Consider the following 114,968-nt stretch of genomic DNA (forward strand, 5'->3'; position numbering starts at 1 on the left):
GAAAAGTCGTTACACCGGACTTATACATTGCCTGCGGTATTTCGGGCGCGATCCAGCACTTGGCGGGAATGTCCAACTCCAAAGTGATTGTTGCCATCAACAAGGATCCAGAGGCGGAAATTTTTAAAGTAGCAGACTATGGCATTGTCGGAGACTTGTTTGAAGTCGTGCCGCTTTTAACAGAAGAATTTGAAAAAATCAAGGCCGCTGTATAATAGCGGTCTTATAGCTGGGAAGATACGGACAGAGAACAGAGGGAGGCCGCTATGAATTTCGAACTGGATGAAGATATTCAATTTCTAAAGCGAAACGTGAGAGACTTTATTCAAAATGAGGTCGAGGACGTTGCAATGCAAATTGAGAGCGAAGACAAAATTCCAAGCCGAATCGTAGAGATGTCTAAAGAGCTCGGACTCTTTGGTCTCAGCATTCCTGAAAAGTACGGAGGGCTCGGCATCGGCATGGTGGGGAAGTGTGCCTTGTATGAGGAGATTGGGGCCACTCATAATGGCTACACCACTCTAATTGGCGCCCATACCGGCATTGGGACGGTCGGCATTGTCGAAATGGGGAATGAAGAACAGAAGCGGAAATACTTGCCTGATATGGCGGCTGGTGACCGTATTGGCGCCTTCGCCTTAACTGAACCATCTGCGGGCTCTAATGCAACTAATTTAAAAACAGCAGCCATTAAAAAGGGCGATAAGTATATTTTAAATGGCACGAAACATTACATTACAAACGCTGTAGAAGCCGACGTTTTTACCGTTATGGCTGTTACTGATCCATCTGAGGGAGCGAAGGGAATTACTTCTTTTATCGTGGAGAAGGGCTTTCCCGGCTTTCGCGTCGGCGCGGTGGAGGAAAAAATGGGGCTGCGCGGCTCTCACTCAGCGGAAGTGATCATGGAAGACTGTGAAGTGCCTGCAGAGAATGTATTAAGTGAAGAAGGCCGAGGGTATGTCAATGCTTTAAAGATATTAGCTAATGGCAGAGCGGGACTGGCTGCACGGAACTTAGGTTCCTGTCAAAAGCTGCTGGATTTATCGGTCCGCTATGCTCAGGAGAGGGTTCAATTTGATGTCCCTATTATTGAACATCAGGCGGTTGCTCATATGCTCTCTGAAATGGCAGTAGATATTGAAGCACTCCGCTCTTTTACGTACCGGGTCGCCTGGATGGTAGATGAAGGAAAGAAAATTATAAAAGAAGCTGCGATGCTGAAGCTGTTCGGCTCTGAAGTATATAATCGCGTAGCCGATAAGGCTGTACAGGTTCACGGGGGGATCGGCTATATTTCTGATTATCCGATTGAACGCTTTTATCGCGATGCACGAATTACAAGGATTTATGAAGGAACATCAGAAATTCAGAAAAACATTATTGCTGCACAGCTGAACAAAGAATACAGCTGAAAAATTTGAAAAGATGGGGTGAGAAGATGGCAAACTTTGATACAATCTTAGTGGAAAAGACGGAAGGCGCTGCATTCATTATTATCAATCGTCCAGAACAGCGAAATGCTTTAGGGAAAGAAGTGCTCGCCGATATAATGACAGCTTTGGAAGGCCTAAAAAACGATGAAGCTGTGAGTTGTGTTGTGTTCACCGGACAGGGTGAGAAGTCGTTTGCTGCTGGAGCTGATATTGGCCAGCTGCGAACGCGTACGGCTTTAGATGTGTTTAACCCTCAAGGCATGCAGGAAGTATACAGCTATATTGAAGCATATGACAAGCCGACAATTGCTATGGTCAACGGCTATGCGCTCGGCGGCGGCTGCGAGCTGGCAATGGCCTGCGATATCCGGATAGCTTCCGAACACGCCAAGTTCGGTCTGCCTGAACTTAATCTGGCTATCATACCGAGTGCGGGAGGCACGCAGCGCTTAGCCCGGCTTGTCGGCAAGGGAAAAGCAATTGAGCTGATTTTAACTGGAAAAATGATTACTGCAGCAGAAGCAAAAGAGATCGGCTTAATTTCGGAAGCTGTACCATTTAATGAGCTGAAGGCAAAAGCAATGGAAATCGTACAGCAAATTTCCGCAAAAGGCCCGCTGGCTGTAAAAATGGCAAAACTGGCGATCCATGCAGGCTTCGACACGGATATGAAGACAGGCCTCACCATTGAAAAGCTCGCACAGGCCATACTCTTTGAAACGGAGGATAAAAATGAAGGCACAAGCGCTTTCCTTGAAAAACGACAGCCGCAATTTACCGCAAACTAAGGAGGAAAAGGTTTTGACGCTGGAAGACATTGTGAAGGAGTTTCAGGAATGCCCATTTTTTCACCATCTTGGATTAGAAGTCATTCGTTTTGAAGAAGGGGATGTATTGCTGAAATTAGAAATGAAAGAGGAGCTGTTGAATACAAACGGCACGATGCATGGAGGGGTGTATGCCTCGCTGCTTGACTTCGTACAAAGCATGCACTTGCGGTCTGTCACGAAAACTCGCTGCGTAACAACCAGTCTGAATGTTCTTTATGCCGCGCCTGTTATGAGCGGTACTGTATATGCAGAAGCTGAAATTATTTCTAAAGGATATAAGACCGCCTTTGTTGAAGCGGTTCTGAAGGATGAAACTGGAAAGCTGGTTTCCAAAGGAACAGGAACATTTAAGCTTATTCGTCCAACGGAAAAATAGGAAAGATCGCTGTCTACGAAGGGGACCGCTTCCCTGGAAACTCAAATAGAAGCGGTCTTTTTATGTGGCTGAATACATAAACAGGAGGACCGGTCTCCAAGAAAGAAACGAGTTAAATACAGGGCTGACTAGGCAGAAAGGAAGGCTGCTGCCGCTTCTGTACATGCGGCACAGCGGGAGGTCTTAAAGGTCCATACATAAAAAAAGAGGGGGTTTATGATAAGGAAGCCTCCTCTTCTTCGGTCGATTACTTCTTAGCGGGAGCGGAATAATTCTGTCCATAGAAGATCTCATCCATCTCTGTTTGCAGTTTATTTGTGATTTCTTCTATTTCTTCTGGTTCTAAGTCGTCTGTCGTATGCCCGAATAAATAGTTATCCAAGTCAAATTCCCTCAGCTTACATTTCGTATGGAAAATGTTTTGCTGGTATACATTTACATCAATCATGTCATATTCATTCTTTACTTCCTCAGGAATGTAATTTTGAATAGAATTGATATCATGATCAATAAAGAGTTTCTGGCCTTCCTTATCTCTCGTAAAGCCTCGTACACGGTAATCAATCGTCATGATATCTGTGTCAAATGAATGAATTAAATAGTTCAGCGCCTTCAGCGGCGAAATTTCCCCACATGTCGAAACATCGATATCGGCACGGAAGGTGCTGATGCCTTCATACGGATGGTATTCAGGGTACGTATGGACGGTAATATGGCTTTTATCGAGCTGCATAACGACGGAATCAGGAAGAGGTCCCGGTGATTCATCTAAGGACTCGGCGGGTACTTCAACGATCGGTCCTTCGGAAATTAGTACAGTTACGCTGGCACCTTGTGGCACATAGTCTTGCTTTGCTACGTTTAAGACATGGGCGCCAATCATATCTGATACGGTTTTTAAAATATGGGTCAGCCTGTCTGCGTTGTATTGCTCATCAATATATTCAATGTAGGCTTCACGTTCTTCCTTCGTTGCTGTATAGCATACATCGTACATATTGAAGCTTAATGATTTAGTTAAGTTATTAAAACCATGCAGTTCAATTCGCTGTTCAGGTGTAAGTGGCATATAGCTAAACTCCTTGTTATTTATGATTAGTGGTTATAATTTACCCATTATTGCTAAAATGAAAACAAGCATCGGGAGGAAACAGCATACGAAAAAGCATGCTCCAGGAGGAACATGCTTTTTCGTCCCTATTATACAAGGGCTGCACGCGGAAAATTTGTACTTCCTTTAACCGCATCATTATTTTTCACCTGACGAGAAGCATTCAGCTCGTCTCATTACCAGGCTTACTGCTCATCCGTTAAAGGGAGTCATAAATCATGTTTATTATCCGCTTCGGTGGAATCCCATGAGCCTGCTCTTTACTTGCACTTTCACAAAAAATCACTTTCACCGCTTAAACACTTACTGCTGGAACTTAAATATATCGGTTCCCGACGAGTGTGCCTTTCGCCAGTAAAGCAAATTTTCCGCCAAGGCTGTGCAATTCATCCTGGGAAGTTACTTGTAAACGCATGTTTACCAGCTCCTTCTTTCGGTTGTTCCGCCTTGTGGTTTTATTGTACCCGTTTCTTTTTTTTATAAACATTTTCTGCAGTAAAAATAAAAAAATTCGCATTTTTCGATTAATTTTTACAACATTTCTATTTTAGAAAAAGAAAAATCCTTCTCAAATAAAAAGGCTTATATAGGAAGCGGAGGCCTGATTTCACTTGAAAGTATAGGGTTTTTCAAAATGTCTAATAAAAGTGTAAAAAATGAAAAACATGGAAAAAGCGGGACGCCGATAAGGGGGCTAGTACTTTTCGTCATTTTTTGTAGAACGAATTTTGTTTTATTTTTCGCAAAAAACGGTAATTATAGAGGTAAGAACAATAAATTATTGCAAGCAAGTGAATCAATGGGGAAGGGACTATTTTTCAATAATTCATATAAAGGTGGGATTCATCATGAAAATCAAAGTAAAAAGCTGGAGAATGTTAACCATGCAGGACAAGTTATCGATTTTAAGAGCAATCAGCCACCGACAAAGAATAAAAAAAGGGGCGTAATGAAAGAAGTAGGGAGGCATAAGCCTCATTTTTTTTTTGCTTTTTTTCCTGAAAGGTGTGCATAAAGAAGCCGTCTAGCGCAATTTGCAGTTGTTTATTTCTAATTTTTTATATATAGTTGGATTAATGATTGATTCATAAATTTGTTGCAAAATGATGAATAAAGCAATGTTCCTATAGAACTGTTTACCTAGAGGCAGTGTTTTTTTGTCGTTTTGGTAAACGGCATTTACTCGGTACTGGTAAGTAAGTGAAAAACCTCACAATAAAGGGGCAGAGACTATGGAAAAGAAGGCTTTAATTAATGTAGATTATACAATAGACTTTGTAACTGGGGCGCTTCCTGCAGGGCAGCCCGCTGTGGAGATTGAAGAAAAGGTTGCTTCGCTGACAGAGCAATTTTTAGCGAATGGTGACTTTGTTGTGCTGGCCATTGACTTGCATACGGAAAATGACCCTTACCATCCAGAGACAAAGCTGTTTCCTCCTCACAATATTGAAGGAACAGAAGGAAGAAGGCTGTACGGGAAATTGGAAGATGTATATCAGGCGTACAAGGATTCGGCCAATTTGTATTATATGAACAAAACCCGTTACTCGGCTTTTGCCGGTACAGACTTAGATATTAAGCTAAAAGAAAGAGGCATTACTGAATTGCATATCGTTGGAGTATGTACAGATATCTGTATACTTCATACAGCGGTAGATGCTTACAATAAAGGTTATTCGATTGTCATTCATCAAAATGCGACGGCAAGCTTCAATCAAGCCGGCCATGAATGGGCTTTGCTTCATTTTCAAGATTGTCTAGCAGCAAACGTGATTTAATGGTGGAGGGAACGAACATGACTAAGTGTTACGAAGGTGACAGCCTAGCTTTGCACACAGACTTGTATCAAATTAACATGGCTCAGACGTATTGGAGAGACGGAATTCATGAGAAGAAGGCTGTCTTTGAGCTTTATTTCAGGAAGCTTCCTTTTGGCAATGGGTATGCGATTTTTGCTGGCCTGGAACGGATTGTACGTTATTTGCAAAGCTTTAAGTTTTCGGCTAATGATATCGAATATTTGCGAGAGGAATTAGGCTATGAGGAGGACTTTCTGGACTACTTACAAAATATGACGTTCACTGGCACCGTTAAGTCCATGCGTGAAGGAGAAATGGTATTTGGAAATGAACCGATTTTGAGAGTGGAAGCTCCTCTTGCGCAGGCCCAGATTATTGAGACGGCTCTACTAAATATCGTCAATTACCAAACATTGATCGCAACAAAGGCTTCACGAATTAAGCAAGTGATCGGCAGCCAGACAGCTATGGAATTTGGCAGCCGGCGGGCTCATGAGATGGATGCCGCTGTTTGGGGCACAAGGGCCGCCTATATTGGCGGTTTCGATGGGACCAGTAACGTAAGGGCAGGGAAGCTGTTCAATATCCCCGTCACTGGTACGCATGCGCATTCCTTCGTACAAACGTATAAAGATGAATATACCGCTTTCCATAAATACGCAGAGAATCATAAAGACTGTGTCTTCCTTGTTGATACGTATGACACGCTGAAGTCTGGTGTGCCTACAGCGATTCGGGTGGCGAAGGAGCTTGGGGACAAGATTAATTTCATTGGTATCCGGCTGGATAGCGGTGATTTGGCATATTTATCGAAAGAAGCAAGGAGAATGCTGGATGAGGCTGGCTTCCCTGATGCTCAGATCATTGCGTCCAATGATTTAGATGAATACACAATTATGAATCTGAAGACGGAAGGGGCAAAGATCGACAGCTGGGGAATTGGAACGAAGCTTATCACCGCTTACGATCAAGCCGCCCTAGGAGCCGTTTATAAACTTGTGTCCATTGAGGGCAAAAATGGAGAAATGGAAGACACGATCAAAATATCCAGCAATCCGGAGAAAGTGACAACCCCTGGCTTGAAGAAGCTGTATCGAATTGTGAATAAAGTGAATGGCAAGTCTGAGGGAGATTACTTAGCGATGGAATATGAAAATCCAGCTGAAGAAGATCACCTGAAGATGTTCCACCCTGTACACACCTTTATTAGCAAGTTCGTGACGAATTTCGAAGCAAGGGATCTTCATGCCTTAATTTTTAAGGATGGCGAGCTTGTATATGAACTGCCATCTATCCAGGAGATTCAGACTTTCGCAGCGGAGAATTTAGACCTTCTATGGGAAGAGCACCGACGTTCGCTGAACCCGGAGGAGTACCCTGTTGATCTGAGTCAGGAGTGCTGGGATAACAAGATGAGAAATATAGAAGAAGTACGTCAAAAAGTAAAAAATATGACGGTTTTAAACAGTTAATAGTTATCAGATAAGCTTTAGATAGAACGTTCCCTGCCAGCATGGAGAGTCCCTTGTCTGCTGGCAGCTCTTTTTTAATGGATGAGCGAACTTTCTCCGCGAACGTCTGTTGAAGGAAGGAATACATTAATACAAACAGTAAACATTTGTAAACGCTTTCATTATTTCTCTCTTCCTTATATGATGAAGAAGAGGACATTCAAGCTCAAGGTTATACGAAAAGGAGCGGATGGAGATGAAAAGGAAGTATAAACAGATGGAGACGGCGGTCATTCATGGGAGCTATGACACGAAGGAACATCTAGGAAGCTTGACAGTACCAATCTTCCAGACATCCACCTTTACATTTGATTCAGCAGAACAGGGCGAGAAGTGCTTCTCGGGCGAAGAGGAGGGGTATATTTATTCCCGCCTAGGCAATCCTACCGTTCAAGTGCTGGCCGATAAGATCGCCGAGCTGGAGGAGGCGGAGGCCGGATTGGCATTTGGCTCAGGAATGGCAGCTGTTTCAGCTGTGTTGATGTCTCTTACGAAAAGCGGAGATCATATCCTTTGTTCGCAAGGAGTATATGGGTGCACCTTTGGGTTGTTAACCTTCATGAGGGAGAAATATCACATTACCCATGATTTTATTGCGATGGAAACGGAAGAGGAGATTGAGCGTCACCTCCGTAAAGAAACAGCTTGCATCTATGTAGAAACGCCGATTAATCCAACGATGAAGCTCATTGATTTAGAGCGGGTTGCTAATGTGGCTAAAAATCGGGGAATTCCGGTAATTGTGGATAACACATTTTCATCTCCTTATTTGCAAAAGCCCTTAGCATTAGGCTGTGACATCGTGATACACAGTGCAACAAAATATATTGGCGGACATGGGGATGTCATCGGCGGCTTGGCTGCAGGGGGCAGGGAGACGATGAAGCGTATAGCTAAGACAACGTTAAAGGATGTTGGCGGAGTCATGTCGCCATTCGATGCATGGCTGCTGCTTAGAGGGTTGAAAACTTTGCCTATCAGGATGGATCGGCATTGTGAGAACGCTATTTATATGATGGAGAAGCTGAAAGCGCATCCGGCAGTTAAACAGGTGTTTTATCCGGGGGATCAGGAAGGCAATGACTATACAACGATGAAAAAGCAAATGAGAAAAGGGGGAGGGCTCCTCTCTTTTGAGGTACATGGCAGCAAAGCGCAGGCCCAGCAGCTCTTAAATCAGCTTTCCTTTATCAAAATTGCAGTCAGCCTTGGCGATGCGGAGACGCTTATCCAGCATCCAGCAACGATGACTCACTCGGCTGTTCCTGAGCAGAAGAGACAGGAAATGGGCATCTCTGACCAGTTGGTCCGTTTATCTGTTGGACTAGAAGCGAAAGAGGATATATGGAATGATTTAAAACAAGCGCTCGACCAATTACAATGAAAATCCTCTCCTTTTTCTTGTGTCTGTTTAGCGAGAAAAAGGAGAGGAGTCGTTTATGCCTCCTCATATTCAGGTTCATGACATTCTGGACAAGGTGGCAAGCGGTCCTTATCCTCATCAAGCGTGTCACTTGTCCGCAATTGACGCATTTGTAATCGCCTTTCCCCGGCGTTTCTCCTGAATGTGGCACTGCTAGCACCTCCTAGCACGATGTTGCTACCTTTTTACCCGTCTGCTTGAAAAGAAAACACCTTTCTTTGCCGGGCTTCACGCAACAAGCCTGTTGTGAGACAGGGGGTTCACAAGAAGCAACATCTTCAAAGAGCTGTCTAGATGGCAGTCAAGAGTATATTCTGGATGAACAAGGAGACAGTAAAGACAACTTAATGTTTATCGCCACAGTAAATTACATTACGTTCATGGAGGAAGGTTATGGAGCAAAAGAAGTGGGACCTTTTTGCCTTGGCTTCTATACCGCTGGCAATGACACTGGGAAATTCGGTGTTAATTCCCGTTTTGCCGGTGATGGAAAAGGAGCTTGGTATTACAGCTTTTCAGTCTAGCTTAATTATTACTGTGTACTCATTGATTGCCATTGTGCTGATCCCCATCGCCGGCTATTTGTCCGATCGGATCGGCCGGAAGAAAGTAATGATTCCAAGCCTTATATTGGCGGCAGCGGGAGGCGTGATCGCTTCCTGGGCTGCTTGGAGCATGGACAATCCTTATATGATGATTCTCGTCGGACGTTTTTTGCAGGGGGCAGGTGCAGCCGGTGCTTTCCCAGTTGTACTGCCGACAGTCGGGGATATGTTTTCAGAGGAAGATGAAATGAGCAAAGGACTGGGTATCATTGAAACGGCTAATACCTTCGGCAAAGTATTAAGCCCTGTACTGGGAGCCGTGCTGGCGGCTTTTATTTGGTATCTTCCGTTTATTTCAATTCCCATTTTGTCTATTATTGCCCTCTTTTTGATTATTAAATTTGTTAAAACGCCTAAGCATCAAGAGGAAAAAAAGAAAATCTTTCACGAGTTTATTCAGGGTGTTAAACACACGTTTAAACATAACGGACGCTGGCTGCTGGCCGTATTTGTGATTGGCTGCTTAAACATGCTTGTTTTGTTCGGATTTCTATTTCATCTATCTACTCTTCTTGAGAGCGAGTATGGTATTTATGGCGTAAAAAAAGGACTTGTGCTTGCGATTCCTCTTTGTTTCTCTGTATTGCCTCTTACATATGCGGCAAGAAGATTGGAGGCAATAAAGGAATCATGCGTTTTCTTATCATTGTCGGCAACGGCATGGGGGCAGCAGCTCTGTTCTTTATTCAGGACAATATGACTCTTTTCTTTATCGTGTCGCTGTTAACCATCGCGAGTATCGGTATTGGCCTCTCTCTGCCCTGCCTGGATGCATTGATTACAGATGGAATTGAAAAGAAAGAGAGGGGAACCATTACCTCCTTCTATAGTAGCATGCGCTTTTTAGGTGTAGCGGCTGGTCCGCCTCTTACCGCTGTTTTACTGAAAGCCGTGCCCGAATCGATGTATATGGTGTTCGCTGGCTTGAGTCTTCTGAGTGCTTTGTATACCCTCTGGGCCATTAAGCCGGAAAAGAAGGAGAAAAAGGCCTTAGCTGGAGTATAGAGGTTTGAGACGGTTCTTTAGACAAAGCTCTTTTGCTTTTCACCTTTCCTTTGAACAGGTATGATGAAAGCAGAAAGACCTGTAAAAGAACAAAAGAGGTGGAACGCTATGAATATTAAAGTTTGGTCTGATTTTGTATGCCCATTTTGCTACATTGGAAAGAGGAGACTAGAGCAAGCCCTTGAGCAATTTCCGAATAGCCATGAAGTCACTGTGGAATTTAAGAGCTTTGAGTTAGATCCTCATGCTCCTAAGGAAGCGACTAAGACGGTTCATGAATCAATTGCTGAAAAATACGGACTCAGCCTGGAGCAGGCAAAATCGATGAATGAGAATGTCGGCCACCAGGCTGCGTCTGTCGGCCTGGCATTTAACTTTGAGAACATGAGGCCATCGAATACATTCGACGCCCACCGTTTAGCCAAATTTGCTTCAGAAAAAGGAGCAGAGAAAGTCATCACGGAGAAGCTGCTGCATGCTTATTTTACTGATTCTCTTGTGTTGAGTGACCACCATGTTTTAACCAGTATCGCCGAGAGTGCGGGTCTTGACTGTGAAGAGGTGCTGGAATTTCTAAAAACAGACCGCTTAGCAGGGGAAGTAAGGGCTGACGAAGCAGAAGCAGGGCAGCTCGGTGTTCAAGGTGTTCCATTTTTTGTTTTCAATGATAAATATGCCGTATCAGGTGCACAATCAGTAGAAGCCTTCACTTCAGCCCTGGAAAGAGTGTGGAGGGAGGAAAGACAGGCACCTAGGCTTCAGACATTAACGGACCAGTCGTCGGATGCCGCTTTTTGCTCAGACGAGGGCTGTGACGTGCCGACAAACGGTCGATTATCCTCGGACAATGATTAATATTCTTGTTTTAAAAGCCGCCCAGGTATTCTCCCTGGACGGTTTTTTTGCATTTGAGCAAGGATTCTCTTTTATTTTGATCAAGAAAGGAAACAGGGGCTCATATACTGAAATGTAGAAGCCCAATTGAAGTATAAAGGAGGAAGGAGATATGCGTGTATTAGTGCTAGGATCGGGGTTAATGGGCAAAGAAGCGGCTCGGGATTTAGTGAAAAGCAAGGGTGTAGAGAAGGTGACGCTCGCTGATTATGACGTTAAGAAAGCTGAAGCAGCCTGTCATGTGCTTCAATCGACCAAGCTTACGCCCATGTTCGTTGATGCTTCTGATGATAACCAGCTGATTCCTTTGATGAAGCAGCATGACGTTGTCATTAATGCGCTCTTTTATTCTTTTAATGTCCGTGTAGCGAAAGCCGCCATCCGGGCAGGAGTACATTCTGTAGATTTAGGAGGGCATATTGGTCATGCGACAGACCGGGTACTGGACATGTCAGAAGAAGCAAAAGCCGCAGGCGTTACGCTGATTCCCGATCTCGGGGTGGCTCCAGGGATGATTAATATCTTATCCGGCTATGGTGCAGGAAAGCTGGATGCAGCCGACTCCATTAAGTTGTATGTAGGCGGCATTCCCCTCCGTCCGGATCCGCCGCTTGAATATAATCATGTGTTCTCTATGGAAGGATTGCTTGATCATTACACCGATCCATGTCTCATCATTAGAAAAGGGGAGAAGCAGGTTATTTCTGCACTGTCAGAGGTAGAGAATGTACACTTCGAGAAATTTGGTCCCCTTGAGGCATTCCACACAGCTGGCGGTACCTCCACGCTCTCTCGTTCTTTTCCTAATTTGAATTGTCTCGAATATAAAACGATCCGTTACAAAGGACATGCAGAAAAGTTTAAGCTGCTTGTCGATTTGCAGCTCACGCGCGCGGATCATTCTGTCAACGTGAAGGGAATAGATGTGCGGCCGCGCGACGTCCTGTTAAAGGTGCTTGAGCCAATTGTTGATTTGAAGGATAAAGAGGATGTTGTTCTGCTGCGAGTGAAGGTGGAAGGTATAAGGGCGGAATGTCGGGCTAGCTGCACATATGAGATGGTTACTTATAAGGATACGAAGAACGACGTAACCGCCATGGCAAGAGCAACAGCTAATACAATCTCTGTGGTGGCTCAATTGCTTGGCTCAGGTGTTATTAATAAAAGAGGAGTATACCCTCCGGAGCAGATTGTGCCGGGCGAACGATATATTCAGGAAATGGCTGACAGAGGTGTGATTATTAAGGAAGCCTTCAGATGGAAGAGCTAAAGACCGCTTCTAGCCAGTCGGCCGCAAGAAAAGAGACGCTGCCTCCTTCCCGGCAAGGGAGAGAAGCAGCGTCTCTTTTCTTTGTGGTCAGCTAATATTCTTAATCATCATCTTGGTCGTCATCCATGTCATCGCTTTCTTCGCCAGCAGGGTAGCCATCATTTTCAGCGTTTTTCTCTGTTGAGCCACCCTGGTTATCTTCATCCTCTTCTATCTGCTCTTCGTCAACAGGCTCATCCATAACTGGTGCTTCCTCAGAGTCATCACCGCCGCAGCCGCTAAGTATGAGAACGGAAAGCAATGAACCGGCGGCAAGTTTCTTCCATGTTGGCTGTATCATTTAAACACCCCTTTCCATCTGAAATACTTGCTTATTCTCTTCCCTTATTTTCGGATAATATGCCTAGAAAGATGATCAGCCTATTCGAGCGGCCCTTCCTCAGACGCCGATTCCTGCTCCTGCTTATGAATTTCCACTTCCTTGATACGGTTATAATCCATTATCTTAATCACGAAGCGAAGGTCTTCATAGTCGAGCACATCGCCTTCGGACGGAATCGAACCGAATTCCTTAAATAGAAAGCCGGAGAGCGTACCCTCCTTCTCAGAAAGAGCCGTTCCAAAGACTTGATTGAGCCGGCGAAGGGAGATGCGGCCGTTGCATACAATCTTCCTATCTGTCAGTTCTTGAATAAGAAGCTCATTATCACGGTCTGTCTCATCCTCAATATCCTGTCCGAGCATGGCTTCGATAATATCCTCATGAGTGATAATGCCGCTTGTGCCGCCGTATTCATCGAGCACAATAGCCAGATGCTTTTTTTCGTTTAACATCATCTTAAATACCTTCTCAATCGATGTGAACTCTGTAACGAACAAAGGATCATTATCAGCGAATACTTCGATCTTTTTCTCAGGAGCGAGCGCCCACTTTAGAAGCAGTTTAGAGTGGAATACTCCCACGATCTGGTCCATGTTTTCCTGGTAGATCGGATACCTTGTATAATTATTGTTTAAGATTACTTCCTGGGCTTCTTCAAAGCTGGCACCTTGGGGAATCCCCACAATATCCATGCGCGGCGTCTTTAAGGCATCGTTAACAGCCTTGCTGTAAAAGTCGATAACCCCTTTAATGCGCTGTGTTTCATCAGTTTGAAAGGTGCCCTCTGTAGAGGCGATATCAAGCATGGTCTTTAATTCGGCTTTAGAAATAGAGGCCTCCTGTGTCTCGCCTCTTGAGAGAAAGGAAATGACTAGGCCTGTGAATTTAGACAATAAAAAAGTAAGCGGTTTTAAAATGACTAATAAGATCGAAATAACGGGAGCGACTATATAGGCGATCTTTTCAGAAAAAGTAGCAGCAATCGTTTTTGGAAGCACTTCACCGAACATGATGAGAAAAACAGTTAGAATCCCTGTAGCCAATCCTACGTTAAAGCCATATTGAATCGCAATCATGGTCACCAATGTTGGCAGCATGATATTGGCTATGTTGTTTCCAATTAAAATTCCAGTAATTAGTTCGTCGGGCTTAGAAACGAGAGAGAGCAGTTTTACGGATTTTGGATCACCGTGATCTGCTTTTGTTTTTATTTTCATTTTGTTAACCGCGGTCAGAGCAGTTTCACTTCCTGATAAGAAAGCGGACATTAGTATAAAGAATAAAATCGCAAAAAGCATGAACATCCTCCATTGTTGTTGTTTAATAGAAAGCTTTATAGCGTCTATTATGACAAACAAGAAGACAGAATAAAAAGAAATTGCTTGGAACGGGAAGAATGAACGCCTTATCACGGCTCGCATACATTAAAAACAGATAGAAAGGGGGAGAAAAGGTGGAGAAATATCTGGAATACCTGCAGCAGGCTAAGAAATGGTGTGATGAATTGCTTCGTATGCCGCAGGAAGCAGGGCAAATGGTCTTAATTGAGAGATGGAAGGCTAAAATTAATGAGATAAATGATCGGCTGGCTAAGGATCTTGAACGGGATGAGGTGCTTGAGATAGACCGGGAGCTTCAGGCATTAAATGAAGAATGGCAACATTTCTACAGAGAAATGTATGATAAGCCTAAAGAAGCAGGTGAAGAGGAGAGAGAGGAAGCATCAACTGCCGTCCCCATTGGAGGGCATAAGCTTCCAAGATTGCCTTATGCTTATGATGCACTTGAACCTTATATTGATGAGACAACGATGCGACTTCATCATCAAAAGCACCATCAAAGCTATGTCGACGGTTTAAACAAGGCCGAGAAAGAATTAGCTAAGGCACGCAGAGCCAATGACTTTGCCCTTGTAAAGCATTGGGAGAGAGAGCTGGCTTTTAACGGGGCCGGACACTATTTGCATTCCATTTTTTGGCGAATCATGAATCCTCGCGGAGGCGGGAAGCCGACTGGAGAATTAGAGAAGGAAATCAACCGAACGTTTGGAGGGTTTTCTGCCTTTAAGGAGCACTTTTCAAAGGCAGCCGAAAACGTGGAGGGAGGGGGCTGGGCGATTCTTGTCTGGTCACCTCAGGCGGGCCGGCTAGAGGTGCTGCAGGCGGAAAAACACCAAAACTTAAGTCAGTGGGATGTTGTACCGCTGCTCGCACTGGATGTATGGGAGCATGCATATTATTTAAAGTACCATAATAAACGAGCTGATTATATTAAAAACTGGTGGAATGTCGTCCACTGGGAGGAAGTCAACCGACGATTAAGAGAGGCGAAAAGAAGAGAAAGAGTAGAAGATTTAAAACAAAGTGAAGATTCTAAGTGAAAGGTCTTCCCATAGACAGATATTCATTCTATAATAGAGATCAAATTGAATAAAGCAACTGCTAGAGGTGCCGTGAAACGGCTGAGAGAAAAACAATCAAGTTTTTCAACTCTTTGAACCTGATCTGGATGATGCCAGCGTAGGGAAGTGGTTTAACCAATGGTAACTATTTCATTTACGAAGCCGGACTCTGATCAGAGTCCGGCTTTTTTGTTAGGGGGAATGATGTGAATTCATTGCAAAGGTTAGCCTATATGGCTCTCTTTACGGCGATTGCTGTCTTCGGGTCTTCATTTATCTGGTTTCCGGCCGGCATAGCAAAGGCTTATCCGGTCCAGCATGCTGTCAACGTTATCGCGGGCGTACTGCTTGGCCCGGGACCAGCCGTCGTTATCGCTTTCGTTACCGGCTTAATCCGAAACATAATGGGTACGGGCTCGCTATTAGCCTTTCCTGGCGGTATGATCGGTGCCTTTCTGGCCGGCTATATCTACCGGAAGACAAAGCAGAAGTGGAGCGCGTCAGTTGGGGAAATAATCGGTTCGGGGGTGCTTGCTTCTCTATTTTCGGTTCCTTTCGCAAAAGTGTTTATGGGAAGCTCTGCAGGTGCCTTCTTTTTCATGCCGCCTTTTTTAGTCAGCAGCGTATCAGGCTCCATTATTGGCTATGTGCTTGTAAAAAGGCTTGTAAAAGCACGGGCATGGAAATATCGGCTCGACCATTAAAGCAAAAAACTGGAAAGGAGGAAAAAAATTGAAGCCATCCTTAGAAACATTACTGAAAGAAGTAGATAAGAGAGAAGAAGAGCTGGTTAACTTATTAAAAACGCTTGTCGCTTTTCAAACACCGGCACCACCTGCAAGAAATACGGCGGAGGCACAAAGCTTTGTTGCTGCCTTTCTAGAGGAATGCGGCTTCACGGTTGATCGTTGGAATATATATCCCAATGATCCGAATGTCGTTGGCACTTTAAAGGGAAGCAGCGGAGAAAGCTACAGAAGTCTGATTATTAATGGACATATAGATGTAGCGGCTGTAGAGGCGGACGAGCCTTGGGAGGAAGAGCCGTTTCAGGCGGTAGTAAAGGATAACAAGATTATTGGAAGAGGCGTTGCTGACATGAAAGGGGGGCTTGCTGGAGCGTTGTTTGGCATCAAGCTTCTTCGTGAAGCGGATATTTCATTGCCAGGCGACCTTATTTTTCAGTCGGTGATCGGAGAAGAAGTAGGAGAAGCCGGTACGCTGGAGTGCTGTAGGAAGGGCTACAAGGCTGACTTTGCGTTAGTCGTAGATACAAGTGATTTACATATTCAAGGACAGGGCGGTGTGATTACAGGCTGGATTACTGTTAAGAGCGGCCAGACATATCATGATGCAACAAGACGCAGTATGATTCATGCCGGCGGTCAGCTGTTCGCCGCAAGTGCCATTGAGAAAATGATGAAAGTGATAGAAGGATTGCAGGAGCTCGAGCGTCATTGGGCGGTCACGAAAAGCTATCCAGGCTTTCCGCCGGGAATGAATACGATCAATCCAGCGGTTATCGAAGGCGGGAGGCATGCCGCCTTCATTGCTGACGAATGCCGGCTCTGGATTACCGTTCACTATTACCCGAATGAAACGTATGAGCAGGTAGCTGCGGAAGTAGAAGAGCACATCCGGTCGGTTGCCGAAGGAGACGTGTGGCTAAGGGAGAACCCGCCGTTGTTTGAATGGGGAGGGGCTTCCATGATTGAAGAACGGGGAGAAATTTTCCCCTCTTTTGAGGTAGATACGCATCACAAAGCTGTTGAAATGCTTTCTCGAGTTCATCATGAAGTGCTGGGACATAAGGCGGTCATCGATGTCTCTCCGACCGTGACCGATGGCGGATGGCTGGCGGATGCCGGAATTCCAACAGCTATTTATGGTCCGGGCGATCTGCAGAATGCCCATTCGGTCAATGAGCAGCTGTCGCTTGAGCAGTTAAAGGAGTATACCAAGGTTATCCTTGCATTTATGTATGAATGGTGCCACACGAAAAGATAAGAGAAAAAGCCATCTAGGGAGGAGAAGAGTATGAAATTCAGTGAAAGGTTACATGAAAAGCTGCAGCCTATTTGGAGGAAAAACCATAGCCATCCGTTTGTAAGAGAAATGGGAGAGGGTACGCTTGATCAACAAAAATTCCGTTTTTATATGGTACAGGATTATTTATATCTAATTGATTATTCAAAAGTATTTGCCCTTGGAGCAGTGAAGGCCAACGATGTGGAAACCATGGGGAAATTCGCTTCTCTTCTTCATTCCACACTTAACTTTGAAATGGAGCTCCACCGTAAATATGCTGCCCGCTTCGGTATTTCGGAAGAAGAGCTAGAAGAGGCAAAGCCGTCTCCCGTTACGCTTGCTTATACGCATTATATGCTGTCTGTGAGCCAAAACGGCACGCTCCCTGAGCTCATTTCTGCCCTTCTTCCTTGTGCCTGGAGCTATTGGGAGATCGGCAAAGAGTTAAGCCAGATACCAGGCACAAGTAAGCATGAGTTCTATGGCGACTGGATTAATATGTATGCATCTGAAGAGTTTGGTGAGATGGCAACCTGGTGCATTGAATTGTTGGATGAACACACGGCCGGCAAAAGCGAAAAAGAGCTTTCAAGGTTGGAAGAGATCTTTCTGAATACGACCCGCTTTGAATATATGTTTTGGGACATGGCTTACAACGAACAAATGTGGCCTGGCGATGAGTAAGCAGGTTCTAGCGTTTCAGGATGTGTCTTTTTCCTATCAGGATCAACAGCAAAACCGCTCCATCCCCGTGCTTCATTCATTCAGCACGCAGGTATATGACAGGGAATTTATCACGATTATCGGAGCAAGCGGGTCGGGGAAAAGCACATTGTTTCGGCTGATTGCCGGCCTAGAAGAGCCGGATAGCGGGAGTATTCTGATTAACGGAAAGAAATACAAGAGCCGCCTCGGCCAAACGGGATATATGCCTCAGAAGGACTTGCTGATGCCTTGGCGGACGATCGAAGAAAATGCAGCTCTTCCGCTGGAGCTGAGAGGATGGCGCAAAAAGGACATCGAGGAAAAAGTAAGACCGCTTCTTGAAGAGTTTGGCCTTTCCGGAGTGGAGGATCATTTTCCACATGAGTTGTCAGGCGGTATGAGGCAGAGGGTATCCTTTCTGAGAACGGTATTGAGCGGATCAAATATCCTATTGTTAGATGAACCCTTTAGCGCGCTTGATGCGATCACGAAGCTATCGATGCAGGAGTGGCTGCTAGATCAGTGGGATAAGCGAAAGGCGACTATTATTTTTATCACACATGACGTGCAGGAAGCACTGCTGTTATCCGATCGGATTTTAATTTTTGCAGAAAAACCCGTCTGTTCGCTGCAGGAGGTCGCTGTACCGCTTGCAAGGCCGAGAAGGTTAAAGGATTTAGATGATCCCGCTGTTCTGGAGCTGAAGGATCATTTATTGGCACAGCTGAGAGGGAAGGTGGGGACATGAGTCGGACTATTTGGCCGCCCGCTTTCCTGCTGGCTGCCTTTCTTCTTGGATGGGAAGCGATGGCAAGAAGTGTTAATAAAATGTTTATCCTTCCCTCTCCAACAAGCATTATACGTAAGCTGTGGGAACTAAAAAACCCGCTGTTTCTGGAGCATTTGCCGGCGACGCTTGCCATTGTTGTTATCGGTTTGCTTATTTCCATTATTGTAGGTATAGGAACAGCGGTATGGATGAGCCTTAGTCCATCCGTGGAAAAAGCGCTGTATCCGCTGATTATTTCCTCGCAAATGATCCCTATCATTGCTCTGGCTCCGATCTTTGTGCTTTGGTTTGGTTACACGATCTGGAGCAAAGTCGTCGTCACAGTGTTGATTACTTTTTTTCCGATTACGGTGAATACGTTTGATGGACTCAAGTCAGGAAGCCGGGAGCTCAATGAACTTATGTTAACAATGGGGGCAAGGAAACAGGACATCTTCTTCAAGCTGCTTGTCCCTTCTGCTTTGCCACATTTCTTCTCAGGGTTGAAGGTCGCTGTTACGTTAAGCGTGATTGGCGCTGCTATTGGAGAGTGGCTCGGAGCACAAGCGGGACTCGGATACTTCAGCCGCCGAATGATGACACAGTTTGATGGGGCAGCGGTTTTTGCCCCAATTGTTCTATTATCTACAATTGGTATTTTGTTATTTCTCATAGTGAAATGGCTTGAAAATCGAATGTTGAAATGGAGGAAACATAAATGAGAAAGTGGCTATACGCTGCAATAGTCCTGCTGCTTGTGGGATGCGGCAGTGAGGAGGCAAATGAAGCTGTTCCGGCAGGAGAGGAAAAGAAGGAGAAGGTGACGGTCATGCTTGACTGGTACCCAAATGCTGTTCACAGCTTTTTATACACAGCGGAAGAGAAAGGTTATTTTGAAGAGGAAGGAATCGATGTAGACATTCAGTTTCCAGCTAATCCGACGGATCCCATTAACTTAGCTGCCGCCGGAAAAGTGACGCTTGGCATCACTTATCAGCCCGATGTTATCGCTGCAAGAACGGACCAGGGAGTGAATGTCAAGTCGGTTGGCGCCATCGTGCGTTCTCCGCTTAACCATGTTGTGTTTTTAAAGGACAGTCCGATTCAGTCGCCTCAAGATATGGAGGGAAGAACTGTTGGATACCCGGGGATCCCGTTAAATGAAGCGATCATTGAAACGATGGTCAAGCATGACGGCGGAGATCCGGAAAAAGTGAAATTGACGGATGTGGGCTTTGAATTAAATTCGGCCGTTGTTACAGGCAATACGGATGCTGTCGTTGGTGCTTATATTAACCATGAAGTACCGCTATTAGAACATGAGGGGTATGAGGTCAGCTATCTTAATCCAACAGACTACGGTGTGCCAAGCTTTTATGAGCTTGTGGCTGTAACAAGCGATCAAACGTGGGAGGAAGAAAAGGAATCAATCCAAGCCTTCTGGCGAGCAGCTGAGAAAGGGTTTGAATTTATGGAGAGCCACCCAGATGAAGCGCTCCAAATCCTTTTGGACAAGCAGGACGCATCTAATTTTCCTCTCATAGAGGAGGTAGAGAAGGAAAGTATAGAGGTCTTGCTGCCTAAAATGAAATCGGAGACCGGATTCGGCAGCCAAACGAAAGAAGCATGGGAAGAGACCGCTGAATGGATGAAAGAAGCCGGTCTTGTGAAAGGTGAGCCTCAAATAGAGGAGATGTTTGTCAACCCTATAGAGTAAGAAAAAACCATGTAAACGAGGTGGTTTAATGAGATCATGATAAAATAAAGGGAATTTAGAAAGGGGAGAGACAGATGGGGAAAGGACTTGAGAATAGAAAAGTTGTTATAGCGGGCTCACGAAAGACCGAAGAGATGAGCGCATTAATCCAAAAGCAAGGCGGAACGGCACTTATCCGCCCACTGCAGGGGACTGTATTTTTAGCGGAGGAAACATTAGCCCCTGAGCTCGAAGAACTGCTTAATAGACAGCCGGATTGGATCATTTTAACGACTGGCATCGGAACAGAAGCGCTCGTGAAAGCTGCCGAGAGTATGGATAAGAAAGATGAGCTGCTGGAATTGATGCAGCAGGCAAACCTGGCTGTAAGAGGCTATAAAACGGTTGGAGTATTAAAACGGTTAGGCCTGACTCCAGCAGCTTCAGATGATGATGGCACCACAGCGGGTTTAATTCGTGCCATTCAGAATGAAGAGCTGCAGGGCAAGCGGGTAGCAGTCCAGCTCCATGGAGAAAAGGCCCCGGCCTTAATGGCTTTTCTTGAGGAAAAAGGAGCCTTTATTCAAACGTTAATGCCGTATCGCCACCATGCCCCTGACGCAGAGGTAGTAAAGCAGCTTTTTGAGGAGATTCTTCAGCAGCAGGTGGACGCCGTTTGTTTTACGACAGCAATCCAGGCACGATCACTCTTTCATTACGCCAAAGAAACGAAACAGCAGCAAGCCTTATTAGATGCTTTTGCCTCAGGAACGATAGCCGGAGCGGTCGGAAAAGTAACAGCTGAAGCGCTGACGGAAGAAGGCGTAAGTCGTATCGTCGTTCCGGGACTTGAGCGGATGGGAGCCTTAATTATAGAGCTGTCCCGGTATTATGACCAGCAGAGCTAGGGGTTAATCAGCATAGAAGGAGAGAGACGAAATGAACGGAGAACAAATCATACAAGCGTTGGCAGCCGTCCGGCATCAGCGTCCGCTTGTACATAACATTACGAATATGGTTGTTACAAATTTCACCGCGAATGGCCTGTTAGCTCTGGGTGCTTCACCTGTCATGGCGCATGCAAAAGAAGAAGCTGGAGACATGGCTAAAATAGCCGGAGCCCTTGTGTTGAATATAGGCACGCTGGATGAACAAAAGGTAGAGGCCATGATCCTTGCGGGCAAAGCAGCGAATGCAGCTGGGGTGCCTGTTGTTTTTGATCCGGTCGGTGCGGGCGCTACACCTTATCGAACAAAGACAGCCCTTCGCATAATGGAAGAAGTAAGGATGACTGTGCTGAGAGGGAATGGTGCCGAAGTTGCGCATATGCTCGGAAAAGCGTGGGACCTGAAAGGGGTAGACGCAGAAGAAGGTGATGGCAATGCTGTAGAGCTGGCGAAAGAAGCTGCAAATAAGTGGGCAACGACAGCGGTAATCACAGGAGCGGCTGACGTGATTGCCAGCGGGCAGGAGGCTCTTCTTGTGTACAATGGCCACCCGATGCTTACGAAAGTTACCGGTGCGGGCTGTTTGTTAAGCGCTGTTATTGGTGCTTTTTGTGCGGTGGATGATCAGGCAGCGCGTGCAGCTGCCAGTGCCGCTGCTGTATATGGAGTGGCAGCTGAACAGGCGATGGCTGTTCGGGGAGAGGAAGGACCGGGCAGCTTTCAAATAGAGTTTCTGAATCAGTTAGCTAAGGTCGACAAACAGGCTATTCAAGCCTATGCAAGCATCAAAAGGGACGGAGGGGAAGAGGATGAGAGTCAGTAAAGCTCTAACAATTGCCGGTTCAGACAGCGGAGGGGGAGCAGGGATTCAGGCAGACTTAAAAACCTTTCAGGAGCTGGGCGTATTTGGCATGTCTGCGCTCACAGCGGTAACAGCACAAAATACACTTGGCGTTCATGGCGTTTATCCGATGACACCCGAGGCAGTAGAAGCTCAAATTGAAGCAATTGGCGAGGATATGGGAACAGATGCAGTTAAGACAGGCATGCTTTTTAGCGGGGACATTATTCGGGCAGCTGCACGGCAAATTGAAAGATACAGCTGGTCAAAAGTTGTCGTGGATCCGGTTATGATCGCTAAAGGCGGTGCCTCTCTTTTGCAGGAAGAAGCTATAAAGGCACTGAAGGAATCATTGCTTCCGCTTGCTATGGTCATTACGCCAAATATTCCCGAAGCCGAGGTCATCACGGGAATGGAAATTAAATCGCTTGATGATCGGAAGAAAGCCGCTGAAATACTGTGCCAATCAGGGGTGTCTTATGCGGTTATTAAGGGCGGCCACGCGGGTGACGGCGAGGCACTTGTTGATCTATTGTATGATGGGCAGGAGTTTACGACATATACGAGCAGACGGCTGCCTACAGCCAATACGCATGGCACAGGCTGCACATTCGCAGCGGCTGTTACGGCAGAGCTGGCCAAGGGAACAGAGGTCAAACAGGCTGTTGAAACAGCGGTTCAATTCGTTCATGCAGCAATTGAAGCAGATATGCATATCGGGAAAGGCTACGGGCCAACTAATCATTGGGCGTATAACAGACAGCGGAAGGAAATGAGTATGTATGAGTAGAATAAGTGAACGGCAAACAAGAGAGGCCCTGGCGGTTTACTTTATTATGGGCAGTACGAATTGCCTGCAGGACCCGGTGAAGACGCTTGAGGAAGCAATTAAAGGCGGCATCACGCTGTTTCAACTTCGTGAGAAAGGCCCTGGCGCATTAACGGGCAAAGCAAAAGAAGCTCTCGCGCTAAAGCTCCAGGAGGTTTGCCGCAGGCATGGCGTGCCTTTTCTTGTGAATGATGATATTGAGCTGGCTGCGGCTATTCAGGCGGATGGAGTGCATATCGGCCAGGAAGACGAGCCGCTTGAAGCTGTGCGTGCACGGTTCCCGGATAAGATCATCGGCGTCTCTGCTCATACGTTGGAAGAAGCCGGGCAAGCGGCTGCGGATGGAGCTGATTATTTGGGCATGGGTCCTGTTTTTCCAACATCAACGAAGCCAGATGCTAAGGCAGCCCGCGGCACAGAATTGATTAAAGCGGTACGCCGATCCGGTCTTCAGCTGCCGATTGTTGGCATCGGGGGGATTACACCCGCAAACGCTCGTGTAGTCGTTGAAGACGGAGCAGACGGTGTCTCTGTCATTACTGCGATCAGCCAGGCTTCCTCTCCTCTGCAAGCAGCTCATGAGCTGAAGAGAGCGGTTGAAGATGCACACGTGAGATAATATTTATTGCTAGTGAGTCTACTGACTGCTTGGCGGATGCCAGGCAGTTTTTTTATGCCTTTTGTGGTGGAAAGAAGACCGCTTCCTTTCTGTCTGCGAAGTGTGCAATCGGCTCCTTTATGAACAGGCTGCGTGGCAGAAAGGAAGCAGCTGTATTGAACTGAATGTCTGCTTTAGCCTCCTGGAGCTTCCATGGTGTGTGGTGTATACAGCTCAGAAATAGCTTGTTCAGTCTTTTAGTGAATAAGGCGTAACGCTCAATTGTCCAGTGTTCGAATGCACCAGGCTCAGCAATATAGCCGACGGAGACGGGTGTATAGGATATGTCCAGTTCTTCCCGCTTCTCTTTTGTGACGCACGAACTTTGAAAAAAATAAGCGGTTTGGGAGCTGAAGGACATATCGGCCTTTCGGAACGGGAGTCCATACAAGGTCCGGGCACCGAGAATGGATGGGAGGTGTGTAACATCTAAGCTGAAGAAGTAAACAGCAGGTATGCCCTTATGCTGTACGTACGTACGGATATTCAGCTGAGGGAAGGGCCGCAGGAATTGAAGCGGCAATAAAGAACGAAACTTTGTTTCTTGTACTTGAAACGTCACAAGGCCAATCCAGGCGGTTCCTTCATATGTATCGACCGTGAGCTCTTCAGGCAAAAAGCGCTGTAATTGGACGGCATTTACCGGCCAATGCATGAAGAGAACATGAGACCAGGTTTGTGCCATTATCCAAGGAATATCAGGCAGAGGCGCTGTACGGTGAGTAATGTGTGAAAAGGCTTCATGCATGGAAAATCCTCCCTTATTAAAGCAGTTATTTTTATTATTCACTATCACTTGCCTGCTGAAACAGTGAATATGTCTTCTTTTAATGAAGTTGGCGATTTTGACTCATACTACACTCAGAAGGAGGTGTGTGCTATGCTGACGTCTGAACAAATCTCCCGAATGAAGGAACAGCTTCTGCAGGATAAGCATAATCTTGAAGCTCGTCTTGAGGATAATCATCACTTCGATTTAGAAAGAGGGCATTTTCATGAATCGATGGGAGAGCTGTCGAGTTACGATAACCATCCGGCTGATGAAGGAACAGAGCTGTATGAGCGGGAGAAAGACATTGCACTCAATGAACATGAAGAAGCAACGCTAAAGCAGATCAATAAAGCGCTGACTGCAATAGAGCAAGGGAATTACGGAAAATGTGAGGTATGCGGCAAGGATATCCCTGCTGAGCGGCTCGAGGCTTTACCTAATACTACCTACTGTCTTGATCATACGCCAGATAAAGTGGTGTCACATGAGCGGCCTTTAGAGGAAGGCGTCCTGATGCCGCCGTTTGGCAAGTTCGACTTTGATGACAGTGCAGATGAATCGGCTGCTTATGATGCAGAGGATGCATGGCAGGAGGTAGCCCAGTGGGGAACATCAGAATCTCCGTCAGATTTCGTAAACCCGCCATCTCACTATAATGACACATATATAGAATCAGATGAGAATGTCGGCTATGTGGAAGACATTGAGAATTTCGCGGCTGTGGATCTCCATGGAAGGAACATTATGATTTATCCGAATGAACAGCATGAGCGCTATGAGGATGAATTGGATGAGGAAGGAATCATGACTTCGTTTGGCAACTTGCCAGCTTTTGAACACGATCCGTATGTGGATGAAGAAGAACAGGAGCGATAAGAAATGGTCAACACTGATTTTGAATCATTCAGAAAGCACCAAAAGGCACACAAGCCTGAGTACGTCGGCAGTACGAAGAAATCGCCGGCTGTGGATGATGCCAGGGCAAACGGTCCGGAGGATACAGACCTGGCGCCGGGGGCTACCGGAAGAGAGAAATAGAGTACGGGCCTTGAGGTCTATTGTTTATGAACATTAGGATAAGGGTACACTTTTACTACGATAAGAAAAACATTGGTTGGAAGTCATTCCTGTGGAGGGGAATGGCTTTTTTCGTGGATGCCGCTTCTAAATTGGTTTTCCATTTTATATTTTATATAATAAAAGAAACCTAGACTTTATGATGGATTGCTGGGAGGCGGAGGTGGCCAACATTGAAAACTTCTCACTAGAATACTTGTATGAAACATTTGGCTATTTGGGCTTGTTGATGTATGGATGGATTGGCTTCATGGGTTTGCCGCTGCCAAATGAAGTGATTGTCATGACAAATGGCTATATGGCAGGAAAGGGGATATTCCACCCTCTTTTAGCCTATATTTGTACGTATATGAGCATCGTGGCCGTTCTATGTACCAGCTTTACAGCCGGGCGTCTCTTTTCCCGGTTATACAGTCAGCCGCTTAAGAGCAAAAAGTTCCAGCAAAGCCGGAAACGGCTGGAGGCTTATGGAAAGAAGGCACTTACGCTTAGTGTATTTATTCCGGGATTTCGCTTGTTAATCCCGTGCGCCGCCGGCTACAGCCGCTTCCGGTATGCTGACCTTGTTAAATATTCACTTTTCCCTAATGCGATATGGACTTCTTTTTACTTCACCGCTGGCTTCTTCTTTTTCGAGAAGCCGAATCCTAGAAGCTGGGATACTGGCTTTCTCCTAATAGGACTGGCGATCGTCTGCAGCTTTTTTATTCTCCGCTACCTTTTTAAGAAAGCTTCCAAGCTTAAGCAATCTACCCGAGGATAAACATAGACAAAGAGGCCGCTCTAAAAACGGCTTCTTTTTCTTTTCATCAAAGTGATACAATAAAATGGATACATACTTAAGGAGGGACTGACATGATCAGCAAAATGGAGCATACCGCTATCATTGTTTCAGATATGGATCGCTCAATCGCTTATTATGAGAGCATGTTTGGCTTTAAGGTTCGGCTTCGCGGAGAGAACAACACGCGTGAAATGGCTTTTTTGTACCTCGAACAGCAGCCGGGCATGGAAATTGAGCTGATCCGGGATATTGATCCAACGATGAGCTATAGCAGTACCGGGCTCGTGAACCATTTAGCTTTCACGGTGCAAAACATAGAAGAAGCTATTTTTCAATTCAGGGAGAAGGGGATAGAGTTTTTATCCCAAGAGCCTAACCCTACACTTGAAGGAGGCCGGATGATCTTGTTTCACGGGCCGAATGGCGAATTGCTGCAGCTTGTAGAAAGGGCTCAATAAGCATGCAGGAAACTAATTTTTAAAAATTAGTTGAAATTTTTAAAATTTCGTGCTAATCTTTTTTTAAATGATTTATGGAACAGTGTTTGGTAATAAGAAACGAAGGGGAGGATACAAATGTCAAACTACATACAAGCGGGAGCATTACAGGTAGATCAGCGGTTATTGCAGTTCATCAATCAAGAAGTACTGCCTGGAACAGGTATAACCGAGGCAGATTTCTGGAAAGGTTTCAGCGGTATTGTAGCTGAATTTGGACCGAAGAATCGCGAGCTGCTAAAGAAAAGAGATGAACTTCAAGAGAAAATAGATACATGGCACCGTGAACATGCTTCCTTCAGCTTTGAAGAGTATAAGTCTTTCTTACAGAGTATTGGCTATATCGAACCAGTTAGTGAAGACTTTGAAGTGACTACAGAGAATGTGGATGAAGAAATTGCTTTGCAAGCCGGGCCTCAGCTCGTTGTCCCAGTAGACAATGCACGCTACGCCATTAACGCGGCAAATGCGCGCTGGGGCAGTTTGTATGATGCACTTTATGGCACGGATGCTATTCCTGAGACAGATGGTGCGGACAGAACAAAGGAATATAACCCCATTCGCGGTGAAAAGGTCATTGCATTTGGCCGTAAATTTCTTGACCAGGCAGCACCGCTTCAGGCAGGCTCTCATAGCGAAGCGGTTAAATATGCGGTTGTCAGCGGACAATTAATTGTGACGCTGAAGGACGGTACAGAGACAGGGCTGCGCCAGCAAGAGGCATTCCAAGGTTTCCAAGGAAGCGAATCAGTACCAGCCGCTATCCTCCTAAAAAACAATGGGCTTTATTTTGAGATTCAAATTGATAAGAATGATGCAATCGGTCAAACAGATCCAGCTGGTATTAAAGATATTTTAATGGAAGCGGCCCTTACAACCATTATGGACTGTGAAGACTCCATTGCGGCAGTGGACGCTGAAGATAAAGTTGCTGTCTACCGCAACTGGCTTGGATTGGTGAAAGGGGATTTAACAGCTTCTTTCCGGAAGAACGGCAAAGAAATGACACGCCGATTAAATGAAAATCGCCGCTATACATCAGCAGATGGCAAGGAGCTCGAACTTCCAGGCCGTTCACTAATGTTTATTCGTAACGTGGGCCATTTGATGACTGCGAACGCTGTGCTTGATGAAAATGGCAATGAAGTGTTTGAAGGCATTCTTGATGGAGTGATCACGAGTGCTATCGCTAAGCATTCGGTTATTGGAACGTCCAAGCTGAAAAACTCCCGAAAAGGATCCGTTTACATCGTTAAGCCGAAGATGCACGGCTCAGAGGAAGTTGCTTTTGCCAATGAGCTGTTTAACCGAATTGAAGACCTGTTAGCTTTGGAACGAAACACGTTAAAGATCGGAGTGATGGACGAAGAGCGCCGCACGTCTCTTAACCTAAAGAATTGCATCCGAGAAGTGAAGGAGCGCATTGTCTTCATTAACACAGGATTCCTTGACCGCACAGGAGATGAAATCCATACTTCCATGGAAGCGGGCCCCGTCATCCGGAAAGGCGAAGTGAAGTCCTCCGTGTGGCTCTCAGCCTACGAGAAGTCTAATGTAAAGACTGGCTTGAAGGCCGGTTTGCAGGGCCGGGCGCAAATTGGTAAAGGGATGTGGGCTATGACAGATTTGATGGCCGACATGCTTGAGCAGAAGGTTAATCATCCAAAAGCGGGTGCGAACACTGCGTGGGTGCCATCGCCTACCGCTGCTGTGCTTCATGCTCTTCATTATCATGAGGTCGATGTAAAGGCTGTTCAAAACCAATTAAAGCAGAACACAGGAGATTACACAGATGAAATTTTGAACATCCCGTTGGCAGAAAACCCAACCTGGAGCGAAGAAGAGATCCAGAAAGAGCTTGATAATAACGCACAAGGTATTCTCGGTTATGTGGTACGTTGGGTTGAGCAGGGAGTCGGCTGCTCAAAAGTACCAGATATCAACGGTGTTGGTTTGATGGAGGACCGGGCGACACTGCGTATTTCGAGTCAGCATATCGCTAACTGGCTGCGCCATGGCGTTTGCTCGGAAGAACAAGTGATGGAAACGATGAAGCGGATGGCCAAGGTGGTAGACCAACAGAATGCAGGGGATGCGGCCTATCGTCCAATGGCACCTAATTACGAGGAATCCGTGGCATTCCAGGCTGCTTGCGACCTCGTATTTAAAGGCAAGGAACAGCCGAATGGCTATACGGAGCCTATCTTGCATAAGCGCCGTCTAGAAGCAAAGCAGAAATACAGTATTACTCAGTAAGAATAGTTAAGGCCCTTAGCGGTGAAGAAGGCTGGCCCGTATGAGTGGCTGGTCTTTTTCTTCTTCCCTAAATAGTAGTATGATGGATAACAGAGCAAAAGTTAGTGTCAGAAGGGAGGTTGCCTAGTGGAAAGAGAAAACGTTGTGAAATCTGTCGCACGGGCTCTGGATATTATTGAACTGGTCAGCAGTTCAAAGCAAGGTATGGGCGTGTCGGAAATCTCCAGGCAGATGGACATAAATAAGAGCTCGGTGTTTCGAATTTTATCTACACTGAGCCAGTATGGATATATTGAGCAAAATGAGGAAACGGAGAAGTACCGGCTTGGCTATCGCTTTCTTCATATTAGCTCTAAGTTACTGGACTCTATCGATGTACGTGCAGAGGCTTTGCCAATCTTAAAAGAGCTGGAAAGTGAAACGAACGAGGTCGTTCACCTGGTCGTATACGATCAAGGGGAAGTAGTATATATTGAAAAGCTTGATGGCGATGAAACACTGCGCATGCATTCGAAGGTCGGCAAGCGGGCGCCGGTTCACTGTACATCTGTCGGCAAGGCCATTATGGCATATTTACCGAGAGAGGAAGTCCAATCCATCATCGAACGAAAAGGACTGCCGGCACACACGGCCCATACGATTGTAGAAAAGGAAATTCTTCTGAACGAGCTGGATGAGGTAAAGAAAAAGGGGTATGCATTCGATCTGGATGAAAACGAAGAGGGCATCCGATGCGTAGCGGCTCCGGTATTCGATCATACGGGAGCTGTCGCCGCTGCAGTAAGCATTTCGGGTCCTACCATGCGTATGACAGATGACAGGCTGCGTGTATTAAGCGAACGAATGGTTCGAGCGGGACAGGCCATCTCCGAGCGGCTCGGTTGCAACAGCTAAAAAAATAGACTTTGTTTATATTTCCAGGCACCTTAATCAGGTGCTTTTTTTATTGTGTTTGTTTTATAACTGTTATACTATATATATAACAGGTGCACAAAGGAAAGGACGTGAAGATGTGTACATCCAGCTGGACTTTGAGGCAGATGAGCCTATCTATGAACAGTTAAAACATCAGATTATTGCCGGCATCGCCAAGAAAGAACTAATTCCCGGCGAAAGTCTGCCGTCTGTGAGAGCTATGGCCGCTGATATCGGCATCAATCTTCACACGGTGAATAAAGCCTACCAGCAGCTGAAGCAGGAAGGGTTTATTTTGATCCACCGGCAAAAAGGCGTAGTGGTTAACCCGGAGGGCATCCCGAAAGCAGATGAAGCTTACTGGTCAAGGCTTAAGCATGCGCTTCGGCCATTTATCGCGGAATCCATTTGCCGGGGAGTGGAGGAAGAGGAGTTTAACAAATTATGTGAGCAGTTATTTTCTGAATACACTAAAAAGGGGGAGAAGGAATGAGTATGGAGGCTGTGCTGCTTGGCTTTATTATGATACCAATTTTTATTCCGCTTATTTTTATTCCGAGTTGGACGAGAAAAACAGAAAGCTTTGGCGTGTCGATTCCTGAGCAAGAGTATGGAAAGCCCGCTTTAAAGAGTATGCGCAGAAAGTACGCTTGGTTCATGGGAGCGCTGAGCGTAGTTACGCTTTTTTCCTTCATTGCAGGAGCTTCCTTCTATGTAAAGAGTGCAGAGGGGGTAAGCTTCATATTTGCGGGTCTTCTTGCTGCATATCTTGTGGTTAGCTTTCTTATCTATTTATTTTTCCATGGACAAATGAAGCGAATGAAACAAGCAGCTGGCTGGTCAGCACAGAAAAAGGAAGTTGTGATTGTCAGCACCGAGTTCCGCCAGGAGAAGCTTACCTATTCTAACCTTTGGTTTGCCATTCCTTTTGCTGTTACGATTGCTATACTTCTGCTGTTGCTAGGTACTTATAATCAGCTGCCGGAGCGGCTTCCGATGCAGTATGATTTTTCAGGAGAGGTGACGCGGTATGCTGAGAAGTCCTACCGCACAGTCTTGCTTATGCCAATTATGCAGGTGTATTTAACTTTGCTGTTCTTATTTATTAACACGATTATCGCAAGAGCAAAGCAGCAGGTAAGTGCAAGCAATCCAGAACAATCAATGAAGCAAAATATAGTGTTCAGACGCAGGTGGTCAGCTTTTACCATTCTTTCCGGCATCGCTGTTGTTCTTTTGCTCTCCCTGCCGTCCCTTTCATTTATTTACCCAATGAATACCCGTTTGTTTTTATTTGTTCCTCTTGCTGTTACATTTATCATCGTCGGGGGGGCGATTGTTCTTTCCATCACAACAGGACAAGGCGGAAGCCGAATTAAAGCAGGAGAGGGGAAAAACGGAGATGTGATCAACCGGGACGAAGATCAGTACTGGAAGCTTGGCCAGTTCTATTTCAATAAAAATGATCCAGCCATCTTCATTGAAAAACGGTTTGGCATTGGTTGGACAAACAACTGGGCCCATCCGCTTTCATGGGTGTTCATCGTCGTGGTGGTTGGCTTAGCCATTGGTCTCCCGATTTTATTGGGAGGATAAAATAAGAAGGAGCTTGGAATTCCAAGCTCCTTTTTGAATGTAATTTTATGATTCTAGTGCATGCTGAGAAGCTGTTTCTTGCTTGGACTCTTCAGCGGGTTTGACTCGTTTCATAAAGAAGGTAAGCACCAGGGCAACTAAAGCGATATAAACGGAAATAGTGAAGGAAAAGTTGATACCTTCCAGCATCGATTGATTCATAATGTGTGTTTGCAAATCAGCGAGCTGGGCAGGATCTGGCTGAGCACTGGCAGGAAGAGAACTCATCGCCTCTTCTGCGAGTCTTTCCGCTTCAGACTCTGTCCGGTTTTGCATGATTGTTACAAGGAAGGCTGCACCGATTGCTCCTGATACTTGTTGAAGCGTGTTGTTCATCGCTGTACCGTGGGGGTTCATGTTAGCCGGCAGCTGGTTCAAGCCGTTCGTCATAACCGGCATCATCACCATGGACATCCCAAACATACGCAGTGTATAGACCATTACAAGGTAGCTGTAGGACGTATCGAGTGTCAGGTTGCTGAACAAGTAAGTTGTATAGATTGTAATAGAAAGTCCGATGACGCCCAGAATACGCGCACCGAATTTATCGAACAGCTTACCAGTGATTGGCGACATGATTCCCATAACAATCGCCCCTGGCAGCATGAGCAGTCCAGAGTCCATCGGAGAAATGCCTCTTAAGGTTTGGATATAAATAGGCATAAGCAGCATAGCAGAAAACATCGCCATGGATAATACGATCGATATAGCGGAGGAAAGAGCAAACATAGGGTATCGGTAAATACGGAACTCTAAAAGTGGATCCTCCATACGCAGCTGACGGGTGATAAATATAATCAATCCGATAACACCTGCCGCAATCGGAATATACACATGAGGTGAATCCCAGCCTCTTTCACCAGCTAAACTGAAGCCATACAGAAGTCCTCCGAAAGCAATGCTTGATAGGATGATGGACCACACATCCAGCTTAATATCGCGGTTCGGTGTTATATTTTTAAATTTAATGACTGCAAAGATCAATATAAGGGCTGCTAATGGAATAACAATATCAAACAGCATGCGCCAGGAATAATGTTCAATGATCCATCCGGATAACGTTGGCCCGATTGCCGGTGCCGTAATCATAACCAGACCAAACATCCCCATTGCAGCACCGCGGCGCTCGACCGGAAAGCTAAATAGCATGACATTCATTAATAGCGGCATCATAATAGCTGAGCCTGACGCCTGAATCATCCGAGCGGCCAGCAGCACACCAAACGTAGGAGAGAATGAGGCAAGGACAGTACCTGCTGTAAATAAAGCCATAGCTGTAATAAATAAACGCTTATTCGTAAAGCGCTGAATAAAGAAAGCGCTGGCAGGGATTAGAATGCCATTTACCAGCATGTAGCCGGTTGACAGCCATTGCACCGCTGCGGCACTTACATCAAACTCTTCCATAATAGAGGGGAGAGCAACATTTAACAGCGTCTCGTTCAAAATGGAAACGAAGGCACCAATAAATAAAATAATAATCATCGCGTAAGGCGGTTTTGTTACTTGTTGTTCGTTACTAGCCAATGGAACGCCTCCTATACATATGGTTTAATTTTTGAACCAACGTTATAACAATTAAATATATTATACTGGTAGTATAAAAAAATCAACACTAATTTTTGTGTTTAAGGAGAAACATTGAATTTAAAGTGTTTATAGGATAGGATAAGAATAGACAATCAGTATAATTTTAAGATCAAGGTGATGAAATGAACGATAGAAGGCGTCAAGTAATGGATGCGGCACATGCCCTTTTTGTAGAGAAAGGCTTTGCTGCGGCTTCGATACAGGATATCCTTGAGCGAAGTCATATATCAAAGGGAACATTTTATAATTACTTTTCCTCAAAAAACGAATTGCTCATTAATATTTTTAAGCGGATCAATGCAGAGGCCAACGAGCAAAGGGCTTTCATTCTCACTGGCCGTTCGGTAACGGATCATGAAGCCTTCACTGAACAGATTGTAGCCTCTATGACTATTCATAAAGAAAACCATTTATTTACGCTTTACCAAGGAGTTTTCATTTCGGGGGATGAAGAGCTGAAGGAATTTGTTAGGCAGCAATATTTGGAGGAAGTGAAGTGGACACAGAAGAGGATCGTTGAGCTGTATGGGAACGACATAGTTCCCTACTCACTTGATCTTGCCCTTTTGTTTATGGGAAATGTCCAGCAGCTTCTTCACTTATCGGCAATGGAAGAGCCTCATATTAAAATAGAAAAAGTAATCGGATATGCACTTCGTCGTTTGAGGAGTGCTGCTAAGGACGTAAAATCAACCCGAGACCAATTGATCTCGCCGCGATTTTTAGAGAAATGGTTCCCTGCGGATGAAATTCAAAGAGAACAGCAGAGAAGTGAAATTCTCCGCGCTATTGGTGCTATGCAAAAGGAGGCTGATGAAAGGGGAAGAGAGCTGCTGGCCTTTTTGCAAAGTGAATTAATAGAGGCCGAACCAAGACGTTCGGTGATCGCGGCAGTTATGCAGGCTCTCCCTGATCGTCATGACTTGTTTGAAAGGATCAGCACTTATCTAGAAAAGAAGAGCTAACGCATAGATTGTCAAGAATATCAGATATAAAAAATCCTTCCGCAAAGTTTGCTTGCGGAAGGATTTTTTATTAAACGGTCATATTTTCTCGTTTGGCAGAAAGAGCAGAGAGTTGATAGGTTTTTTCTCGTAAATCTTCCAGGTTAACGTGTTTGCGTGCTACACCTGTTTCAACGGCAGCTCGGGCAACTGCCGCGGCTACTACCGGGGCAATCCGCTCATCAAAGGCGGAAGGAATAATATAGTTTTCCGATAATTCTTCATCAGTAATCAGAGAAGCAATGGCATAAGCCGCTGCTAGCTTCATTTCTTCATTAATATCGGAAGCCTGTACATCAAGTGCTCCCCGGAAGATGCCAGGAAAAGCAAGAACGTTATTGACTTGATTTGGGAAGTCAGATCGTCCGGTTGCAATGACGGCTGCACCCGCATCCTTTGCCTCGGCAGGTTCAATTTCCGGAATAGGATTCGCCATGGCGAAGACAATTGGATGTTCATTCATCGTCTGAATCATGTCAGCCGTCAGGACACCAGGAGCAGAAACGCCGATAAATACGTCACTGTCCTTAATCGCGTCTGCCAGGCTTCCGTTTAAGCAGGTTGGATTTGTATAGGAAGCTACTTGTTCCTTAACAGGGTTCATCCCTTGAGGGCGTCCTGAATAGATGGCTCCTCGCGTATCGCATACAATGACTTCTTTTACCCCTGCCTCATACAGCAGCTTGGCTGTTGCGATGCCGGCAGCCCCAGCACCATTAATGACAATTTTGCTGTCAGCGAATGTTCTATTTGTTAGTTTAAAAGCATTAATCAGGCCTGCAAAGGTAACGATCGCCGTACCATGCTGGTCATCGTGGAATACAGGAATATCCAGTTCCTCTTTCAATCTTTGTTCGATGACAAAGCAATCCGGCGCTTTGATATCCTCCAAGTTTACGCCGCCGAAAGAAGCTCTGATCGCTTTGACGGCTTGTACAATTTCTTCAGGATCCTGCAAATCAAGGCAGATTGGAAAAGCATCGACACCAGCGAAGTTCTTGAATAATATAGACTTTCCTTCCATAACTGGCAAAGAAGCGTCAGCACCAATGTTTCCTAGACCAAGCACGGCTGTTCCATTAGAAACGACGGCAACTGTATTAGACTTCATTGTATATTCATATAACTTTTCTTGATCAGATTGGATAGCAAGACATGGTTCAGCTACCCCAGGTGAATAAACAAGGCTTAAATCTTCTAAATCTTTCACTTCTAATTTCGCTTTCGTTTCCAGCTTTCCTTTATGCTTACGATGAATAGCTAATGCTTCTTCTTTTAAATTCCTCATGTTTTTCCCCTTTCACCTCATTGGTTTTTTAATAATGTGTTTTATTGTATACCATCTGAAAATGAGAATCAATAATATTCTGAAAATTTTAATAAGCATAAAAAAGAATAATTGACGAATTGACATCTATACCATATGATATATAATACTAATAAATCCGATGAATAATGTTGGAATAAAGAAAAAGCAGGTGAGCATATGTTTTTGCATATTGACCATGTTGATAAGCAATTTACGAATAATAAAACAGTACACCAGATCTTAACAGACATTGATTTAACGATCCATGAAGGAGAGTTTGTATCTATACTGGGTCCTTCAGGCTGCGGGAAATCCACCCTTCTTTCTATGGTAGCTGGGTTGAGTGACGTATCCTCTGGGAAAATCACGCTGGAGGGGAAGGAAATTAAAAAGCCGGGTAAAGACCGGGGCATGGTTTTTCAGCAGGCTGCTTTGTTTCCGTGGTTAAACGTGGAAGAGAATGTCATGTTTCCGCTGCGTAAGGAAATGGGCAAGAAGAAAGCCAAGGAGACTGCTCAAAGATTTTTACAAATGGTCCAGCTTTCCCACTATGCAGATCATTATCCTCACGAGCTTTCCGGTGGTATGCAGCAGCGCGTCGCCATTGCCAGAGCGTTAGCAATGAATCCGAAGGTGCTTTTAATGGATGAACCATTTGGTGCGCTTGATGAACAGACTAGAGCTAGAATGCATAAAGAGCTTGAAACCATCTGGGTGGAAACAAAGAAAACGATCCTATTTGTGACCCACAGCATTTCAGAGTCCATTAAATTATCAGACCGGATCATTGTAATGGGAACGCAGCCAGGCAGAGTGATCGCTGACATTAAAGTGAATATCCCGAGACCGCGCCAGATGGATCAAAAAGAGGCCGCTGAACTCCAAAGAAGAATCAACGCACTATTGAAAACAGAAATCGATAAAGTCGTAAATGAGGAATTAGCCCATGCAGCGAACCATTAAACAAATCATCTTTATAGTTGCACTTATTGTTATTTGGGAAAGTGTTGTGCGCATTGGCGGGTGGACAGCAGATATTATGCCGAAACCGTCAGATGTATGGCAGGCGCTAGTTCGCGGATTCGAGGATGGAACACTTATTTATGATTTGGGCGCAAGCTTCCAGCGGCTTTTAATTGGCCTAGCAATCGCCTTGCTGCTTGGCATGGGGCTTGGCATATTGCTTGCTAAATCCAAAACAGCCGACGAGACGCTTGGCTCGCTCATTCTTTCTTTACAAAGTGTACCAAGCATTGTTTGGCTGCCGCTGGCTATTATGTGGTTTGGCTTAAATGAAAAGGCGGTTATTTTCATTGTTGTATTAGGCGGTACGCTTGTGATGACGATCAACATGAGAGCCGGTATTAAGAATGTGTCTCCGCTTTATATTAAAGCAGCCCAAACAATGGGGTCAAAAGGGATTGACCTATTTATTAAGGTTATTCTGCCGGCAGCAGTGCCTTACGCAGTAACTGGCGCAAGATTGGCCTGGGCGTTTGCTTGGCGCGGATTAATGGCGGCTGAAATTTTAAGTACGGGTCCCGGTCTTGGTTATACGCTTAAATATGCATCAGACTTTGGCGACATGAGCCTGGTGATTGCAGTGATGATCTTAATCGGAGTAATTGGAACAGTGGTTGACCTCATCTTCTTTCAGCGGGTCGAAAAAAATGTTATGCGCCGCTGGGGACTTGAAGCCAGCTGATTGCTTGTATAAATGGAGGGGAAACAATGAAAAAGAAAATAGGATTTTTAAGTGTGCTGTTCTTGCTGGCAATGGGTCTTCTTGCTGCCTGCGGATCAGGAGAAGAGGAAGCAAAGAAGAAAGTAGTGATTGGTTATTTTCCGAACCTTGATCACGTGCCGGCCATGATTGCGAAAGAGAAAGGTTATTATGAAGAAGCGCTTGGTGATGACGTGGATGTAGAGTACAAAACCTTTCCAGACGGCGGGGCTTTCATGGTAGCGTTGAAGACCGGAGATGTGGATGCGGGGCTGGTAGGACCCGGTCCGGTCATGAATAACTATACAAACGGTGCAGATGTTAAAATCGTCGCAGGTGGTTCATCTGGCGGGACAGTCATTGTAGCACGTAACGGCAGCGGCATTGAGTCAGTAGAGGACTTTGACGGGAAAACATTTATTACACCTGGTGTAGGCTGCACGCATGACGTTCAGATGGAGACATTTATTAAGGATTATGGCCTTGAATCTAACCGTATTGGCGGCACATTAAAGCATACAACAGGAAAGCCAGCACAGTATGCGGGGCTATTTGAATCAGGCAGAGTAGATTTAGCGGCTGTTCCTGAACCTTGGGGCTCCTTGCTTGTAAAAGAAGAAGGAGCGAAAATTATCGTGGATAGCGATGAAATTTCATATGGAACTACCTTGCCGAACTCTGTTCTAGCAACCAATGGAAAGCTAGTAGAGGAAGACCCAGAGCTTGTGCAGAAAATCGTAAATGCTCACCAAAAAGCCATTGACTTCATCAATGGGAATCCAGAAGAAGCAAAAGAACTGACCATTGCCTCCATCAAGGCAGACACAAACCAAGAACTTGCAAAGGATGTAGTAGATAGCGCATGGGAGCGCATCACTTATACATCAGAGGTGAATGAAGAAGTCGTTCAGCAGTTTGCTAATTCATCTTACGATTTAAAGTTCTTAAAAGAGCAGCCTGATTTCACCAATTTAATTGATCAGCAATTTGTAAAAAAATAAATTGTTAGAAAACACCTTGCTATTTCAATTTTATTGCTGTACATTTAAAGAACATTAAAAAATTATATACGCCTTATCGAGAGAAGCGGAGGGAACTGGCCCGTCGATGCTTCAGCAACCGGCCTGTGCGGCCAAGGTGCTAACTCCAGCGGGAGCGATCCCGAAAGATGAGCGGAAGTTGATGAAAAGCCTTCTTCTCAGAGGGCTTTTCTTTTTTCAGTATTAGTCATCAAAAGAATCGGACTGCTAGAAAAGGGCGCTGTCACACTAACGCAGATGTCAGAAAGCCCTCCGGTTCTGCTTTAGTACATAGCGAGGAGAGAGAAAAATGTCAAACAAACATATTGAAACATTGCTTGCACAAATTGGAAATCGCAGTGAGGAGGCAACAGGAACTGTTAATCCCCCTGTTTACTTTTCCACGGCTTACCGTCATGAAGGAATTGGCCGTTCAACTGGGTACGACTACACACGTACGGGCAATCCAACAAGGGATATAGTAGAACAGGCAATTGCTGACTTGGAAAAGGGAGACGCGGGGTTTGCTTTCTCATCAGGGATGGCAGCGATTCAAACGCTTTTAGCGCTCGCGGAGCCGGGGGATGAATGGCTCGTTTCTGCCGATATATACGGAGGGACATACCGTCTGTTTGAAAGAGGCTGGAAGAAGTTTGGGCTGTCGTTTACCTATGACAGCTTTCAGAACCTGGATGACACAAGAAAGAAAGTTACGGATCAAACAAAAGTGATCTTTTTAGAAACACCGACAAACCCGTTGATGCAAGAAGCCAATATTGCCGAAGTGGCTGCCTTCGCGAAGGAGCATAACCTGCTGCTGATTGTTGACAACACCTTCTATACACCACTTCTGCAACAGCCGCTTACGCAAGGGGCGGATATTGTAATCCATAGTGCTACGAAGTATCTTGGCGGACATAATGATGTGCTTGCCGGACTAATTGCAGTGAAAGGACAAGAGCTGGCCGATAAGGTAGGAGAAATGCAAAATGCTATCGGCGCTGTGCTCTCCCCGCTTGATTCCTGGCTTCTTGTTAGAGGCATGAAAACGCTCGGTCTTCGCATGAAGCAGCATGAGCAGAATGCAAAGCAAATTGTCGAGTTCCTTGAGTCCTCCGACGAGATCGTGGATGTCCTTTATCCGGGACGAGGCGGCATGCTTTCTTTCCGCCTGCAGTCTGAAGAATGGGTGGATGCTTTCTTACAAAATTTACAATTAATCACGTTCGCAGAAAGTCTGGGGGGTGTAGAAAGCTTTATTACGTACCCTGCTACACAAACGCACATGGATATACCGGAAGAGATTCGCACGAAAAATGGAGTCTGTAACCGGCTCCTCCGCTTCTCAATTGGCATTGAGCATGCAGAGGACTTAATTGCTGATTTATCTCAGGCATTCAAAAAAATGAAGGGATGATTAAAAATGAGTGACCAGTATTCTTTTCAAACAAAGCTATTGCATAACCAGCATAAATTTGACGAAAACACAGGCGGGGTAAGCGTACCTATTCAGCACGCTTCTACTTTCCATCAAAAAGAATTTGATAAGTTCGGCAGCTACGATTACAGCCGTTCAGGCAATCCGACGAGAGAAGCGCTGGAGCAGGCGATTGCTGAGCTTGAAGGAGGCACGAGAGGATTTGCTTTTTCCTCTGGGATGGCGGCCATTTCTACCGCTTTCCTTCTCCTTTCAAAAGGAGATCATATATTAATTACAGAAGATGTGTACGGCGGAACGTACCGTATGGTTACATCTGTCTTGAATCGTTTTGGTATTGAGCATACCTTTGTAGACATGACAGACCTGCATGAGGTGGCTTCTAATATTAAGGAAAACACGAAGCTGATCTACATGGAGACACCGTCTAATCCACTCTTAAAGGTAACTGACATTGAAGGAGTTGTAAAACTGGCGAAAGCGAATGGCTGCTTGACGTTTGTGGATAACACATTTTTAACACCTGCGCTTCAGCGTCCGCTTGACCTTGGTGTTGATGTTGTGCTTCACAGTGCCACCAAGTTTCTTTCTGGACACAGTGATGTGCTTGCGGGCTTGGCAGTAACGAAAGATGAGGAGCTCGGCAACCGCTTATATACTTTGCAAAACTCTTTTGGAGCGGTGCTTGGTGTACAAGATGCTTGGCTCGTATTGCGCGGTCTGAAAACCTTGCATGTGCGTTTAGAGCAATCGGCAAGGACTGCGCAAACCCTGGCTGAATTTTTGCAGAAACACCCGCTTGTTGAACAAGTATATTACCCTGGTCTCCCAGACCACCCAGGCTATGAAACTCAGTCTTATCAAGCCTCGGGCGCGGGTGCAGTTCTTTCCTTTGAATTAAAGGATGAAGAAGCAGCACGCCGGTTTGTCAATGCAGCGCAAATTCCAGTATTTGCTGTCAGCCTTGGTGCGGTAGAGTCTATTTTATCGTATCCAACGAAAATGTCTCATGCTGCTATGCCGCGTAAAGAAAGATATAAAAGAGGCATTACAGACGGCCTGCTGAGAATGTCTGTCGGTCTTGAGTCTGCGGAGGATTTAATAGCAGATTTTACAAAAGCCTTAGAGGCTGCTGGCCAGGCTGTTCAGGCTTAAACGCAGAAAACCCGGAAAGGAAGTCCTTTCCGGGTTTCTTTAAGTAATTTTAATTAGCTAGCACGGTCGCGGTTCATACTCTTCATAATTAAGCTTACAACGAATACTAGGATCAATGCACCGATTAAGGCTGGAATAATTGCGATGCCACCGAGATCAGGCCCCCAGTTTCCTAAGAGTGCGCCGCCGATCCAAGCGCCGATAATACCTGCGATAATGTTACCAATAATTCCTCCAGGAATATCTTTTCCTAAGATTAACCCGGCTAACCAACCAATAATACCACCGACAATTAAAAACATAATAAATTCCATGTTGTCCAATTCCTCCTTGCTTGTTTGTTTTTATTTATTGTGCCGTGCTTGCTTTATTTATTCCCGAATCCAACTAGTTGAAACATAAAAAATTACGAGAAGTGAAATTGTTTTTTATTACCATTCATAAGTGAGAAAGTGAAAAAGCCGGTTTACTGAAGTGAAACACTTCAGTAAACCGGCTTTTAAACATTAACGATAATCAAATAGCGGAGGAGAAAACTGCTTCTGACGAAATTTATTTTGTGCCTCCATCTCTTCGATCAGCTCGAAGATAGCAAGCAATTCGTATAGGAGAGAAATTTCTGCAGAGAATAGTTTGTTCATTTCCTCGAATTCTTCTTCTGACTCAGCCTTCGCATACCAGAAGTATTCCATAATTGGCTGAACGGATTTATGCAAACCCTCATTAAGAAATCCGTCCTGTTCGCTGATGTACGCGGCGAGCACCTGAGCGGATTGCCGAATCCTTTGCTTCTGCTCTTCCGTCCAGCTAAGGGGCTCCGCCGGAATCACAATCATGTTGCCGATGTGAAAATGAATGTGGCGGAGCGATTCAAGCTTTTTGGAATCAAAATGAATTTTTCGCATGCTTTCCTTAGAAAAGCGGCGGTAACGCCATTCTCCGCGCTGAAAGCGACAAAGCGTTTCTGTTTTTTCAAATAGCTGTTGCTCCGATTGGTAGGAGGATTCCAATGACCTGGCATCCTTCTCATTAAGCAGATGATCCACCACCTGAAGGAGAAGAGCGGCTGTTTTCTGCTTCAAAGATGTCATGTTCTGAGAAATGGCCTTCGAATAATCAGGAGGAAGAATAAATAAGTTCACTAAGGTCGATACAATCAAGCCTGTGCCTGTCGTGCCGAGCCGTGTAAGGAAAGCCTGTCCGTAATTATCCGTTGTTACTTCGATCATCGCAATAGCGGTTAACGTGGCAACAAGCAGTCCATCATACAGCTTCAATTTTGAGCAAGTAAGAATAGTCAAAACAGCTGCCAGTGTAAAGGTAATAGGGCCATGATCAAAAAGGTAAGTAAAAAGCATCGCATAAGCAGCACCAATAATCGAGGCTGGAAAACGAATCAGTCCTTTTTTGATAGAGGCAGCGGCCGTCGGCTCAATTGTGACAATAGCCGTTATAACAGCAAACACAGGCGGCCAGCCAAGAGACTCACAAATTAGAGCTGTAATAAAAACAGCGGCTCCCGTTTTAAGAATTCGACCGCCAAGGAAGTGAAAAAGGGACATAAGGATCACCTGTGCATTTCATTCATGTATTATCGCCAGTATACCATAAAAGCCGACTAACCGAATGGGTTCTTTAAAGGGAAACCGCATGAAAAAACGCCTGAAAGCGTGTTTGCTTTCAGGCGCTTTTTATTAAAAGAGCATACCAGCAATAGCGGCGCTTAGAAGAGATGCAAGTGTACCTGCAATAACAGCCTTGATGCCAAGCCGAGCAATATCCGGACGACGCTTAGGAGCTAGGTTTCCTAAGCCGCCGATCAGGATAGCCAGCGATGAAATATTGGCAAAGCCGCACAAAGCAAAGCTTAGAACCGCTACTGTTTTCTCGGACAGATTTGGAATCTCTGGAGCAAAGTTCGTATATGCAACGAATTCGTTTACCACAATTTTTTGACCGATAAAGTTTCCGGCTTGTATTGCTTCCTCCCAAGGCACACCAATAATAAAAGCGAGAGGGGCGAAGACATAACCGAAAATAAGCTCAAGAGACAGGCTTTCCCAGCCGACAAGGCCGCCGAACCAGCCAAGGAACCCGTTAATCATAGCGACTAAGGCAATGAAAGCGAGAAGCATAGCCCCAATATTCAGCGCTAACTGCAGACCGACGCTGGCCCCTTTAGCAGCTGCGTCAACGACATTAACTGCGTCAGAGTCAGACTCCATTTTAAATTCTTCCGGCTCTGGCTCATTAGACGTTTCAGGAACAAATAGCTTGGCCATAATGAGGCCGGCGGGTGCGGCCATGAAGCTTGCAGCCAGCAAGTATTCAAGCGGTACGCCAAGCAATGAATAACCGACAAGAACAGAGCCTGCAACGGAAGCGAGACCGCCAGTCATAACCGCAAACAGCTCCGATTCTGTCATTCGGTTAATGTAAGGCCTTACAACAAGCGGCGCTTCTGTCTGACCAACGAAGATATTAGCCGCTGCTGACATTGATTCTGCTTTGCGTGTGCCAAGCAGCTTTGAAAGCGCTCCACCGATAATTTTGATAAAGACCTGCATAATGTTTAAATAGTAAAGAACAGAAATTAAAGACGAGAAGAAAATAACGATTGGCAAAACGTTTAATGCAAATACATACGTAATGTTTGATTCGGGTGTGAAGAATCCGCCGAATAAAAAGTTAATGCCTTCATTGGCATAGCTAGTAATTTCGGCAACCAGCATGGATAAATTTTCTAACTGCTCTCTGCCCCAGTTCCACTTAAGGACGATAAAAGCGAATAATAACTGAATGGCTAAACCGCCAAGAACCGTGCGCCAATTAATCCGTCTCCGGTTGTTGGAGAAGAGAAATCCAATCCCAAGGATCACGAGAATACCGGCTATACCCCATAGATAATTCAATATAGTCACCTCTTCATATTTCTTTTACACGTACACAATTGTATAGTTTATAATGAATTAGCGAGAGAGACAAGAGACAAGAGAGAATTTCTCAAACGTATTCATTTTGTACAAGCTAACTGCCTTATTAAGGTATAGTCTTTCCGAAGGAGGATTAAACATGAAGATTAGAAAAACTTTTATACAATCTGAAGAAGTGAAAGTCTTTATTTATGAAAATAAAAAGGAAGAATCCTTTGTTGTTGCTGTTCCCTTTGCAGAGTGGTCGGCTTTCTTCACTTATGAAGAAGCAGGGGAGGAGCTGTTGGAGCGCCTGCACCTATCTTTAAGCCGTACAAAACTGGATGAGGAAACGGCGAAGGCATTAGCACATCGAATTTATCAGTGGACGAGGGAAATGTGATAGACGAACTAATCTTTTTTCGTTATATTTTGTAAGTACCGAAGAAGATAATGGATTCTATGTTGAAAGGATTGGCTTATTGTATGGCTTCATTTAAAGAAGAAGTTCTATCAAGAAGAACATTTGCAATAATTTCCCATCCGGATGCCGGAAAGACAACGTTAACGGAAAAGCTGCTTCTATTTGGCGGTGCGATTCGCGATGCCGGCACAGTAAAAGGGAAAAAAACAGGAAAGTATGCTACATCAGACTGGATGGAAATTGAAAAGCAGCGCGGAATCTCTGTTACTTCCTCTGTTATGCAATTTCATTATGAAGGTTATAATGTAAACATTTTAGATACCCCAGGGCATGAAGACTTCAGTGAAGACACTTACCGCACTTTAATGGCAGTGGACAGCGCAGTCATGATTATTGACGCGGCCAAGGGGATTGAGGCGCAAACGAAGAAGCTGTTTCAGGTATGTAAAATGCGAGGAATCCCGATTTTTACATTTATTAACAAGCTTGATCGTCAAGGACGTCCGCCGCTCGAACTGTTAGCAGAGCTGGAGGAAGTGCTGGGGATTGAATCGTATCCGATGAATTGGCCCATTGGTATGGGGAAAGAGTTTTTTGGCATTTATGATCGCTTTCATCATCGTATTGAGCAATTCCGCACAGAGAAGGAAGAAGATCGCTTCTTGCCATTGAACGAAGAAGGCGAGTTGGCTGTTGACCATGAGATTAAGAACTCTTCCTTATATGATGAAACATTGGAGGAAATCATGCTGCTGGATGAAGCAGGGAACCAATTTTCAAAGGAGAGAGTTGCTGCAGGGGAGCTGACACCTGTTTTCTTTGGAAGTGCCCTGACAACATTTGGTGTACAGACCTTCTTAGAGACTTACTTGCAGTTTGCGCCACCGCCGCAGCCGAGACAATCTGACAGCGGAGAAATTGACCCGCTTGAAGAACAATTCTCTGGTTTTATCTTTAAGATTCAGGCGAATATGAACCCGGCTCACCGCGACCGTATTGCTTTCTTCCGGATTTGTTCCGGCAAATTCGAACGGGGTATGAGCGTGACACTCTCAAGAACAGGGAAAACTTCGAAGGTATCGCAGTCCACACAATTCCTGGCAGACGACCGGAGTACAGTGAACGAGGCCGTCAGCGGGGACATCATTGGTCTTTATGACACGGGAAATTATCAAATTGGAGATACACTTGTCGGCGGGAAACCAGTATTTCATTATGAGAAGCTGCCTCAGTTCACTCCTGAGCTGTTTGTCAAGGTCATGGCTAAAAATGCCATGAAGCAAAAGAGTTTCCATAAAGGGATTGAACAGCTCGTACAAGAGGGTGCCATTCAATTGTATAAAACCCTGCATACGGAAAATTATATTCTAGGAGCGGTTGGACAGCTGCAGTTCGAAGTATTTGTCCACCGGATGAGAAACGAATATAACTCCGAGGTTATTATAGAACCGATGGGATCAAAGGTTGCCCGTTGGGTTGAAAATGAGGAAGCGGTGAAGGAGAGCATGTCAAGCTCGAGAAGCTTGCTGGTGAGAGACCGCTATGATCGACGCGTTTTCTTATTTGAAAATGAATTTGCTCTCCGTTGGTTCCAAGATAAAAATGAAGATATCCAGTTATATCATCCGATGGAAACGGAAGAAGAGCGGTATTAATGATCATGCCAACATATCACCAGACTGTTCCTGGGAGCAGTCTGGTATTTTATTAAAAAAGTAATTGACAGTACTGAGCAGATCAGGAATAATTATTGTTGTCACTTCAACGCGTAAAAGCGTTCAAGTAAAAAAGCTGTAACCAGCATTCGAGGTGGACATGATGTTTAAAATTGAACCGAAAATCAAGCCCTCTTTGTTCGAGGCTTTATTGATAACTGTTATTATTTTGCTGTTAATCAGCTTTTCTATCATTCAGCTGGAATCTGTTCCGCATATACCGATTCTTCTGTCGGTTCTCCTTCTATGGTTGTTTGGAGCACTTAAGCGTGTACCATTAAAGATCATGGAGAACGGCATGCTCGAAGGGGCTAAGGGCGGTATAGGGGCAGTATTTATTTTCTTTTTAATTGGCGTATTAATTAGCAGCTGGATTATGTCAGGCACCATTCCGACCATGATGTATGCAGCTTTTGAATTAGTAACACCGAATTGGTTTTATAGTGTAGTGTTTCTTATCACAGCTGTGATTGGACTCGGGATCGGCAGCTCCTTAACGACAGTGGCTACGCTGGGAATGGCTTTTATCGGTGTGGGAGAAGCCGTAGATGCTTCTTCCGCTATTATAGCAGGGGCGGTTGTTTCAGGCGCTTTCTTTGGCGACAAAATGTCCCCGCTTTCCGACACAACCAACTTAGCTGCATCTGTTGTAGGAGTGGATTTATTTACGCATATTCGTAATATGGGATGGACAACTATTCCTGTTTTCATTATCACACTTATCCTATTCGCGTTCATTTCTCCTGATATAAGTGGAGCTGAATTTCCAGAAGTAAAAACGATGCAGGCGGTATTAACAGATGAGGGCCTTGTGCATTGGTATTCATGGCTGCCGCTTCTGCTCCTGTTCTTCTTATCTATTAAGAAGGTTTCTCCGTTTGTGACGCTTGCTGCTAGTGCGGTCTTTGGTGTGCTTCTGTCTTTTCTTCATTCGGACCGGCCGCTCGCTGAGGTGGGAAGTGTGTTATTCTCCGGGTTTGTTTCAAAGACAGGCAATGCCGAAGTTGATGCCCTGCTGACAAGAGGCGGAATGGACAGCATGATGTTTACAGTATCGCTTGTGCTGCTTTCCTTAAGTCTTGGAGGTCTGCTGTTCTCCCTGGGGATTATTCCTAGATTATTTGTTGCCATTGAGCAGTATTTAAAAAAGGTAAGCAGTACGGTCACAGCAGCAGCGGCTTCTGCTATTGGCGTGAACCTTGTTATAGGGGAGCAATACTTATCCATTCTGTTGACAGGAGAAGCATTTCAGCGTCAATTTGAGAAGGTAGGACTAGCCAGAAAAAATTTGGCGCGAACGCTGGAAGATGCGGGGACAGTCATTAATCCGCTCGTGCCGTGGGGAGTGTGCGGTGTGTTTATTACAACGACCCTGGGGATTCCGACACTCAGCTATTTGCCATTTGCGTTTTTCTGTTTGTTAAGCCCGATCGCAACGATTATATACGGGTTTACGGGCTGGACATTAACCAAAAAGGAAAACGAGTAAAGAAGGCTGCTTATTACTTGTAAGCCGTTCAACTCTGATAAAGAGCCATTATAAAATACTCATCAAAGGACCAAATCGCTTATTGATTTGGTCTTTTTTATTGGTTTCGTTTTAGGATAAGAGCTATCGATTATCATGGTGAGCGCTTCGCTTTCCGCGAGGCGGGGGAGTGAGACCCCTCAAACTCTGTTTTGTGGGGGCCGCTTGTCCCGTTCATCCTGCAGGAGTCTATGCGTCTTTCCTTTCAAACCATTATTTCCTCTTTGATTTTTGTTATTGATATAACCATCTGTTTATATTAAAGAAAGAAAATGATCTGCCTAATTGTTTGCACTCTCTGATTTCCTTATACAATTAATCGTCTTCTTTCTCAACAAGTGCTTTAAGGGCTGACAGTTTTTTATCCCAGTACTGTTCAAAGAAAATAAGCCAGTCTTTTAATTCAGCCAACGGTTCTGGTGTAAGCACATAGCGAGTTTCCCGCCCTGTCTTTCGCCTTCTTACAAGGCCGGCATTAGAAAGAACGTGCAGGTGCTTATTCACAGCCGTACGGCTTATCGGATAATAGCCCGCAATTTCAGTTATCGACATTTCCTTCTCGGCTAGTAATTTCAACAAACTGCGACGAGTAGGGTCGGCAATTGCTTGAAAAATATCACCCTTAGGCTGGTTACTCACACTTAAGCCTCGATATATGCTGGCAGTTTCTCTTTCACAATCTCTTCCCAGCCGCCGTTCATAATTTCATGTATCTTTGACTTACCTGTATGCCAGCCAGAATGAATAAGGGTAAGCTCTGTTTTTTCACTATCTAGCTCTCTTAATTCAAAAGTGAGATGCCACTCTTTATCCCAGTCAAAGCTGACACGGTTTGGAGGGTCCAGTTCAGTCACCCTGCAAGGGGAGTCACCGTATGGACCTGCATGAAGAATAAATTCCTTGTCCAATACAGCTTCAAAAGTATTTGGCATCCACCATGCTGCAATACCTTCTGAGGTTGAAATGGCTGTCCACACTTTTTCAATTGGGGCATTCAGTATAATGGTTTTGCGGATATCTGGCAGTTTTTCCTCATTGTTCATCGATTATTACCTCCAATATAGAAATAACACTTGTATGTGTCGCACACAATTATAACACTTAAAGGTGTTATATCAATTTTGCACTTTTCGTTATTTTTATGAAGCCTACTTTTTGTTTTCGAACATGGGCCCTTTATTTTGTTCATATCTTCCAGGTGCTAGAAGGGGGTATGAGCAAGGGATGCTTGATTAAAATCTTTAACTTAGATGAAGGAGTTCACAGTTGAACAGCCAGGGAGACTCCATTATAGTTAGGAAAGAATAAGCAAGAACCAACGAGATGAATGAGGGGAGATTGACCTTTGCAAATCAGTAATTTTTCAATTAAACGGCCAGTGTTTACCACGGTGTTAATGTTCCTGGTCCTTATTTTAGGGGCAGTTTCTTTAATGAGAATTCCTCTGAAACTGATCCCGGACTTGAATCCGCCTGTCGCCGTAGTTGTTACATCCTATGAAGGAGCGAGTCCGGTAGAAGTCATTGAAAAAGTGACTAAGCCGCTTGAAGAAAGCTTAGCTACTTTGCCGGGGATAAAGAACATTTCCTCAACTTCACAAGAAGGCTCTAACTTCATTTTACTGGAGTTTTCCTGGAGTACGGGCATTGATGATGTTCAATCAGATGTACTGCAGCGAATTGATCAAACGCCTCTACCTGATGATGCCGGCAAACCTCGGTTCATGAAATTTGACCCGGCACAATTTCCGGTCATTCAATTATCGCTGCAATCCGAAGCGGGTGAGAAGGAGCTGCAAAAGCTGGCGGAGCAGCTTGAGCAGGAGCTGGCCACGGTCGAAGGGGTGGCCAGCGTCAGTGTATCTGGCACCCTTGAGGAAGAAATCGTTATTGAATTGGATGAGGGAAAGCTGGAAGAGTATAATTTAGCTCAGTCAGATATCGTCCAGCTAATCCAGGCGAATAACATTTCTCTTCCAGGCAGCCCGGTTGAATCGGAAGGCCAGTCGCTGACAACGCGGATTATCAGTGAGCTGACAAGCGTGGAGGATATTCAAAGCCTTGTATTAACGGTTAATCCATTAAATGGAGAGGAGATAACGATTGGAGATATAGCCTCCGTCAGTTCCCAGCCCGTTGATACAGGGACCATTACAAGAGCCAACGGTCAGCCTGGGGTACTGCTAAGTGTGCTGCAGCAGTCAGATGCGAACACAGCAGAAGTATCTGAACAGTTTCAGGAGCGCTTAAATGAGCTTCTGAGTGAAGATCAATATAAAGACATCCGGGCAGATGTGCTCTTTGACCAAGGAGATTACGTCCAGCTGGCAATAGGGAATATTGGAAACTCCTTAATTATAGGCGGTATTTTAGCCATGCTGGTTCTATTTGTCTTTTTAAGGAATGTGAGGAGCCCTCTCATAGTAGGAGTAGCGATTCCATACTCCGTAATCGTCACGTTTGTACTAATGTATTTTGCCGATTTTGACTTAAACTTGATGACGTTAGGAGCGCTTGCCCTTGGGATTGGTATGCTTGTGGATAACTCCATCGTTGTATTGGAGAACATTTACCGCCATTTATCAATGGGCAAGGATTCCAGGCAGGCAGCCCGGGACGGTGCCAAGGAGGTCGGAGGCGCCATCACTGCTTCTACCTTGACAACAATTGCTGTCTTCCTGCCGGTGATCTTTATTTCGGGTATTCTTGGTCAAATTTTTAAAGAATTTGCTTTAACGATTTCCTTTAGTTTAGCGGCTTCGCTAGTCGTTGCTTTAACCGTCATCCCAATGATGGCAAGCCGATGGCTAAAGCGTCCGGTGCATTCAGAGGAAAAGCGAAAAGAGTCCGGAGTGCTCAGGCGCTATGATAGGGCGATCCGGTGGGCACTTCGTCATCGTCTGACGGTTATCGGCTTTTCTCTCTTGCTGTTGATCGGCGGATTGTTCGGTTTAACGACAGTGGGTACACAGTTTTTGCCGGCGACTGACGAAGGATTCTTCAGTGTTGGCGTAGAACTGGAGCACGGTGCTTCTTTAGAATCGACTGATGAAGTCATTCAGGCGATAGAAGAACGGTTGAGCAAGGAAGATGATGTGAGCGTATACGTCAGCCTGGTTGGATCGACTCAAGAATCTTCCGCGCGGGGCGGCGGCGGTCCTTCTAACGAAGGGGAGCTATACGTAAAGCTGACGCCGCTTGAGGAAAGAGAGCGTTCAATGTTTGCTTTCGTAGATGACATTCAGGGGGATATAAAAGAAGCGGCTAAACGTGTGGATAAGTCAGCTGAAGTGGAAATCAATATGCAGTCAGCATCCGGTACAACTCCACAGACGCTTTCATTTAATGTGCGAAGCAGTGACAGTAAAGAGCTCGACCAGGCTGTTAGCCGGATCGAAAAAGCAGTCGCTGATATCAAAGGAGTAAAGGAAGTGTCTACGGATCGGGAAGAGACTGTAGATGAGATACAAATTACAGTAGATAGAGAGAAGGCATTAGAGGCGGGACTGGCACCTGCACAGATTGCTGCTTCTGTAAATGATGCAACAAGGGGAGTGCCTGCTGCTCAAATTACAACAGAGGGCTCTGAAGTAGAAACCGTCATCGTTCGATACAGTGAGGAAGCAACAGGAAGTGTAGAGGGCTTAAAAGGATTGCTTATTAAAACACCATCTGGTGTCTTTTATGAGCTCAATGAACTGGCAGATATCACAGTTGAAGAGGGGCCTGTCTCTGTTCAGCGTATCAATCAGGAAGAGGCTGTACAGTTTACCGTTCAATATACTGCTGCTACAAACCTGGGAGAGGTGTCTCAACAAGTGGATGAGCAAATTGCTTCTCTTCAGTTAGACGACCGTGTGACGGTATCCTTCAGCGGTGAGCGTGAGCTTCTTGACAGCTCTATCGACGATATGGTGCTGGCACTCATCTTAGCCATTGTCTTAATCTACATCGTCATGGCTGCCCAGTATGAGTCCTTTAAATATCCATTTGTCATTATGTTTACCGTTCCATTAGCCGTCGTGGGGGTAGCCATTGCCTTGATAGTTACCCGGCTGCCGCTCAGTATCCCGGCGATTATTGGTGTGCTGATTTTGATTGGTATTGTCGTCAACAATGCGATTGTTATTGTCGATTACATTTTACAGAGAAAGAGGGGCGGACTTGGAAGCTATGAGGCGATTATTGAGTCATCGAAGGACCGGATTCGTCCTATTTTAATGACAGCTTTAACAACGATTCTTGGTCTTGTGCCGCTTGCTCTTGGGCTTGGCAGCGGAACGGAAATCAACCAGCCAATGGGGATCGCAGTGATCGGCGGATTAATTTCTAGTACGCTGCTAACCCTGTTCGTTATACCAGTTGTGTACAGCTTCTTCGATAAGGACACGAGAAAAATGAATAAAAAAGCTGTTAAAGGTTAAGAGACAAAAAAGTTTACAAGCCTCTTTCAACTTGCTTATAATGAAGTAGTAAACAATTAAATCTTCAATGACGCAAGTCAAAGGGGAGTAGCGTTAGGTAATTTACCTAAAACAAAGTCGTCAATTCATGGGTTTATCATCCATCGGCTTTGTTGACATGAGTGTGACTGACCATGTTTAGCAAGACCTTTGCCTTTTTTAAGGCAAAGGTCTTTTTGTGTTTAAATGGCTTCCACTTGTGAAAAATAATAGAAGATGGATAGGAGGAGAAATGGTAAATGGATGTAGCAATACTTTTAGAGTACGGCTGGGTACTGCTTGTGTTAATCATCCTTGAAGGGATTCTAGCCGCAGATAACGCAGTCGTTATGGCAGTCATGGTTAAACATCTGCCGAAAGAAGAACAAAAGAAAGCCCTGTTTTACGGGCTGGCCGGAGCGTTTGTGTTCCGTTTAGCGGCCTTATTCCTTATTTCATTTTTAGTCAATGTATGGCAAGTGCAGGCAATTGGAGCTCTTTATCTGTTCTTCATTACATTTAATCATCTGTATAAGAACTGGAAGAACAAAGATACCGTCGAAGGAATTGAGGCACATGACGTGCCGAAGCCAAAAGGGTCTTCTTTCTGGATGACAGTTTTAAAAGTAGAGATTGCGGATATTGCCTTTGCCATTGACTCAATGCTCGCAGCTGTCGCATTGGCAGTAACATTGCAGCCGCTTGGTTACTTTGAAATCGGCGGAATGGACGGCGGTCAGTTCCTTGTTATGTTCCTTGGCGGACTGATCGGTGTCATTATCATGCGTTTCGCAGCCACATGGTTTGTCCGTGTTCTTCAGAAATACCCAACACTTGAAACAGCCGCCTTCCTTATCGTCGGCTGGGTTGGTGTCAAACTGGCTGTCTTTACGCTTGCTCACCCTAAGGTTGCTATTCTGGATGAGCACTTTCCAGAATCAACAGCGTGGAAATCAGTATTCTGGACGGTCCTTGTCGGCATTGCCCTTGTCGGTTATTTAATCGCTAGAAAAAAAGGGCCGGAAACAACCACAGAAGAGTCGTAAGAAAAGAGGGACCTCTCTCAAAAGGAGGTCCCTCTTTTCTTATGATCTGGTTTTATAGAACCGGTCTCTAATTTTTTTCATTCTAGCATGGTAATTCAGAATGTCCAGCCGTGCTTTTTCAGCTTCAGGAGCGATCGGTCTTAGCTTCTCCAGCTCCCAGTAATCCACGATTACATCCAGTACTTGATCAAAATATTCCAATGGGCCGTAATTAGCTTCTTTTGCAATAATCGCCATGCGATCGTCGAAGTCCGGCATGACGGCTCCCGGCATTTGGAAATTCTTGATCACATGTCCCAGGTAGTAGCAGTAATTTGGCTCCAGCTGCAGGTGAAACTTAATGACATCCCGGTAGAAAGCATAATGCAGCGTTTCGTCTTTCGCTAATCTTCTAAGCAAAGCTGCCAGATCGGGATCATGGTTATTAGCTACTTTAGCCACGTTGCGGTAGAACACCATTGTCGCAAGTTCCTGAAGGGAAGTATAGACCATCGTTTCAAATGGTGTATGAAAGTTAGGGTTCCACCCATTTTCTACTGTTTGCTTGTGGATCTGACGAAGACGTTTAGGATCAACATTACGGGTGATTAAAAGGTACGTCTCTAGTAAGTTAGAGTGCTGATCTTCTTCTGCTGTCCACGTATGTACAAACTCCTTAATGACCGTTAGTGAGCCTTTAAAGGTTTGATCCAGGTGAGTGGTAAACCAAGGCAAGTTCACTTCCGTTAAGAGAGCTGTTTCAACCGCTGTTATGACAGAGGCAGGCAAGGTTACCTGGCTTTCATCCCATGGCAGTCTTCTGAAGTCAGCAGCTTTGTCCCACGGAAGAAAATCATGATAGCCCCAGTCGATTTTTTCTGCGCGTTTCTTATGCTCGTCATACAACTCCCGAAGCTTCGGCTCCAGTCTAAAGTCTAAATCATTTGTTAACAATGTTATCCCCCATTTAAATAAAATTTATATGATTACCTTTTTTCTGACAAATGTAATAAATCAGGCAATTTTTTATCCGCGAAACTATGGATCTGCGAAGAGGTTTATACTTGGTGCTAATAACTACTTATAAGAATATAGACAAAAAGGGACATAGTCAATTATTTTGCGGTTTCTTTTCATCTATTCATCGTATCCAAAATGAGGAAAAGGAAGGCTTTCCTTATTCGCATTAGGAAGCCTTCCTTTGTCCAAATTGTCATTTTTCGGCTTGCTCTACATTAGCTGGCATTTGTGGCCGCTTCTTTTTCCAGAAAGAAAGCCGAAGGGTAGCCGGTGGATGGCTCGAAATAGACGAGGAGATAGTTCGGCTGCTTTCTCCAGCTGCTATCATGGAGCATTGCCAGCGGTTCAATGATTGTGTGCTTATATATTTCCTTTTCCGTCAGATTAAGTTTCGCGAATGATGTACCTAAGAGAAGAGGGTCCTCCAACAGCTTCTGATAGAGTAGGGAGCGGTCTTGCTTCGTTAGTGAAGGCTCCCACCACAATTTTCGCGGCTTGTAGCGCTGATTCATTAAATAGTCATATTTCATTACACTTTCCACTTCGCTTGTAAACAGTTCCATGCTTTGCAGAAATTCGCGCAGGCGTGTAAATAAGTCCTCAAGCTGGTGGCCAATTCGTCCCCAGCCCCGTTCTTCCCAATAAGTGCCAAAGGATTGGAAGAAGTCAAATGGTGTATCAAAGCAGTAGGTAACCAGATACTCAATCGTTTCATCCATACGATGATCGTTCCAGTATTTCTCGAGAATATCCTCCACCTGTTTGATTTTAACCACATCATTGAAGGAGAGAACATTGTTGCTCAGCATTTCATACGGCGAGCGATCCATATACACGTATCCATGATCATTGGCGCGGATACGCAGGCCAGTCCCGCGCAGCAGCTTCAGAAAGCCAAGCTGCAGTTCTTCGGGACGCAGGGCAAAAACATCGTTAAATGTTTTGCGGAAGGATTGGTAATCTTCCTCAGGCAGGCCGGCGATCAGGTCAAGGTGCTGGTCAATCTTGCCGCCTTCCTTAACCATCGTTACTGTGCGAACGAGCTTCGACCAGTTTTGTTTGCGCATGACTAATTCGTTGGTTGTGTCATTCGTTGACTGTACACCAATTTCAAAACGGAACAGCCCTTTCGGTGCGTGTTCATTTAGGAAGTTAATAACTTCAGGGCGCATAATGTCCGCTGTGATTTCAAATTGAAATACAACGCCAGGCATATGCTCATCAATTAAAAATTGGAACATCTCCATTGCATAGCTGCGGCTAATGTTGAATGTGCGATCCACAAACTTGATAGTTTTAGCTCCATTTTCCATTAGGTAGCGGATATCTTCCTTAATCGCTTCTCTGTTAAAATAGCGCACGCCCGTTTCAATAGAGGACAGGCAAAATTGGCAGCGGAACGGGCAGCCCCGGCTCGTTTCAATGTAGGTTACCCGCTTCGATAGCTGTGATCGGTCTTCTTCAAAACGGAACGGAGAAGGAAGGGTACGTAAATCCAGCTTGTTTCGCTGAGGGTTAATACGCAGGCTGCCGTTCTCCATGTAGCCGATCCCGTGAACGTTTTCCCATTTTTTCTCGCCGTTTATTTCATTCAGCAGCTGCTTAAATGTTTCCTCTCCCTCACCGATAACGATAAAATCGACCTCTGGAATGCGTTTAAGCCAGTAAGACACATCGTATGATACTTCCGGGCCGCCAAGGATAATAACCGTCTCCGGCAGGACCTTTTTAATCATCTCAATGACAGTAATGGTTTCTTCGATATTCCAAATGTAACAGCTGAAGCCAAGGACATCCGGCTGCCGCTTGTACAAGTCCGTTACGATGTTCATAGCTGGGTCTTTAATCGTGTATTCTGCCATATTTACGTGATAGTCAGGCTCTGCAAAAGCTTTTAAATAACGAATGGCTAAGTTTGTATGAATATATTTTGCGTTTAGCGTACTAACGGTAATGTTCATTCCTGCATATCTCCTTAATGCTTTTCTGGTGTGTTTTTACGTATATGTTTAACTGGATGGATCCTTTGACTGACGCCTAGATCCAAGCCAATCCTTTAACCGTGTCCATTTCAGCTCGATTAGCGGCTGAGTCAGGGCAGTCACTGCCTTTGAAGACAGGAACATAGCTAATATAATAGCTGCCGCCAGTAACAGAAGGATGGACTGTGCAGACTCTTCCCATGCACTTTCACGGAATGTTTGAATAAAGAAACCGTGCAGCAGATAAACGTACAGCGTGTTCCTTCCCCATGCCGTGAAGAAATAGTTTTTATGCGGCACGAAAGCGAGGAGGGCCGCAATCATAATAAAGTTTAAAACATAAATGATGAAACGGTAAGTCATTCCTTCTAAGTTGGTGGCGCCGAGCTCCTGGAAAGAGACAGAGCCGAACAGCCAGTCCTGATCGTAGCCGGCGAATACATAAGAAGCATACAGGACAGCTGCGGTGCTGAGCAACAAGGCCACCCGTGCTGGTATTGTGAATAGTATTTGAAAATGCTCCTTCTTCAAATAAAAGCCAATTAAGAAGAAGGGAAAGAAGATGAACGTACGGGCAAAGCTTAAAATATTCAGCTGGGTGTCAATGCAGCCGATTGTAATACCGATAGCGAAAGCAACAGTTAACAATAAGGCCGGCTTCAGCTTTAGCCATTTTACCAGAAGGACGAGCAACACGTTCCAGAAGAATAAACTTAGCAGGAACCACAGCGACCATTCAGGTATGAGCATATTCAGCTCGAATGTCTCTTCTCCGCGGAGGAAGAAGTAGAAAATAGAATAGAGAACTTGGAATATCATAAACGGCAATAATATCTTTTGGGTTATCTTTTTTAAGTACCCCGGCTTGTAGAAGCTTTTTGAGAAAAAGCCGGATATCAAAATAAAGGCCGGCATATGAAATAAGTAAATGGTTGCATACAATGCAAAAAAGGTTTGATCATCCTCGATATAAGAACGAAGGAGATGACCAAATACAACAAATACAATAAGAACAAATTTTACATTATCAAAATAGTAGTTCCTCTTAGACATATTCGATCACCTAATTAATTAATAAATTATTCATCTGGCGGCTGTACTTTCTGCAAACATATCATTACATTATACAGGAAAATACATCTATCGGCTATGCCCAGTGAGGTTCCCTTCTTTTTCCGCATAAAAAGAAGGAACCCCCAAAGTGAATCACTAGAGGTTCCTTCTCTTAAAAGCGAACAAACATTGTTAAGAAGCTGTTTGCTTTTTAAAGTATTCTTCAATTTTAATTGATAACCGGATAGATTCATGATAAATATCTGTTTTCATACCATTAACGGAATGGGATTTCCGTATAGCGGGCAGCAGCTGGCTAAGCCATTCCTCAAGAAACGGAGAGGAAGAGAGGTGTCGTTCCAGCTGCTCTGCTTCTTGTTCGAGCTTTGATAGAAAGTCGTCTGCCGCCGTATGAGGAGACTGAACGGCTGTTAAGGCAAACACACATAAAGCAGCTATAAGACGAGCGAAGGGACAGGAAGTTTGTTTCATGAGCGCCTTCGCTTCGTTCACTGTTCGGATTTTTCGATATTTTGATATAGAAGAGTCATAAATCACTACATATTCATGCTGCCATTCAATAGCAGGTCGAGACACTGTTGTCTTACTCATTGTTCTTTCTCCTTTAGGCTTGCGTTGTTTATAGACACATGATGCTTTTTATATATAGCCGGTTTTCCCGGAAATTAAACCTAAAGAGGAGAAAGAAAATAGCAGCGCTTGTTTTATGGATGGCTCGGTGATTCGAGTGGAAGTGTAATTGTCACCAGCGTTCCTTCGCCAGGTTCACTGGCAATCTCAATAGAGCCGCCAAACGATTCGATAATCCTCTTACATACGACAAGTCCTAATCCTGTTCCATCTTCTTTCGATGTATAGAAGGGCTTGAAAATTAAATCAAGATCTTCTTTTTTAATGCCGGGACCTGTGTCTTTGATCATGATATGGCAATGGCTTGTCTCTTTTAGGACAGTAATATTTAATTGGCCTGTATGATTCATCGCCTCAAAGGCGTTCTTTGCCAAATTCAAGAGCACTTGCTTCATACGATCGACATGCAGGGAGACGAATATCGGTTCTTCTGGAAGCACTACATTGTATTCTACAGAGTAAAGGTTTGCCTCAGAACGGATCAACGGATTTACATCATGAATAATTTCCTTTAAATCGGCTGTCTGTAAATGCTGCACTGTGGGCTTTCCTAAAATCAATAACTCGCTGACAATCTGGTTAATGCGGGCTATTTCCTTATCGATTACTGAAAAATAAAGCTCATCCTCAGGACAGGTAGACTTCTCGTGCAGCAGCTGAACCAGCCCTTTGATGCCGGTCAACGGGTTGCGGATCTCATGAGCCGTGCTGGCAGCAAGCGTGCCAACCAGCTCTAGCTTTTGAGCTTCCTGCTGCACCCGCTCCAACCGTGTTTGTCTTTTGAGCATCATATACTTGATTAATAAGAACAAAACATGAAGCAATACTACAGCCACGATACCGATCATTAGGGTCAGCGGGATGGAATGATTATTATCTAATTCATCTGCTGTTACGACTACGTTCCATGGAAGCTCTGCAAGCGGATATTTCACTGTACGGTTCGCTTGCTGAGCTTCTTCGCTGACAGACAGGATGGGTATTTGATTCGTGTTCTCGATAGAAATGCCATAATCCGGTGTCAGCATTTCCATGATATTTCTAATGTAATCCACCCGGATGTGTGATACCAATATGGCCTGTATTTCTTCTTCTTTCATGACCGGTACAGCAATGGCGATGACCGGCTGATTATTAGACAGAGTTTCTGGTTCGTTGGCCACAGCGGTGTCCTTTATGAGCATCGCTTCTTTGATGTACGGTTTGTTTCTTAAGTTATATTGCTTCAATAGATCATTGGTGCCGACACGTACGTTTCCTTCAAAATCAAGAAGGTAAATCCCTCCGTAACGGGGGTCGCTTCCTGCTACCTCGTTCAGCATAGTCTCTATATGATTGATATCTGTCCATTCTTCGGCCAGGCTAATCGTTAAGATATCCATGCTGACTTTCGTTTCGTTAATAAATTGATCGACCTGGTTTCGGTGGACTGAAGCCACCCACTCCATTCTTTCCTGCTGTTTTTCCCCGGCTCTGTCTAACAGAAAGTGGTAACAGCTAATGGTAAACAGAACAGAGGGAAGCAAGACGATGAGAAAGTATATGAATCGTTCACGTTTATTCATTTCGTTTCTTCCTTTTAAAAAAAGTCATTCTATACAATTATAGCAAACTATCGCTGTTTTCTCTTGTCAAATTATAATTAAGGAGAAGGGGACTATCAAAGCACTTTTCAATCGTCAAGAAAACGTGTAAGTTGAACAAAGAATATAACTGCAAAAACGGGGGATGGGCATGACGAAACTGGAACTGACAATTCTTGAAACAAGCGATATGCACGGGGCGATTTTTCCCATTCATTATGGAACAAACCGTCCAGCTAACCATGGCTTGGGAAAGCTTGCTTCCTATATTAAAGAAAAGAGGCGAACGGGCGAGCCGTTACTGCTCATTGATAATGGGGACTTTCTGCAAGGAACACCTCTCGCTAGCTATTACTTTCGTGCTTGGCAGCATGAGACACATCCGATGATAAAAGTAATGTCTCATTTAGGCTATGATGCTGCTGTTTTAGGCAACCATGAATTTAACTATGGAATGGCGCCTCTCGAGAAAGCGGCAGCGGACGCTTCTTTCCCTTTCTTAAGCTGTAACATTTTAAACAAGGAGACAGGCGAGCCGTACTTCGGAAAGCCTTATTTCCTTAAAGAGTTCAAGCATAATTTAAAAGTGGCTGTAATAGGAGTCACCACCCATTACATTCCAAATTGGGAAAAGCCTGAGCACATTCAGCCTCTGGCTTTTGTCGATGCCGTAGAAGCATTAACGCAATGGGTGCCATACATAAGAGAGGCAGAGCAGCCCGACATCCTCGTTGTTTCTTACCACGGGGGCTTTGAGGTTCTGCATGGTGAGAGAAGAAGGAAGGAGCAGGGCGAGAACCAGGCGTACCGCATTTGCCGTGAAGTAAAAGGGATTGATATATTGTTAACTGGCCACCAGCACCGCATAGTAGCAGAGGTGGTGGATGGGGTGATCGTAGTTCAGCCTGGATTCAGCGGAGAAGGGATTGGGCAGGTAACGGCTGAGTTTGAGGCGGTTGATGGGCAAGTCCGTTTACGTGATTTATCAGCCAATGTCTTGCAGGCGAAGGATTTTCCTATCGATGAAGAGAGCCTAGCACTAGTAAAGGAAACGGAAGAGGCGGCCCAAGCCTGGCTGGATGAGGTGATTGGCATCGTTGACGGCGATATGACCGTTGAAGACCCTTTTCAGGTAAGGCTGCAGGAGCATCCGCTCATTGAATTAGTGAACCGTGTGCAAATGGAAGCGGCCGGCGTCGATATTTCCTGTACGGCTCTTTTCAACAATGAGGCGCCTGGCTTGCCTGAAAAAGTAACGATGCGTGATATTGTGTCTAATTATGTATATCCGAACTCGCTTGTGGTGATTGAGGTTACCGGCAGAGATATTAAGCAGGCGCTTGAGAAATCGGCTTCCTACTTTTCCTGGCTATCTTCGGGAAAACCGGGCGTCAGCTATAAGTTTGCGTACCCAAAACCCCAGCACTACAATTATGACATGTGGGAAGGGATTGAATATGAGATTCATATCAGAAAGCCGCCGGGAGAAAGAATTAAGAGCTTAACGTACCATGGCAAGCCGGTTAAAATGGATGCTTCCTATCAAGTGGCCATGAACAACTACAGAGCTGGCGGGGGCGGTGAGTACTTGATGTTTAAAGGCAAAAAGGTTATAAAGGAAATACAAACAGACATGGTCGAATTGCTTGCTGATTATATAAAGAGGCATGGCACTATTCAGGCGAAAGTTAATCACAATTGGAAAGTATTGTATTCATAAATGAAAAGAGAGGCAGCAAATGAGTAATCAAGAAGAAAAGAAGCAATCTTTAAAGCTATTTATCACCTTATCCAGAGCGTACAAAGTAGTGAATGAGAAGGCCAATGAATATATTTATGATACAGGCCTGCATCCAACGGAGTTTGGCGTATTAGAGCTTTTATATCATAAGGGGCCTCAGCCATTGCAGAAAATCGGCGGCAAGATTTTACTTGCGAGCGGCAGTATTACTTATGTGGTGGACAAGCTGGAGAAGAAAGGCTTACTGAAGCGGACAGCCTGTCCCACAGACCGGCGGGTCACGCATGCAGAGATTACGGAGAAAGGACGGGAGTTTATCGAGGAAGTATTTCCGCGGCATGAAGAAAACATTCATCAGCTCTTGTCAAGTTTATCTGCAGAGGAGAAAGAGACGGCTATTGAGCTGCTGAAGAAGCTCGGTTTATCTATTCGAGACTTATCGTAAGAAAGAGGAGATCTGATGAAATTCCAGGATTACGTATATGAACGGCCGGATATAGATGGTGCCGAAAAAGAGATAAAGATGCTTCTAGAACAGTGGGGGAAAGCGGAGAGGCTAGAGACACAAATAGACATTCTAGACCGAATCAACCGCATTCGAAGCCGGATCAGCACGATGATGGATCTTTGCTATATACGTCATACGATTGATACAAATGACCCTTTCTACAAGAAGGAGCAGGAGTATATGGATGAGATTGCTCCGAGAGCAGAGGGAATGGATTCTCGAGTGAATCAGGCGCTCTTGTCCTCTTCCTTCCGTCAAGAGTTAGAATCCCATTACGGGCCTCAGCTGTTCCGTCTGGCAGAAGCGCAGGTAAAGACATTTTCTGAAGAGGTGATGCCGCTGCTGGAAAAGGAAAATAAGCTTTCATCAAAATATACACAGCTCGTTGCCTCAGCACAAATTAACTTCGAAGGAGAAGTGCTGACGCTGGCGCAGCTGGAACCTTTTGCTGAATCGCCGGACCGTTCTGTACGCAAAAAAGCAACGGAAGCCCGTTTTCAGTTCTTCGCCGACCATGAGGACGAGTTCGATACTATTTATGACGAGTTAGTAAAAACTCGTACCGGCATTGCTCGTAAGCTTGGGTTTCAAAACTTTGTAGAGCTTGGCTACTACCGGCTGAATAGAGTCGATTATGATGCAGAAATGGTTAAAGGGTACCGGGAGCAAATCAAACAGGTTGTCGTGCCGCTTGCCAACCAGCTGCGGGAAAGTCAGGCGAAACGAATCGGTTTGGGAAAGTTGAAGTTTCACGATGAAGCATACCAGTTTACGAGTGGAAATCCTGCACCGAAAGGCCAGCCGGATTGGATTATAGAAAATGGCCAGAGAATGTATGAAGAGCTGTCAGGGGAGACAGCTGAATTCTTCCGCTTTATGCTGGAGCGGGAGCTAATGGATTTAACGGCGAAAAAAGGAAAAGCAGGGGGCGGGTATTGCACGTATATTTCAGATTACCGTTCCCCGTTTATCTTTTCGAATTTTAATGGAACTTCCGGAGATATCGATGTGCTGACACATGAAGCAGGCCATGCTTTTCAAGTGTATTCAAGCCGTGACCTGGCTGTTCCTGAATATTTATGGCCAACCTATGAAGCTTGTGAAATCCATTCTATGAGCATGGAGTTCTTTACATGGCCATGGCTGGAGAGGTTCTTTCAAGAGGAAACGGAGAAATATAAATATGCCCACCTGGCTGGCGCGGTTCTCTTCCTGCCTTATGGAGCGGCTGTGGATGAATTCCAGCACTGTGTGTATGAGCAGCCTGATTTAACTCCGAAGGAACGGAAAGTGATATGGAAAGAGATTGAACAAGCATATTTGCCGCACCGCGATTATGATGATATATCTTATCTAGAAGCAGGCGGCTTCTGGCAGCGGCAGAGTCATATTTATGAAGTGCCATTTTATTATATTGATTACACGCTCGCTCAAGTATGCGCTTTACAGTTCTGGCAGCGAATGAGAGAAGAGAAGGAGCGTGCCTGGGAGGATTATGTAGGCATCTGTAAGGTCGGAGGAAGCTTGTCGTTCACTGAGATTGTTAAGCTTGCCAATCTAACCTCTCCTTTTGAGGCCGGCTGCCTGGCTAAGACAATCCAGCCGGTTGCTGAGTGGCTCGATCAGGCGGAAACCAAATAAAAAAGACATCCAAAAGCTTTAGCTTTTGGATGTCTTTTTTCATTAAGCAGTGACGATGCAAATATCTTCCCCATCTAACACAGCTTTTAATTGCTTCGTATCTGGGTGATCGAGAATGAAGTCAGCGATGCCATCCTCCAGTTTTTCCTGGATCACCCGGCGGAGCGGACGGGCACCAAAGTCAGGGTGGTAGCCCAGCTCGCTTAATCGCTCTTTCACTTCATCTGTTACTTCGAGTGTCATCTCTTGCTCTTCAAGTGCTGTGTTTAATTCAGTAAGCATTAAATCAACAATTTTTGTTAAGTCTTCTTTGCCAAGAGCTTTAAATTCTACGATATTATCAAAACGGTTCAAGAATTCAGGCTTAAAGAAGCTGCCGAGTGAATCAAGAATAGAGCTCTCTTTCACGGCATTGTTCTTTTCAAAGCCAACAGTAATGGTTTTCTCAGCTGCTCCTGCGTTGCTTGTCATAATAATGACAGTGTCTTTAAAGCTGACTGTGCGTCCTTGGCTGTCCGTTAAGCGGCCATCCTCAAGAATTTGCAAGAACATGTGCTGCACATCTGGGTGAGCTTTTTCTATCTCATCAAGCAAAATAATGCTATAAGGGTTTCGGCGCACCTTCTCTGTTAATTGTCCGGCTTCTTCATGGCCGACATATCCCGGAGGAGAACCAATTAACTTAGATACGCTGTGTTTCTCCATAAATTCACTCATGTCCAGGCGAACCATTGCCTCTTTAGAGCCGAATAACTCTTCAGCAAGCGCCTTTGTCAGCTCTGTTTTACCAACACCAGTCGGTCCGACAAACAGGAAGGAGCCAATTGGACGGGATTTGGACTTCAATCCAGCGCGGCTCCGGCGAACAGCTTTTGCTACTTTCTGAACCGCTTCAGCTTGTCCAATGACCTTCTTCGCCAAGTTCTCTTCCAGATGCTTCATAGCTTGCTGTTCATCCTCTTGAAGCTTGCCAACAGGGATGCCTGTTTTTTCTTCAATTAATTGCTGAATGTGCTGTACTGTGACAGTTGGACGTTCAGCTTTCTCCTGGGAGCCTGCCAGTTTAGCTTCAAGCTTTTCCTCCTCATCACGCAGCTGGGCAGCTTTTTCGTATTCTTCCTTCTGTAACGCGTCTTCCTTCTCTTTGGCAATTTGAGAAAGGCGTTCTTGAATCGTTTCTTTGTCTTGTGTATCAATCGTTAAGTTTAATTTGGATCCAGCCTCATCCATCAAGTCAATAGCTTTGTCAGGCAGGAAGCGGTCCTGAATATAACGGTGTGACAACTTGGCACAAGCTTCAATCGCTTCTTGTGTGAAAGTCACTTCATGGAAATCTTCATAACGTTTTTGAAGACCGTTTAGAATTTTGATAGCTGCCTCAACAGATGGTTCACTGACTTGTACGGGCTGGAAGCGCCGCTCTAACGCTGCGTCTTTCTCAATTTGGCGGTACTCTTTTAAGGTAGTAGCACCGATCAATTGCAGTTCACCGCGGGCAAGCGCCGGTTTTAAAATATTGCCGGCATCCATAGAGCCCTCTGCAGACCCAGCACCGACAATGAGATGAATTTCGTCGATGAACAGCAGAACATCCTTTTTAGTTTCCAGTTCAGAAATCAGCTGCTTCATTCTTTCTTCAAATTGGCCGCGAATACCGGTGTTAGCGACAAGAGAAGCTACATCAAGCAAATAGACCTCTTTGCCTTTTAGTTTTGCCGGCACATCACCTTTAGAGATCTTCAAAGCAAGACCCTCAGCGATTGCTGTCTTCCCCGTACCTGGTTCACCGATCAATACAGGGTTATTTTTGTTACGACGGTTTAATACTTCGATGACACGGTCAATTTCTTTCTCCCGGCCAATCACAGGATCAAGTAGACCGGATTTCGCCATGTCGGTTAAATTGCGGCCGAATTGATCAAGGAATCCGTTACCTTTTCCTCCATTGCCGCCTTGCTGTGGCTGCATGTGCGGAGGAGCAGCCGGCTGGCCACTCATATTGGAAAAACCAAAGCCCTTCATTAAATCATCGAAAGGAAATCCACTATGCTGAAAGTTCATTGATCCATCTCCTATCTGATGTTTTCTATTGTGATAGCAGTCAGAGCATAAATAAAGCTGTGTTCTTTTTCCGTTAATATTCATGCGGAATTGGACATTTGCTTCGTGCTGTTTACAGTTTTGGCACAACATACACTTCATCCTTTCCATTTTTTTTAATGATCAAGATTATTTAATAAATAGATATATCTTAAGATAATTTGGTTGTCTATTGACTTTGACTAACTTTGACCTTGTGACTTTATTATACTTTGACCTTTTTTGACTTTCAAGGGGTTTTTAAAAATTTTTTTGAGTTTTTTAAAGGAGCAAAGAGTGCCGGTTAGATTGGTTTTTACGCTTTCGCTTCTTTAAAAGGCAAGACAAGCATACAGTGAATTAACATGTCTAAAGCGGGTGATAAGGTTGAAAGCATGGATAGGAGCCTGTCAGATTGCAGCCGTGTATATTGGTACAATTATCGGCGCAGGTTTTGCTACAGGAAAAGAAATCCTGCAGTTTTTTTCACGGTTTGGTTCTTACGGTCTGCTGGCTATTATAGTGAGCGGCTGCTTATTTATCTTGCTTGGAATGAAAATGATGCTGAAGGCTGCTGAATTAGAGGCAAAGTCCTTTGAAGAGTTTAATGCCTTTCTTTTTGGGAGGAGGTTTGGAACTGCAGCGACGGTTGTGCAGTTCTTTATGCTGATTGGGGTAACAGGAGTCATGCTTTCTGGTGCGGGTGCTTTGTTTAACGAGCGGCTCGGCCTGCCGGCGAACGCTGGCATTTTAATAACGATTGCGGCAGGGCTGCTGATTATGGGAAGGGGTCTTACGGGCCTGTTGGCGGTGAACGTATTCGTCGTGCCGATGATGGTGATTTTCCATTTATATACGGCTGGGGTGGCAATAGGAAGCGATGATTTTTTTATGAATGTCATGAAAGCGGGGGAAAGCGGGGAAGCGTGGGAAGTATGGTCGGCGCCATTCAGTTACACTGCATTCAATTTGACCTTGGCGCAAGCGGTATTAGTGCCGCTCGCCTTTGAGATTAAAGAGAAGGACATTATTAGGAAAGGGGCTTTTCTGGGGGGAGCGGGACTAACCTTCTTGCTGGTTGCCAGTCATATAAGTCTCGTGCAGCTGGATGGGGCTGCTGACTATAATATCCCAATGGCCCAGGTCGTTGAGCAATTTAGCGCTCCATTATATGTATTATACGTCTTCCTTATATATGGAGAGATTTTCACCTCTATTATTGGCAATGCCTACGGACTAAAGCAGCAAATGCAGACATACTTGTCATGGCCGCCGGTTCTTCTGTTTCTGCTAATCTTCGCTGCTTGTTTTTTGTTAAGCCAGGTGTCCTATGGAACACTGCTCGGCTGGCTATATCCGTTGTTCGGGTTAATCAGTCTGCTGTTTTTTATCTTTCTATGGCGGAAATGAAAAAATGAGCCCGTTACGGACTCATTTAAGAGAGCGGTAGAAGAATAATTAACAGTAAATCAAAGACGAGGTGGGAAATAATCAGCATAGGAATGCTGCGTTTCCAGACGTACAGCGCTCCCCAGAATAAACCTGCCGCAAATGAAGCAGCCATCCATATGAAATTGCCCGAGTAAATAAAAATAGAAGCAAATAACAAAGAAGCGGCAACAATAGCGACTAAGTCATTAAAATACAGAGATAAGCGCTTTTGGACAAAACCACGCCAAAATAACTCTTCACCAGGAATAAATACTAGAATCAAGACAATGTAATGCCAGGAAAACTCTGGTGCATAGCGATTATAAATGCTGGCAACTTGCCGGTCCCAATCAAATGGAAGGTAAGGAAGCAGCCAGTGCCCGATGAAAAACAGGGCGTATAGCACAAGTCCAGATAAAACACCATACTTCAAGTAGCTTCTTGTTCGTTGTTTGTCATCGATCGGTTCGCTAATTATGGCAAAGCTAATGAAGAAGAGATTTGCAGCTGTATATATGTACCAGAATATATCGCGGTCCGAGAAAGTAACATAAAGCAGCACATGCGCAAGAATTAAGCTGAAGATGAGCCGCCAATCTTTAAGCAAAGACATCCTGTAAACTCCTTTCTTTCCTGTACCGCATTTATTTTAACAAAAGCCCAGTGAAAATAGAATGGAAATCTCCTGAAACTTATGGAGTCTGTTCATGATTCAATGAAAGAAGCTGCCTGTATCAGGCAGCTTCTATTATACGTTGATAGAGGCATCAACGATCGTATAGTTTTTATGATTGACTACGGTTCTTTCTTCCATATCCAAATCTCTGAAGTTATCCATGATTGTTAAATCAACGATGACCGAATTCTCATTGACCTTTTGCACCAGTCCTTGCAGACCACCTTTAAATTCTACAATGTTCCCCACTTCAGCTTTTGTCATTTTCCCTCTCCTCCATGTCCGCATAGTGATTTTTGTTTGTTGAATCTCCTTATTATTTATATTAATCTTTGAAAAGGAAGACCCGCATGGAACGGAATATCCCTTTCGAAATATAATAAGGGACAAAAATGGTTATTTTACAGTTTGCCTTATTTCCAGAAAAAAAGAAAGTGATTTGCACCATTTTATAAAAAATTCTGAAAGAAGTGATAACATGAACGTAAATGAAGTCGAACAGCTGCTGGAAAAGCTGAAAAATAGAGAGATTAAAGAGTGCCATGTAAGCAAAGAGCATTTTATGCTGTTCCAGCAAGTGATTACGAAACGAAAAGACTTTAAGCATTTTAAAGGAATCGCCCAGCGGGGAGGCTCTGTTTTATACCAGTATATGGAGGAGCCAAGAAGCTAATGTCTTTTTTCTTTTTGAATGGGAAGATGTTTAATGAAGCAAAAAAGGGGCATAATAACTAACAGAACATGGCAAGATTTTCTTAAGCCTTTTCATTCTCATTTTTCCCCCAATTTGACCAGGTGATTGATCACCTGGTTCTTTTTTTGCCTATTATGCATATTAAATGAAAGAAAATTCCAAATATACTATAATGGAATAGAAAACAGAAAAGGCGGGGATGAAGATGACTCAATCATTTGCAGGAAAAACGGCGTTAGTGCTTGCCTCAAGTCAAGGGCTCGGAAAAGCTATTGCAGAAAAGTTTGCTTCAGAAGGAGCGAATGTAGTGATTGCCAGCAGAGACGGCAGCAAGTTAGAGGAAGTAAAAAAGGAGTTAAATGAACATGGTCAGGGCAAGGTGGATTATGCTGTATGTGATATCACCAAGCCAGAGGATCTTCAGGCGCTAGTGCAGAAAACGGTTGATGCATTCGGAACAATTGATATTTTGGTAAACAATGCCGGGGGACCACCTGCAGGAAAATTCGAGGACATGAGCGATGAACAGTGGCAGAAAGCGTTTGAACTTAATTTGCTTTCCTACATACGGACGATTCGGGAAGCATTGCCACACTTGAAGAAGCAAGGAGGAAAGATCATTAATATCGCTTCTTCATCCATTAAAGAACCAATTTCAGGGCTGATTTTGTCGAATACATTCCGCACGGGAATTGTCGGTTTATCTAAGACGTTAGCAGAGGAGTTTGCTCCGTACAATATTTTGGTCAACACAGTAGCGCCAGGCAGGATTGCTACCGACAGGGTGCAGCATTTAGACGAAATCAAAGCAGAGAGAGAAGGATTGACTGTAGAAGAAGTAAAGGAAAAGGCGAAGGCGAAAATTCCGCTTGGCCGCTATGGGGAACCGGAAGAATTTGCTAAGGTCGTTGCCTTTCTTGCTTCTGATGATAATACATACATGACAGGCAGCAGCTTTCTTGTAGACGGCGGAATGATCCGTTCTATTTAATACTTGAGAAAGCGGCGGGCTTTCTCGCTCAACAAATACAAAACAAATCAGAAAGAAAATATCAATAATTCGAAAAAAATGTTGTTTTTTTGGGTTTATGGGGGCAAAAGCGGGGGAAGTATATAACCAAGCATGATCAATTGGAGATTCTCACTCACAACCCCCCTTTTCTAAAGGCCTGCCAAACAGCAGGCCTTTCTTTTTTGAAGAAAATATAAAAGGTGGAGAGATTATGAGAAAGATTGGTTTTATCGGAACAGGCGTCATGGGGAAAAGCATGGCTCAGCATTTGCAACAGGCAGGGCATCAGTTATTTGTTTATACAAGAACAAAATCAAAGGCAGAAGAACTAATTTCAGAGGGAGCAGTCTGGTGCCAGACACCGGCTGAGGCAGCTCAGGAAGCTGAAGTCATGTTCACAATTGTGGGAGAGCCTTCAGATGTAGAGGGAGTTTACTTTGGGGAACAAGGGATCCTAGCGGGCAGCCGGCCAGGCCAGGTTGTTATTGATATGACAACCTCCAAGCCCAGCTTAGCTGTACGAATCTATGAAGAAGCAAAGAAAAAAAAGGTAGATGCATTGGATGCTCCGGTGTCGGGTGGAGACATTGGTGCAAAAAATGGAACGCTCGCCATCATGGTCGGGGGAAATCGTTCTGTGTATGAGAAAGTCTTGCCCCTGTTTAATATTATTGGAGAAAATATTGTGTATCAAGGCGAAGCGGGAGCAGGACAGCATGCAAAGATGAGCAATCAAATTACCGTAGCCGGGAATATGATTGGTGTGTGTGAAGCGTTAGTATACGCCCGGGAAGCAGGGCTTGACTTAGAGAACGTATTAAAAAGCATTACAACCGGGGCAGCCGGCAGCTGGTCCTTGTCTAATTTGGCGCCAAGAATGTTAAAGGAAGATTACGAGCCAGGCTTTTACATAAAGCACTTTATTAAAGATATGAAAATAGCAATTGAAGAGTCAGAGCGAATGGGTATTCGTCTGCCAGGACTTTCTTTAGCAAAGAAGATGTATGAGGAACTGTCATTAAAGGGAGAATCAGAAAGCGGTACGCAGGCACTTATTAAGTATTGGGATTAAAGAAAACTGGCCTGCAAGGCGTTAGCCTTGCAGGCCAAAATCATAACAGGTCGAGAACTGTATAGGCTGCTTTACCCCAGGGCAGTACGCTGTTCATTGAGGTAAGCTTCGAGCCTGTCCATGCCTTTTTCGATGTTTTCCATTGAGCAGGCAAAGGAAAGACGGAAATATCCTTCACCGTATATGGAGAAAGCACTGCCAGGAACAACGGCCACTTTCTTCTCCATGGCCAGCTTGTGACAGAAGTCGAAGGAGGAGTCGCTGATCCAGGAAGGGGTTTTCGCAAAAATATAGAAAGCACCATCGGGTTTTTCTGTGTGCACTCCCATATGGGAAAGGCGCTCCAACATGTAGTCCCGGCGCTTTTTATATTCATTCCGCATTGGTTGTGCGTCATTTTGGCCCGCTGATACCGCTTCAAGCGCCGCTCTTTGTGAGATGGACGGGGCGCAGGAGACATTGTATTGATGCACCTTTAGAATATGCTTTGCCAAGGTCTCAGGAGCGAACAAAAAGCCGATTCGCCAGCCTGTCATCGCATGGGATTTAGATAAGCCGTTTAATACAATGGTCTGTTCTCTTAAGAAGGAGGCAATCGATACATGATCAGTGTCAAAGGTGAGCTCGCTGTAAATCTCATCAGCGATAACGAATACGTCTTTTCCTCTTAAAAGGTCAGCAATTTCTTTCAGCTCCTCTTTAGAGAGACTAACTCCTGTTGGGTTGGACGGGTAGGGCAGGATCAGTACTTTCGTTCGCTCGGTTAGAGCCTCGCTGATTAAATCGGCTGTTAGCTTGAACCCGTTATCCCGGGTATCAACGAGCTGAGCATGCGCCTGGCACATGTCAATGACCGGTTCATAGCCTGGATATACAGGACCAGGCAAAATGACTTCATCTCCAGGAGAAAGCAGCGTCCGGAGAGTAATGTCAATGGCTTGACTGGCGCCAACTGTTACGATGACTTCAGATTCCGGTGCATAAGATAAATTGTATTTTTTATGTACATATTCTGCAGCCGCTTTCCGTACATCCAAAAAGCCAGCGTTATGTGTGTAGGTGGTATAGTTGTCCGCAATCGCCTGCGCACCTGCTGCTTTTACATGTTCAGGCGTTAAAAAGTCAGGCTGTCCTATGGTCAAAGAAATCATATCGTCCATATGGCTGACTAAATTAAAGAACTTGCGAATGCCAGAGATTTGAAGGTTCTTTACTTGTTTGTTAATTAAATGCTCCATTGAGTTTGCCGCCTTTCTTTATGGATATCCTATATTGTAGCACTGAAAGTAAAGAGAGCCTATGAAAAAAGCGAAAATGGGTGGAGAGATAGATGATTAGAACGTGCGCTTTAACTGAAAATGGAGAGTTTCTTACGGACATTCCGCTTTCAGAAAAGCAAGAGAAGAATTTAAAGTGGACTTGGACGGACTTCTACGATCCATCGGCTGAGGAGGCCCGCCTCTTAAAGAGTTTGTTTAAATTTCATCCCCTTGCTGTAGAGGACTGTCTCGATAATCAAAGCGGTCGTCCGAAGCTGGACTTCTACAAAAACTACGCCTTTTTTCTGATTCATTCGATTGAGCCTGCAACGCTAAAAGGCCGGGAAATTGGTGTTTTCATTAACGAGCAGATGATTGTGACAGTGCGACAGCATTCCATAGAGGAAGTGGATGAAGTATGGGATCAAGTACCTGATCAGCCTTCGCTTCAAGAAGGTCCAGTCCGGATTTTCCACCGCTTAACAGACCTTTGCGTCGATCATTGTTTTCCGCCAGTATATAAAATGGAGGACTTACTGAACAGCATGGATGAAGAGGTGGATGTAGCTCCGGGAAATGATTTAATTGACCGGCTGTTTACTATGCGCCACGATCTGGCTAAGCTGAGGCGTACGATCTTTCCGATGAGGGATGTTATTTACCGGCTTCTCAATTCAACTCGGCTTGATTATATGAAGGAGTATCATATTTATTTCAGGGATGTATACGATCATTTATTGAAGCTAGTGGAGATGCTGGAGTCCTATCGGGAATTTTCATCCGACGTTCGGGACAGCTACCTATCGGTTAACTCTGATAAGATGAATAATATTATGATGACCCTTACGATCATCACAACGATCTTTATGCCATTAACCTTTATTGCAGGTGTATATGGAATGAATTTTCACTATATGCCTGAGCTCGAATGGCGTTACGGCTACTTTCTTATATTAGGTTTAATGGGAGGCATTTCACTAGTTATGTTTGCCTTGTTTGTTAAAGTAGGATGGCTGCAGGTCCGAAGAAAGCGAAAATAAAAGCTGCTGGCTCTCTCTGAAAAAGAAGAAAGTCCCTTGAATGAGCTAAAGAACTAATGAAATCAGCCGAAATAAATTGAAAAGAACATTACATACAAGGGGAAGAAAACAATGAGTAGAGAGAGCGGAATTTTGCTTGAGAGTGGGACAAATGAGCTGGAGATTGTAGAGTTCGAGGTGCAAAATAATAAATACGGCATTAATGTGCTGAAAGTAAAAGAAATTATTCAGCCGATACCGGTTACTTTTGTACCCCATGCCCATGAACACATTGAAGGGATTATTCAGCTGAGAGGAGAAGTGCTTCCGGTGATCGATATGGCCAGAGCACTAGGGCTGCCCCCGCAGCAAAAGGCAGATAGTGATAAATATATTGTCACAGAATTTAATCAGCAAAAGGCTGTCTTTCACGTCCAAAATGTTTCGCGTATCCATCGGATTTCGTGGGAAGCGATTGAGAAGCCATCCGATGTATATCAAGGAAGTGCCAGCCAGGTCATTGGTGTTGTCAAGATGGATGACCAAATGATTTTGCTTTTGGATTTTGAGAAGATCATGGTTGATATCAATCCTGAATCAGGTATTCATACTGGGCAGATCAAGCGGTTAGGCGAGAGGGAAAGGTCGGCCAAGCGCCTGGTTGTGGCGGAGGATTCACCTTTGCTTCGCAATTTGCTGAAAGAAACGCTGGCAGAAGCGGGATATGAATCAGTTGAGTTTTTTGAAAACGGAAAGCTCGCTTTTGAATATTTGGAGAGCGTGTCCCGGCAGATCGCTTCTGGCGAAGGACCGCAGCTGGTTATTACTGATATCGAAATGCCCCAAATGGACGGCCATCATTTTACGAAGCGAATTAAAGAGGATCCCGCGCTAAAGGGGCTGCCGGTTGTCATTTTTTCTTCATTAATTACAGAGGACCTTCGCCATAAAGGAGAGCGGCTGGGAGCCGATGCTCAAGTGAGCAAGCCCGAGATTGCGAAGCTCGTAATGCATATTGATCAGCTGGTTCTTTAACACAAAAAGACGCGGGATCCATTCCACTGTATTAGAGACAGTCAACGAAGCATGAGTTCTTTATATAGTGCCATGCCTACATGCTGGATATTGTATTAAAAAAGTACGTCACTATCGATACGAGTGACGTACTTTTTTAATATTTGAGACCCTTGGGCGTCTCCTTCTCTATTAGAAATATATAAGGCGGTTCATGATCTGCAGGCAGTATATATTTCTTGGGCTTAAATTGTCTCCCTTTGACCATACTAAATAATAAAGGAGGCGATTTATATGGCAGAAGATGTAAAATGCGAAGTGGACAGCTGTACGTATTGGGGATCAGGGAACCTATGCAATGCTTCATCTATTTATGTTGTCAACCATACATCTGAGAATGCTTCTACTTCTGAAGAAACAGACTGCAAAACCTTTGAACCCAAGCATTAAAGTCTTTTGAAGGTAACCTTTTCGGCTACCTTCTTTTCAACAGTATAACCAATAATGAAAATTATTATCAAGGAGTTAAAAATAGAGGAGCTTAATGGGTTGACCGATATTCATATAATGATCCAGAATGAACGAAGTAATGTACACCCTCTCCTCACTGTTAACAGGGGTAAGGAGCTTTATTTGGAAGTGATGCTAGATGAAAGGTTGAGGAAGAGGCACGGCGTAGTGCAGGAGGGAGAAGTGAGGAAGCTATGGCGATAAATGTGGTGATAGGCCGTACTAAAAAGGATAGGTAAAGCAGACGGTGCTCCTTTACCTATCCTTTTTGCCATTACATAAAATGCGTAAGGGCTTGTAAATCTTTTTGCCTGCGAAATGATTGATAAAGGACCTTGCCCTTTAATTAAACTCCCTGACCATTACTTTATTGATATGCAAGAAAGACACAAGGAGAGCATGCTAAACGATCAGTATGATTGACCAAGCGGCTTGAAGACGGGCTTGTTGTACTGTTGTCTTCTTTTGTAAGGAGGCTGCTGCTCTCGTTCGGTACAGCCGGTATATGATTGAAGGATTCTTTTGGCTTCTGTTAAGTTCATATGTGTTTTAGGGTTTCTTTTCTTTTCATCCAGTCTTCCGAAGTGAGGGAGTTTATCGAAATCCTCTTTGCATGGCGGAATGTGGAAGGTGTAATTATCACACGTTACTAGTACATCTGATTGCTGCTGGCTATTTCTTGGGTTTTTAGAAAAATGCAGTCCGATTTTTTTCGCCCGCCCTTCTTTAATCATCTTCAACAACGCTTTCTTCTTCAATAAATACAAATATTTTGGATTAGTCGCTGTCTTAGCATGACGGTTCACCGTAAAAATGGCTTTAGCGAGGGCTGAAGTAGATGGAGTTTGGGCAGGAGATTCTTTAGGCATATTCAATGAAAAGGCTCCTTTCGGACTAATTTTTATCTATTATACCCCGTTTTGGGGCGATTGGAAAGTATCTGAATAGTTTTAATAGCAGCAGCGGAGAGGTTAGGCACTTTTTGGAAAGAAGGCGGAGCATGCTTTAGTGAATAAAATGGAAAGCACCACGCACACTAACAATAAAGAAAGCGGAAGGAGTGGTAAGGTGGGTAGTTTCTTACCTGTTTTTTTGATGCTCGTTGTCATTATAAGCGTTATTGGTCTTATTTATACAACGAAAGTGGTGAAGCAGGAGGCACAGGCAAAGGAGGGAATGGACGAACCTATTTCCGATAATGTCCAAGCTCATCCATACGCGAAAAACCCTGTCTTTTGGGCGTATATTCTTGCAGGTGCTGTGACCATTTTGCTCATCCTTTACTTGGCCAGCACATGGTGGTAACTGGTCGTCCAAAAAGATGACAAGGAAACGCTCCTTGTCATCTTTTTATAATAGTAGCGAACAGGCATCGCGGGTTAAGGTGTTTGTCTCCTGCTACAATCCATGCTGCTTCAAAAGACTTGATAATGCTTCTATATTAAATCCTCTTACAGCTTCCCTGCCGACCACGACAGTCGGTGTGGAAAAAGAGTGCCAGATGTCCTTCCATTCTCTTTGGGCCTCTGCATCGACAGCAATATTTTTTTCCTCATAGGGAACCCCTCGATCATTTAAAAATAGTTTCGTAATTTCGCATGGTGGGCAATCGGGCTGGGTATATAAAATAACGGACTTCATCGTAACTCTCCTTTAAGACAAGGCTATTTAAAGCAGCTTTTATTGGCATTGTTGGAATAAACGAAAAAATAAAATAGTTGGATATGAAATCGATGTATGGTATATTTCTTTTGCTTATTTATTTTATACGAAACGGTTTGCTACAGTCAAAAGTTAAAATAATCATTGACGCGAGCGATAAAGATGAAAGGGGCCGATCTATTTTATGTCACAATTAACAGGAATTATCCAACGCCTGAAGACTCTGCAGGAAGGTGGAGAAACCGGGGAAGTTCAGCAGCGCTTATTCGAGGTAAATGGCAAAACGCTTTGCCAGGTAAAATTCCTTCCGGGAAAAGATACCTTTGAACTGGAAGTATATGATAAGGACGGTAAAGGTACGAAATTTCCTTTTGATGATATCGATATGACAGCAATTGAGATTTTTGAGCTTTTACAAGAAGAGAAACAACAACAATCCGAATAATGAAACCGCTGCCCCTGCTTATGACTAAGCAGGGCTTTTGGTTAATTGTGTAAAGCAAGCAGGATGTTTGTTATAATAGAAGGGAGATAAGAAGAAACTGGGGATGTGGGAGAACTTCTAAGTAGAGAAAACACATAAAGGGGTAGTATGAAATGATTTCTTTTGAAAGTAAAGACGTACTTCACACAAACATAATGGATTACATTATTCCCGCTGAAAAAGTGGCCCACGTACAGGTTGGCAATAGTCTCGAGCATGCTTTGCTGATTCTCACAAAAAGCGGGTATACAGCAGTGCCAGTTTTGGATGCTAAATATAGATTTCAAGGGTTAATCAGTTCTCCAATGATTACAGAAGCGATTCTCGGACTGGAGAGAATTGAATTTGAAAAGCTGGAGCATATGAAAGTAGAAGATGTTATGTCGACTGATAATCCTCATTTAACGGTAGATGATCAATTTCGCAAAGCGCTGGGGCTGTTGATTAATCATCCTTTCTTGTGTGTGACAGATGAAAAAGGGGAATTTCAAGGCATATTAACAAGAAGAGTGATCCTTAAGCATTTAAATTATCATGTAGATCAGCTCAAATAACAATTTTGTTGATGGGACCCTTTCGCTGCATTTCTTACAGGGGTCCTTTTTTGTTTAACATGCAATTTGTCTGAAGAGGGGATGAAGCCATTGAGTGAGGCACTGAGGAGAAGGAGAGTGACGAAGAGGCCGCTTGTGCTCGCTGCTGTTATTCTCGCCATGTTTATGGGGGCTATTGAGGCAACGATCGTTTCAACGGCGATGCCGGCGATTGTCGCTGATTTAGGAGGGTTTTCTCTTTACAGCTGGGTGTTTTCCGCCTATTTGCTGATGAATGCGGCCACTGTGCTCATTTACGGAAAGCTTGCTGATATATTCGGCAGAAAGCCAATTATGGTTATTGGAGTATCTATTTTCTCAATAGGCTCCCTACTGTGCGGATTAGCCGGGTCGATGGAACAGCTGATTGTATACCGGTTTATTCAGGGAGTTGGAGCAGGTGCAGTTATGCCAGTCGCCACAACTATTGTTGGTGATATTTATACAAAGGAAGAGCGGGCAAAGGTACAAGGCTATTTATCTAGCGTATGGGGAATCTCGGCTGTTACAGGGCCTGCACTTGGCGGCTTGTTTGTTGAATTTATCAGCTGGCGGTTTGTTTTCTGGATTAACTTGCCGCTGGGTTTGTTGACTATTATTGTACTTATTCTGTTTTTGCATGAAGAGGTAGAAAAGAAAAAGCCCGAGATTGATTATGCTGGCACCATCGTCTTTTTACTTTCTATTTCCTCTTTTATGTTTCTGTTAGTGGAGGGCGGCTTAAGCTTTCCTTGGTTATCGATTCAAAGCGGCTTGTTATTTGGTGCAGCAGCCATTGCTTTTGCTGTTTTCGTCTGGATCGAAAAGCGGACAGCCTCTCCTATGATGCCGTTCGACCTTTGGCGGGTCCGGCCGATTTTAATTGCTAATATTGTGTCGTTTACCACAGGGATTATGCTGATTGGTATTTCCAGCTTCCTGCCGACCTATGTGCAAGGAGTGATGGGAGAAAGTGCGACGGTTGCAGGCTTTACGCTAACAGCCATGTCTATTGGCTGGCCGATTGCTTCTACTGCTTCTGGAAATCTGCTTCTTACCATTGGCTATCGAAATACTACTGTGCTAGGCGGGGCTGCTTTAATTATCGGCGGCTTGTTGTTTGCCTTAATGGAGCCTGAAAGCGGACCATGGTGGGCGGCGGTTTCTTCATTCTTTTTAGGGGTTGGAATGGGCCTCACGTCTACAGCTTTTATTGTTTCCATTCAGAATACAGTAGAATGGAAGCAGCGAGGGGCGGCAACAGCTGCGAACATGTTTATGAGAAATCTAGGAAATACAGTAGGAGCCGCTTTATTAGGCGGAGTGCTGAACAGCCGGCTAAATGCCTTTTTACAGAACCAGTCAGATGATGAGCAAACCCTTTCGATTGATTCGGTTAATGAATTGCTTGGCGGTAATAGTGAAGCGTATTCTGATAGTGCTTTTAGGCTTTTGAAGGAGGGGCTTGATTATTCGCTCCACAGCGTATATGTGGTCGTATTAATTTTTGCTCTGTTTTCATTTTTCTTTTTGCTGCTTTTGAAGAAAGGTGAATGACTAATGAGGTAGGAGGAACATGGTATGTCGTTTTCGGAATTCCAGCTGTTAGCTGTGTTGGCAGAAGAACTGAATATGAGAAAAGCTGCTCAGCGCCTGTTTGTTTCTCAGCCGGCTTTGTCGCAGCGCTTGCAGGCGATTGAAAAAGACTGGGGCACGAAAATATTTAACCGTTCTCCAAAAGGGTTATCTTTAACGCCTTCTGGAGAAATGATTATTCAGTTTGCCCGAGAGGTAGTGGGAAAGAAGGAAAGAGTGTTAGAAGAGCTTCAATCTCTTGAGTCAGAAGTTCATGGAACCTTGAAGATTGCTTGTGCTTCCATTGTTGGGCAAAATTGGCTGCCGCAGGTTTTAAAGAAATTCGTTGAGAAATATCCTCACGCAAAGATTTCACTAATGACCGGCTGGAGCAGTGAGATTACAAAGGCACTGTACGAGGGCGAAGTGCATGTAGGAATTATTCGCGGAATACCGGAGTGGAAGGGGCGCAAAATCCATCTCTTTGAAGACAGCCTGTATTTAGTGGATAAAGAGATTCGTGCTGTAGAGGAAATATTGTCGACAAACAAGCCTTTCATCCAATTTAAAAGCGATTCTACGTATTATCAGGAAATTCAAGAATGGTGGCACCGGCAATTTCAGATGGCACCTGAGCGCTCTATCATTGTGGATCAGATAGAGACCTGCAAGCAGATGGTCTTCAACGGTATTGGCTATGCTATTTTGCCGGCGATTACGCTTAATGGAGCGGAGGGAGGTGTATTCAAATTGCCGCTGATGGATGAGGATCAGCGTCCGCTCCGCCGGGATACGTGGCTGCTTGGCTATGATTCGGCCTTTGAACTAAAGCAGGTGCAAGCGTTTGTAGAAGTGGTAGAAGAGTTTAAAAAATAAAAAATTGTGCAAAGAATTTATTCTTGTGAAATTGATTTTAGTCTGATAAATTAAGAAGAAATGCGGCGATTAATCAATATTCCGCAACCTATAGAATTTGAGGAGGAATACATACGATGAAAATGATGGATGCACATGAGATTATCTCTTTTATTAGTAACAGTACAAAATCTACGCCAGTGAAGGTATATGTTAAAGGGGACGTAGCAGACCTAGACTTCGGTCCTTCTGCTAAAGCATTTATCGAAGGACGTTCAGGAGTTGTATTCGGTGAATGGGCTGAAATTTCCGAAGCGATTCAGCAAAATGAAAGCAAAATTGAGGATTACGTGGTAGAAAACGACCGTCGCAATTCTGCCATCCCTCTCCTAGACTTGAAAGGAGTAAAAGCGCGCATTGAGCCGGGAGCAATTATCCGTGATCAAGTTGAAATCGGTGATAATGCTGTCATTATGATGGGTGCGTCCATTAATATTGGTTCTGTTATTGGGGAAGGAACAATGATTGACATGAATGCCGTACTTGGCGGACGTGCGACAGTCGGTAAAAATTGTCACGTGGGTGCTGGCGCGGTGCTTGCCGGCGTTATTGAGCCCCCTTCCGCACAACCGGTTGTATTAGAAGACGACGTGCTAATCGGAGCAAACGCTGTTGTACTTGAAGGCGTAAGAATCGGTGAAGGCTCAGTTGTTGCAGCAGGAGCGATTGTTACAAAGGATGTTCCTCCATTCTCTGTCGCAGCAGGAGCGCCAGCAAAAGTAATTAAGCAAATTGACGATCAAACAAAGTCAAAGACAGAAATTATGCAAGAGTTGCGCAAACTGTAAGCAGCCTGCACAACAGGAGATACACGAAAAAAAGGCATGGGCTGCTTAGTCTATGCCTTTTTTGGTACGAGTTTAATCTATTTATGTAAAGAGAGCGAGTGAATGAGATGGCTCATAGCCCATTTGTTAATATACGTAGAAACCTTCATCAAATACCGGAAATAGGCTTTAAGGAATTTAAGACCCAGCGGTATATCCTTGATTATTTAGCTTCTCTTCCGCAAGAGCGGCTTAAAATCAAGACATGGAAAACCGGTATTTTTGCCAAGGTAAAGGGGAAAACCGGCAGCCGAACGATCGGTTACCGAACCGATATGGATGGTCTGCCAATTGAAGAACAGACAGGGCTTGCCTTTGGATCAACTCATGAAGGAATGATGCATGCCTGCGGGCACGATATACATATGAGTATTGCATTAGGAGTGCTTACCCACTTTGTTCAAAATGAAATCGATAACGACTTATTATTTATTTTCCAGCCCGCTGAAGAAGGCCCAGGGGGCGCAGCGCCAATGATGGCAAGCGAAGAAATGCAGCAGTGGAGGCCGGATGAAATTTATGCTCTACATATTGCTCCTGAGTATCCGGCAGGGACGATTGCTACGAAAGAGGGACTTTTATTCGCTAACACTTCAGAGTTATTTATTGATTTGAAAGGCAAAGGCGGACATGCTGCTTTTCCCCACGAAACGAGGGATATGGTTGTTGCTGCTGCCCATTTGATTACACAGCTGCAGACAGTGGTTTCAAGAAATACAGACCCGCTTGATAGTGCGGTCGTGACGATCGGCAAGCTGACAGGCGGCACTGTACAGAATATTATTGCGGAGCACGCTAGACTTGAAGGAACCATTCGTACCTTGTCTGCAGAGGCGATGGCTAAAGCTAAGCATCGGATCGAAAAGCTGATCGAAGGTATTGAGGTGGGGTTTGAATGCATAGCAGACATCGATTATGGCTGTAATTATTATCAGGTCAATAATGACCCATCCATTGCACGCCGGTTTATCGACTTTATGAATCAAAAGGAAAACATAGAGCTTGTTGTATGTAAAGAGGCAATGACTGGTGAGGATTTTGGCTACATGCTTAAAGAAATCCCCGGCCTCATGTTCTGGCTCGGAGTAGGATCGGACTATGGTCTTCATCATGCTAAGCTTAATCCGGATGAACGAGCTATTCAAGTAGGCATTGAAACGATGACAAGCTATTTCCACTCGCTCGCTTAAAAAGCTTAGGGGTTATCATTTTGTTTGCCATGAAGAAAGTGGTACACTAAATGAAGGAAGATTGTTTAAAAAGGTTGGTTCTGGGCATAACAGTAAAGGGCCTCTTTACTTCGGAAATAAACATTTAGAATACTTATTTCTTTTTTAAAATTATTATAAATAGATGTTGACTGATTTATTGGTAAATATTATAATGAAAATTGTGAGAAGAAAGTAAATGAGAAAATCTCCTTTACTTTCTCAATTATAAAGAAAATGTTTTGGAGGGATTTTAACAATGGCAGAACGCATGGTAGCTAAGCAAGCCCCACGTTTCGAAATGGACGCAGTATTGCCTAACAAAGAATTCGGAAAAGTAAGTCTTGAAGAAAACATGAAAAACGACAAGTGGACAGTATTATTCTTCTATCCAATGGACTTCACTTTCGTATGTCCAACAGAAATCACTGCTTTATCTGATCGTTACGATGAGTTTGAAGATCTAGATGCTGAAGTAATTGGTGTATCTACTGATACTATCCATACTCACTTAGCTTGGATTAACACTGACCGCAAAGACAACGGTCTTGGCGATCTTAAGTATCCGCTAGCTGCTGATACAAACCACACTGTGGCTCGTGACTACGGTGTATTAATCGAAGAAGAAGGCGTAGCTCTTCGCGGTTTGTTTATCATCAACCCAGAAGGCGAACTTCAATATCAAGTAGTTAACCACAACAACATTGGCCGTGATGTTGATGAAACACTACGTGTGCTTCAAGCGCTTCAAACTGGCGGTCTTTGCCCTGCTAACTGGAAGCCAGGTCAAGAGACTCTATAATATTCCCTAAAGGAATAACCAAGTAATTAAAGGCCTAACGAATCAGTTAGGCCTTTTTCAAACAAAAGGAGGCTGCTAGCATCATGAAATTAAGAGAACCAATGCCGGAATTAACAGGTGAAACAGCTTGGCTGAACGGCGAAGTGAAAAAAGAAGAGCTTATCGGTGAAAAGCCAACACTTATTCACTTCTGGTCTATCAGCTGCCATCTATGTAAGGAAGCAATGCCAAAAGTGAATGAATTTCGCGATCAATACAGCGATAAATTAAACGTAGTAGCTGTGCATATGCCGCGCTCTGAGGATGATTTAAACCTTGAAGAAATCGAATCAGTAGCGAAGGAGCATGGAATCACTCAACCGATTTTTGTTGACAGCCAGCATAAATTAACAGAAGCGTTTGAGAACCAATATGTGCCGGCTTACTATGTATTTGATAAAGAAGGAAACCTTCGTCACTTCCAAGCAGGCGGAAGCGGTATGAAAATGCTTGAAAAGCGTGTAAACCGTGTACTGGACGAAACTGAAAAAGGTGCACAATAAAGGAACCAGCCAGCCGGCTGGTTTTTTATTTTGTCCTCAGCGGATACTAGGCAGCTCTTGTGCCTGATGAAGAGCAGGAGGAAAGCAAAAGCGAAGAATTGGTCTCTATTCTTTCTCTTATTTATGATAAAATAGGCGAATAAAGCAATTGGGAATTCTCGGCTTGTGAAGGCCTTGTATCCTTGTTAAATAAAAGGAAGGGGACTTCATGACTTGATGATGGAGGATTTTATATGAAGAAGGAATTTGTAGTTATTGGGCTGGGGCGCTTTGGCGGTAGCATATGCCGCGCGCTCGCTGAAGAAGGAATGGAAGTTATGGTCATTGATGTAGATGAGGATCGAGTCAATGAGTTTGCACCAATCGCTTCTCATGCTGTCGTAGCTGACACGACGGACGAATCCATTTTGAAAAGCTTGGGTATTCGTAATTTCGACCATGTGATAGTAGCCATTGGTGATGATATCCAATCCAGCATTTTAACAACATTGATGCTAAAGGAAATCGGAGTCAAGGAAGTTACCGCTAAAGCGCAAAATGATTACCATGAAAAGGTGCTTAGAAAGATTGGAGCAGACAATGTTGTGCACCCGGAGAGAGATATGGGCCGAAGGCTGGCTCATCATATGATTTCTAATAATGTGCTGGATTATTTAGAGCTTTCAGATGAACACTCCATCATGGAGATTGTCGCGAACCGCCCGTTATCAGGCTATTCATTGCTCGATTTGGACATTCGAGCGAAATATGGGATTAATATTGTTGCGATCAAGAGAGGGAGCGATATTATTGTCTCGCCTCAAGCAGATGAGCGGATTTTAGAAGGGGATATTTTGATTGTTATCGGGGCTGATTCAGACATTGGCCGCTTTGAAAAAAATATGACCAACAATGATCTCTTTTAGGCAGTTGATTGATCGGTTATATAAAAAAGAGGCGGGAGTACTCCCGCCTCTTTTTTATATGCTTATACTTCCATAATAATTGGAAGGATCATCGGGCGACGCTTTGTTTTCTCATAAAGGAATGGGGCGAGAACGTCAGTGATTTCGTTTTTAATCTCCGCCCATTGAGTGGTTTTCTTGCTTAGCGTGCGATGAATATGCTTATTTAACATGCTTTGAGCTTCATTAATTAAGTCGCCGGATTCACGCATATACACAAAGCCGCGGGAAATGATGTCAGGTCCAGCTACGACTTTATATGTCTCCATATCAATGCTCACAACGACAATGACTAATCCTTCTTCTGAAAGGATGCGCCGGTCCCGAAGAACGATGTTGCCGATATCCCCGATGCCGCTGCCATCTATATAGACAGAGCCGGAAGGGATTTTGCCTGCAGGCTGGGCCGTATCCTTGCCGAGAGCAAGGACTTCTCCGTTATCCATGATAAAGCAGTTCTCTTCTGGCACACCGCAATCTACAGCCAACTGGACGTGCGTTTTTAACATGCGGTATTCACCATGGATAGGCATGAAGTATTTAGGCTTTATTAAACGAAGCATTAGTTTTTGCTCTTCCTGGCTTCCGTGTCCCGACGTATGAATATTGTTCAAGGAACCATGAATGACTTCTGCTCCTGCGCGGAACAAAGCATTAATTGTCCGGTTTACACTGATGGTATTTCCAGGGATAGGCGACGATGAAAAGACGACGGTATCGCCCGGCTGAATTTGAATCTGCCGGTGCGTGCCGTTAGCAATCCGGGAAAGAGCAGCCATCGGTTCACCTTGGCTTCCTGTACAAAGAATGGTCACCCGGTCAGCTGGAAGCCTATTTAATTGCTGTGTATCAATAAATGTGTCCTTTGGGCAGCAGATGTATCCGAGATCCTGGCCAATATTAATGGCTGCTTCCATGCTTCGGCCGAAGACAGCTACCTTTCGGTTGTTTTCCACGGCTGCTTCAACTACCTGCTGCAGGCGGTGAATATTAGAAGCAAATGTGGCGAAAATTACCCGGCCCTCGACTTTTCTAAAAATGTCTTGAATGCTTTCGCCTACCCGCCGCTCAGACATCGTGAAATTTGGCACTTCACTGTTTGTGCTGTCAGATAGGAGGCAAAGCACGCCTTCCTTGCCGATTTCAGCCATCTTTGTTAAGTTTGCCGGCTCACCCACTGGTGTGAAATCAAACTTAAAGTCACCTGTATGGACGATATTGCCTGGAGGTGTTTTTACAACAATACCGTAAGAATCAGGGATGCTGTGCGTCGTACGGAAAAAGGTAACAGATGTTTTGCGAAACTTGATGACGTCATCCTCCTGGATCGGGTGCAGCTTCGCTTGACGGAGCAATCCGTGTTCTTCAAGTTTGTTTTTAATTAATCCAAGAGCTAATTTTCCTCCATAGATCGGTATATTTACCCGGCGGAGTAAATACGGGATCCCGCCGATATGGTCTTCATGGCCATGCGTGATAAATAGTCCTTTAATCTTGTCTACATTTCTTTCTAAGTAGGTATAATCAGGAATGACATAATCAATACCGAGAAGCTCATCTTCCGGAAACATAATGCCGGCATCGATTAAAATGATTTCATCCTGAAATTGTACAGCATAAGTGTTTTTTCCGATTTCGCCCAAACCGCCCAGGGCAAACACCGCCGTTTGATCATTTTTTACGCCTTTCATAAATTACAGCTTCTCCAGCTGAAATTTAGGGGACTGTTGCTCGTAGGCTAAGTAAGCCCCCTCAAGAGATTGGACGAATTCAATATTGTAAGGGCGGTTTTTTAAAGATTCGCGCACTTTCCGTTCAGAAGGTGCTTCCATGTAAAGAACATGTGTGTTCTCGCGTACGGGTACTTCTGTTCTTTTTTCTTGATAATACACTTTAAAAATCATTTTCTAGTTCTCTCCTTGTCCGCTTAATATATGAAAACTGTCTAGCTGAATCGATCAGAAGACAGTTTCTTTCTCTTCAATTACTGTGCTGTTTTTTATTATATAGAATACCCAGTTTTTTTTCATGTCTTGCACATTTTATAAACAATTGTCAGCTGCTGTCTATACGTCTATACATAAAGACAGCCCTCCATAACGGAAGGCCACACCTAATTAACGCTATGCGATTGATTTTCTTCTGAGTATGTCTCTCCACTGTTTGACAAGCTTTTTCTTTAGCTTTTTAAACATAGTGGATCACTCCTTATGGTTATTCTAGCATGTATTTGTCAAAATTTAAAGGGTTGTGAAGCAATTCTGCTTCGCAATCCTCAAAACAGTTCCTTATGCTTACTTTTATTATGGCCGATTGTGCATTGGATTATTTGCTCGTATTTTGGCAGCTGTTGTCATGGTTGGTGTTTAATTGACTTTTTTCAAAAGTTGAGATAGCTTGAAAAGGAGAAAAAGCGGGGAGGAGCTGCTTGTATGACGAAAATTGCTTTCTTTGATATAGATGGGACATTGCTTAATCATGATAAGAAGCTGCCTTCTGCTACAAAAGAAGCGGTTAAGCGATTGAGGGACAATGGAGTATACACAGCCATTGCTACGGGGAGAGCGCCTTTTATGTTTGAGGACTTGCGAGAGGAGCTGGATATTCACTCGTTCGTCAGCTTTAATGGTCAATACGTGGTGTTTGAGGAAGAGGTTGTTTATTTGAACCCGCTGGCGGCTGATTCGCTTGACAGGCTATACCGGCATGCGGAAGAGCGAAATCATTCACTTGTTTATATGACCGAGTCACATATGAAAGCGAACCGTCCGGACGATACATATATAGCCGAAAGCATTTCAAGCTTGAAATTTCCTTATCCAGACTTGCATCCGGATCTTTATAAGGAGCAAGAACTGTATCAGACGCTGGTGTTCTGCAAGGAAGAGGAGGAAGAGTATTATCGGGAACAGTTCCCTGAATTTTCTTTTATCCGCTGGCATCCATATTCGCTTGACATTCTTCCGAGAGGCGGATCGAAGGCGGAGGGTATCAAAAAGCTGATGGACCGGCTTGACTTTAAAATGGAAGATGTATATGCATTCGGAGATGGGCTGAATGATATAGAAATGCTAAAAGTGGCAGGAACAGGCGTTGCTATGGGCAATGCTCATCCAAAGGTGAAGGAAGCTGCCGACCTCGTAACGGCTGATGTAGCAGAAGATGGTATTTATCATGCGTTAAAAAAGCTTGAGCTTATATAATGACAATGATACGAGCAAAGAAGTGGCCGGCTGTTTTAGACAGCCGGCCACTTCTTTCTATGTTATCTTTCGATAGGAGTAGAGTTTTGTGGAACAGCAAAAGGGTTTTGCGGATCAATATGGTCATAAAACATGACACCATTTAAATGATCAATCTCATGCTGAACAACAATGGCCGGCATTCCCTTTAGTCGAATCTTGAATTCATTCCCTTCAAGATCTGCAGCCTTGACGGTTACCCTCGCGTACCGGTGTACGTAACCAGGAACCTCCCTGTCGACAGAGAGGCACCCTTCCCCAGAAGCTAAATATGCTTGCTCCACAGAATGACTGACAATCTTAGGATTAATCAATACATAGCTGAATAGCTGGCCTCTTTCATCATAGACATGGACGGCAATCATCCGTTTAGAAACGGCGATTTGAGGAGCAGCTAGGCCAACACCTGGACGAAGGCCGTACTTTTGTGAGACTTCGGGATCTTGACTGTTTTTTACGTATTCAAGCAGGCTTTCTGCTATTTTTTTATCTTCTTCGTTTAAAGGCAACGCCACGTCTTTTGCTTTTTCTCTTAAAACGGGATGACCTTCACGTATAATATCATTCATTGTGATCATATAGGTACCTTCCTTCTATTCATCAATTCCTATGGTTAGTGTATCAAAAAAAAGAAATGTTGTTAATGAGTGAGCAAAGGTTTCAGAAAAAGTGTGAAAAGGGTATGGAAAAAGAGGAAAATCCCGTATGATACATAAGTAAGAGAAGTCAGGGCATGGGGGGAAGCAGGATGAATAAAAAAGTAATTATGTCCATCGCTTCGGCTGCTTGTTTACTAGCCGCCTGCGGTGGAACGCCTGAAGAGCAGGCGGTGGATGTATTTGAAGAAGCGGCACAAGCTGAAAGTGAGTTTGTAAAGCAGCAAGAGACGCTTTCTGATTTAGAGAAGAAAGAGCAAAATATCTTTCAGGATATGATGGCTGTCAGCAAGGAGGAAGAAAGCAAGATAAAGGAGCTTGGTGAAGAAGCGGACAAGATATTAAAGGAACGCGCCGAAGTGTTTGCTAAGGAACAGGAGGCAATGGAGAAGTCTGCATCCGCTATAGAGGAGCTGGATGAACTTGGCAATATAGAGGGTGAACGGCTAAATGAGCAGCTGGGCGAGCTTCGGAAAACAGCAGGAGCCCGATATAAAGAGTATGATGAAATTGAGACTCTCTATACGGAGAACATTGAGCTGAATGAGAAGCTTTTCGATATGATGGAAGACAAAGAGGCTAAGCTGAAGGATGTAGAAGAACAGCTGGAGAAAATTAATGCCGGCAGTGAAAAGCTTATACAGGCTAATGAGAAGTTTAACCAGCTCACCAACCAATTTAATAAACAACGGGCAGCTTTCGAAGAAGCCTTATCAAAGAGCTAGTCAGCTGATGAGACTGAAAACCGGGAAGGAAATTCCCGGTTTTTTTTCTTCCTGAAAGGGAAAGGGTATACGTGTATAAAAAGAAAGAGAGAATGAAAAAGGGAACTACTCTATAACAGATAGAAAAGTTGTTTGTTTTTATAACACAGTTTGTTTTGTTAAGTAATACAGATTTTACTTCTGGAAATAGGTTAAAAGCACAATCGCTATTAAATCAACGATTATTATTTGACTTTGAGTGCGATGTTAGTATAAACTCTTACCTATAAACAAGAGTTGTACTACTAATAATGAAATATAAATTAGTACAGCGTAACCGCTAAGGAAGCGAGAGAGCTCAGCTAGTTAAACCGTGTGATCAAGGAGAATGACAGGTATAACCAAAAAAGAAAGGATCGGTGGCTTTCATGTGTGCCAATAAGAAAAAGCAATTCGATGCAAAGAAAACGCTCGAAACGATTGAAAATCAATTTGAAATGGTTCAAGTTTTGAATGAGAAAGGAGAAGTCGTTAACGAGAGTGCGATGCCTGATTTAACAGACGACCAGCTTGAGGAATTGATGACCCGCATGGTGTACACACGCATTTTGGATCAGCGCTCTATTTCCTTAAACCGTCAAGGTCGTCTAGGGTTCTATGCACCTACAGCCGGACAGGAAGCTTCTCAAATTGCTTCCCATTTTGCTTTGGAGAAAGAGGACTGGGTGCTTCCGGGATATCGTGATGTTCCTCAAATCGTTTGGCACGGTCTTCCTCTTTATCAAGCTTTCTTATTCTCGCGCGGGCACTTCCACGGTAACCAAATGCCGGAAGGGGTTAATGTTCTGTCTCCGCAAATTATTATTGGAGCGCAGTACATTCAAACAGCCGGTGTGGCGCTTGGCTTGAAGAAGCGCGGCAAAAAAGCGGTAGCCGTTACATATACAGGTGATGGCGGTTCATCCCAAGGTGATTTCTATGAAGGAATTAACTTTGCCGGCGCGTTTAATGCGCCTGCCATTTTCTTTGTGCAAAACAACCAGTTTGCTATTTCAACACCAAGAGAAAAACAAACAGCTGCTAAAACAATTGCTCAAAAAGGGGTAGCAGCCGGTATTCCAAGCGTTCTTGTAGATGGCATGGACCCATTAGCGGTTTACGCAGTGACACGCGAAGCTAGAGAACGTGCGCTAAATGGAGAAGGACCGACTTTAATTGAAACACTATGCTATCGCTATGGCCCTCATACAATGGCCGGGGACGACCCGACACGTTACCGTACAAGCGAAACAGACAGTGAGTGGGAAAAGAAAGATCCGCTTATCCGCTTCCGTGCCTATTTAGAAGGCAAGGGACTATGGAACGAAGAAAAAGAGAACGCCGTTATTGAGCGGGCAAAAGAAGAAATTAAAGCGGCTATTAAGAAGGCGGATCAAACACCTAAACAAAAAGTGACGGATTTAATTTCTAATATGTACGAGGAACTTCCAGTGAATTTAAAAGAGCAATATGAAATTTATAAAGAGAAGGAGTCGAAGTAAGCCATGGCGCAAATGACAATGATCCAAGCTATTACGGACGCTCTGCGTACAGAACTGAAGAATGATGAGAATGTTCTCGTCTTTGGAGAGGATGTTGGGGTGAACGGAGGGGTTTTCCGCGCGACGGAAGGCCTTCAAAAGGAATTCGGAGAGGACCGCGTATTTGATACGCCGCTTGCAGAGTCAGGTATTGGAGGGCTAGCAGTTGGTCTTTCGCTGCAAGGTTTCCGTCCGGTGCCGGAAATTCAGTTTTTCGGCTTCGTATATGAAGTAATGGATGCTATCAGCGGTCAGCTTGCTCGTATGCGCTATCGTTCAGGTGGGGTGTACTCAGCACCAGTAACCATCCGCTCCCCATTCGGAGGCGGAGTATTTACTCCCGAGCTTCATGCAGATAGTTTAGAAGGACTCGTAGCACAGCAGCCAGGGTTGAAGGTGGTCATTCCATCTTCTCCGTACGACGCAAAAGGACTGTTGATTTCAGCTATTCGTGACAACGATCCAGTCATCTTCCTTGAGCACATGAAATTGTATCGTTCGTTCCGTCAAGAAGTGCCGGAAGAGGAGTATACGATCCCTCTTGGCAAGGCAGAGGTGAAAAGGGAAGGGAAGGACCTTTCTATCATTTCTTATGGTGCGATGGTTCATGAGTCCATTAAGGCAGCAGAAGAGCTGGAGAAAGAAGGGTATTCTGTAGAAGTCATTGACTTACGTACTGTTCAGCCGCTAGATGTAGAAACAATTGTCGCTTCTGTCGAGAAGACCGGACGTGCAATTGTCGTACAAGAAGCACAGAAGCAAGCAGGTATTGCGGCAAATGTAGTAGCGGAAATTAATGACCGGGCGATCCTAAGCTTAGAAGCACCTGTACTTCGTGTAACTGCTCCTGATACGGTTTATCCATTCTCACAAGCTGAACCGGTTTGGCTGCCGAACTTTAAAGATGTTATTGAAACAGCGAAAAAAGTGCTTGAGTTTTAATCCTGTTTTAAACAGGTAATGCTCGGCTGTTTGCTTTGAGAATTAATTATTATTTAGGAGGATGAAGACGTTGGCATATGAATTTAAATTACCCGATATCGGAGAAGGAATTCATGAAGGCGAAATTGTCAAATGGTTTGTCAAGCCAGGCGACAAGATCGCAGAAGATGATGTCCTTTGTGAAGTTCAGAACGACAAAGCAGTTGTAGAGATTCCCTCTCCAGTAGAAGGAACGGTGGAAGATATCGTAGTAGACGAGGGGACAGTTGCTGTCGTAGGCGATGTGCTAATCAAAATCGATGCGCCTGGATATGAAAATGAAGGCAGCGCTGAAGAGAAGACGGAAGAGCAAGTGCAATCAACTGCTGAGAAGGGTCAAGACCTCGATAAAGAGGAAGCGCCTATGCAACAGGCAGACGGGGCGACAGGTGCAGGTGAGCAGCCAGCAGCTGAAGCAGAAAAGGCTCAGGCAGAAGTAGACCCGAACCGTCGTGTTATCGCTATGCCATCCGTACGCAAATATGCACGTGATAACGATGTGGATATTCGTCAGGTTGCCGGCTCCGGGAAGAATGGACGTGTCTTGAAGGAAGATATCGACAGCTTCCTTGCAGGCGGCCAACCAACGGAAGAAAAGGCGGTTGAACAAACGGAAAAGGCTGCAGAAGAGAAGACAGAAGCAGCACCGAATAAAGCTAAAGCTGTTGTGCCTGAAGGCGCCTTCCCTGAAACAAGGGAGAAAATGAGCGGTATTCGCAAGGCAATTGCGAAAGCGATGGTTAACTCTAAGCATACGGCCCCACATGTTACTTTAATGGACGAAGTAGAAGTCTCTAAGCTTTGGGATCACCGCAAGAAATTTAAGGCAGTGGCTGAGGAAAAAGGAATAAAGCTGACTTTCCTTCCTTATGTAGTGAAAGCATTAACGAGCGCGCTGCGTGAATACCCGGTGCTAAATGCATCGATTGATGATGAAACCGAAGAGATTATCCAGAAGCATTATTACAACATCGGCATTGCAGCAGATACGGACAAAGGTTTGCTCGTGCCGGTAGTGAAAAATGCGGATAGTAAGCCAATGTTTGCAATTTCGGCTGAAATCAACGAATTAGCCGATAAAGCACGAAGCGGCAAGCTGTCACCAGATGAAATGAAGGGTGCTTCTTGCACAATTACCAATATCGGTTCCGCAGGTGGTCAATGGTTTACTCCAGTTATTAATCATCCTGAAGCAGCTATTCTTGGTATCGGCCGTATTGCTGAAAAACCAATCGTAAAAAATGGTGAAATTATAGCTGCACCTGTGTTAGCATTATCATTGAGCTTTGACCATCGTTTAATTGACGGTGCAACTGCTCAAAATGCGCTTAACCACATCAAGCGTTTGTTAAATGACCCAGAACTTTTATTAATGGAGGCGTAATACAATGGTAGTAGGAGATTTTGCAGTTGAAACAGACACAATTGTTGTCGGTGCCGGTCCTGGTGGATATGTAGCAGCTATTCGTGCTGCGCAGCTCGGACAAAAAGTAACAATTGTCGAAAAAGGTGAACTCGGCGGCGTTTGTCTAAACGTTGGCTGTATCCCTTCAAAAGCCTTATTAACAGCAGCTCATCGTTACGAGCAAGCGAAACATTCCGATGACATGGGTATCGGTGCTGAGAACGTTACAGTGGACTTCAGCAAAGTGCAAAAGTGGAAAGCTGGCGTTGTTAAGAAGTTAACTGGCGGTGTTGAAGGCCTGCTCAAAGGAAATAAAGTAGATATCGTTCGCGGAGAAGCTTACTTTGTAGACAGCAACACACTTCGTGTAATGGATGAAAACTCTGCTCAAACATATAAATTCAAAAATGCTATTGTAGCAACAGGATCTCGTCCAATCGAAATTCCTAACTTTAAATTCTCTGATCGCGTTATCAACTCTACAGGTGCATTAGCGCTTGAAGAAGTACCGAATAAAATGGTCGTTGTTGGCGGAGGCTACATCGGTGCAGAGCTTTCTACCGCTTTTGCTAACTTCGGTACGGAAGTAACTATCCTTGAAGGTGCCAATGAAATCTTAGGCGGCTTCGAAAAGCAAATGTCTGCCCTTGTAAAACGCAGCCTCAAGAAAAAAGGCGTAAAAGTTGTCACAAAGGCAATGGCTAAGTCTGCTGAGGAAACTGATAACGGCGTTATCGTTACTTATGAAGCTGGCGGAAAAGAAGAGAAAATCGAAGCGGATTACGTGCTTGTAACAGTGGGACGCAGACCAAACACTGAAGAGCTTGGCTTAGAAGAAGCTGGTGTGAAAATTTCAGAAAAAGGCTTAATTGAAATTGACAAGCAATGCCGTACAAGTGTGTCCAGCATCTATGCAATTGGTGACATTGTACAAGGCTCTCCATTAGCTCATAAAGCTTCTTACGAAGGAAAAATCGCTGCTGAAGCAATCGCAGGACAACGTTCTGAAATCGATTATCTAGCTATTCCAGCAGTATGCTTCACTGAACCTGAATTAGCAACTGTTGGCTATTCAGAAGCGGAAGCAAAAGAAGAAGGTTTAGAAGTAACAGCAGCGAAATTCCCATTTGCGGCAAACGGCCGTGCATTAGCACTTAACAGCACAGATGGATTCGTTAAGCTTGTTACACGCAAAGAGGATGGATTGATTGTTGGTGCACAAATTGCTGGAACTGGTGCTTCTGACATGATCGCTGAGATCGGGCTTGCAATCGAAGCTGGTATGACAGCGGAAGATGTAGCAATGACGATCCACGCTCATCCAACTCTAGGTGAAATGACCATGGAAGCAGCAGAGGTTGCCCTTGGTTCACCAATTCACATTGTAAAATAATACGTTTTTTGCTGCTGTAGCCAGCCGGATTTTGTCCGGTCGCTGCAGCAGTTTTTTTGTGCATTCTTTCTTGGGAATTAGAAAGGCGGTTCAGTTAGGGAGAGGAAGGCCATAAGCTATATTAAATGAGGTCTTACGCTGGGGGGAGCATTCATGAAATATTATATAGTAGTGTTAATTCATTTAATGATCTGGAGCTTTTACACACTGGCCGGCTGGTTATCAAAGGGGGACTCCAAACTGTTTCATGGCCTTCTATTTGTTATCTTCTTCTACCTCTGTTTAACTGCTGCACGAACCTTCCTGCCTTCCGGAAGACAGAGCATGGCTATGACATTGACAACACTGCTCCTCTATTGGACAGGCAAAGCGGTGGCAGATCAGATACTTTAGTTGCTTTTTTCATTTGGCTTCATTTGGTAAAATGAAGCCAAATACAGGAAGGGAAGGAATACTCATGCGAAAATGGTTAGGTATCTTGACTCTCTCGATTGCATTAGCTGGCTGCGGAGAGAATGCTGCTGAGGCTCCTGAAGAAAGTCAGCAAACGCCTCCTATACCGGAGGAACAGGCGAATAGTGAACAAGCCGAAGAAAAGGTGAGCGAGGAAGCAAAGGGGACACCAGCAGAAACACCACCTCTTTACCGGATAAACGAGCAGCTGTGGACAATTGAGCCGCTCCAAGATGCTAACCCTAAAGTTGCTCTCCTGACTATTGATGATGCTCCGGAGAATTATTCTTTAGAAATGGCAAAAACTCTTAAGGAATATGAAGTACCAGCTATCTTCTTTGTGAATGGTATGTTTCTCGAAGAAGAAGAGAGCAGGCAGATATTAAAGGAAATTGCACATATGGGCTTTGAAATCGGCAATCATACTTACTCCCACCAAAATTTAAAGAGCTTAACAGAAAAAGAGCAGCGTGAAGAGATTTTAAAAGTGAATAGAATGGTAGAGGAAATTACGGGTGAAAAGCCCATTTTCTTCCGTGCCCCTTTCGGCAGCAACACGGACTTTTCAAGAAAAATCGTTCAGGAAGAGAATATGGTGCTAATGAATTGGACGTACGGCTACGATTGGGAAGAGGAATATATGGATGAAGCACCTTTGGCAAATATAATGGTTAACACGCCTCTCTTGCAAAATGGTGCAAACCTGCTGATGCATGACAGGAAATGGACAAACGAGGCGCTCGACGATATCATTACCGGGCTGCGGCAGAAAGGATATGAGTTTGTTGACCCTGCCGTGATCAAGAACGAACAGCAAACGGAAACATAACCCGTTTGCTGTTCTTTTTATATCTTTTATCTGGGAAATTAGAAAGGTTATAAGTAAGTTATTATTCCCAAAAAGTAAATGTGTTATACAATTTAAGCTTGAATTATTTAATGTGTTATATTATTATTAAATTAAATAATGATAAGTTAAGCGTTTACAAATTTAGAAGGAGTGAAGAAAATGGGAACAATCGTTTGTCAATCTTGCTTGAGTACAATGGATCACTTTGAAGATGAGAAAGTTTCTATTTTATACTCTCATTGCGGCTGCGAAGAAGAGACCGAATTAGATGACTAATAGAAAATAAATGAAACATCTAAAAAAGCTGGGAACAGATCATCTGCTCCCAGCTTTCTTGTGTATTTAGACGATTGGCTTACGCTCTCTAATGACCCGCAGTGTTTTCAACTCATAGTCTTCCGGACCTTGAACAGGGAGGCCGGCCTCTTGGTTCCTGCGAATGTAAGTGAGGTTGTCCTCGGTAATAATCTCTCCAGGAATAAAAATCGGTATACCAGGCGGATAAACCATAATAAATTCAGCACTAATTCTTCCAGCGGATTCCTCAAAAGGTATAATCTCTGTATCTGCATAGAAGGCGTCGCGAGGCGACAGAGCTAATAGAGGGATGTCAGGAAGCAATACCTCTTGAAACTCCTTGTCAAGCGGCTGTTTGCATACATCAGCCATATGCTGGAGTGCCCGGATAAGCAAATCCGCTTCCCGCTCCGTGTCCCCAGGCGTGACGATACAAAGCAGGTTGTACAGGTCGGAAAGCTCTACCTCGATGTTATAGTTTTCTCTCAGCCACATTTCAGCCTCGTGCCCTGTGATCCCTAGCTCTTTCACAAAAATAATCAGCTTCGTTGGATCAAAGTCATAGGTAGCTTTAGAGCTAAGTAAATCCTTACCTGGACAGTGCAAGTACGGAATTTCATTGATTTGCTTACGCATAGAGCGCGCTAATTGAATGGTCCCATCCAGTAGCTCTCTGCCTTCCATAGCGAGGCGCCGTCGAGCTGTATCTAGAGAAGCGAGCAGAATGTAAGAAGTCGAAGTTGTTGTCAGCATACTTAAGATAGACTGAATGCGATTTACGGAGACAAGACCTTCTCTTACATTCAGAATGGAGCTTTGTGTAAGGGAGCCGCCAAGCTTATGAACACTTGTAGCTGCCATATCGGCTCCTGCCTGCATGGCAGACAGAGGCAGCTCCTCATGGAAGTGAATATGCACACCGTGTGCTTCGTCTACAAGTACAGGCACATCAAAGGAGTGAGCAATTTCTACAATTTGCTGCAAATCACCCGAGATGCCGAAGTAGGTAGGGTTAATAACAAGAAGCCCTTTCGCATCTGGATGCTCCTTTAAGGCCCGTTCAACGGCTTCGGTTGTAATTCCATGTGATATGCCAAGCCTTTCATCGATTTCTGGGTGGATAAAGATAGGAACTGCTCCAGAAAAGATAATGGCTGTCATGACGGATTTATGGACATTACGTGGAACGATAATCTTCTCTCCAGGTCCGCACACCGCCATGACCATCGTCATAATGGCCCCGCTCGTTCCTTGAACGGAAAAGAAGGTGTGGTCTGCTCCAAAGGCTTCTGCAGCTAAGTCCTGTGCTTGCTGGATAATCCCTTGAGGATGATGAAGGTCATCAAGCGGCGAAATGTTAATTAAATCGATGGACAAGGCATTTTCGCCGATGAATTCACGGAATTCAGGATCCATACCGCTTCCTTTTTTATGGCCTGGAATGTGGAACTGTACAGGATTTTTTTCTGCATGGGCTTTCAGTCCAGTAAAGAGGGGAGTAGTGCGCTGTGACAATGTATTTTTCACCTCAATTAATTATAGTTACATGTGTGTTTACGTGTTTTGGTTACATTGGAAACAAATTATAGCATGTTCCACATCGTTTGCCCAGCACATGACAAAAGCGTTTAATTAGCCAGCTAAGAAATAAAAATGATAAATTGAAGATACTTAATATGAAAACAAAAAAAGAGGTGTATCGTCGTTGGAATACTCTTACCCTTTTTCAACACATTGGTCAACACAAGAAGTGATCGATGTAGTCAAATTTTTCGAAACGATCGAAAAGGCCTATGAAACAGGCGTGGATCGCGATGAATTAATGAATGCCTACCGCCGCTTTAAAGAAATCGTTCCTAGCAAGTCCGAAGAGAAGCAAGTTTGTAATGAATTTGAAGAAGTAAGCGGCTACTCGTCTTACCGCGCGGTACAGAAAATGAAAGCCGCTTCTTCGGGTGATAGAATCAAAATGAAATAAAACACCAGCCCTCTAAAATCAAGATTTTAGAGGGCTGGCTTGTTTAAGACATTTGGTATATGGGTACTAATTTTACAAACACATCTTGAAAGAGATTAATCAAATCGGCACCGCTTAGCTGTACAGCTTCCTCCCTAGGTAAGTGGTAGCCACAAAGAATTTCTGATTTCTTGACAGATTGGAGGCGCTCAAACCAATGGATTAGCTGATCGTCGGACAGCTCCTTCATTTTCACTGCATCGGGCTTCGTATGATCGACTGACCATACGAAATCACCAGGGATATTCTTCCGGATGTAAGAGAGGTTGTCCGCTAGGGAAGCTCCTACCGCTGCTTTATTTGGGGCTTCATAAATAACAGCATACCAAATAAATAAGTGAGATCCCCACAAGCCAATTTGGAAATGAGGATGCTGCTTATAGCCGCGTTTGTTGTTGGAAAATGCTACCCACGTATCATTAGGCGGATTCACCGTCCTCCGGGCATGCTTAGCTACATGAGGAAACATTTCCTCGCCGGTAAGAACACTTAGTTCTTCAGAAAAGTAAGAGCCAAGAGACTCCAATTTTGGACGTATGGATGTTTTTAAAGCTTCCATTCGGCTATCTAAGCCCGGAATGCTGAATACATTGAAATCTGTTTGAGTAAAACCAGGGAAATCCATAAAATATCCTCCTCTTTAATATTGGAAATATTTTATCATAAAAAAACAAAAAAATAGAAATACTACCTAATAGAAGCAATAACTGTTGATGACGAAAGCTTATGGAAATAAACCCATTACAATGAATGATCACAAAAGGAGTGCTTCACAATGAGACAATTAATAAACGGATTAACCACACACGTACAATCAAAAGAACAATTGGCGGTTATTCGCCTGGAGTTAGATTATGAGCTGGCGGTATTGTTTGAGGCTATGCAGGAAAAGGACAAGAAGAAAATCGAAAAGTCTAAAGACAAGCTAAACGAACTGCGTGAACAAATGCTTCAATTAGAAGCTTGAACAAATATGCAGCGAAGGAAACAGATAATGAGAAAAAATAAATGCAGGCTACATTAAACAGACTCGCAGCAAGCTGAGCGGGTCTGTTTTTGTTTTGCAAAAAAGGGAATGTGTACTATAATTTCCTTAAGACAGTTAGAACGGGATGTAACTTTCCGCAGTGGAGGAATATGTATGGAGAATTGGACGGAAATAGATAGAAGAGTCAGACTATGGATTGAAGAAGCGGGAAAAGCAATCCGGCGTTCGTTTAAACACTCATTGAGCATCCAGACGAAGTCTAACCCTAATGACTTAGTGACAAATATTGATAAAGAGACGGAACGCTTTTTTATTTCCAATGTGCGTCAAACATTTCCAGGGCATCTTATTCTTGGAGAAGAAGGACAGGGGGATCACTTGTCCAGCTTAAATGGGATAGTGTGGATTATTGATCCGATCGATGGCACGATGAACTTTGTGCATCAGCAGCGGCACTTTGCCATTTCGATTGGAGTATATGAAGATGGTGTTGGCCGTTTAGGTTATGTGTACGATGTAACGCACGATGAGCTGTATTGTGCGGAGCGGGGAAAAGGCGCTTATATGAATGGTGTACAGCTCCCTGAGCTGTCCAGTGTTCCAATTGAAAAGGCACTTATTGCGGTCAATGCAACGTGGCTTGTGAAAAACGCTTATTTTGACGAGCGCAAACTCGTCGAATTAGCAACAAAGGTAAGAGGTGTGCGTTCTTACGGCTCAGCCGCTCTAGAGATGGCCTATGTAGCGTCCGGACGGCTCGATAGTTATTTAACGATGAGGCTGTCTCCCTGGGATTTTGCCGCTGGAAAAATATTGATTGAAGAAGTTGGAGGCGTAGTCTCTACTCTATCTGGTGAACCGCTCGATATGCTCAATCGAAATAGTGTATTTGCCAGCTCACCGGGGCTTCATGAGACAATTCTGCACCATTTTCTATTAGAGAAATAAAAAAAGGGGCAAATGACGCTTGCCCCTTTTTCCGTATGAAACAAAAAGCACCTTTGACGATGACAAGCTACCGGCAAAGGTGCGTTGAATTTTCTAACAGGCTTATAATTTTCCAGCGCGCCGCATTTTGGCTTTTGTAGAAAAGCCGAGTCCCATGACGGCAATGAGGGCCACGATACACGCGATGAGGCCAATAATGCTTTCTTCTCCTATAGCAACTCCCATACCGATCATGCATGCGGCAGCGGCAATAGCGAATAATACAAAAATCCATTTAATTTCTTTCACAGTTGTGCCTCCTTTTTCTCTCTATATTGTACAAGATTTTTTCGATAAGAGGAACCTATAATCATAAATAGAATTTTAAGGAGAGCTGTGATATAATAGTTCAGTTACAAGAGGTGTTTTACAGATCGAGGGTTTTATATTAGTCAGGAGGAACTCACTTGAACACTAGAAAAGATTTAAGAAATATTGCGATTATTGCTCACGTTGACCACGGAAAAACAACGCTCGTGGATGAGCTTCTTAAACAATCAGGTATTTTCAGAAGCAATGAACAAGTGGAAGAACGTGCAATGGATTCCAATGATATTGAGAAGGAACGCGGAATTACCATTTTAGCAAAAAATACAGCAATTCAATATAAAGATACAAAAATTAATATCCTGGATACACCAGGGCATGCCGACTTCGGAGGAGAAGTTGAGCGTATTATGAAAATGGTAGACGGCGTTTTGCTTGTGGTCGATGCTTATGAAGGATGTATGCCACAAACTCGCTTTGTCCTAAAGAAGGCACTCGAGCAAAACTTGCGTCCTATCGTTGTAGTGAACAAAATCGACCGCGACTTTGCCAGACCAGATGAAGTGGTAGATGAAGTATTAGAGCTTTTCATTGAATTAGATGCCAACGATGAACAGCTGGAGTTTCCAGTCATTTATGCTTCCGGTATTAACGGCACAGCGAGCACGACTTCAGACCAGCAGGATGAGAACATGGAATCATTGTTTGAAGCGATTATCGAGCATATACCTGCTCCAGTGGATAACCGTGACGAACCTCTTCAATTCCAGGTATCTCTTTTGGATTACAATGATTATGTCGGCCGTATCGGGATTGGGCGAATTTTCCGAGGAACGATTAAGGTAGGCCAGCAAGTAGCGTTAATGAAAACAGATGGATCAGTGAAACAGTTCCGAGTGACGAAGCTGTTTGGATTCATGGGTCTAAAGCGGATAGAAATTGAAGAAGCTTATGCAGGAGACTTAGTGGCGGTATCCGGCATGGAGGACATCAACGTAGGAGAGACAGTATGCCCGGTTGAATACCAAGAAGCACTCCCGATTCTTCACATCGATGAGCCGACCCTTCAAATGACATTCCTAGTCAACAACAGTCCATTTGCAGGACGTGAAGGAAAGTTTGTGACATCTAGAAAGATTCAGGAAAGACTAGAAACACAGCTTGAAACAGACGTAAGCTTACGTGTAGAAGAGACGGATTCTCCAGATGCATGGGTTGTTTCTGGCCGTGGAGAACTTCACTTATCGATCCTGCTCGAAAATATGCGCCGGGAAGGATTTGAGATTCAAGTATCCAAGCCGGAAGTTATTATTAAAGAAATTGATGGCGTACGCTGTGAGCCGGTAGAACGGGTTCAAATTGATGTTCCAGAAGAATACACAGGTTCGGTGATTGAATCACTAGGATCCCGAAAAGGTGAAATGCTGGACATGGTAAACAACGGAAATGGACAAGTTCGTCTGACGTTTATGGTTCCTGCACGCGGCTTAATCGGTTACACAACTGAATTCTTAACGATGACACGCGGCTATGGAATTATTAACCATACATTTGACGGCTATCAGCCGATGCAGCAGGGACGGGTAGGTGGCCGCCGCCAAGGTGTGCTTGTTTCAATGGAAACAGGAAAGGCGTCTCCATATGGTATTATGCAGGTTGAAGATCGCGGAACAATCTTTGTTGAACCGGGCACAGAAATTTATGCCGGAATGATTGTTGGCGAACATACTCGCGAAAACGATCTGACAGTTAATATTACGAAGGTTAAGCAGGCAACAAACGTTCGATCAGCAACGAAGGAACAAACGACAACAATGAAAAAGCCGAGAATTTTAACACTTGAAGAAGCGCTTGAGTACCTGAATGAAGATGAATATTGTGAGATTACTCCAGAATCTATTCGTCTTCGCAAGAAGATTCTTGATAAAAACGAGCGTGAACGTGCAGCGAAGAAGAAAAAGAACGCAGAAATCTAATTTGTAAGGGAGAGATAGGGAGTGGAAGGGTTAGAGCATGTCAGCCCGCTGCTCGGCGCTTTAGTTCAGCTGATTGGTGTGAACGGGGCCGTGTGGGTGTACTGGGCAACCATTATACTGCTTTGTATTGTAGTATATAATTTAGGGTTCGCCAAGAAATTGTCTGTCATCCAAAACATCGTGATCTATGTCTCTTTAATCGCAGGCTCTCTGCTTTTATTGATTTTATCATACCAGCTGCCGGTGGTAGAAAGCTTGTTTGTCGCTGCGCTGGTGCTCGGTGTTTACAAGTTAAGGTTAAAGCTTCATAAGCAAGAAAACGAGGAGGGGCAGGATCACTCTGTGTGAACGCCTTATCTTTTAACAGTAACAAAAAAAGACCGCGATTTTTGGCGGTCTTTTTTTGTTGCCGCTGCACAGCCGGCTTTCTTTATTTTAATTCCATATCCTTCTTAATAGCGAAGGGGTATGATCTATAAAAAGCTCTTTTCTTTCCCTGAACGGTACACATGAAATTTGCCTGTCTCTATACGCTTTTGTGTTTTGTCAGCAATCCGTTCCTGACATTCAGGGCACATATACGTATGGATTGGACGATTTCGCAGCTGCTTTGCGATCAGCAGCTCATCATCAATCTTTTCTATTTTTTCGCATAATATGCATTTTACTCTCATCTCTGTTGCCTCCTGCCTTTTTGTGTATTATATCATGTGTACAGAAGTTTTTTCATTTCTGTTCATGAAACCTCTGCTTTCCACGCATGCTTGGCCTAGGAAAGCCATATGATTGAGTAAAGAACATAAAAAAACGAAAAAAGCTAAAATTCGTGAGCGGCTGGGGAGATCATGTATAATAGAGGAAAGGAGGCGATGAATTTGGCTAACAGAGTGGAGACACATTTGGTGCCTGAACTATTTGAAGCTTTGCAGGAGGACCGCCTTGTTACCGTAGCGACGATCGATCATGAATCCGGGGGGCCCACCATTCATGCCATCTCCTGGATCAGGGCTTTCGATGAATATACGCTGCGTCTGGCCGCGGACCGCCGCTCACGGATTGTACAAAACATTAAACATCAGTCCGCTGTCGCCGTCCATTTGCTTGCGAATGAATCAGCTTACTCGATTACAGGAAATGGAAAGGTGCTTACAGAGAATGTAGACAGCCTGCCTGTTCCGATGGCGATTATCGAATTGAAGGTATCAGAGATTAGAGACGTAATGTTCTACGGATCAAAGGTAGTCGCTGAACCGAAGCACCAAAAGACGTATGATAAGAGAGCTGCTGAAAGGCTGGATCAACAAGTTATAGAAGCACTAAAAAAGGGAGCTGACGCTTAAAGTAAAGGTCAGCTCCAAGAATTAACGGAACTCCTAGAGAAGGAGTGGACAGGTAGAGGCTATTTGTAATGATTAGATTGTTCTTCCTGCTGCTTCTCTAACTCCTGACGTTCGTTAGGGGATAGCTGCTTTTTCGGATCTTCTGTTGATTGATCTGTATGGTGTTCATTTAGTTCTCCCGGTACTTCAGGCATAGCGCGGCCAGCGATATCAGCTAGTTCGTTAGCTATACCTTCCAAGGGCTGTCCATTTTCCATATCCTGGCCGACTTCTTTCAGCCGGGCATACAGGTCAGGATCAGCAACGACAACGGCTTCTTTGCCGTGTGTTTGGTCTTTTAACCCTTCAGCGACCGCATATTTAATAGATCCCACTTCTGTACGGTCCAGATTAGCATCAACGTCAATTCCAACTACTGCATACGACCCCCATGTTACAGCTGTCGCATCTTGGACTCCAGGGATTCTCCGGGCGGTATCTGCCAGCAGGCGGGAGGACTCACGCATAGATAGCTGCTGTGTATCATTTGGCTCGCTATTTTTCACCTGTACTTGACGAGGGGCCTGATCGTCAGCGGGTTGTTCGCTGTTCACGCCTATTTCCGCGTTGTTATTTTGAGCGCAGCCAAATAGGAAAGCTGCTAGCAATAAAGGGAGGAAGAGCTTCACATTTTTCACCTCTTTCAATGTTAATAAGAAAAGGCTGTTTATATCTTCTCGATTTACTTGTATTCTTATTCAACAAACAGCTTTTTCTGAGGTGTTGAACGCAGCAGGGTAAATATTCATATAATAAAAAAAGACATACAAAGCAGGAGGCGTATCGTTGAGTAAAATTTATGTGCTGGATACGAATGTATTGTTGCAGGATCCTCATGCTATTTTTTCCTTTGAAGATAATGAAGTAGTTATCCCCGCGGTGGTGCTGGAGGAATTAGATGCGAAGAAGCGCTACATGGATGAAATAGGGAGAAATGCCAGGTTTGTTTCAAAACTGATTGATCAGCTTAGGGAGAACGGAAGGCTCCACGAAAGCATCAAGCTCGAAAGCGGAGGAAGTCTGCGCATCGAATTAAACCATCGGTCGTTTCAAAAGCTGCAGGATGTATTTGTTGAGAAAACGAATGACAATCGTATTTTAGCAGTAGCGAAGAACCTCTCTCTTGAGGAGGAAGCAAAGGAGAATGGGCGGGCGGTTATCTTAGTAAGCAAGGATACCCTCGTTCGTGTGAAAGCAGACGCCATTGGCCTCCAGGCTCAGGACTTTTTGAGTGACCGTGTCGTTGAACTGAGTGATATCTACAAAGGGTTTCTCGAAGTGTATGTGGCTAAAAAGACGATTGACTTGTTCTATCAGCGTGGGGAATTACCTTTGTCGGAAATTGCGCATCACCCGTTTTATCCAAATCAGTTTTTATTGTTAAAAGATGCACTTGGCAGCTCAGCTTCTGCGGTAGGAATGGTAGATGCATCCGCCGGTTCTTTAAGAAAGCTTGCTTACCAGGATGACATTATATGGGGAATTAAACCGCGTAATGTCCAGCAAATGATGGCTATTGAACTGCTCATGAGAACTGATATTCCGCTCGTCACAATGGCGGGGAAGGCAGGAACAGGAAAAACGCTGCTTGCGCTTGCGGCGGGTCTATTGCAGACAGAAGATCTCCAGCTGTTTAAAAAGCTTCTTGTTGCTCGCCCGATTGTTCCAGTAGGTAAGGATATCGGGTATTTACCTGGCGAGAAGCAAGAGAAGCTGCGCCCCTGGGTACAACCAATTTATGACAATTTAGAATATTTGTTCAATACGAAAAAACCAGGAGAAATTGATCAAATTTTAGCAGGGCTGCATTCCGTAGAGGTTGAAGCTCTAACCTATATACGCGGAAGAAGCATACCAGAGCAGTATATTATTATCGATGAGGCTCAAAATTTAACAAAGCATGAGGTCAAAACGATTTTAACCAGGGTGGGAGAACAAAGTAAAATTGTACTAATGGGAGACACTGCGCAGATTGATCACCCTTATTTAGATGAATACAACAACGGGCTGACCTATGTGATTGAAAAATTTAAGGATCAATCAGTCGCTGGACATATTAAATTAATGAAAGGGGAACGGTCCGGGCTTGCGCAGCTTGCTGCTGACATTCTGTAACTTCCATTACACTAGATTATACACAGAAATGGTGGAAAATTGTTGTGGAAAGGGAGTTTCAACAAAGAAGGCTGGCCTGGAGTCTCTCTCCAGGCCAGCCTTCTTTGTAATTTTAATTGCCTATTCTATACGAAAGCCTTTAACGAAGCGAATCGGATTGTTGCGATTGGAGCCATCCTTGAACAATATATGGACGGGACCATCTTCCCGAAGAGGTTTTCCTTCTTTAGAAAAGGCAAGGATGATGTCATCTGCACGCTCAAGCGGCAGCTTAACTTCCTCGTCTGCCGTTTCAATAATGAGAAGCTGAGCACTAGACTCAGGCGATGCATTTTCTAGGAACGGTTTAAAGGGAACCCCAAAGGTGCCGGTTAGTACCTTTGTTTTTTCGAATTTCTTTTCGGATTTAATGGTTGGAGGGAATACGGCACCCTCGCGAATTTCTTTATCCCAAAACTTCGAAATACTTTTTGTATATTCTTCATCAGCAAGAAAATCCGAGTCATTCGGTTGATCAAAGTATGTATCCAAATCGATGCGCCGATCATCAAAAATCCAGACACCAGCATCTAATGTAACCGGAAACTTTACTTTTCCTTTAATAGGCATAATATATTCCATCGGGCTCTCTCCCTTACGTAGATTACATGAACAAGTATAACGCTAGATTCTTTTCTTGTCAGGAGGAAATTCGAAATTCCTTGCAAATTGGGTATATTAACGATAAAATTTTACGTATCAAGTAATTCATTGTGTTAAAACAGGGGGAGTTAAATATGGCGTCTGAATTAAAAGTCAATCATCGGGAAAAAGCCTACTCTCTATTGCAAGCAGACGCAGATAAAATTTTGCGCCTCATCAAGGTTCAAATGGACAACTTAACGATGCCCCAGTGCCCTTTATACGAAGAGGTACTGGATACACAAATGTTTGGCTTATCCCGTGAAATAGATTTTGCGATTCGTTTAGGATTAATCGATGAAAAAGATGGAAAAGAACTGATTGATTCGCTAGAACGGGAACTTTCAGCTCTTCACGAAGCATCTACTCAGAATTAATGCCAAGAAACTCAAACACCTATTATATGCTGTTTGAGTTTTTTTACATAATGCAGATAATACCATTGATGCTTCATCTCAATGCAATAGATAGGAAGATGGATATGTGGAAAAAAATTATTCGTTCATATGATTACTCACTGATAGTAACTTTCTTTCTTCTATGCCTGTTCGGGCTGATGATGATTTACAGTGCAAGTTCAGTCACGGCTGTTCAGCGCTATGAAGTTGCTAGCGACTACTTTTATAACAAGCAGAAGATTCATGTTATCATTGCCTCGCTATTTTTTATTGGTGCTGCGATCTTTCCTTACAAAGCCTATAAAAACAGCAAATTTTTACTTGTAATTGTTGCAGGCATTTCTTTTTTACTTTTGTCTTTAATGGTATTTGGAACCGTTTCTAATAACGCAAAGAGCTGGATTCGTCTTGGCGGAGCGTCTTTGCAGCCTTCAGAGTTTGCTAAACTGGTTATTATTATTTACATGTCAGCTGTTTATGCGAAAAAACAGAAATACATTAATTCATTTAATAAAGGAGTCACCCCGCCTGTTATTTTGCTCGTGTTCTTTTGTACGCTGATAGCGGCGGAGCCCGACTTTGGTACAGCTGCTATTATATTCTTTATCGGGTGTACGATTATCATTGCATCAGGTATGAAGCTGAAAAGCATGTGGAAGCTAGTAGTTCTCGGTTTAATCTGTGCTGTTGTGCTGTCCCCATTGATCCTTCTGCAGAAGGATAAGATTTTTACGGAGGAGAAGATGAGCCGGATCACAGGCTACCTAGAACCGTTTAAGTACGAGCAAGGTGACGGCTATCATCTGGTTAACTCCTACCTAGCTATTGGCTCAGGGGGAGTGACAGGAACCGGACTAGGCCAGAGTGTACAAAAGCTTGGTTATTTGCCTGAACCCCATACGGACTTTATCATGGCAGTTATTGCGGAGGAGTTAGGCGTCCTAGGGGTTCTCATTGTAGTAGGCGGCTTAGGCTATCTTGTACTAAGAGGCTTTTATACCGCTGTTAAATGCCGGGATCCATTTGGAGCCATGCTGGCCGTCGGGATTTCCAGTATGATTGGCATTCAGTCATTCATCAACCTTGGAGGAGTAACCGGTCTCATTCCAATTACCGGGGTACCGCTGCCGCTGATCAGCTATGGAGGGTCTTCGCTCTTGCTGCTCTCGCTTTCGCTGGGTATTTTGGTTAATATCTCTATGTTTGTCAAATATGAAAAAATTTATAAGAAAAACCGGTCATCTATTTAACAAAGGGGTAAGGATTCACCTACGTGTGAATTTTTAAATATGCTTTTATCAAACAGTAAGGGGGAGAGTGCATGAGGAACATCAGTAAAGTACTCGTTGCGAATAGAGGAGAAATTGCTATTCGTGTATTTCGCGCCTGTACGGAGCTTCATATCCGTACAGTAGCGATTTACTCAAAGGAAGATTCAGGATCGTATCACCGCTATAAAGCGGATGAAGCGTATTTAGTCGGAGAAGGAAAAAAGCCGATTGAAGCGTACTTGGACATCGAAGATATTATCCGGGTTGCCAAACAGGCAGAAGTGGATGCAATCCACCCGGGTTATGGTTTTTTGTCAGAAAATATTGAATTCGCAAGAAGATGCGAAGAAGAAGGGCTTATCTTTATCGGCCCGGAAACTAAGCACTTGGATATGTTTGGGGACAAGGTGAAGGCTAGGGAACAAGCTCAAAAGGCAGGAATTCCTGTCATCCCGGGAACGGATGGACCAGTCTCCGGCTTAGAGGAAGTCTCAACCTTTGGCGAGGAGCACGGTTTTCCAATTATTATTAAAGCAGCTCTTGGCGGCGGCGGACGCGGCATGCGGATTGTCAACAGCGCCGAGGAAGTAAAAGAGGCTTATGATCGAGCCAAGTCGGAAGCGAAGGCAGCATTTGGAAGCGATGAGGTATACGTCGAGAAATTCGTAAAGAATCCAAAACATATTGAAGTGCAGATCCTCGGAGATAGAGAAGGAAATGTTATCCACTTATACGAGCGCGATTGTTCTGTCCAGCGCCGGCATCAAAAGGTTGTAGAAGTAGCTCCTTGTGTATCATTATCTGAAGATTTAAGAAATGATATCTGTGAAGCGGCTGTACAGCTGATGAAGAATGTCGATTATTTAAATGCCGGAACTGTAGAGTTCCTGGTGGCAGAGGATAAGTTTTACTTTATTGAGGTCAATCCGCGCATTCAAGTAGAACATACAATTACAGAAATGATTACTGGTGTAGACATTGTACAGACACAGATCATGATTGCGGAAGGCTATTCTTTACATAGTGAAAAAGCAGGGATTCCTTCTCAAGAGAAAATCACTATACATGGCTATGCTATTCAATCCCGCGTAACAACAGAAGACCCGTTGAATGATTTTATGCCGGATACGGGGAAAATTATGGCTTATCGCTCAGGCGGCGGCTTTGGTGTTCGGCTCGATGCGGGGAATGCCTTCCAAGGTGCAGTGATCACCTCTCACTATGATTCCTTGCTTGTAAAGGTATCCACCCATGCTATGACATTCGAACAAGCAGCTTCCAAAATGCTGCGAAATTTACGGGAGTTTCGTATTCGGGGGATAAAGACAAACATTCCATTCCTGGAAAAGGTCATGCAGCATGAGAAGTTTATTACTGGTGATTATGATACTTCCTTTATCGATACAGCGCCTGAATTGTTTGTGTTCTCGGAGAGCAAGGACCGCGGAACTAAAATGCTTAACTATATCAGCAACGTCACCATCAATGGCTTTCCAGGCATCGAAAAGAAGAAAAAACCGATTTTTGATCGTCCTTTTATGCCAAATACAAGCGAACTGAAAGAGATTCCTGCTGGAACAAAGCAGCTGCTGGAGGAAAAAGGGGCAGAAGGTTTGGCAGAGTGGGTGAAGTCTCGTCATGATGTATTGCTGACAGATACGACTTTCCGGGATGCCCATCAGTCACTTCTTGCCACTCGCGTGCGGACGAATGATCTAGTGCGCATCGCAGAACCGACGGCTAAGCTGCTGCCCGAGCTTTTCTCGGTAGAAATGTGGGGGGGCGCGACATTTGATGTGTCCTATCGTTTTCTAAAAGAGGATCCATGGAAGCGTCTCATTACTTTAAGGGAAGAAATGCCGAATGTACTGTTCCAGATGCTCCTGCGCGCGTCTAATGCTGTGGGCTATAAGAATTATCCGGATAACGTGATTAATGAATTCGTTCAGCAATCAGCGGATGCGGGCATCGATGTTTTTCGGATCTTTGACAGTTTAAACTGGGTGAAAGGCATGGAAACAGCAATTGATGCGGTACGGCAAACAGGCAAGGTCGCTGAGGCTGCCATTTGTTATACGGGAGATATTGATGATCCGTCCCGTTCCAAATACAATATTCAGTATTATAAAGATATGGCGAAAGAGCTGGAGAACCAAGGAGCGCACATTCTTGGTATTAAAGATATGGCAGGCTTATTAAAGCCGCAGGCTGCCTACCGGCTGATTTCTGAGTTGAAGGAAACAGTCGATCTTCCGATTCACCTCCATACACATGATACAAGCGGGAACGGCATTTACATGTATGCCAAAGCCATTGAAGCGGGCGTAGATATCGTGGATGTAGCGGCCAGCTCCATGGCAGGGATGACCTCACAGCCGAGCGCAGACTCGCTTTGTTATGCATTGAGAGGAACAGAACGTGAGCCTTCTGTGAAAGCAGGAGCCTTTGAACAGCTCTCTAAATACTGGGAAGGAGTTCGACACTACTACCAAGACTTTGAGAGTGGTATGAATGCTCCGCATCCTGAAATCTACAAGCATGAAATGCCGGGCGGCCAGTACAGCAACCTCCAGCAGCAGGCCAAAGCCGTTGGACTTGGCGAGCGCTGGGAAGAAGTGAAAGACATGTACAGCCGGGTCAATATGATGTTTGGCGACATCGTAAAAGTCACACCTTCCTCTAAGGTTGTCGGCGACATGGCCTTATTTATGGTGCAGAATGATTTAACAGAAGAAGAGGTGCTGGAGAAAGGAGACAAGATTGATTTTCCTGATTCCGTCATTGAGCTGTTTGAGGGGTATTTAGGCCAGCCGGCAGGCGGATTCCCGAAAGAACTGCAAAAAGTAATTTTAAAAGGAAAAGAGCCAATTACAGTTCGCCCGGGAGAGCTGCTAGAGAGCGTTGATTTCGGGGCAATTCGTCAAGAGCTTTATCAAGAGCTCGGCCGACAAGTAACGGATCATGACGTGATTGCTTATGCGCTATATCCAAAGGTATTTCTTGAATATGCTAAAACAGTAGATCAGTTTGGAGATGTGTCTGTGCTAGACACTCCGACTTTCCTTTATGGCATGAGACTAGGCGAAGAAACTGAAATTGAAATCGAAAAAGGAAAGACGTTAATTGTGAAGCTGGTTTCTATCGGACAAGCCCAGGCAGACGGCACGCGTACGGTTTACTTTGAATTGAACGGACAGCCGCGTGAAGTTGTCGTTAAAGATGAGGGTATTAAGTCCTCGGTGGCTGCTAAAGTGAAAGCAGACCCGAGAAACGAAAGCCACATTGCAGCAACTATGCCGGGAACGGTTATCAAGCTGCTTGTGGAAAAGGGGGAGAAGGTGGCACCGGGTGACCACTTAATGATTACAGAAGCGATGAAGATGGAGACAACAGTTCAAGCGCCATTTGCGGGCACGGTGAAAGATATTTACGTACAGAACGGGGAAGCTATTTCTGCGGGCGACTTGTTAATCGAATTGGAGAAATAAAATAAAAAAAGAAGCGGATCTATCCCGCTTCTTTTTTTATGAAACTTTTGAGACGGAGCCCTCGTTAAGCTTGCTTCTGGAGATGAGAAGAATGAAGTAGCACAGCAGACCGAACAGGCAAGAGATGAAGAAAGCATGAGCAAGCGCAACATACAGGTTAAGGCCTGTCAAGACAACGGCAGCACCTGAAAGAACTTGTAAAGAAACGAGTGTAAGAGCAATGATCCATCCCCAATAAATTACGCGCTGATGCTTGTAATTTCTAATGGCCATAGCAGCGATGTATAGAATCCATAAAAAAATTAGGCCGGCAGCTAACCGGTGCCCCATTTGAATTCCTTGGTACATATTAAACGACATGAAGGGGCTGGCATTTACACAGAAAGGCCAGTCAGGGCAGGTTAGACTGGCCTTCGTGTGCCGGACAAGGGCTCCTGTGTAGACGACTATATAACTATAGAGAGTCACACCGATTGTATGCCATTTCAGCTTTTTATCGATTACTACAGTAGAAGCATCAAACTTCTGATCGATTTCAAAAATCAAAAGCGTCAGCAGAAGCACAGCAGCAAAAGAGATAAGAGAAATGCCGAAGTGCAATGCCAAAACAAAGTCAGACTGTCCCCAAACAACAGCTGCAGCACCGATTAATGCTTGTGCAATTAAAAAGAAAAGAGACAGAATAACTAAAAATTTCGTTTCCCGCTTATAACCGATCGTTCGCCAGGCGACAATAGAAAGAGCGGCCAGAAGCAAACCGACACCACCGGAAACGACCCGGTGGGATAATTCAATAACGGTTTCAATTGTAATATTTTCAGGGATGATTTGCCCGTGGCATAACGGCCATTCATTCCCGCATCCGAGACCTGAGTCAGTTTTTGTCACTAAGGCTCCCCCGAGAAGAACGAGAAACATGCCGAGCGTTGTCAAAACAGCCAGCCACTTTAAAGAGCGATGCATGTTGTTCACCTACTTATATATATTGAAAACTGTTGCATATGTAAAGAAATTACCTATTCGATAATACAGAAGATGAAACTAAAAGACAACTTGTAAAATTGTGTGGACATGGTATTCTTATATGTAGAAGAAACCCGTCTGCCTATCTTTTACAAAACGTTTTTTTAACAAATTTTTCACGTCTTTCTTCTTAATTATCCTACAAATTGAAAGCGATAGGAACAGTATGTCTTTAGTGGTCACAAATTCGACATATTTAGTTCATGCAGTGTTCACAAAAGAATAGGATGATATGATTTAATATGGAGTAAACAACCAATTTTTAGGTAGTTTACAGCTATATTGGTTTAGAAAGAGAAGAAATGTATAATTTGTTTTTTAGAATGGGTAGGCTGTTTTTAGCGAGAGGGGGGAAGAAGGTGTCACGTGCCGCAACAACAATGGAGAAATCAAAACTTCCAGAAACGACAGCTATGAAAGATTTCCTTGCTCTAATCAAAATTGGGATTGTAAACTCCAATTTGATGACTGTTTTTACAGGTTTATGGCTAGCTGTTGTTTTTAGCGATTTACGTTTCTTGTCTGAGTTGGACACAATTTTCTATACATTGATCGGATCATCCATGATTATTGCTGGGTCTGCCAGTTTAAACAATTATATTGACAGAGACATCGACCCGCTGATGGAGCGAACAAAATCCCGTCCGACAGTAACAGGCAAAATTGGCTATTCTAAAGTGTTAGTCATGAGCCTTGCTTTTATAGTAATTGGTTCAGCTTTTTTATTTTTGACAACATTTGCAGCAGGCCTGATTGGATTGATTGGGGTATTTAGCTATGTTGTACTTTACTCCATGTGGTCAAAACGCCGGCATGTCAGCAATACAGTAGTTGGGAGTATCTCAGGTGCTGTACCTCCATTGATAGGATGGGCAGCCGTCGATCCTAATTTACATACCGTGGCTTGGATGCTGTTCCTGCTCATGTTTATATGGCAGCCGCCGCATTTCTATGCTCTTGCAATGCGGCGATGTGAAGAGTACCGGGCTGCAGGAATTCCGATGCTTCCTGTAGTGAAAGGGTTTGCAGTAACAAAGCGACACATTATCTTATGGGTAGCCGCTTTGCTGCCGATTCCGTTTTTTATGACATCCCTCGGTACAGCCTTTGTCGTGCTGGCGACGGCCTTAAATATTGGCTGGCTCTTTATCGGATTATCCGGCTACCGAACGAAGGATGATCTAAAATGGGCAAAACGGATGTTTATTTATTCCTTGCAGTATTTAACTATCTTATTTGTAGCGATGGTTATCTTCACTGTTATTTAATTGAGGGAGTTCTTTCTTGACAAAGAAATCCACATAAATACTCCTACCGCTGTAGAATTTCCTAAGAAAGAGAGGTTTAATTACGCTATGAAAAACAGGCTAAGTAAATGGCGGCTAATGTCAGTATTCGCCGCTTTGGCACTCGTACTGTCAGGTTGCGGAGAGCCATTCCTTTCCACGCTTACACCTGCAGGGGAAGTTGCGTATCAGCAGTATGACTTGATGATCTTAAGTACAGTCATTATGGTAGCAGTCATCGTAGTAGTCACTATCATCTTCGTTCTTGCTATTACGCGCTTCCGCCGCAAGAAAGGCGAGGAAGACAAAATCCCTAAGCAAGTTGAAGGGAGTCACACGCTTGAGATTGTCTGGACAGTCATTCCAATTGTTCTTTTACTTATCCTCGCTGTGCCAACAGTTATTATGACATTCGATCAAGCTGATGTTAAAGCGATGGATGAGGAGCCAAATGAAGAAGGAGTGCGCGATGCTTTAGTAGTGAACGTGCGTGCATCCCTTTATTGGTGGGAGTTTGAGTACCCGGATTACGGGGTGATTACTTCTCAAGAATTGGTTGTTCCGACAGATCAGAAAGTGTACTTCAACTTAATTGCATCTGACGTAAAGCATTCATTTTGGATCCCTGCTGCAGGAGGAAAAATGGATACGAATACGGATAACGTGAATAAGTTCTGGCTGGAGTTTGACAGCGAAAAGGCTGACGAAGCGAACAACTTGTTCTACGGAAAATGTGCTGAGCTTTGCGGTCCATCGCATGCTCTAATGGACTTCAAAGTTGAAACAAAATCTCAGGAAGACTTCCAGGCTTGGCTGAACGCTATGCAATCGGCTGAAGAAGTTGCACCAGCAGATACAGCTGCAGCGCAAGGCCAGCAAATCTTTGAACAAAGCTGCTTAAGCTGTCATGCAGTCACGCCTCAAGATGGACGTCCGGAACAAGCTAGACTTGCACCAAACTTAGCAACATTTGGAGAACGTTCACGTATTGCTGGTATTCTGGACCACAATGAAGAAGAGTTGAAAAACTGGATTCGTGACCCAGAGCAATACAAGCCGGGCAATAAAATGACAGGCACTTATCAGGAGTTAAGTGAAGAAGAGCTTGATCAATTAGCATCATACTTAATGAGTCTGAAAGTAGAAGAAAAATAAAGAAATAAAAAGGAGGTATAACCGTTGAGTACCATTGCACAAAAACGGGGTTTCGCAAGTACAATTTGGGACTACTTAACAACAGTTGACCATAAAAAAATTGCGATTCTGTACTTAATTGCCGGTGGATTTTTCTTCCTCCTAGGTGGTATAGAAGCTATGCTTATCCGTATTCAGCTTGCTGTACCAAACAATGACTTTGTCAGTGCCGGTTTCTATAATGAACTGCTTACTATGCACGGGACGACAATGATCTTCCTAGCGGCCATGCCTTTACTGCTTGGTTTTATGAATGCGATTATGCCGCTTCAGATTGGGGCGCGCGACGTTGCATTCCCATTTATTAATGCACTAGGCTTTTGGTTGTTCTTCTTTGGAGGAGTATTTTTAAACTTATCCTGGTTCCTTGGCGGAGCACCGGATGCAGGGTGGACTTCTTACGCATCTTTATCTTTGGCTTCGGAAGGACATGGGATCGATTTCTATGCCTTAGGATTGCAGATTTCAGGTTTTGGTACGTTAATGGGGGGGATTAACTTCCTCGTTACGATTATCAATATGCGTGCCCCTGGTATGACTTATATGAGAATGCCATTATTTACATGGACAACATTTGTGGCTTCTGCATTAATTTTGTTTGCATTCCCTCCGCTGACAGCTTCTATCTTTATGTTGACGTTTGACCGTATGTTTGGCGCCAACTTCTTTAACGTAGCAGCCGGCGGTAACACAATTATTTGGGAACACTTCTTCTGGATTTTCGGACATCCGGAAGTATATATTTTGATCTTACCGGCGTTCGGTATTTTCTCAGAAATTTTTGCGACGTTCTCAAGGAAGCGTTTGTTCGGATATTCTTCCATGGTATTCGCAACAGTGCTAATTGGTTTCCTTGGTTTCATGGTATGGGCTCACCATATGTTTACGGTTGGTTTAGGTCCTGTTGCCAATGCTATTTTCGCTGTTGCAACAATGGCGATCGCAGTGCCTACAGGTATTAAGATCTTTAACTGGCTTCTCACCATCTGGGGAGGAAGCATTAAATTTACAGTACCAATGATTTATGCAGTTGCCTTTATTCCGTCGTTCGTTATGGGTGGGGTAACAGGGGTTATGCAGGCAGCAGCCCCAGCAGACTATCAGTACCATGACAGTTACTTTATCG

General features: G+C 44.2%; 114 protein-coding genes, 1 pseudogene and 3 riboswitches (1 of these 118 running past the window's edge). Of the genes and pseudogenes, 83 read left to right on the forward strand and 32 right to left on the reverse strand.

Annotated elements, in window-relative coordinates:
• From QY97_RS00005 to QY97_RS00020, 4 genes are all read left to right on the forward strand, one after another.
• Positions 1-215, forward strand: a 215-nt coding sequence (locus tag QY97_RS00005; protein ID WP_039231635.1) for an electron transfer flavoprotein subunit alpha/FixB family protein, incomplete at its 5' end; no start/stop codon positions are given.
• Between the two features lie 51 nt (positions 216-266).
• Positions 267-1,415: an acyl-CoA dehydrogenase family protein gene (locus tag QY97_RS00010; protein WP_039231637.1), complete on the forward strand. Its 1,149-nt coding sequence runs from the start codon at positions 267-269 to the stop codon at positions 1,413-1,415.
• 26 nt (positions 1,416-1,441) lie between these two features.
• Positions 1,442-2,224: an enoyl-CoA hydratase/isomerase family protein gene (locus tag QY97_RS00015; RefSeq protein WP_039231639.1), complete on the forward strand. Its 783-nt coding sequence runs from the start codon at positions 1,442-1,444 to the stop codon at positions 2,222-2,224.
• Between the two features lie 13 nt (positions 2,225-2,237).
• Entirely contained in the window at positions 2,238-2,642 is a 405-nt protein-coding gene (locus QY97_RS00020; RefSeq protein ID WP_039231642.1) for a PaaI family thioesterase, read from the forward strand.
• A gap of 247 nt (positions 2,643-2,889) precedes the next feature.
• Here the strand turns inward: QY97_RS00020 and speD are convergent, their stop codons facing one another.
• Positions 2,890-3,711, reverse strand: coding sequence for an adenosylmethionine decarboxylase (speD, locus tag QY97_RS00025; protein ID WP_039231645.1), 822 nt, complete (start codon positions 3,709-3,711; stop codon positions 2,890-2,892).
• Positions 3,712-4,387: 676 nt separating this feature from the next.
• Here speD and QY97_RS20345 point away from each other — a divergent pair.
• The 7 genes and pseudogenes from QY97_RS20345 to QY97_RS00060 all read left to right on the forward strand — a co-directional run bounded on the left by QY97_RS20345 (position 4,388) and on the right by QY97_RS00060 (position 12,260).
• Positions 4,388-4,768: a hypothetical protein gene (locus QY97_RS20345; RefSeq protein ID WP_039231648.1), complete on the forward strand. Its 381-nt coding sequence runs from the start codon at positions 4,388-4,390 to the stop codon at positions 4,766-4,768.
• 217 nt (positions 4,769-4,985) lie between these two features.
• Positions 4,986-5,531, forward strand: a complete 546-nt coding sequence (locus tag QY97_RS00035; RefSeq protein ID WP_039231650.1) for a cysteine hydrolase family protein — start codon at positions 4,986-4,988, stop codon at positions 5,529-5,531.
• A gap of 17 nt (positions 5,532-5,548) precedes the next feature.
• Entirely contained in the window at positions 5,549-7,024 is a 1,476-nt protein-coding gene (locus QY97_RS00040) for a nicotinate phosphoribosyltransferase (protein ID WP_039231652.1), read from the forward strand.
• 235 nt (positions 7,025-7,259) lie between these two features.
• Positions 7,260-8,447, forward strand: coding sequence for a methionine gamma-lyase (gene megL / locus QY97_RS00045; protein WP_039231654.1), 1,188 nt, complete (start codon positions 7,260-7,262; stop codon positions 8,445-8,447).
• A gap of 432 nt (positions 8,448-8,879) precedes the next feature.
• Positions 8,880-10,096: pseudogene (locus QY97_RS00050) on the forward strand (MFS transporter).
• Positions 10,097-10,204: 108 nt separating this feature from the next.
• Positions 10,205-10,951 carry a DsbA family oxidoreductase gene (locus tag QY97_RS00055; RefSeq protein ID WP_039231657.1) on the forward strand — a complete coding sequence of 249 codons (747 nt, stop codon included), beginning with the start codon at positions 10,205-10,207 and terminating at the stop codon, positions 10,949-10,951.
• A gap of 151 nt (positions 10,952-11,102) precedes the next feature.
• The gene (locus tag QY97_RS00060) at positions 11,103-12,260 is read left to right on the forward strand and encodes a saccharopine dehydrogenase family protein (RefSeq protein WP_039231659.1); all 1,158 of its coding nucleotides are present in this window, start codon (positions 11,103-11,105) and stop codon (positions 12,258-12,260) included.
• Positions 12,261-12,360: 100 nt separating this feature from the next.
• Here QY97_RS00060 and QY97_RS00065 read toward each other — a convergent pair whose 3' ends face one another.
• Complete coding sequence (locus QY97_RS00065) at positions 12,361-12,600, reverse strand: hypothetical protein (RefSeq protein ID WP_039231661.1); 240 nt, start codon at positions 12,598-12,600, stop codon at positions 12,361-12,363.
• 80 nt (positions 12,601-12,680) lie between these two features.
• Positions 12,681-13,940: a hemolysin family protein gene (locus QY97_RS00070; protein WP_039231663.1), complete on the reverse strand. Its 1,260-nt coding sequence runs from the start codon at positions 13,938-13,940 to the stop codon at positions 12,681-12,683.
• Positions 13,941-14,095: 155 nt separating this feature from the next.
• On the opposite strand from QY97_RS00070, the gene QY97_RS00075 reads away from it, so the two are divergent.
• The 11 genes from QY97_RS00075 (at position 14,096) to thiE (ending at position 23,477) form a co-directional block, all read left to right on the forward strand.
• Complete coding sequence (locus tag QY97_RS00075) at positions 14,096-15,022, forward strand: superoxide dismutase (protein ID WP_232506202.1); 927 nt, start codon at positions 14,096-14,098, stop codon at positions 15,020-15,022.
• 53 nt (positions 15,023-15,075) lie between these two features.
• A riboswitch (TPP riboswitch) is annotated at positions 15,076-15,185 on the forward strand.
• A 64-nt stretch (positions 15,186-15,249) separates the two neighbouring features.
• A complete protein-coding gene (gene thiW, locus QY97_RS00080; RefSeq protein WP_039231666.1) occupies positions 15,250-15,747 on the forward strand; it encodes an energy coupling factor transporter S component ThiW in 498 nt (165 codons plus the stop codon).
• 28 nt (positions 15,748-15,775) lie between these two features.
• Positions 15,776-17,050: an acetylornithine deacetylase gene (locus QY97_RS00085; RefSeq protein ID WP_039231671.1), complete on the forward strand. Its 1,275-nt coding sequence runs from the start codon at positions 15,776-15,778 to the stop codon at positions 17,048-17,050.
• A gap of 30 nt (positions 17,051-17,080) precedes the next feature.
• Positions 17,081-17,755, forward strand: a complete 675-nt coding sequence (gene tenA / locus QY97_RS00090) for a thiaminase II (RefSeq protein WP_039231674.1) — start codon at positions 17,081-17,083, stop codon at positions 17,753-17,755.
• The gene (locus tag QY97_RS00095; protein ID WP_039231676.1) at positions 17,748-18,524 is read left to right on the forward strand and encodes an ABC transporter ATP-binding protein; all 777 of its coding nucleotides are present in this window, start codon (positions 17,748-17,750) and stop codon (positions 18,522-18,524) included. Before tenA ends, QY97_RS00095 begins: the two co-directional genes overlap by 8 nt.
• On the forward strand, positions 18,521-19,267 hold the full coding sequence (locus QY97_RS00100) for an ABC transporter permease (protein WP_039231678.1): 747 nt from the start codon (positions 18,521-18,523) through the stop codon (positions 19,265-19,267). Before QY97_RS00095 ends, QY97_RS00100 begins: the two co-directional genes overlap by 4 nt.
• Entirely contained in the window at positions 19,264-20,262 is a 999-nt protein-coding gene (locus tag QY97_RS00105; protein ID WP_039231681.1) for an ABC transporter substrate-binding protein, read from the forward strand. Before QY97_RS00100 ends, QY97_RS00105 begins: the two co-directional genes overlap by 4 nt.
• Before the next feature lie 74 nt (positions 20,263-20,336).
• Positions 20,337-21,149 carry a uroporphyrinogen-III synthase gene (locus QY97_RS00110; protein WP_039231683.1) on the forward strand — a complete coding sequence of 271 codons (813 nt, stop codon included), beginning with the start codon at positions 20,337-20,339 and terminating at the stop codon, positions 21,147-21,149.
• A 31-nt stretch (positions 21,150-21,180) separates the two neighbouring features.
• Entirely contained in the window at positions 21,181-22,011 is an 831-nt protein-coding gene (thiM, locus tag QY97_RS00115; RefSeq protein ID WP_039231686.1) for a hydroxyethylthiazole kinase, read from the forward strand.
• A complete protein-coding gene (thiD, locus tag QY97_RS00120; protein WP_039231688.1) occupies positions 21,998-22,819 on the forward strand; it encodes a bifunctional hydroxymethylpyrimidine kinase/phosphomethylpyrimidine kinase in 822 nt (273 codons plus the stop codon). Before thiM ends, thiD begins: the two co-directional genes overlap by 14 nt.
• Entirely contained in the window at positions 22,812-23,477 is a 666-nt protein-coding gene (gene thiE, locus QY97_RS00125; protein WP_039231691.1) for a thiamine phosphate synthase, read from the forward strand. Before thiD ends, thiE begins: the two co-directional genes overlap by 8 nt.
• Before the next feature lie 52 nt (positions 23,478-23,529).
• On the opposite strand, the gene QY97_RS00130 is transcribed toward thiE, so the two are convergent.
• Positions 23,530-24,264 (reverse strand): YqjF family protein, encoded by a 735-nt coding sequence (locus QY97_RS00130; RefSeq protein WP_039231693.1) that lies wholly within the window; start codon positions 24,262-24,264, stop codon positions 23,530-23,532.
• Between the two features lie 132 nt (positions 24,265-24,396).
• Here QY97_RS00130 and QY97_RS00135 point away from each other — a divergent pair, with 132 nt between their 5' ends.
• The 8 genes from QY97_RS00135 to QY97_RS00165 all read left to right on the forward strand — a co-directional run bounded on the left by QY97_RS00135 (position 24,397) and on the right by QY97_RS00165 (position 31,413).
• A complete protein-coding gene (locus QY97_RS00135; protein ID WP_039232177.1) occupies positions 24,397-25,164 on the forward strand; it encodes a TraR/DksA C4-type zinc finger protein in 768 nt (255 codons plus the stop codon).
• Between the two features lie 3 nt (positions 25,165-25,167).
• Complete coding sequence (locus QY97_RS20350) at positions 25,168-25,326, forward strand: hypothetical protein (RefSeq protein WP_156994574.1); 159 nt, start codon at positions 25,168-25,170, stop codon at positions 25,324-25,326.
• Between the two features lie 202 nt (positions 25,327-25,528).
• Positions 25,529-26,128, forward strand: coding sequence for a DedA family protein (locus tag QY97_RS00140; RefSeq protein ID WP_039231696.1), 600 nt, complete (start codon positions 25,529-25,531; stop codon positions 26,126-26,128).
• Positions 26,129-26,220: 92 nt separating this feature from the next.
• Complete coding sequence (locus QY97_RS00145) at positions 26,221-26,607, forward strand: VOC family protein (RefSeq protein ID WP_039231700.1); 387 nt, start codon at positions 26,221-26,223, stop codon at positions 26,605-26,607.
• A 117-nt stretch (positions 26,608-26,724) separates the two neighbouring features.
• The gene (locus QY97_RS00150) at positions 26,725-28,902 is read left to right on the forward strand and encodes a malate synthase G (protein WP_039231703.1); all 2,178 of its coding nucleotides are present in this window, start codon (positions 26,725-26,727) and stop codon (positions 28,900-28,902) included.
• Between the two features lie 126 nt (positions 28,903-29,028).
• Entirely contained in the window at positions 29,029-29,796 is a 768-nt protein-coding gene (locus tag QY97_RS00155) for an IclR family transcriptional regulator (RefSeq protein ID WP_039231705.1), read from the forward strand.
• 118 nt (positions 29,797-29,914) lie between these two features.
• Entirely contained in the window at positions 29,915-30,310 is a 396-nt protein-coding gene (locus QY97_RS00160) for a GntR family transcriptional regulator (protein ID WP_039231707.1), read from the forward strand.
• Positions 30,307-31,413: a DUF1648 domain-containing protein gene (locus QY97_RS00165; protein WP_229731569.1), complete on the forward strand. Its 1,107-nt coding sequence runs from the start codon at positions 30,307-30,309 to the stop codon at positions 31,411-31,413. The genes QY97_RS00160 and QY97_RS00165 overlap by 4 nt, the downstream gene beginning before the upstream one ends.
• Positions 31,414-31,458: 45 nt before the next feature.
• On the opposite strand, the gene QY97_RS00170 is transcribed toward QY97_RS00165, so the two are convergent.
• The gene (locus QY97_RS00170) at positions 31,459-32,937 is read right to left on the reverse strand and encodes a DHA2 family efflux MFS transporter permease subunit (protein ID WP_082090049.1); all 1,479 of its coding nucleotides are present in this window, start codon (positions 32,935-32,937) and stop codon (positions 31,459-31,461) included.
• 227 nt (positions 32,938-33,164) lie between these two features.
• Between QY97_RS00170 and QY97_RS00175 the strand changes: the two genes are divergently transcribed.
• The gene (locus tag QY97_RS00175; protein ID WP_082090047.1) at positions 33,165-34,007 is read left to right on the forward strand and encodes a TetR/AcrR family transcriptional regulator; all 843 of its coding nucleotides are present in this window, start codon (positions 33,165-33,167) and stop codon (positions 34,005-34,007) included.
• A 70-nt stretch (positions 34,008-34,077) separates the two neighbouring features.
• Here QY97_RS00175 and QY97_RS00180 read toward each other — a convergent pair whose 3' ends face one another.
• The gene (locus tag QY97_RS00180) at positions 34,078-35,334 is read right to left on the reverse strand and encodes an NAD(P)-dependent malic enzyme (RefSeq protein ID WP_039231714.1); all 1,257 of its coding nucleotides are present in this window, start codon (positions 35,332-35,334) and stop codon (positions 34,078-34,080) included.
• Positions 35,335-35,532: 198 nt separating this feature from the next.
• Between QY97_RS00180 and QY97_RS00185 the strand changes: the two genes are divergently transcribed.
• From QY97_RS00185 to metC, 5 genes are all read left to right on the forward strand, one after another.
• Positions 35,533-36,318: an ABC transporter ATP-binding protein gene (locus tag QY97_RS00185; RefSeq protein ID WP_039231717.1), complete on the forward strand. Its 786-nt coding sequence runs from the start codon at positions 35,533-35,535 to the stop codon at positions 36,316-36,318.
• Positions 36,302-37,060, forward strand: coding sequence for an ABC transporter permease (locus QY97_RS00190; RefSeq protein WP_039231720.1), 759 nt, complete (start codon positions 36,302-36,304; stop codon positions 37,058-37,060). The genes QY97_RS00185 and QY97_RS00190 overlap by 17 nt, the downstream gene beginning before the upstream one ends.
• 26 nt (positions 37,061-37,086) lie before the next feature.
• Positions 37,087-38,079 carry an ABC transporter substrate-binding protein gene (locus tag QY97_RS00195; RefSeq protein WP_039231722.1) on the forward strand — a complete coding sequence of 331 codons (993 nt, stop codon included), beginning with the start codon at positions 37,087-37,089 and terminating at the stop codon, positions 38,077-38,079.
• A gap of 70 nt (positions 38,080-38,149) precedes the next feature.
• A riboswitch (SAM riboswitch) is annotated at positions 38,150-38,253 on the forward strand.
• Between the two features lie 154 nt (positions 38,254-38,407).
• Positions 38,408-39,514 carry a methionine biosynthesis PLP-dependent protein gene (locus QY97_RS00200; protein ID WP_039231725.1) on the forward strand — a complete coding sequence of 369 codons (1,107 nt, stop codon included), beginning with the start codon at positions 38,408-38,410 and terminating at the stop codon, positions 39,512-39,514.
• Between the two features lie 6 nt (positions 39,515-39,520).
• The gene (gene metC / locus QY97_RS00205; RefSeq protein ID WP_039231727.1) at positions 39,521-40,690 is read left to right on the forward strand and encodes a cystathionine beta-lyase; all 1,170 of its coding nucleotides are present in this window, start codon (positions 39,521-39,523) and stop codon (positions 40,688-40,690) included.
• Between the two features lie 53 nt (positions 40,691-40,743).
• Here metC and QY97_RS00210 read toward each other — a convergent pair whose 3' ends face one another.
• The 3 genes from QY97_RS00210 to QY97_RS00220 all read right to left on the reverse strand — a co-directional run bounded on the left by QY97_RS00210 (position 40,744) and on the right by QY97_RS00220 (position 43,602).
• On the reverse strand, positions 40,744-41,004 hold the full coding sequence (locus QY97_RS00210; RefSeq protein ID WP_039231730.1) for a GlsB/YeaQ/YmgE family stress response membrane protein: 261 nt from the start codon (positions 41,002-41,004) through the stop codon (positions 40,744-40,746).
• A gap of 192 nt (positions 41,005-41,196) precedes the next feature.
• On the reverse strand, positions 41,197-42,252 hold the full coding sequence (locus tag QY97_RS00215; protein WP_052717143.1) for an aromatic acid exporter family protein: 1,056 nt from the start codon (positions 42,250-42,252) through the stop codon (positions 41,197-41,199).
• A gap of 132 nt (positions 42,253-42,384) precedes the next feature.
• Positions 42,385-43,602 carry a NupC/NupG family nucleoside CNT transporter gene (locus QY97_RS00220; RefSeq protein WP_039231731.1) on the reverse strand — a complete coding sequence of 406 codons (1,218 nt, stop codon included), beginning with the start codon at positions 43,600-43,602 and terminating at the stop codon, positions 42,385-42,387.
• Between the two features lie 160 nt (positions 43,603-43,762).
• Between QY97_RS00220 and QY97_RS00225 the strand changes: the two genes are divergently transcribed.
• The 3 genes from QY97_RS00225 to nhaC all read left to right on the forward strand — a co-directional run bounded on the left by QY97_RS00225 (position 43,763) and on the right by nhaC (position 47,230).
• A complete protein-coding gene (locus QY97_RS00225) occupies positions 43,763-44,005 on the forward strand; it encodes a YueH family protein (protein ID WP_039231734.1) in 243 nt (80 codons plus the stop codon).
• Between the two features lie 83 nt (positions 44,006-44,088).
• On the forward strand, positions 44,089-45,681 hold the full coding sequence (locus QY97_RS00230; RefSeq protein WP_039232185.1) for a peptide chain release factor 3: 1,593 nt from the start codon (positions 44,089-44,091) through the stop codon (positions 45,679-45,681).
• A gap of 163 nt (positions 45,682-45,844) precedes the next feature.
• Entirely contained in the window at positions 45,845-47,230 is a 1,386-nt protein-coding gene (gene nhaC, locus QY97_RS00235; protein ID WP_039231737.1) for a Na+/H+ antiporter NhaC, read from the forward strand.
• Between the two features lie 354 nt (positions 47,231-47,584).
• On the opposite strand, the gene QY97_RS00240 is transcribed toward nhaC, so the two are convergent.
• Both QY97_RS00240 and QY97_RS00245 read right to left on the reverse strand, forming a co-directional pair.
• Positions 47,585-47,908 (reverse strand): ArsR/SmtB family transcription factor, encoded by a 324-nt coding sequence (locus tag QY97_RS00240; RefSeq protein ID WP_046128512.1) that lies wholly within the window; start codon positions 47,906-47,908, stop codon positions 47,585-47,587.
• A gap of 2 nt (positions 47,909-47,910) precedes the next feature.
• Positions 47,911-48,312, reverse strand: coding sequence for an SRPBCC family protein (locus QY97_RS00245; protein ID WP_039231742.1), 402 nt, complete (start codon positions 48,310-48,312; stop codon positions 47,911-47,913).
• A 302-nt stretch (positions 48,313-48,614) separates the two neighbouring features.
• Here QY97_RS00245 and QY97_RS00250 point away from each other — a divergent pair, with 302 nt between their 5' ends.
• On the forward strand, positions 48,615-51,692 hold the full coding sequence (locus QY97_RS00250; protein WP_039231745.1) for an efflux RND transporter permease subunit: 3,078 nt from the start codon (positions 48,615-48,617) through the stop codon (positions 51,690-51,692).
• 70 nt (positions 51,693-51,762) lie between these two features.
• Positions 51,763-51,915, forward strand: a riboswitch (yybP-ykoY riboswitch).
• A 55-nt stretch (positions 51,916-51,970) separates the two neighbouring features.
• Positions 51,971-52,756, forward strand: coding sequence for a TerC family protein (locus tag QY97_RS00255; protein ID WP_039231747.1), 786 nt, complete (start codon positions 51,971-51,973; stop codon positions 52,754-52,756).
• Positions 52,757-52,795: 39 nt separating this feature from the next.
• Here the strand turns inward: QY97_RS00255 and QY97_RS00260 are convergent, their stop codons facing one another.
• The 5 genes from QY97_RS00260 to QY97_RS00280 form a co-directional block, all read right to left on the reverse strand.
• Positions 52,796-53,689, reverse strand: coding sequence for an acyl-ACP desaturase (locus tag QY97_RS00260; RefSeq protein ID WP_039231749.1), 894 nt, complete (start codon positions 53,687-53,689; stop codon positions 52,796-52,798).
• Between the two features lie 281 nt (positions 53,690-53,970).
• Positions 53,971-55,716 (reverse strand): B12-binding domain-containing radical SAM protein, encoded by a 1,746-nt coding sequence (locus tag QY97_RS00265; RefSeq protein ID WP_039231750.1) that lies wholly within the window; start codon positions 55,714-55,716, stop codon positions 53,971-53,973.
• 48 nt (positions 55,717-55,764) lie between these two features.
• Positions 55,765-56,790: an acyltransferase family protein gene (locus tag QY97_RS00270; RefSeq protein WP_039231751.1), complete on the reverse strand. Its 1,026-nt coding sequence runs from the start codon at positions 56,788-56,790 to the stop codon at positions 55,765-55,767.
• A 192-nt stretch (positions 56,791-56,982) separates the two neighbouring features.
• Positions 56,983-57,402 (reverse strand): hypothetical protein, encoded by a 420-nt coding sequence (locus tag QY97_RS00275; RefSeq protein ID WP_039231753.1) that lies wholly within the window; start codon positions 57,400-57,402, stop codon positions 56,983-56,985.
• Between the two features lie 113 nt (positions 57,403-57,515).
• A complete protein-coding gene (locus QY97_RS00280) occupies positions 57,516-59,006 on the reverse strand; it encodes a PAS domain-containing sensor histidine kinase (protein WP_039231755.1) in 1,491 nt (496 codons plus the stop codon).
• A gap of 169 nt (positions 59,007-59,175) precedes the next feature.
• Between QY97_RS00280 and QY97_RS00285 the strand changes: the two genes are divergently transcribed.
• The 3 genes from QY97_RS00285 to QY97_RS00295 are packed head-to-tail and all read left to right on the forward strand — an operon-like array spanning position 59,176 to position 62,914.
• A complete protein-coding gene (locus QY97_RS00285; protein ID WP_039231757.1) occupies positions 59,176-60,744 on the forward strand; it encodes a bifunctional metallophosphatase/5'-nucleotidase in 1,569 nt (522 codons plus the stop codon).
• 19 nt (positions 60,745-60,763) lie between these two features.
• Positions 60,764-61,210, forward strand: a complete 447-nt coding sequence (locus QY97_RS00290; RefSeq protein WP_039231758.1) for a MarR family winged helix-turn-helix transcriptional regulator — start codon at positions 60,764-60,766, stop codon at positions 61,208-61,210.
• A 15-nt stretch (positions 61,211-61,225) separates the two neighbouring features.
• A complete protein-coding gene (locus tag QY97_RS00295) occupies positions 61,226-62,914 on the forward strand; it encodes a M3 family oligoendopeptidase (RefSeq protein WP_039231759.1) in 1,689 nt (562 codons plus the stop codon).
• A gap of 42 nt (positions 62,915-62,956) precedes the next feature.
• On the opposite strand, the gene QY97_RS00300 is transcribed toward QY97_RS00295, so the two are convergent.
• Positions 62,957-65,107: an ATP-dependent Clp protease ATP-binding subunit gene (locus tag QY97_RS00300; RefSeq protein WP_039231760.1), complete on the reverse strand. Its 2,151-nt coding sequence runs from the start codon at positions 65,105-65,107 to the stop codon at positions 62,957-62,959.
• 273 nt (positions 65,108-65,380) lie between these two features.
• On the opposite strand from QY97_RS00300, the gene QY97_RS00305 reads away from it, so the two are divergent.
• Positions 65,381-66,403 (forward strand): YkvI family membrane protein, encoded by a 1,023-nt coding sequence (locus QY97_RS00305; protein WP_039231763.1) that lies wholly within the window; start codon positions 65,381-65,383, stop codon positions 66,401-66,403.
• A gap of 25 nt (positions 66,404-66,428) precedes the next feature.
• On the opposite strand, the gene QY97_RS00310 is transcribed toward QY97_RS00305, so the two are convergent.
• Together QY97_RS00310 and QY97_RS00315 are read right to left on the reverse strand one after the other, a co-directional pair.
• Complete coding sequence (locus QY97_RS00310) at positions 66,429-67,037, reverse strand: CPBP family intramembrane glutamic endopeptidase (protein WP_039231765.1); 609 nt, start codon at positions 67,035-67,037, stop codon at positions 66,429-66,431.
• Between the two features lie 135 nt (positions 67,038-67,172).
• Complete coding sequence (locus tag QY97_RS00315; RefSeq protein ID WP_039231769.1) at positions 67,173-67,364, reverse strand: YkvS family protein; 192 nt, start codon at positions 67,362-67,364, stop codon at positions 67,173-67,175.
• 214 nt (positions 67,365-67,578) lie between these two features.
• Here QY97_RS00315 and QY97_RS00320 point away from each other — a divergent pair, with 214 nt between their 5' ends.
• The 3 genes from QY97_RS00320 to QY97_RS00330 all read left to right on the forward strand — a co-directional run bounded on the left by QY97_RS00320 (position 67,579) and on the right by QY97_RS00330 (position 69,878).
• Positions 67,579-67,773: a hypothetical protein gene (locus QY97_RS00320; RefSeq protein ID WP_039231772.1), complete on the forward strand. Its 195-nt coding sequence runs from the start codon at positions 67,579-67,581 to the stop codon at positions 67,771-67,773.
• Between the two features lie 226 nt (positions 67,774-67,999).
• Positions 68,000-68,785, forward strand: coding sequence for an SDR family oxidoreductase (locus tag QY97_RS00325; RefSeq protein ID WP_039231774.1), 786 nt, complete (start codon positions 68,000-68,002; stop codon positions 68,783-68,785).
• A gap of 232 nt (positions 68,786-69,017) precedes the next feature.
• Complete coding sequence (locus tag QY97_RS00330; RefSeq protein WP_039231776.1) at positions 69,018-69,878, forward strand: NAD(P)-dependent oxidoreductase; 861 nt, start codon at positions 69,018-69,020, stop codon at positions 69,876-69,878.
• Positions 69,879-69,949: 71 nt separating this feature from the next.
• On the opposite strand, the gene QY97_RS00335 is transcribed toward QY97_RS00330, so the two are convergent.
• The gene (locus QY97_RS00335; protein ID WP_039231778.1) at positions 69,950-71,116 is read right to left on the reverse strand and encodes an aminotransferase A; all 1,167 of its coding nucleotides are present in this window, start codon (positions 71,114-71,116) and stop codon (positions 69,950-69,952) included.
• A 92-nt stretch (positions 71,117-71,208) separates the two neighbouring features.
• Between QY97_RS00335 and corA the strand changes: the two genes are divergently transcribed.
• From corA to QY97_RS19755, 3 genes are all read left to right on the forward strand, one after another.
• The gene (corA, locus tag QY97_RS00340; RefSeq protein WP_039231780.1) at positions 71,209-72,177 is read left to right on the forward strand and encodes a magnesium/cobalt transporter CorA; all 969 of its coding nucleotides are present in this window, start codon (positions 71,209-71,211) and stop codon (positions 72,175-72,177) included.
• A 111-nt stretch (positions 72,178-72,288) separates the two neighbouring features.
• Entirely contained in the window at positions 72,289-73,191 is a 903-nt protein-coding gene (locus tag QY97_RS00345) for a chemotaxis protein (RefSeq protein ID WP_039231782.1), read from the forward strand.
• A 273-nt stretch (positions 73,192-73,464) separates the two neighbouring features.
• Complete coding sequence (locus tag QY97_RS19755) at positions 73,465-73,620, forward strand: DUF1540 domain-containing protein (protein WP_082090050.1); 156 nt, start codon at positions 73,465-73,467, stop codon at positions 73,618-73,620.
• A gap of 470 nt (positions 73,621-74,090) precedes the next feature.
• On the opposite strand, the gene QY97_RS00355 is transcribed toward QY97_RS19755, so the two are convergent.
• A complete protein-coding gene (locus tag QY97_RS00355; protein WP_039232188.1) occupies positions 74,091-74,549 on the reverse strand; it encodes a YkyB family protein in 459 nt (152 codons plus the stop codon).
• A 199-nt stretch (positions 74,550-74,748) separates the two neighbouring features.
• On the opposite strand from QY97_RS00355, the gene QY97_RS00360 reads away from it, so the two are divergent.
• Positions 74,749-74,985 (forward strand): hypothetical protein, encoded by a 237-nt coding sequence (locus QY97_RS00360; protein ID WP_039232191.1) that lies wholly within the window; start codon positions 74,749-74,751, stop codon positions 74,983-74,985.
• A 93-nt stretch (positions 74,986-75,078) separates the two neighbouring features.
• On the opposite strand, the gene QY97_RS00365 is transcribed toward QY97_RS00360, so the two are convergent.
• The gene (locus QY97_RS00365) at positions 75,079-75,321 is read right to left on the reverse strand and encodes a glutaredoxin family protein (RefSeq protein ID WP_039231788.1); all 243 of its coding nucleotides are present in this window, start codon (positions 75,319-75,321) and stop codon (positions 75,079-75,081) included.
• A 205-nt stretch (positions 75,322-75,526) separates the two neighbouring features.
• Here QY97_RS00365 and QY97_RS00370 point away from each other — a divergent pair, with 205 nt between their 5' ends.
• The 9 genes from QY97_RS00370 (at position 75,527) to QY97_RS00410 (ending at position 83,172) form a co-directional block, all read left to right on the forward strand.
• Positions 75,527-75,787, forward strand: coding sequence for a YkuJ family protein (locus tag QY97_RS00370; protein ID WP_039231791.1), 261 nt, complete (start codon positions 75,527-75,529; stop codon positions 75,785-75,787).
• A 152-nt stretch (positions 75,788-75,939) separates the two neighbouring features.
• Positions 75,940-76,380 (forward strand): cyclic-di-AMP-binding protein CbpB, encoded by a 441-nt coding sequence (cbpB, locus tag QY97_RS00375; RefSeq protein WP_039231794.1) that lies wholly within the window; start codon positions 75,940-75,942, stop codon positions 76,378-76,380.
• Between the two features lie 81 nt (positions 76,381-76,461).
• Complete coding sequence (locus QY97_RS00380; protein WP_039231797.1) at positions 76,462-77,955, forward strand: MDR family MFS transporter; 1,494 nt, start codon at positions 76,462-76,464, stop codon at positions 77,953-77,955.
• A 24-nt stretch (positions 77,956-77,979) separates the two neighbouring features.
• Positions 77,980-78,849 carry a LysR family transcriptional regulator gene (locus QY97_RS00385; RefSeq protein ID WP_039231799.1) on the forward strand — a complete coding sequence of 290 codons (870 nt, stop codon included), beginning with the start codon at positions 77,980-77,982 and terminating at the stop codon, positions 78,847-78,849.
• A gap of 116 nt (positions 78,850-78,965) precedes the next feature.
• The gene (dapD, locus tag QY97_RS00390) at positions 78,966-79,676 is read left to right on the forward strand and encodes a 2,3,4,5-tetrahydropyridine-2,6-dicarboxylate N-acetyltransferase (RefSeq protein ID WP_039231801.1); all 711 of its coding nucleotides are present in this window, start codon (positions 78,966-78,968) and stop codon (positions 79,674-79,676) included.
• 107 nt (positions 79,677-79,783) lie between these two features.
• Entirely contained in the window at positions 79,784-80,905 is a 1,122-nt protein-coding gene (locus QY97_RS00395) for an N-acetyldiaminopimelate deacetylase (protein WP_039231803.1), read from the forward strand.
• A 277-nt stretch (positions 80,906-81,182) separates the two neighbouring features.
• The gene (locus QY97_RS00400) at positions 81,183-81,725 is read left to right on the forward strand and encodes a peroxiredoxin (protein ID WP_039231805.1); all 543 of its coding nucleotides are present in this window, start codon (positions 81,183-81,185) and stop codon (positions 81,723-81,725) included.
• Positions 81,726-81,808: 83 nt separating this feature from the next.
• Entirely contained in the window at positions 81,809-82,267 is a 459-nt protein-coding gene (locus QY97_RS00405; RefSeq protein ID WP_039231807.1) for a TlpA family protein disulfide reductase, read from the forward strand.
• 233 nt (positions 82,268-82,500) lie between these two features.
• Positions 82,501-83,172 (forward strand): potassium channel family protein, encoded by a 672-nt coding sequence (locus QY97_RS00410; RefSeq protein WP_039231810.1) that lies wholly within the window; start codon positions 82,501-82,503, stop codon positions 83,170-83,172.
• A gap of 62 nt (positions 83,173-83,234) precedes the next feature.
• On the opposite strand, the gene rnjA is transcribed toward QY97_RS00410, so the two are convergent.
• Both rnjA and QY97_RS00420 read right to left on the reverse strand, forming a co-directional pair.
• Positions 83,235-84,902: a ribonuclease J1 gene (gene rnjA, locus QY97_RS00415; protein ID WP_039231813.1), complete on the reverse strand. Its 1,668-nt coding sequence runs from the start codon at positions 84,900-84,902 to the stop codon at positions 83,235-83,237.
• A gap of 3 nt (positions 84,903-84,905) precedes the next feature.
• Positions 84,906-85,115 carry a DNA-dependent RNA polymerase subunit epsilon gene (locus tag QY97_RS00420; protein WP_039231816.1) on the reverse strand — a complete coding sequence of 70 codons (210 nt, stop codon included), beginning with the start codon at positions 85,113-85,115 and terminating at the stop codon, positions 84,906-84,908.
• Between the two features lie 528 nt (positions 85,116-85,643).
• On the opposite strand from QY97_RS00420, the gene QY97_RS00425 reads away from it, so the two are divergent.
• Complete coding sequence (locus QY97_RS00425; RefSeq protein ID WP_039231820.1) at positions 85,644-86,414, forward strand: Cof-type HAD-IIB family hydrolase; 771 nt, start codon at positions 85,644-85,646, stop codon at positions 86,412-86,414.
• 62 nt (positions 86,415-86,476) lie between these two features.
• Here the strand turns inward: QY97_RS00425 and def are convergent, their stop codons facing one another.
• Complete coding sequence (gene def, locus QY97_RS00430; protein WP_039231823.1) at positions 86,477-87,031, reverse strand: peptide deformylase; 555 nt, start codon at positions 87,029-87,031, stop codon at positions 86,477-86,479.
• A 170-nt stretch (positions 87,032-87,201) separates the two neighbouring features.
• Here def and QY97_RS00435 point away from each other — a divergent pair, with 170 nt between their 5' ends.
• From QY97_RS00435 to QY97_RS00470, 8 genes are all read left to right on the forward strand, one after another.
• Positions 87,202-87,834 (forward strand): YkyA family protein, encoded by a 633-nt coding sequence (locus QY97_RS00435; protein ID WP_039231826.1) that lies wholly within the window; start codon positions 87,202-87,204, stop codon positions 87,832-87,834.
• A 407-nt stretch (positions 87,835-88,241) separates the two neighbouring features.
• On the forward strand, positions 88,242-89,354 hold the full coding sequence (gene pdhA, locus QY97_RS00440; RefSeq protein ID WP_039232195.1) for a pyruvate dehydrogenase (acetyl-transferring) E1 component subunit alpha: 1,113 nt from the start codon (positions 88,242-88,244) through the stop codon (positions 89,352-89,354).
• 3 nt (positions 89,355-89,357) lie between these two features.
• Positions 89,358-90,335, forward strand: coding sequence for an alpha-ketoacid dehydrogenase subunit beta (locus QY97_RS00445; RefSeq protein ID WP_039231829.1), 978 nt, complete (start codon positions 89,358-89,360; stop codon positions 90,333-90,335).
• Positions 90,336-90,405: 70 nt separating this feature from the next.
• Positions 90,406-91,758 (forward strand): dihydrolipoamide acetyltransferase family protein, encoded by a 1,353-nt coding sequence (locus tag QY97_RS00450; protein ID WP_039231830.1) that lies wholly within the window; start codon positions 90,406-90,408, stop codon positions 91,756-91,758.
• A 4-nt stretch (positions 91,759-91,762) separates the two neighbouring features.
• Positions 91,763-93,172 carry a dihydrolipoyl dehydrogenase gene (gene lpdA, locus QY97_RS00455; RefSeq protein WP_039231833.1) on the forward strand — a complete coding sequence of 470 codons (1,410 nt, stop codon included), beginning with the start codon at positions 91,763-91,765 and terminating at the stop codon, positions 93,170-93,172.
• 153 nt (positions 93,173-93,325) lie between these two features.
• Positions 93,326-93,565 carry a hypothetical protein gene (locus QY97_RS00460; protein ID WP_039231837.1) on the forward strand — a complete coding sequence of 80 codons (240 nt, stop codon included), beginning with the start codon at positions 93,326-93,328 and terminating at the stop codon, positions 93,563-93,565.
• A 64-nt stretch (positions 93,566-93,629) separates the two neighbouring features.
• Positions 93,630-94,454: a polysaccharide deacetylase family protein gene (locus tag QY97_RS00465; protein WP_039231840.1), complete on the forward strand. Its 825-nt coding sequence runs from the start codon at positions 93,630-93,632 to the stop codon at positions 94,452-94,454.
• Between the two features lie 180 nt (positions 94,455-94,634).
• On the forward strand, positions 94,635-94,751 hold the full coding sequence (locus tag QY97_RS00470; RefSeq protein ID WP_039231843.1) for a GapA-binding peptide SR1P: 117 nt from the start codon (positions 94,635-94,637) through the stop codon (positions 94,749-94,751).
• 66 nt (positions 94,752-94,817) lie between these two features.
• On the opposite strand, the gene QY97_RS00475 is transcribed toward QY97_RS00470, so the two are convergent.
• The gene (locus tag QY97_RS00475; RefSeq protein ID WP_039231846.1) at positions 94,818-96,287 is read right to left on the reverse strand and encodes an aminotransferase class I/II-fold pyridoxal phosphate-dependent enzyme; all 1,470 of its coding nucleotides are present in this window, start codon (positions 96,285-96,287) and stop codon (positions 94,818-94,820) included.
• Positions 96,288-96,477: 190 nt separating this feature from the next.
• Here QY97_RS00475 and QY97_RS00480 point away from each other — a divergent pair, with 190 nt between their 5' ends.
• Positions 96,478-96,750 (forward strand): UPF0223 family protein, encoded by a 273-nt coding sequence (locus QY97_RS00480; protein ID WP_039231849.1) that lies wholly within the window; start codon positions 96,478-96,480, stop codon positions 96,748-96,750.
• Positions 96,751-96,793: 43 nt separating this feature from the next.
• On the opposite strand, the gene QY97_RS00485 is transcribed toward QY97_RS00480, so the two are convergent.
• A complete protein-coding gene (locus tag QY97_RS00485) occupies positions 96,794-97,414 on the reverse strand; it encodes a YktB family protein (RefSeq protein WP_039231853.1) in 621 nt (206 codons plus the stop codon).
• A 150-nt stretch (positions 97,415-97,564) separates the two neighbouring features.
• On the opposite strand from QY97_RS00485, the gene QY97_RS00490 reads away from it, so the two are divergent.
• Both QY97_RS00490 and QY97_RS00495 read left to right on the forward strand, forming a co-directional pair.
• Positions 97,565-97,756, forward strand: coding sequence for a hypothetical protein (locus tag QY97_RS00490; protein ID WP_039231856.1), 192 nt, complete (start codon positions 97,565-97,567; stop codon positions 97,754-97,756).
• 174 nt (positions 97,757-97,930) lie between these two features.
• The gene (locus QY97_RS00495; RefSeq protein WP_039231860.1) at positions 97,931-98,725 is read left to right on the forward strand and encodes an inositol monophosphatase family protein; all 795 of its coding nucleotides are present in this window, start codon (positions 97,931-97,933) and stop codon (positions 98,723-98,725) included.
• Positions 98,726-98,827: 102 nt separating this feature from the next.
• Here QY97_RS00495 and QY97_RS00500 read toward each other — a convergent pair whose 3' ends face one another.
• Positions 98,828-99,013 (reverse strand): YlaF family protein, encoded by a 186-nt coding sequence (locus QY97_RS00500; protein ID WP_039231863.1) that lies wholly within the window; start codon positions 99,011-99,013, stop codon positions 98,828-98,830.
• A 158-nt stretch (positions 99,014-99,171) separates the two neighbouring features.
• On the opposite strand from QY97_RS00500, the gene typA reads away from it, so the two are divergent.
• Together typA and QY97_RS00510 are read left to right on the forward strand one after the other, a co-directional pair.
• A complete protein-coding gene (typA, locus tag QY97_RS00505; RefSeq protein WP_039231866.1) occupies positions 99,172-101,007 on the forward strand; it encodes a translational GTPase TypA in 1,836 nt (611 codons plus the stop codon).
• A 48-nt stretch (positions 101,008-101,055) separates the two neighbouring features.
• Complete coding sequence (locus QY97_RS00510) at positions 101,056-101,355, forward strand: YlaH-like family protein (protein ID WP_046128655.1); 300 nt, start codon at positions 101,056-101,058, stop codon at positions 101,353-101,355.
• Positions 101,356-101,480: 125 nt separating this feature from the next.
• Here the strand turns inward: QY97_RS00510 and QY97_RS00515 are convergent, their stop codons facing one another.
• Positions 101,481-101,681, reverse strand: a complete 201-nt coding sequence (locus QY97_RS00515) for a YlaI family protein (protein WP_039231869.1) — start codon at positions 101,679-101,681, stop codon at positions 101,481-101,483.
• Between the two features lie 195 nt (positions 101,682-101,876).
• On the opposite strand from QY97_RS00515, the gene QY97_RS00520 reads away from it, so the two are divergent.
• Complete coding sequence (locus tag QY97_RS00520) at positions 101,877-102,347, forward strand: pyridoxamine 5'-phosphate oxidase family protein (protein ID WP_315849908.1); 471 nt, start codon at positions 101,877-101,879, stop codon at positions 102,345-102,347.
• 59 nt (positions 102,348-102,406) lie between these two features.
• On the opposite strand, the gene QY97_RS00525 is transcribed toward QY97_RS00520, so the two are convergent.
• Positions 102,407-103,015 (reverse strand): YhcN/YlaJ family sporulation lipoprotein, encoded by a 609-nt coding sequence (locus QY97_RS00525; protein WP_229731566.1) that lies wholly within the window; start codon positions 103,013-103,015, stop codon positions 102,407-102,409.
• A gap of 157 nt (positions 103,016-103,172) precedes the next feature.
• On the opposite strand from QY97_RS00525, the gene QY97_RS00530 reads away from it, so the two are divergent.
• Positions 103,173-104,501: a PhoH family protein gene (locus QY97_RS00530; RefSeq protein WP_039231873.1), complete on the forward strand. Its 1,329-nt coding sequence runs from the start codon at positions 103,173-103,175 to the stop codon at positions 104,499-104,501.
• A 120-nt stretch (positions 104,502-104,621) separates the two neighbouring features.
• Here the strand turns inward: QY97_RS00530 and QY97_RS00535 are convergent, their stop codons facing one another.
• Positions 104,622-105,122: a molybdopterin-binding protein gene (locus QY97_RS00535; RefSeq protein ID WP_039231876.1), complete on the reverse strand. Its 501-nt coding sequence runs from the start codon at positions 105,120-105,122 to the stop codon at positions 104,622-104,624.
• A gap of 155 nt (positions 105,123-105,277) precedes the next feature.
• On the opposite strand from QY97_RS00535, the gene QY97_RS00540 reads away from it, so the two are divergent.
• From QY97_RS00540 to pyc, 3 genes are all read left to right on the forward strand, one after another.
• Positions 105,278-105,559 (forward strand): YlaN family protein, encoded by a 282-nt coding sequence (locus QY97_RS00540; protein WP_039231879.1) that lies wholly within the window; start codon positions 105,278-105,280, stop codon positions 105,557-105,559.
• A gap of 104 nt (positions 105,560-105,663) precedes the next feature.
• A complete protein-coding gene (locus QY97_RS00545) occupies positions 105,664-106,830 on the forward strand; it encodes an FtsW/RodA/SpoVE family cell cycle protein (protein ID WP_039231882.1) in 1,167 nt (388 codons plus the stop codon).
• A gap of 71 nt (positions 106,831-106,901) precedes the next feature.
• Entirely contained in the window at positions 106,902-110,339 is a 3,438-nt protein-coding gene (pyc, locus tag QY97_RS00550) for a pyruvate carboxylase (protein WP_039231885.1), read from the forward strand.
• Between the two features lie 36 nt (positions 110,340-110,375).
• On the opposite strand, the gene QY97_RS00555 is transcribed toward pyc, so the two are convergent.
• Positions 110,376-111,302 (reverse strand): COX15/CtaA family protein, encoded by a 927-nt coding sequence (locus QY97_RS00555; RefSeq protein ID WP_039231888.1) that lies wholly within the window; start codon positions 111,300-111,302, stop codon positions 110,376-110,378.
• A gap of 440 nt (positions 111,303-111,742) precedes the next feature.
• Here QY97_RS00555 and cyoE point away from each other — a divergent pair, with 440 nt between their 5' ends.
• The 3 genes from cyoE to ctaD all read left to right on the forward strand — a co-directional run.
• On the forward strand, positions 111,743-112,630 hold the full coding sequence (gene cyoE, locus QY97_RS00560) for a heme o synthase (RefSeq protein ID WP_039232203.1): 888 nt from the start codon (positions 111,743-111,745) through the stop codon (positions 112,628-112,630).
• 87 nt (positions 112,631-112,717) lie between these two features.
• Complete coding sequence (coxB, locus tag QY97_RS00565; RefSeq protein WP_039231891.1) at positions 112,718-113,803, forward strand: cytochrome c oxidase subunit II; 1,086 nt, start codon at positions 112,718-112,720, stop codon at positions 113,801-113,803.
• 24 nt (positions 113,804-113,827) lie between these two features.
• A protein-coding gene (ctaD, locus tag QY97_RS00570) for a cytochrome c oxidase subunit I (protein WP_039231894.1) crosses the window boundary here: on the forward strand, positions 113,828-114,968 show its 5' portion. Its footprint extends 737 nt past the window's final position; the window shows 1,141 of its 1,878 coding nt (coding positions 1-1,141); it begins with the start codon at positions 113,828-113,830; its stop codon lies beyond the right edge, outside the window.

The sequence above is a fragment of the Bacillus thermotolerans genome (genome assembly GCF_000812025.2).
GTDB lineage: Bacteria > Bacillota > Bacilli > Bacillales > Domibacillaceae > Quasibacillus > Quasibacillus thermotolerans.

Bases quoted from the DNA above. Each gene is read 5' to 3' on its own strand.
- QY97_RS00010 (WP_039231637.1), top strand. From the start codon at position 267: ATGAATTTCGAACTGGATGAAGATATTCAATTTCTAAAGCGAAACGTG.
- QY97_RS00015 (WP_039231639.1), top strand. From the start codon at position 1,442: ATGGCAAACTTTGATACAATCTTAGTGGAAAAGACGGAAGGCGCTGCA.
- speD (WP_039231645.1), bottom strand. From the start codon at position 3,711: ATGCCACTTACACCTGAACAGCGAATTGAACTGCATGGTTTTAATAAC.
- QY97_RS20345 (WP_039231648.1), top strand. From the start codon at position 4,388: ATGTCTAATAAAAGTGTAAAAAATGAAAAACATGGAAAAAGCGGGACG.
- QY97_RS00035 (WP_039231650.1), top strand. From the start codon at position 4,986: ATGGAAAAGAAGGCTTTAATTAATGTAGATTATACAATAGACTTTGTA.
- QY97_RS00040 (WP_039231652.1), top strand. From the start codon at position 5,549: ATGACTAAGTGTTACGAAGGTGACAGCCTAGCTTTGCACACAGACTTG.
- megL (WP_039231654.1), top strand. From the start codon at position 7,260: ATGAAAAGGAAGTATAAACAGATGGAGACGGCGGTCATTCATGGGAGC.
- QY97_RS00055 (WP_039231657.1), top strand. From the start codon at position 10,205: ATGAATATTAAAGTTTGGTCTGATTTTGTATGCCCATTTTGCTACATT.
- QY97_RS00060 (WP_039231659.1), top strand. From the start codon at position 11,103: ATGCGTGTATTAGTGCTAGGATCGGGGTTAATGGGCAAAGAAGCGGCT.
- QY97_RS00065 (WP_039231661.1), bottom strand. From the start codon at position 12,600: ATGATACAGCCAACATGGAAGAAACTTGCCGCCGGTTCATTGCTTTCC.
- QY97_RS00070 (WP_039231663.1), bottom strand. From the start codon at position 13,940: ATGCTTTTTGCGATTTTATTCTTTATACTAATGTCCGCTTTCTTATCA.
- tenA (WP_039231674.1), top strand. From the start codon at position 17,081: ATGAAATTCAGTGAAAGGTTACATGAAAAGCTGCAGCCTATTTGGAGG.
- QY97_RS00095 (WP_039231676.1), top strand. From the start codon at position 17,748: ATGAGTAAGCAGGTTCTAGCGTTTCAGGATGTGTCTTTTTCCTATCAG.
- QY97_RS00100 (WP_039231678.1), top strand. From the start codon at position 18,521: ATGAGTCGGACTATTTGGCCGCCCGCTTTCCTGCTGGCTGCCTTTCTT.
- QY97_RS00105 (WP_039231681.1), top strand. From the start codon at position 19,264: ATGAGAAAGTGGCTATACGCTGCAATAGTCCTGCTGCTTGTGGGATGC.
- QY97_RS00110 (WP_039231683.1), top strand. From the start codon at position 20,337: ATGGGGAAAGGACTTGAGAATAGAAAAGTTGTTATAGCGGGCTCACGA.
- thiM (WP_039231686.1), top strand. From the start codon at position 21,181: ATGAACGGAGAACAAATCATACAAGCGTTGGCAGCCGTCCGGCATCAG.
- thiD (WP_039231688.1), top strand. From the start codon at position 21,998: ATGAGAGTCAGTAAAGCTCTAACAATTGCCGGTTCAGACAGCGGAGGG.
- thiE (WP_039231691.1), top strand. From the start codon at position 22,812: ATGAGTAGAATAAGTGAACGGCAAACAAGAGAGGCCCTGGCGGTTTAC.
- QY97_RS00130 (WP_039231693.1), bottom strand. From the start codon at position 24,264: ATGCATGAAGCCTTTTCACACATTACTCACCGTACAGCGCCTCTGCCT.
- QY97_RS00135 (WP_039232177.1), top strand. From the start codon at position 24,397: ATGCTGACGTCTGAACAAATCTCCCGAATGAAGGAACAGCTTCTGCAG.
- QY97_RS20350 (WP_156994574.1), top strand. From the start codon at position 25,168: ATGGTCAACACTGATTTTGAATCATTCAGAAAGCACCAAAAGGCACAC.
- QY97_RS00145 (WP_039231700.1), top strand. From the start codon at position 26,221: ATGATCAGCAAAATGGAGCATACCGCTATCATTGTTTCAGATATGGAT.
- QY97_RS00150 (WP_039231703.1), top strand. From the start codon at position 26,725: ATGTCAAACTACATACAAGCGGGAGCATTACAGGTAGATCAGCGGTTA.
- QY97_RS00165 (WP_229731569.1), top strand. From the start codon at position 30,307: ATGAGTATGGAGGCTGTGCTGCTTGGCTTTATTATGATACCAATTTTT.
- QY97_RS00170 (WP_082090049.1), bottom strand. From the start codon at position 32,937: ATGATTATTATTTTATTTATTGGTGCCTTCGTTTCCATTTTGAACGAG.
- QY97_RS00175 (WP_082090047.1), top strand. From the start codon at position 33,165: ATGAACGATAGAAGGCGTCAAGTAATGGATGCGGCACATGCCCTTTTT.
- QY97_RS00180 (WP_039231714.1), bottom strand. From the start codon at position 35,334: ATGAGGAATTTAAAAGAAGAAGCATTAGCTATTCATCGTAAGCATAAA.
- QY97_RS00185 (WP_039231717.1), top strand. From the start codon at position 35,533: ATGTTTTTGCATATTGACCATGTTGATAAGCAATTTACGAATAATAAA.
- QY97_RS00190 (WP_039231720.1), top strand. From the start codon at position 36,302: ATGCAGCGAACCATTAAACAAATCATCTTTATAGTTGCACTTATTGTT.
- QY97_RS00195 (WP_039231722.1), top strand. From the start codon at position 37,087: ATGAAAAAGAAAATAGGATTTTTAAGTGTGCTGTTCTTGCTGGCAATG.
- QY97_RS00200 (WP_039231725.1), top strand. From the start codon at position 38,408: ATGTCAAACAAACATATTGAAACATTGCTTGCACAAATTGGAAATCGC.
- metC (WP_039231727.1), top strand. From the start codon at position 39,521: ATGAGTGACCAGTATTCTTTTCAAACAAAGCTATTGCATAACCAGCAT.
- QY97_RS00210 (WP_039231730.1), bottom strand. From the start codon at position 41,004: ATGGAATTTATTATGTTTTTAATTGTCGGTGGTATTATTGGTTGGTTA.
- QY97_RS00215 (WP_052717143.1), bottom strand. From the start codon at position 42,252: ATGTCCCTTTTTCACTTCCTTGGCGGTCGAATTCTTAAAACGGGAGCC.
- QY97_RS00225 (WP_039231734.1), top strand. From the start codon at position 43,763: ATGAAGATTAGAAAAACTTTTATACAATCTGAAGAAGTGAAAGTCTTT.
- QY97_RS00230 (WP_039232185.1), top strand. From the start codon at position 44,089: ATGGCTTCATTTAAAGAAGAAGTTCTATCAAGAAGAACATTTGCAATA.
- nhaC (WP_039231737.1), top strand. From the start codon at position 45,845: ATGTTTAAAATTGAACCGAAAATCAAGCCCTCTTTGTTCGAGGCTTTA.
- QY97_RS00245 (WP_039231742.1), bottom strand. From the start codon at position 48,312: ATGAACAATGAGGAAAAACTGCCAGATATCCGCAAAACCATTATACTG.
- QY97_RS00255 (WP_039231747.1), top strand. From the start codon at position 51,971: ATGGATGTAGCAATACTTTTAGAGTACGGCTGGGTACTGCTTGTGTTA.
- QY97_RS00265 (WP_039231750.1), bottom strand. From the start codon at position 55,716: ATGAACATTACCGTTAGTACGCTAAACGCAAAATATATTCATACAAAC.
- QY97_RS00270 (WP_039231751.1), bottom strand. From the start codon at position 56,790: ATGTCTAAGAGGAACTACTATTTTGATAATGTAAAATTTGTTCTTATT.
- QY97_RS00275 (WP_039231753.1), bottom strand. From the start codon at position 57,402: ATGAGTAAGACAACAGTGTCTCGACCTGCTATTGAATGGCAGCATGAA.
- QY97_RS00280 (WP_039231755.1), bottom strand. From the start codon at position 59,006: ATGAATAAACGTGAACGATTCATATACTTTCTCATCGTCTTGCTTCCC.
- QY97_RS00285 (WP_039231757.1), top strand. From the start codon at position 59,176: ATGACGAAACTGGAACTGACAATTCTTGAAACAAGCGATATGCACGGG.
- QY97_RS00290 (WP_039231758.1), top strand. From the start codon at position 60,764: ATGAGTAATCAAGAAGAAAAGAAGCAATCTTTAAAGCTATTTATCACC.
- QY97_RS00295 (WP_039231759.1), top strand. From the start codon at position 61,226: ATGAAATTCCAGGATTACGTATATGAACGGCCGGATATAGATGGTGCC.
- QY97_RS00300 (WP_039231760.1), bottom strand. From the start codon at position 65,107: ATGTTGTGCCAAAACTGTAAACAGCACGAAGCAAATGTCCAATTCCGC.
- QY97_RS00310 (WP_039231765.1), bottom strand. From the start codon at position 67,037: ATGTCTTTGCTTAAAGATTGGCGGCTCATCTTCAGCTTAATTCTTGCG.
- QY97_RS00315 (WP_039231769.1), bottom strand. From the start codon at position 67,364: ATGACAAAAGCTGAAGTGGGGAACATTGTAGAATTTAAAGGTGGTCTG.
- QY97_RS00320 (WP_039231772.1), top strand. From the start codon at position 67,579: ATGAACGTAAATGAAGTCGAACAGCTGCTGGAAAAGCTGAAAAATAGA.
- QY97_RS00325 (WP_039231774.1), top strand. From the start codon at position 68,000: ATGACTCAATCATTTGCAGGAAAAACGGCGTTAGTGCTTGCCTCAAGT.
- QY97_RS00330 (WP_039231776.1), top strand. From the start codon at position 69,018: ATGAGAAAGATTGGTTTTATCGGAACAGGCGTCATGGGGAAAAGCATG.
- QY97_RS00335 (WP_039231778.1), bottom strand. From the start codon at position 71,116: ATGGAGCATTTAATTAACAAACAAGTAAAGAACCTTCAAATCTCTGGC.
- corA (WP_039231780.1), top strand. From the start codon at position 71,209: ATGATTAGAACGTGCGCTTTAACTGAAAATGGAGAGTTTCTTACGGAC.
- QY97_RS00345 (WP_039231782.1), top strand. From the start codon at position 72,289: ATGAGTAGAGAGAGCGGAATTTTGCTTGAGAGTGGGACAAATGAGCTG.
- QY97_RS19755 (WP_082090050.1), top strand. From the start codon at position 73,465: ATGGCAGAAGATGTAAAATGCGAAGTGGACAGCTGTACGTATTGGGGA.
- QY97_RS00355 (WP_039232188.1), bottom strand. From the start codon at position 74,549: ATGCCTAAAGAATCTCCTGCCCAAACTCCATCTACTTCAGCCCTCGCT.
- QY97_RS00365 (WP_039231788.1), bottom strand. From the start codon at position 75,321: ATGAAGTCCGTTATTTTATATACCCAGCCCGATTGCCCACCATGCGAA.
- QY97_RS00370 (WP_039231791.1), top strand. From the start codon at position 75,527: ATGTCACAATTAACAGGAATTATCCAACGCCTGAAGACTCTGCAGGAA.
- cbpB (WP_039231794.1), top strand. From the start codon at position 75,940: ATGATTTCTTTTGAAAGTAAAGACGTACTTCACACAAACATAATGGAT.
- QY97_RS00380 (WP_039231797.1), top strand. From the start codon at position 76,462: ATGAAGCCATTGAGTGAGGCACTGAGGAGAAGGAGAGTGACGAAGAGG.
- QY97_RS00385 (WP_039231799.1), top strand. From the start codon at position 77,980: ATGTCGTTTTCGGAATTCCAGCTGTTAGCTGTGTTGGCAGAAGAACTG.
- dapD (WP_039231801.1), top strand. From the start codon at position 78,966: ATGAAAATGATGGATGCACATGAGATTATCTCTTTTATTAGTAACAGT.
- QY97_RS00395 (WP_039231803.1), top strand. From the start codon at position 79,784: ATGGCTCATAGCCCATTTGTTAATATACGTAGAAACCTTCATCAAATA.
- QY97_RS00400 (WP_039231805.1), top strand. From the start codon at position 81,183: ATGGCAGAACGCATGGTAGCTAAGCAAGCCCCACGTTTCGAAATGGAC.
- QY97_RS00405 (WP_039231807.1), top strand. From the start codon at position 81,809: ATGAAATTAAGAGAACCAATGCCGGAATTAACAGGTGAAACAGCTTGG.
- QY97_RS00410 (WP_039231810.1), top strand. From the start codon at position 82,501: ATGAAGAAGGAATTTGTAGTTATTGGGCTGGGGCGCTTTGGCGGTAGC.
- rnjA (WP_039231813.1), bottom strand. From the start codon at position 84,902: ATGAAAGGCGTAAAAAATGATCAAACGGCGGTGTTTGCCCTGGGCGGT.
- QY97_RS00420 (WP_039231816.1), bottom strand. From the start codon at position 85,115: ATGATTTTTAAAGTGTATTATCAAGAAAAAAGAACAGAAGTACCCGTA.
- QY97_RS00425 (WP_039231820.1), top strand. From the start codon at position 85,644: ATGACGAAAATTGCTTTCTTTGATATAGATGGGACATTGCTTAATCAT.
- def (WP_039231823.1), bottom strand. From the start codon at position 87,031: ATGATCACAATGAATGATATTATACGTGAAGGTCATCCCGTTTTAAGA.
- QY97_RS00435 (WP_039231826.1), top strand. From the start codon at position 87,202: ATGAATAAAAAAGTAATTATGTCCATCGCTTCGGCTGCTTGTTTACTA.
- pdhA (WP_039232195.1), top strand. From the start codon at position 88,242: ATGTGTGCCAATAAGAAAAAGCAATTCGATGCAAAGAAAACGCTCGAA.
- QY97_RS00445 (WP_039231829.1), top strand. From the start codon at position 89,358: ATGGCGCAAATGACAATGATCCAAGCTATTACGGACGCTCTGCGTACA.
- lpdA (WP_039231833.1), top strand. From the start codon at position 91,763: ATGGTAGTAGGAGATTTTGCAGTTGAAACAGACACAATTGTTGTCGGT.
- QY97_RS00460 (WP_039231837.1), top strand. From the start codon at position 93,326: ATGAAATATTATATAGTAGTGTTAATTCATTTAATGATCTGGAGCTTT.
- QY97_RS00465 (WP_039231840.1), top strand. From the start codon at position 93,630: ATGCGAAAATGGTTAGGTATCTTGACTCTCTCGATTGCATTAGCTGGC.
- QY97_RS00470 (WP_039231843.1), top strand. From the start codon at position 94,635: ATGGGAACAATCGTTTGTCAATCTTGCTTGAGTACAATGGATCACTTT.
- QY97_RS00485 (WP_039231853.1), bottom strand. From the start codon at position 97,414: ATGGATTTCCCTGGTTTTACTCAAACAGATTTCAATGTATTCAGCATT.
- QY97_RS00490 (WP_039231856.1), top strand. From the start codon at position 97,565: ATGAGACAATTAATAAACGGATTAACCACACACGTACAATCAAAAGAA.
- QY97_RS00495 (WP_039231860.1), top strand. From the start codon at position 97,931: ATGGAGAATTGGACGGAAATAGATAGAAGAGTCAGACTATGGATTGAA.
- QY97_RS00515 (WP_039231869.1), bottom strand. From the start codon at position 101,681: ATGAGAGTAAAATGCATATTATGCGAAAAAATAGAAAAGATTGATGAT.
- QY97_RS00520 (WP_315849908.1), top strand. From the start codon at position 101,877: ATGAATTTGGCTAACAGAGTGGAGACACATTTGGTGCCTGAACTATTT.
- QY97_RS00535 (WP_039231876.1), bottom strand. From the start codon at position 105,122: ATGGAATATATTATGCCTATTAAAGGAAAAGTAAAGTTTCCGGTTACA.
- QY97_RS00540 (WP_039231879.1), top strand. From the start codon at position 105,278: ATGGCGTCTGAATTAAAAGTCAATCATCGGGAAAAAGCCTACTCTCTA.
- QY97_RS00545 (WP_039231882.1), top strand. From the start codon at position 105,664: ATGTGGAAAAAAATTATTCGTTCATATGATTACTCACTGATAGTAACT.
- pyc (WP_039231885.1), top strand. From the start codon at position 106,902: ATGAGGAACATCAGTAAAGTACTCGTTGCGAATAGAGGAGAAATTGCT.
- QY97_RS00555 (WP_039231888.1), bottom strand. From the start codon at position 111,302: ATGCATCGCTCTTTAAAGTGGCTGGCTGTTTTGACAACGCTCGGCATG.
- cyoE (WP_039232203.1), top strand. From the start codon at position 111,743: ATGGAGAAATCAAAACTTCCAGAAACGACAGCTATGAAAGATTTCCTT.
- coxB (WP_039231891.1), top strand. From the start codon at position 112,718: ATGAAAAACAGGCTAAGTAAATGGCGGCTAATGTCAGTATTCGCCGCT.